Origin of the sequence: Kribbibacterium absianum, from assembly GCF_030067705.1 — a bacterium.
GTDB classification, from domain to species: Bacteria; Actinomycetota; Coriobacteriia; order Coriobacteriales; family Atopobiaceae; genus Kribbibacterium; species Kribbibacterium absianum.
The window spans coordinates 516767-603501 of sequence record NZ_JASJEX010000002.1 but is presented as its reverse complement, the minus strand read 5'-3'; the positions used below and the strand labels follow the sequence as shown (position 1 = coordinate 603501).

At 66.3% G+C, this 86735-nt stretch carries 86 protein-coding genes and 1 pseudogene (1 of these 87 cut by a window edge); 29 read left to right on the top strand and 58 right to left on the bottom strand.

The window, feature by feature from the left end; all coding sequences use genetic code 11:
- The first annotated feature begins 549 nt into the window (after window positions 1–549).
- The 4 genes from QJ043_RS05655 to dcm all read left to right on the top strand — a co-directional run bounded on the left by QJ043_RS05655 (window position 550) and on the right by dcm (window position 5240).
- Window positions 550–1755, top strand: coding sequence for an alpha/beta hydrolase (locus QJ043_RS05655; protein ID WP_283714020.1), 1206 nt, complete (start codon window positions 550–552; stop codon window positions 1753–1755).
- Window positions 1728–3038: a hypothetical protein gene (locus QJ043_RS05650; RefSeq protein WP_283714021.1), complete on the top strand. Its 1311-nt coding sequence runs from the start codon at window positions 1728–1730 to the stop codon at window positions 3036–3038. Before QJ043_RS05655 ends, QJ043_RS05650 begins: the two co-directional genes overlap by 28 nt.
- Window positions 3035–3691, top strand: a complete 657-nt coding sequence (locus tag QJ043_RS05645) for a DUF6320 domain-containing protein (RefSeq protein WP_283714022.1) — start codon at window positions 3035–3037, stop codon at window positions 3689–3691. The genes QJ043_RS05650 and QJ043_RS05645 overlap by 4 nt, the downstream gene beginning before the upstream one ends.
- 313 nt (window positions 3692–4004) lie before the next feature.
- Window positions 4005–5240 carry a DNA (cytosine-5-)-methyltransferase gene (gene dcm / locus QJ043_RS05640; protein ID WP_283714023.1) on the top strand — a complete coding sequence of 412 codons (1236 nt, stop codon included), beginning with the start codon at window positions 4005–4007 and terminating at the stop codon, window positions 5238–5240.
- Between the two features lie 220 nt (window positions 5241–5460).
- Here the strand turns inward: dcm and QJ043_RS05635 are convergent, their stop codons facing one another.
- From QJ043_RS05635 to QJ043_RS05615, 5 genes are all read right to left on the bottom strand, one after another.
- Window positions 5461–6438 (bottom strand): hypothetical protein, encoded by a 978-nt coding sequence (locus tag QJ043_RS05635; protein WP_283722763.1) that lies wholly within the window; start codon window positions 6436–6438, stop codon window positions 5461–5463.
- A gap of 698 nt (window positions 6439–7136) precedes the next feature.
- On the bottom strand, window positions 7137–8774 hold the full coding sequence (gene groL, locus QJ043_RS05630) for a chaperonin GroEL (RefSeq protein WP_283714025.1): 1638 nt from the start codon (window positions 8772–8774) through the stop codon (window positions 7137–7139).
- 75 nt (window positions 8775–8849) lie between these two features.
- Complete coding sequence (gene groES / locus QJ043_RS05625; RefSeq protein ID WP_283714026.1) at window positions 8850–9140, bottom strand: co-chaperone GroES; 291 nt, start codon at window positions 9138–9140, stop codon at window positions 8850–8852.
- Window positions 9141–9492: 352 nt separating this feature from the next.
- On the bottom strand, window positions 9493–11478 hold the full coding sequence (locus tag QJ043_RS05620; RefSeq protein WP_283714027.1) for an NAD(+) synthase: 1986 nt from the start codon (window positions 11476–11478) through the stop codon (window positions 9493–9495).
- Between the two features lie 25 nt (window positions 11479–11503).
- Window positions 11504–13129, bottom strand: a complete 1626-nt coding sequence (locus QJ043_RS05615) for an amidohydrolase (RefSeq protein ID WP_283714028.1) — start codon at window positions 13127–13129, stop codon at window positions 11504–11506.
- Between the two features lie 186 nt (window positions 13130–13315).
- Between QJ043_RS05615 and guaA the strand changes: the two genes are divergently transcribed.
- A complete protein-coding gene (gene guaA, locus QJ043_RS05610; RefSeq protein WP_283714029.1) occupies window positions 13316–14905 on the top strand; it encodes a glutamine-hydrolyzing GMP synthase in 1590 nt (529 codons plus the stop codon).
- 194 nt (window positions 14906–15099) lie between these two features.
- A complete protein-coding gene (locus QJ043_RS05605; protein WP_283713658.1) occupies window positions 15100–15411 on the top strand; it encodes a hypothetical protein in 312 nt (103 codons plus the stop codon).
- Window positions 15412–15472: 61 nt separating this feature from the next.
- On the opposite strand, the gene QJ043_RS05600 is transcribed toward QJ043_RS05605, so the two are convergent.
- The 4 genes from QJ043_RS05600 to QJ043_RS05585 are packed head-to-tail and all read right to left on the bottom strand — an operon-like array spanning window position 15473 to window position 17705.
- Window positions 15473–15619: a hypothetical protein gene (locus tag QJ043_RS05600; protein ID WP_283713659.1), complete on the bottom strand. Its 147-nt coding sequence runs from the start codon at window positions 15617–15619 to the stop codon at window positions 15473–15475.
- Complete coding sequence (locus tag QJ043_RS05595; protein ID WP_283713660.1) at window positions 15616–17253, bottom strand: GH25 family lysozyme; 1638 nt, start codon at window positions 17251–17253, stop codon at window positions 15616–15618. The genes QJ043_RS05600 and QJ043_RS05595 overlap by 4 nt, the downstream gene beginning before the upstream one ends.
- The gene (locus QJ043_RS05590; RefSeq protein WP_283713661.1) at window positions 17243–17485 is read right to left on the bottom strand and encodes a hypothetical protein; all 243 of its coding nucleotides are present in this window, start codon (window positions 17483–17485) and stop codon (window positions 17243–17245) included. The genes QJ043_RS05595 and QJ043_RS05590 overlap by 11 nt, the downstream gene beginning before the upstream one ends.
- 1 nt (window position 17486) lies before the next feature.
- Window positions 17487–17705 carry a hypothetical protein gene (locus QJ043_RS05585; protein WP_283722761.1) on the bottom strand — a complete coding sequence of 73 codons (219 nt, stop codon included), beginning with the start codon at window positions 17703–17705 and terminating at the stop codon, window positions 17487–17489.
- Window positions 17706–17922: 217 nt separating this feature from the next.
- Between QJ043_RS05585 and QJ043_RS05580 the strand changes: the two genes are divergently transcribed.
- Window positions 17923–18465 carry a hypothetical protein gene (locus QJ043_RS05580; protein WP_283713663.1) on the top strand — a complete coding sequence of 181 codons (543 nt, stop codon included), beginning with the start codon at window positions 17923–17925 and terminating at the stop codon, window positions 18463–18465.
- 32 nt (window positions 18466–18497) lie between these two features.
- On the opposite strand, the gene QJ043_RS05575 is transcribed toward QJ043_RS05580, so the two are convergent.
- From QJ043_RS05575 to QJ043_RS05515, 13 genes are all read right to left on the bottom strand, one after another.
- A complete protein-coding gene (locus tag QJ043_RS05575) occupies window positions 18498–19889 on the bottom strand; it encodes a leucine-rich repeat protein (protein ID WP_283713664.1) in 1392 nt (463 codons plus the stop codon).
- A gap of 3 nt (window positions 19890–19892) precedes the next feature.
- The gene (locus QJ043_RS05570) at window positions 19893–21467 is read right to left on the bottom strand and encodes a collagen-like domain-containing protein (RefSeq protein ID WP_283713665.1); all 1575 of its coding nucleotides are present in this window, start codon (window positions 21465–21467) and stop codon (window positions 19893–19895) included.
- Between the two features lie 223 nt (window positions 21468–21690).
- Complete coding sequence (locus QJ043_RS05565) at window positions 21691–22911, bottom strand: phage tail spike protein (protein WP_283713666.1); 1221 nt, start codon at window positions 22909–22911, stop codon at window positions 21691–21693.
- Window positions 22911–23630, bottom strand: coding sequence for a phage distal tail protein (locus QJ043_RS05560; RefSeq protein WP_283713667.1), 720 nt, complete (start codon window positions 23628–23630; stop codon window positions 22911–22913). Before QJ043_RS05560 ends, QJ043_RS05565 begins: the two co-directional genes overlap by 1 nt.
- On the bottom strand, window positions 23627–23776 hold the full coding sequence (locus QJ043_RS05555; protein WP_283713668.1) for a hypothetical protein: 150 nt from the start codon (window positions 23774–23776) through the stop codon (window positions 23627–23629). The genes QJ043_RS05560 and QJ043_RS05555 overlap by 4 nt, the downstream gene beginning before the upstream one ends.
- Window positions 23773–24159, bottom strand: a complete 387-nt coding sequence (locus QJ043_RS05550; protein WP_283713669.1) for a phage tail terminator protein — start codon at window positions 24157–24159, stop codon at window positions 23773–23775. Before QJ043_RS05550 ends, QJ043_RS05555 begins: the two co-directional genes overlap by 4 nt.
- A gap of 6 nt (window positions 24160–24165) precedes the next feature.
- Window positions 24166–24459, bottom strand: coding sequence for a putative minor capsid protein (locus QJ043_RS05545; RefSeq protein WP_283722760.1), 294 nt, complete (start codon window positions 24457–24459; stop codon window positions 24166–24168).
- A gap of 32 nt (window positions 24460–24491) precedes the next feature.
- Window positions 24492–24830, bottom strand: a complete 339-nt coding sequence (locus tag QJ043_RS05540; RefSeq protein ID WP_066661412.1) for a hypothetical protein — start codon at window positions 24828–24830, stop codon at window positions 24492–24494.
- Between the two features lie 2 nt (window positions 24831–24832).
- Window positions 24833–25873, bottom strand: a complete 1041-nt coding sequence (locus QJ043_RS05535) for a hypothetical protein (RefSeq protein WP_283713671.1) — start codon at window positions 25871–25873, stop codon at window positions 24833–24835.
- 3 nt (window positions 25874–25876) lie between these two features.
- Window positions 25877–26419: a hypothetical protein gene (locus QJ043_RS05530; RefSeq protein WP_283713672.1), complete on the bottom strand. Its 543-nt coding sequence runs from the start codon at window positions 26417–26419 to the stop codon at window positions 25877–25879.
- A gap of 103 nt (window positions 26420–26522) precedes the next feature.
- Complete coding sequence (locus QJ043_RS05525; protein WP_283713673.1) at window positions 26523–26993, bottom strand: DUF6998 domain-containing protein; 471 nt, start codon at window positions 26991–26993, stop codon at window positions 26523–26525.
- 4 nt (window positions 26994–26997) lie between these two features.
- A complete protein-coding gene (locus QJ043_RS05520) occupies window positions 26998–28311 on the bottom strand; it encodes an McrC family protein (RefSeq protein WP_283713674.1) in 1314 nt (437 codons plus the stop codon).
- Window positions 28312–28314: 3 nt separating this feature from the next.
- The gene (locus QJ043_RS05515) at window positions 28315–31671 is read right to left on the bottom strand and encodes an AAA family ATPase (RefSeq protein ID WP_283713675.1); all 3357 of its coding nucleotides are present in this window, start codon (window positions 31669–31671) and stop codon (window positions 28315–28317) included.
- A gap of 327 nt (window positions 31672–31998) precedes the next feature.
- Between QJ043_RS05515 and QJ043_RS05510 the strand changes: the two genes are divergently transcribed.
- The 5 genes from QJ043_RS05510 (at window position 31999) to fic (ending at window position 36008) form a co-directional block, all read left to right on the top strand.
- A complete protein-coding gene (locus QJ043_RS05510) occupies window positions 31999–32367 on the top strand; it encodes a helix-turn-helix domain-containing protein (protein ID WP_283713676.1) in 369 nt (122 codons plus the stop codon).
- Window positions 32368–32372: 5 nt separating this feature from the next.
- A complete protein-coding gene (locus QJ043_RS05505; protein WP_283713677.1) occupies window positions 32373–33563 on the top strand; it encodes a tyrosine-type recombinase/integrase in 1191 nt (396 codons plus the stop codon).
- Window positions 33564–34002: 439 nt separating this feature from the next.
- Window positions 34003–34659, top strand: a complete 657-nt coding sequence (locus tag QJ043_RS05500) for a cupin domain-containing protein (protein ID WP_283713678.1) — start codon at window positions 34003–34005, stop codon at window positions 34657–34659.
- 48 nt (window positions 34660–34707) lie between these two features.
- Entirely contained in the window at window positions 34708–35127 is a 420-nt protein-coding gene (locus QJ043_RS05495) for a DUF488 domain-containing protein (protein ID WP_283713679.1), read from the top strand.
- A 263-nt stretch (window positions 35128–35390) separates the two neighbouring features.
- Window positions 35391–36008 carry a protein adenylyltransferase Fic gene (fic, locus tag QJ043_RS05490; protein ID WP_283713680.1) on the top strand — a complete coding sequence of 206 codons (618 nt, stop codon included), beginning with the start codon at window positions 35391–35393 and terminating at the stop codon, window positions 36006–36008.
- Between the two features lie 169 nt (window positions 36009–36177).
- Here the strand turns inward: fic and QJ043_RS05485 are convergent, their stop codons facing one another.
- On the bottom strand, window positions 36178–36357 hold the full coding sequence (locus tag QJ043_RS05485; RefSeq protein ID WP_283713681.1) for a hypothetical protein: 180 nt from the start codon (window positions 36355–36357) through the stop codon (window positions 36178–36180).
- Window positions 36358–36874: 517 nt separating this feature from the next.
- Here QJ043_RS05485 and QJ043_RS05480 point away from each other — a divergent pair.
- On the top strand, window positions 36875–37147 hold the full coding sequence (locus QJ043_RS05480; RefSeq protein ID WP_283713682.1) for a type II toxin-antitoxin system RelB/DinJ family antitoxin: 273 nt from the start codon (window positions 36875–36877) through the stop codon (window positions 37145–37147).
- 88 nt (window positions 37148–37235) lie between these two features.
- A complete protein-coding gene (locus QJ043_RS05475) occupies window positions 37236–37688 on the top strand; it encodes a zinc ribbon domain-containing protein (RefSeq protein WP_283713683.1) in 453 nt (150 codons plus the stop codon).
- A 358-nt stretch (window positions 37689–38046) separates the two neighbouring features.
- On the opposite strand, the gene QJ043_RS05470 is transcribed toward QJ043_RS05475, so the two are convergent.
- The gene (locus QJ043_RS05470; protein ID WP_283722759.1) at window positions 38047–38676 is read right to left on the bottom strand and encodes an alpha/beta hydrolase; all 630 of its coding nucleotides are present in this window, start codon (window positions 38674–38676) and stop codon (window positions 38047–38049) included.
- A gap of 23 nt (window positions 38677–38699) precedes the next feature.
- On the opposite strand from QJ043_RS05470, the pseudogene QJ043_RS09805 reads away from it, so the two are divergent.
- Both QJ043_RS09805 and QJ043_RS05465 read left to right on the top strand, forming a co-directional pair.
- Window positions 38700–39158, top strand: a pseudogene (locus QJ043_RS09805) (LysR family transcriptional regulator substrate-binding protein); the annotation flags it as partial.
- Between the two features lie 127 nt (window positions 39159–39285).
- A complete protein-coding gene (locus QJ043_RS05465) occupies window positions 39286–40413 on the top strand; it encodes an SHOCT domain-containing protein (protein WP_283713685.1) in 1128 nt (375 codons plus the stop codon).
- A 75-nt stretch (window positions 40414–40488) separates the two neighbouring features.
- On the opposite strand, the gene QJ043_RS05460 is transcribed toward QJ043_RS05465, so the two are convergent.
- A complete protein-coding gene (locus QJ043_RS05460) occupies window positions 40489–42279 on the bottom strand; it encodes an ABC transporter ATP-binding protein (protein ID WP_283722758.1) in 1791 nt (596 codons plus the stop codon).
- 159 nt (window positions 42280–42438) lie between these two features.
- Between QJ043_RS05460 and QJ043_RS05455 the strand changes: the two genes are divergently transcribed.
- Window positions 42439–42744 (top strand): hypothetical protein, encoded by a 306-nt coding sequence (locus tag QJ043_RS05455; RefSeq protein WP_283713687.1) that lies wholly within the window; start codon window positions 42439–42441, stop codon window positions 42742–42744.
- A gap of 46 nt (window positions 42745–42790) precedes the next feature.
- On the opposite strand, the gene QJ043_RS05450 is transcribed toward QJ043_RS05455, so the two are convergent.
- A complete protein-coding gene (locus QJ043_RS05450; RefSeq protein WP_283713688.1) occupies window positions 42791–43162 on the bottom strand; it encodes a hypothetical protein in 372 nt (123 codons plus the stop codon).
- A gap of 192 nt (window positions 43163–43354) precedes the next feature.
- On the opposite strand from QJ043_RS05450, the gene QJ043_RS05445 reads away from it, so the two are divergent.
- Window positions 43355–43648, top strand: coding sequence for a hypothetical protein (locus QJ043_RS05445; RefSeq protein WP_283713689.1), 294 nt, complete (start codon window positions 43355–43357; stop codon window positions 43646–43648).
- A 196-nt stretch (window positions 43649–43844) separates the two neighbouring features.
- Complete coding sequence (locus tag QJ043_RS05440; protein ID WP_283722757.1) at window positions 43845–44915, top strand: DUF2804 domain-containing protein; 1071 nt, start codon at window positions 43845–43847, stop codon at window positions 44913–44915.
- Between the two features lie 26 nt (window positions 44916–44941).
- Here the strand turns inward: QJ043_RS05440 and QJ043_RS05435 are convergent, their stop codons facing one another.
- Both QJ043_RS05435 and murI read right to left on the bottom strand, forming a co-directional pair.
- A complete protein-coding gene (locus QJ043_RS05435; RefSeq protein ID WP_283713691.1) occupies window positions 44942–45193 on the bottom strand; it encodes a hypothetical protein in 252 nt (83 codons plus the stop codon).
- A gap of 505 nt (window positions 45194–45698) precedes the next feature.
- A complete protein-coding gene (gene murI, locus QJ043_RS05430) occupies window positions 45699–46577 on the bottom strand; it encodes a glutamate racemase (RefSeq protein ID WP_283713692.1) in 879 nt (292 codons plus the stop codon).
- A gap of 227 nt (window positions 46578–46804) precedes the next feature.
- On the opposite strand from murI, the gene QJ043_RS05425 reads away from it, so the two are divergent.
- A complete protein-coding gene (locus QJ043_RS05425; RefSeq protein ID WP_283722755.1) occupies window positions 46805–47410 on the top strand; it encodes a hypothetical protein in 606 nt (201 codons plus the stop codon).
- Window positions 47411–47429: 19 nt separating this feature from the next.
- Window positions 47430–47987, top strand: a complete 558-nt coding sequence (locus tag QJ043_RS05420) for a DUF7507 domain-containing protein (RefSeq protein WP_283713694.1) — start codon at window positions 47430–47432, stop codon at window positions 47985–47987.
- A 195-nt stretch (window positions 47988–48182) separates the two neighbouring features.
- Here QJ043_RS05420 and QJ043_RS05415 read toward each other — a convergent pair whose 3' ends face one another.
- The 9 genes from QJ043_RS05415 to QJ043_RS05375 all read right to left on the bottom strand — a co-directional run bounded on the left by QJ043_RS05415 (window position 48183) and on the right by QJ043_RS05375 (window position 55465).
- Window positions 48183–48554 (bottom strand): hypothetical protein, encoded by a 372-nt coding sequence (locus QJ043_RS05415; RefSeq protein ID WP_283713695.1) that lies wholly within the window; start codon window positions 48552–48554, stop codon window positions 48183–48185.
- Between the two features lie 139 nt (window positions 48555–48693).
- The gene (locus QJ043_RS05410; RefSeq protein ID WP_283722754.1) at window positions 48694–49458 is read right to left on the bottom strand and encodes a sulfite exporter TauE/SafE family protein; all 765 of its coding nucleotides are present in this window, start codon (window positions 49456–49458) and stop codon (window positions 48694–48696) included.
- Window positions 49459–49481: 23 nt separating this feature from the next.
- Window positions 49482–50090 (bottom strand): hypothetical protein, encoded by a 609-nt coding sequence (locus QJ043_RS05405; protein ID WP_283713697.1) that lies wholly within the window; start codon window positions 50088–50090, stop codon window positions 49482–49484.
- Window positions 50081–51160, bottom strand: a complete 1080-nt coding sequence (locus tag QJ043_RS05400; protein ID WP_283713698.1) for a radical SAM/SPASM domain-containing protein — start codon at window positions 51158–51160, stop codon at window positions 50081–50083. The genes QJ043_RS05405 and QJ043_RS05400 overlap by 10 nt, the downstream gene beginning before the upstream one ends.
- Window positions 51157–52689, bottom strand: coding sequence for a sulfatase (locus tag QJ043_RS05395; RefSeq protein WP_283713699.1), 1533 nt, complete (start codon window positions 52687–52689; stop codon window positions 51157–51159). Before QJ043_RS05395 ends, QJ043_RS05400 begins: the two co-directional genes overlap by 4 nt.
- Before the next feature lie 97 nt (window positions 52690–52786).
- Window positions 52787–53617 carry a PTS system mannose/fructose/sorbose family transporter subunit IID gene (locus QJ043_RS05390; RefSeq protein WP_283713700.1) on the bottom strand — a complete coding sequence of 277 codons (831 nt, stop codon included), beginning with the start codon at window positions 53615–53617 and terminating at the stop codon, window positions 52787–52789.
- Window positions 53617–54429, bottom strand: a complete 813-nt coding sequence (locus QJ043_RS05385; RefSeq protein ID WP_283713701.1) for a PTS mannose/fructose/sorbose/N-acetylgalactosamine transporter subunit IIC — start codon at window positions 54427–54429, stop codon at window positions 53617–53619. The genes QJ043_RS05390 and QJ043_RS05385 overlap by 1 nt, the downstream gene beginning before the upstream one ends.
- Before the next feature lie 37 nt (window positions 54430–54466).
- On the bottom strand, window positions 54467–54949 hold the full coding sequence (locus tag QJ043_RS05380; protein WP_283713702.1) for a PTS sugar transporter subunit IIB: 483 nt from the start codon (window positions 54947–54949) through the stop codon (window positions 54467–54469).
- Between the two features lie 84 nt (window positions 54950–55033).
- Complete coding sequence (locus QJ043_RS05375; protein WP_283713703.1) at window positions 55034–55465, bottom strand: PTS sugar transporter subunit IIA; 432 nt, start codon at window positions 55463–55465, stop codon at window positions 55034–55036.
- Window positions 55466–55796: 331 nt separating this feature from the next.
- Between QJ043_RS05375 and QJ043_RS05370 the strand changes: the two genes are divergently transcribed.
- From QJ043_RS05370 to QJ043_RS05355, 4 genes are all read left to right on the top strand, one after another.
- Window positions 55797–56561 (top strand): DeoR/GlpR family DNA-binding transcription regulator, encoded by a 765-nt coding sequence (locus tag QJ043_RS05370; RefSeq protein ID WP_283713704.1) that lies wholly within the window; start codon window positions 55797–55799, stop codon window positions 56559–56561.
- A 286-nt stretch (window positions 56562–56847) separates the two neighbouring features.
- Window positions 56848–57450: a hypothetical protein gene (locus QJ043_RS05365; protein WP_283713705.1), complete on the top strand. Its 603-nt coding sequence runs from the start codon at window positions 56848–56850 to the stop codon at window positions 57448–57450.
- Between the two features lie 130 nt (window positions 57451–57580).
- The gene (locus QJ043_RS05360) at window positions 57581–57847 is read left to right on the top strand and encodes a type II toxin-antitoxin system Phd/YefM family antitoxin (protein ID WP_283713706.1); all 267 of its coding nucleotides are present in this window, start codon (window positions 57581–57583) and stop codon (window positions 57845–57847) included.
- The gene (locus QJ043_RS05355) at window positions 57840–58148 is read left to right on the top strand and encodes a type II toxin-antitoxin system RelE/ParE family toxin (protein WP_283713707.1); all 309 of its coding nucleotides are present in this window, start codon (window positions 57840–57842) and stop codon (window positions 58146–58148) included. The genes QJ043_RS05360 and QJ043_RS05355 overlap by 8 nt, the downstream gene beginning before the upstream one ends.
- A 128-nt stretch (window positions 58149–58276) precedes the next feature.
- Here QJ043_RS05355 and lacB read toward each other — a convergent pair whose 3' ends face one another.
- The 8 genes from lacB to QJ043_RS05315 all read right to left on the bottom strand — a co-directional run bounded on the left by lacB (window position 58277) and on the right by QJ043_RS05315 (window position 66096).
- Entirely contained in the window at window positions 58277–58795 is a 519-nt protein-coding gene (gene lacB / locus QJ043_RS05350; RefSeq protein WP_283713708.1) for a galactose-6-phosphate isomerase subunit LacB, read from the bottom strand.
- A gap of 85 nt (window positions 58796–58880) precedes the next feature.
- Complete coding sequence (gene lacA / locus QJ043_RS05345; RefSeq protein WP_283713709.1) at window positions 58881–59309, bottom strand: galactose-6-phosphate isomerase subunit LacA; 429 nt, start codon at window positions 59307–59309, stop codon at window positions 58881–58883.
- 137 nt (window positions 59310–59446) lie between these two features.
- Window positions 59447–60211: a DeoR/GlpR family DNA-binding transcription regulator gene (locus QJ043_RS05340; protein ID WP_283713710.1), complete on the bottom strand. Its 765-nt coding sequence runs from the start codon at window positions 60209–60211 to the stop codon at window positions 59447–59449.
- A 167-nt stretch (window positions 60212–60378) separates the two neighbouring features.
- Window positions 60379–62451: a BglG family transcription antiterminator gene (locus QJ043_RS05335; protein ID WP_283713711.1), complete on the bottom strand. Its 2073-nt coding sequence runs from the start codon at window positions 62449–62451 to the stop codon at window positions 60379–60381.
- A 173-nt stretch (window positions 62452–62624) separates the two neighbouring features.
- Window positions 62625–63674: a galactitol-1-phosphate 5-dehydrogenase gene (locus QJ043_RS05330; RefSeq protein WP_283713712.1), complete on the bottom strand. Its 1050-nt coding sequence runs from the start codon at window positions 63672–63674 to the stop codon at window positions 62625–62627.
- 157 nt (window positions 63675–63831) lie between these two features.
- Window positions 63832–65187 carry a PTS galactitol transporter subunit IIC gene (locus QJ043_RS05325; RefSeq protein WP_283722753.1) on the bottom strand — a complete coding sequence of 452 codons (1356 nt, stop codon included), beginning with the start codon at window positions 65185–65187 and terminating at the stop codon, window positions 63832–63834.
- A gap of 160 nt (window positions 65188–65347) precedes the next feature.
- The gene (gene gatB, locus QJ043_RS05320) at window positions 65348–65632 is read right to left on the bottom strand and encodes a PTS galactitol transporter subunit IIB (RefSeq protein ID WP_283713714.1); all 285 of its coding nucleotides are present in this window, start codon (window positions 65630–65632) and stop codon (window positions 65348–65350) included.
- Window positions 65629–66096: a PTS sugar transporter subunit IIA gene (locus QJ043_RS05315; RefSeq protein ID WP_283713715.1), complete on the bottom strand. Its 468-nt coding sequence runs from the start codon at window positions 66094–66096 to the stop codon at window positions 65629–65631. Before QJ043_RS05315 ends, gatB begins: the two co-directional genes overlap by 4 nt.
- 373 nt (window positions 66097–66469) lie before the next feature.
- Between QJ043_RS05315 and QJ043_RS05310 the strand changes: the two genes are divergently transcribed.
- Together QJ043_RS05310 and QJ043_RS05305 are read left to right on the top strand one after the other, a co-directional pair.
- Entirely contained in the window at window positions 66470–67402 is a 933-nt protein-coding gene (locus tag QJ043_RS05310; protein ID WP_283713716.1) for a 1-phosphofructokinase family hexose kinase, read from the top strand.
- Window positions 67403–67742: 340 nt separating this feature from the next.
- Window positions 67743–68717 (top strand): hypothetical protein, encoded by a 975-nt coding sequence (locus QJ043_RS05305; RefSeq protein WP_283713717.1) that lies wholly within the window; start codon window positions 67743–67745, stop codon window positions 68715–68717.
- A 193-nt stretch (window positions 68718–68910) separates the two neighbouring features.
- On the opposite strand, the gene QJ043_RS09800 is transcribed toward QJ043_RS05305, so the two are convergent.
- From QJ043_RS09800 to QJ043_RS05270, 8 genes are all read right to left on the bottom strand, one after another.
- Complete coding sequence (locus QJ043_RS09800) at window positions 68911–69228, bottom strand: HepT-like ribonuclease domain-containing protein (RefSeq protein WP_430538558.1); 318 nt, start codon at window positions 69226–69228, stop codon at window positions 68911–68913.
- Between the two features lie 58 nt (window positions 69229–69286).
- Window positions 69287–69556, bottom strand: coding sequence for a nucleotidyltransferase family protein (locus QJ043_RS05300; RefSeq protein ID WP_283713783.1), 270 nt, complete (start codon window positions 69554–69556; stop codon window positions 69287–69289).
- A 284-nt stretch (window positions 69557–69840) separates the two neighbouring features.
- Window positions 69841–70971 carry an MFS transporter gene (locus QJ043_RS05295; RefSeq protein ID WP_283722752.1) on the bottom strand — a complete coding sequence of 377 codons (1131 nt, stop codon included), beginning with the start codon at window positions 70969–70971 and terminating at the stop codon, window positions 69841–69843.
- 198 nt (window positions 70972–71169) lie between these two features.
- A complete protein-coding gene (locus QJ043_RS05290) occupies window positions 71170–71766 on the bottom strand; it encodes a GNAT family N-acetyltransferase (protein ID WP_283713719.1) in 597 nt (198 codons plus the stop codon).
- A 34-nt stretch (window positions 71767–71800) separates the two neighbouring features.
- Complete coding sequence (locus tag QJ043_RS05285) at window positions 71801–72568, bottom strand: MerR family transcriptional regulator (protein WP_283713720.1); 768 nt, start codon at window positions 72566–72568, stop codon at window positions 71801–71803.
- A gap of 193 nt (window positions 72569–72761) precedes the next feature.
- Entirely contained in the window at window positions 72762–73253 is a 492-nt protein-coding gene (locus QJ043_RS05280) for a GNAT family N-acetyltransferase family protein (RefSeq protein WP_283713721.1), read from the bottom strand.
- A gap of 124 nt (window positions 73254–73377) precedes the next feature.
- On the bottom strand, window positions 73378–74184 hold the full coding sequence (locus tag QJ043_RS05275; RefSeq protein WP_283713722.1) for an HAD family hydrolase: 807 nt from the start codon (window positions 74182–74184) through the stop codon (window positions 73378–73380).
- Window positions 74181–74963 carry a DeoR/GlpR family DNA-binding transcription regulator gene (locus QJ043_RS05270; protein WP_283713723.1) on the bottom strand — a complete coding sequence of 261 codons (783 nt, stop codon included), beginning with the start codon at window positions 74961–74963 and terminating at the stop codon, window positions 74181–74183. The genes QJ043_RS05275 and QJ043_RS05270 overlap by 4 nt, the downstream gene beginning before the upstream one ends.
- A gap of 270 nt (window positions 74964–75233) precedes the next feature.
- Between QJ043_RS05270 and QJ043_RS05265 the strand changes: the two genes are divergently transcribed.
- Together QJ043_RS05265 and QJ043_RS05260 are read left to right on the top strand one after the other, a co-directional pair.
- A complete protein-coding gene (locus QJ043_RS05265; RefSeq protein WP_283713724.1) occupies window positions 75234–76085 on the top strand; it encodes a class II fructose-bisphosphate aldolase in 852 nt (283 codons plus the stop codon).
- A 149-nt stretch (window positions 76086–76234) separates the two neighbouring features.
- Window positions 76235–77914 (top strand): chloride channel protein, encoded by a 1680-nt coding sequence (locus QJ043_RS05260; RefSeq protein WP_283713725.1) that lies wholly within the window; start codon window positions 76235–76237, stop codon window positions 77912–77914.
- Between the two features lie 178 nt (window positions 77915–78092).
- Here QJ043_RS05260 and QJ043_RS05255 read toward each other — a convergent pair whose 3' ends face one another.
- The 5 genes from QJ043_RS05255 to QJ043_RS05235 all read right to left on the bottom strand — a co-directional run.
- Window positions 78093–78365 (bottom strand): hypothetical protein, encoded by a 273-nt coding sequence (locus QJ043_RS05255; protein WP_283713726.1) that lies wholly within the window; start codon window positions 78363–78365, stop codon window positions 78093–78095.
- 221 nt (window positions 78366–78586) lie between these two features.
- Window positions 78587–79108 carry a phosphodiesterase gene (yfcE, locus tag QJ043_RS05250; RefSeq protein WP_283713727.1) on the bottom strand — a complete coding sequence of 174 codons (522 nt, stop codon included), beginning with the start codon at window positions 79106–79108 and terminating at the stop codon, window positions 78587–78589.
- A gap of 105 nt (window positions 79109–79213) precedes the next feature.
- Entirely contained in the window at window positions 79214–80425 is a 1212-nt protein-coding gene (locus QJ043_RS05245) for an iron-containing alcohol dehydrogenase (RefSeq protein ID WP_283713728.1), read from the bottom strand.
- 214 nt (window positions 80426–80639) lie between these two features.
- Window positions 80640–84098, bottom strand: a complete 3459-nt coding sequence (locus QJ043_RS05240; protein ID WP_283713729.1) for a UvrD-helicase domain-containing protein — start codon at window positions 84096–84098, stop codon at window positions 80640–80642.
- Window positions 84098–86735: the 3' portion of a PD-(D/E)XK nuclease family protein gene (locus QJ043_RS05235; protein WP_283713730.1), read on the bottom strand. It continues 338 nt past the right edge of the window; the window shows 2638 of its 2976 coding nt (coding positions 339–2976); the start codon falls outside the window, past its right edge; its stop codon occupies window positions 84098–84100. The genes QJ043_RS05240 and QJ043_RS05235 overlap by 1 nt, the downstream gene beginning before the upstream one ends.

Here is an 86735-nt window from a genome sequence, read left to right as displayed (position 1 = left end):
TCCACGCATCCTACAACAGGGGGGACGCGCCCGCCGCGCCCTCACGGGCGCGGCCGGCGCGTCCATCTGGCTGCGGGAACCCGGCCAGCGCCTCAAATGTTCAGATGGCTCTGCAAATCAACCGCGGAGTCGCCAGGAAATGAGGCGCGAGGTCACGTGGCCAACCCCCAACCCCAGTGCGGCTGGTCAGTTTTGAGCCCTAGAACGAGGGTTGGGGGTCGGAAGCCGCGGGCATAGTCCCCCAACCCCGCACTGAATCCTTTCAAAAGCGAGCCTCACCAAGGGTTTGGGTGGAAGTGTCCGAGCCCTCCAACCCCCAACTCGTGCCCCGACCCCCGTTGCTGCCCGTCCCGGTGACGGGTTGGGTGGTGGCAAGCCCCGCTTTACACCCCGGCGAGCCCTGCTGCGACCAGTCCATCCCGCGGTTTGCCGGTGGCCGCCTGCGGAACGCCACCGCCCGTTGCCGCCTTGATGCAACCGACCCCACGCCGTCGCAGCAAGAGCCGCAACAGGGTATCGTCCGGGTGCAGCCAACCGTCAGGAGTCCCCATGCCGCAGCCCACGCACCCGTCGCACCCCGTCGTCCAAGGCGCGAGCGCGCTCCAGCGCGCCGCCCAAGCGGCGCTCGGCGTGCTCCACGACGCCCGGACGGGCGACGACGAGACCCGCACCGCCTTCATGCTCGGCCGCACCGGCCTCGCCAGCGACGGGGCCCAGATCGAGGCCACGGGCATCAGCCCCGCGCGCCTCGCCGCCGTCAAGGCCTACACCAACCACAAGCCCGACGTCGTCTCCCTCTACAAGACCACGCGCGCCCTCGAGGACGGCGTCGGCCTCATCGAGACCCCGCGCGCCGACGTCAAACAGGACCGCTACCAGGTCCCGACCCCCGACGGCGCCCTCATCCCCGTGCGCGTCTTCACGCCGCAGCAGGTGGACATCTCGCTCGCCCACGGCATCCAGCGCACCGACGACTGCATGGGCACGATCCTCTTCATTCATGGCGGCGGCTGGGTCACCGGGTCGCTCGGCCTCTACGCCGACGCCTGCCGCGACCTCGCCCTCGCACTCGGGCGCCGGGTGGTCTCCGTTGGGTACCGCCGCGCGCCCGAGAACCGCTTCCCGGGCCCCCTTGAGGACTGCTACGCCGTGGCGAAGGCCCTCTATGCCGGGGAGATCCTCCCGGACGTGCGTCCCGAGAGCATCGTGCTCTGCGGCGACTCGGCCGGCGGCAACCTCACCGCGTGCCTCAGCCTGCTGGCCCGCGAGCGCGGCGACTTCGAGGTCCGCCGCCAGATGCTGCTCTACCCGGTGGTCCAGTCCAACTATTGGGACTCCACCCCCTACCGCTCGGTCATCGAGAACGGCCAGGACTACATGCTCACGCAGCAGGACATGCAGGAGTACCTGCTGCTCTACATCAACGGCCCGGAGGACCTCAGCAACCCGCACCTGGCACCGCTGCTCGCCAGCGACCAGTCCGGGCTCCCCCGGACCCTCCTGATCAGCTGCGAGCTCTGCCCCCTCCGCGACGAGGACGAGGCCTACGCCGCGGCCCTTGCCAGCGCCGGCACCGAGTCCTTCTGTTACCGCATGCTCCACGCGATGCACGGGTACCTGATCGACCCCGCCTCCGCGCCCACCATCGAGGACACGCACACCCTGATGCGCGCCTTCCTCGACGGCATCCCCTCCCCCGACGAGCTTGCCCAAGGTGAGGGGGTGGCATGGCGCGCGATACGTGGTATCGGCTAGACAACATCGGCAAGTTCTACGCCGCGCAGGCCGGCCAGCAATCGCAGACCGTGTTCCGTTACGCCGCGCGCATGGACGCGCCGGTGGACCCTGCGGCGCTACAGCAGGCGCTCGACGAGGCCATCGCCGCCTTCCCGGGCTTCAATGTGCACCTGCGCACCGGTTTCTTCTGGCACTACCTCGAGCAAGCTGCGGAGCAGCCCCAGGCCGAGCCCGAGCAGCTCCCCATCTGCGCGCCCTTGCACGCGGGCCGCCAGTCCGTGCTGTTCCGCGTCACGTACTTTCGCGACCGCATCAGCTTCGAGGTGTCCCACATCGTGTCCGACGGCCGCGGCGCGCTGGCCTTTTTCACCGAGCTGCTCTGCGCCTACGCGCGCATCGCGCACGGCGAGCCCGAGAAGGACACGACGAGCGGCAACGCCAGCTCCCTCGGCGAGCGCAGCGAGGACTCCTTCACCAAGCACTACGAGAAGGACGCCGCCCGGTCCGTCCGCACGCCCAAGGCCTTCCGCCTGCACGGTGTGCGCGACAAGGACGAGCCCGTCTACCTCGTCTACCACCTGCCGCTGCAGCCCGTGCTCGCCAAAGCCAAAGAGCTTGGCTGCGGGTTCACGGCCCTCGTCATCGCCGTGGTCATGCACGCCTGCGCCCAGGACCTGCGCGCCAGCGAGCGGGGCCAGGTCATCCGCATCGGGGTGCCGGTGGACCTGCGTCAGGCCTTCGGCAGCTCCACCGCGCGCAACTTCTTCGGGCTGGCCTATGTGGAGTGGAAGGCCGACGACCCCTCCGAGCCCATCGAGAGGATCGCCGCATCGGTGGCCCGGCAGCTCAAGGACATCACGCGCCCCGAGGCGCTCAAGCAGCGAATGAACCAGATGATTAAGCTCGAGAAGTCCTACGGGCTCAAGTTCTTCCCCGTGGGGGTCAAGGACGTCGCCCTTGGCGTGGCCGAGCGCGCCGCCGACCGCGAGGTCACCACCACCGTGAGCAACGTCGGCCGCATCGAGCTGCCGCCCGGCGCCGCGCGCCACGTGCGCGAGATGGACATCCTCACGAGCACCACCGGGCTCAACTTCCTGGTCTGCTCGTTCAAGGACGTGTTGTCGATCGGCATCAGCAGCGTGATCCCGTCGAGCGACGTGCCGATGGACTTCGTGCGCACGTTCTCGAACTGGGGCATCCGCGGTCGCGTGGACTCAAGCAACGCTTTGGACCCTGATGTGTATTTGGGGACAGTCCCCAAATGCACATCAAATGTTGCAGAGGAGGGCAACGAGCGATGAAGCACTGCGACCGCTGCGGCGTCGACCTCTCCGGAGACCTCGACCGCTGCCCTCTCTGCCACGGCACCCTCACCGGCCATGCGAGCCCGGCCGCCTTCCCCCACGAGCGGCTCATGCGCCCGCGCCGCGTCGCCGCCACCGTCGCGGCGCTCCTTTCCTGGCTCGCGGTGCTCGCGATGGTGGTGCTGTCGCTGGCCGACGTCGTGCCGTGGAACATCACCGTGCTCGTCGCGGTGCTCGTGCTCGTGAACTGGCTCTTCGTGCGCAACGTGCTCGACCGCGAGCCCGGAGCCGTCCGCGCCATCGCCCGCTACCTGCTCATCATGGAGGGGTGCTTCCTCGTGTGGTGGCTCCTCACCGGCTGGGACGTGACCATCAACATCCTCGTGCCGGCCACGGCGCTGGGGGCCATGGGCTTCGACGCGGTGGCGCTCATCGTGGGCAAGTCGCAGTTCGTGCGCGACTACGGCAAGTACCTGCTGTTCGACGTCGTGTGCTGCGTGGTGCCCTGGGTCACGAAGCTCTTGGGCTGGACCACCTGGAACACGCTCGTGTGGATCGCCCTCTACGCCGGGGCCGCGTACCTGCTGGTGCTGGTGCTCTTCTTCGGCAACACGCTCCGCGACGAGGCACGCCGCTTGTTCTCTACCTGAGAGGTGCGGCGTTGGCGCGGGGGCGCCTTCTCGTCGCGGCCTGGGAGCGGCCGAGGCGTCACTTCAGCGCCACCTCAACAGCTGTGTGGGCGCGAACCCCAGGTCGCGCGCCAAGAGGCACGGCCAGGTGTCAGCGCAGCGTCACCTTGACCCCATCATGGACGCGAGACCCCAGATAGCGCCCAGGAGCAGCCGACTGGGGTGTCACTCGAGCGCCACCCTGATGTACCGCGCGAGCGCAATCGGATCTTGACCGGCCCAGACCGATCTGGGATCATGGGGGGCGCCGTGCCCTGCCCTCGAGAGGAAGCCCATGCCCATCATCCGCGTCGCCGAGCTGTTCGCCGGGGTCGGAGGCTTCCGGCTCGGGCTTGAGGGGTGCGCGGAATGGCAGGAAGAACCGTCCGGGCCCTACCGGACCGTCTGGGCCAACCAATGGGAGCCCCCCGGGACGCCCGCCAAACAGTTCGCGTGGCGCTGTTACGAGGAACGCTTCGGCGCCGGCAGCTGCGTGAACGAGAACATCAGCGTGGTGATGGACGAGGCCCTCGCCGGCGAGCGTGAGGTCCCGGACTTCGACCTGCTCGTCGGCGGCTTCCCCTGCCAGGACTACTCGGTGGCACGGCCGCTGCGGCAATCAGGAGGCATCGAGGGCAAGAAGGGCGTGCTCTGGTGGGACATCGAGCGGATGCTCGAGCTCAAACGGCCGCGATGGGCGCTCTTCGAGAACGTCGACCGGCTGCTCAAGAGCCCCGGCTCCCAGCGCGGCCGCGACTTCGCAATCATCCTCTCGTGCCTGGCGCGCCTGGGCTACTCGGTGGAGTGGCGCGTGGTCAACGCCGCCGACTACGGCATGCCGCAGCGGCGCCGGCGCGTCTTCATCTGGTGCGAGCGCGACACGAGACCGTGGGACCTCCGCGAGCGGCTGACCGGCGGCCTGATGGCCGACGCCTTCCCTGCGGAGTGCTCCGACGTCACGGCCTGCTCCGTGCCACTCGACCCCTACGAGACCAGCGAGACCTTTGGCCTGGGGCTCAGGACGTCACCGTTCTTGTCGGCCGGAGCCATGCAGGGCGGCCGCGTGCTCAGCGCGCGGCCCGCCCCGACGTACGACGGTCCCCGCACGGTGCTGGGCGACGTTCTGGTGGACGACACCGAGGTGCCAGCATCCTTCTTCATCGCGGCCGAGAAGCTGCCGGCCTGGGAGGCCGCGCGGGCCGCCAAGCACATCCCGCGCGTGTCTCGGGCAGGCGTGCCATACGTGTACTCCGAGGGTGCCATGGCGTGGCCGGACCCCCGGGACCGGCCGAGCCGCACCATCCTCACCAGCGAGGGCGGCGCCGCGGCCAGCCGCACAAAGCACGCCGTGCGCGGGAGCTCGGGGCGCATCCGGCGCCTGGTTCCCGACGAGCTGGACCGGCTGCAGATGTTCCCGCGCGGCTGGACGGACGCGGGCATGACGGACCAGCAGCGCGCCTTCTGCATGGGCAACGCGCTCGTGGTGGGATGCGTGCGGCGTATCGGCGAGGCGTTGGCGAAGCGAGCCTGAGGGAGGCAGCGCCGAGTGGCGCCTGGTCGGGACGTTCGGGTGTCGCCCGAGTGACACCCTGACAGCCCCAACCGCGCAAGCGCCGGAATAGCGCGGCCGGATCGGCGCGGAGTGTCACCTGGGTGACACCTCCATGGGCGCAAGCGCGCAAAACCCGGGATGTCGCGATGGTGCCCAGCCAAAGGTGTCAGACCAACGCCACCATGACCCGCTGGCGCCCTCAGATCACGCAGCGGTACCCCACCAGCCGGCGCCGCAGGGGCTCCAGCCAGCCCGCGACGGGCGCCCAGTTCGGCCTGACCCCTAAGTCGCGAGCAAGCCGTTTCATGAGCCGCTCCACGGCTGCGACGTCCCGCAGGTCGTCGGCGAAGATCGCCTCCACGGTGAATCCGTCCTCCTCGAGCGCGCGCCGGCGGTTCTCGTCGCGCTTGCGCTTTTGAAGAGCCCGCGGGTCATCCCCGCCGCCATGGTCCAGGTCGCTCTCGTACTCCGCGCACACCATCGTGCCCGGCCAGCGCTCGTCGGGCGTCGCCTCCGGCCAACGCGCGTACGCCTGCGCCGCCCTGGAAAGCTCGACCCTCTCGTTCAGCACCGGACGCGGCAGCCCGAAGCCCGCGTCACCGTCGCGGTACGTCTGCAACAACGCGAGGCCGCTCTCGCGGGGCGACGCAGACCCGTCGAACCCCAGGTCAACGGCCTGGCGCAACCTCGCAACGCCACGCACGCCACGCGGCACCCTGTCGAGGTACTCCAGGATCCGCGCGCGGCTCGTCATCGGCTGCGGCCGCTTCACGAGCCCACGCCTCAGGTCCGGCCGCGTCCAGTACGTGCCGCAGTACTCGCACACGAGAAGCGCGAGGTCCAGCGCGTCCAGCTCGCTCGCGCGGAGCAGCAGGTGCAGCTCCGGCGACGGCAGCAGGACCTGACCGTGGGAGCGATCGCACACGCGGAAGCTGCCTTCCGGCACGTCCCGCAGAAGTCGCCGCTCGATCACGCCCGCCGCCCGGCATCGAACCCGCTTGCTCGGGGCGAGGAAGTGAACCGGGAGGTCAGCGCCCCGCAAAAGCGCCGGGAGCAGCAGACCGGGGTCGCTTGTTGCGAGCGGGTTAACGAGCGCCCGAAGGCTCAGGTTTCCAGCGACGGCGAGAAGCGGCCGCATGTCCCGATAGCAGCGCCAGACGCGCACCTGATTGCGCAACGGCGCGGAGACCTCGCAGGCAGCAAAGGCCGCGCGCTCCTCGTCAACGGTGGCATAGCGCAGAAGCGCGACGCCCGAGGCATAGACGGCGTGGGCGGTATGGTCGCAAAGGCACAGTATGAAGGCTCCCTGAAAGCGATGGAAGCTTCAGTATCACATGCCTTTCGACCGATATGAAGATGGCCGCGAAGACTCTTACGGCAGGTCAGAAGATTCATCATGGCGCAACATGCTGGCACACAGGTGTCACTTCGGTGACACCCCAATGGGCGCTTCCGCGCGGAACCCCCGATGGCATGGGCGATGAGCTGACCCGGGTGTCATTACAGTGCCACCGCGTCGGGCGGACGACTCGCGCTCATGCGGGTCAATGAGTCAAATCCCGACGGGCGTGGACGCTTCGGTCAAAGCCGTTTGTCCACGCCTGGACGCTTGGGAGAGAGCCGTTCGTCCACGCTGTCGGCGGGTGGAGCGTGGACAAATCGCTCTTTCCGAAGCGTCCACAAGTGCTTCGAGCTGCAAAAATGCTCCGTCCCCTTTTGCAGGAGACGGAGCATGCCGAGTCAAACGCTCTTCCGTGCCAACGGCCCTTAGTACATGCCGCCCTGGCCGCCCTGCGCGGCGGCCTCTGGGGAACGCCGGCAAAAGGCGCCGGCGTTCCGGCCGCCGTCATCGCACAAGCGGCCCCTCAGCGGCCCTTAGTACATGCCGCCCTGGCCGCCCTGCGCGGCGGCCTGAGCGATGGCCTCCTCGATCGTGGTGTCCTTGGGCTCGTCGGTCACCGTGGCCTCGGTGATGAGAATCAGGCCGGCGACGGAGCTGGCGTTCTGCAGCGTCACACGGGCGACCTTGACCGGGTCGAGCACGCCCATGGCAATCATGTCGCCGTACTGGCCGGTCGCGGAGTCGAGGCCCTGGCCGTTCTCCATGCCGCGGATCTTCTCGACCACGACGGCGCCCTCGTAGCCGGCGTTGTCGGCGATGGTCTTCACCGGCGCGGCAAGGGCCTTGGCCACGATATCGACGCCGATCTTCTCGTCCACGTCGGCCGTGACCACCTTGTCGAGGCACTCGGAGGCATCGAGGAACGCGACGCCGCCGCCGGCGACGATGCCCTCCTCAACGGCCGCGCGGGTGGCCTGCAGGGCGTCCTCGATGCGGTGCTTGATCTCCTTGAGCTCCACCTCGGTCGCGGCGCCCACCTTGATGACGGCCACGCCGCCGGACAGCTTGGCCAGGCGCTCCTGCAGCTTCTCGCGGTCGAAGTCGCTGTCGGTGTGCTCGATCTCGCTGCGGATCTGAGCCACGCGGTCCTCGATGGCCTGCTTGGAGCCCTCGCCGCCGACGATGGTGGTGTTGTCCTTGGTCACCTGGACGCTCTTGGCGCGGCCGAGCATGTCGGCGGTGACGTCGGCGAGCTTGATGCCCAGCTCGTCCATGGCCACCTGGCCGCCGGTGAGGACGGCGATGTCCTCGAGCATGCGCTTGCGACGGTCGCCGTAGCCCGGGGCCTTGACGGCGCACACGTTGAGCGTGCCGCGGAGCTTGTTGAGGATGAGGGTGGCGAGGGCCTCGCCGTCGACGTCCTCGGCGATGATCAGGAGCGCGGCGCCCTGCTTCTGCACGGCCTCGAGGATCGGCAGGATGTCCTGGATGTTCGTGACCTTCTGGTCGGTCATCAGGATGTAGGGGTCCTTCATCTCGCACGCCATCGTGTCGTTGTTGGTGGCGAAGTACGGGGAGATGTAGCCCTTGTCGAACTGCATGCCCTCGACGGTCTCGATCTCGATGCCGAAGGTCGGGGACTCCTCGACGGTGATGACGCCGTCCTTGCCCACGACCTCCATGGCGTCGGCGATCTTGGCGCCGATCTGGGGGTCGGCGGCGGAGATGGTGCCCACGGACGCGATCTGGGCCTTGGTGTCCACGTCGTGCGCGGAGGCCTTGAGCTGCTCGACCACGGCGTCCACGGCCTTGTCGATGCCGCGGCGAATGGCCAGCGGGTTGGCGCCGGCGGCCACGTTGCGAAGGCCCTCGTTGACGATGACCTGGGCGAGCAGGGTCGCGGTGGTGGTGCCGTCACCCACGGTGTCGTTGGTCTTGGTGGCGACCTCCTTCACCAGCTGGGCGCCCATGTTCTCGACGGGGTCCTTGAGCTCGATCTCCTTGGCGACGGAGACGCCGTCGTTGGTGATGGTCGGCGCGCCGTACGGGCGCTGGAGGGCGACGTAACGGCCCTTGGGGCCCATGGTGGTGGTGACGGCCTCGGCGAGCGTGTTGACGCCGGCGGCGAGCTTGGAGCGGGCGTCCGCGCCGAACTTGATGTTCTTGGCCATGAAATGACCTCCTGGAATTGCGGCCGGCGGTGTGCCGGCGGGGTTATCGGATAAGCGGTGGTGCCGAGCTAGGGGCTAGTCCTCGATGATGGCGTAGATGTCGTCGCCGCGGAGGAGCAGGAAGTCCTCGCCGTCGACCTTGATCTCGTTGCCGCCGAACTTGCCGTAGAAGACGTTGTCGCCCACCTTGACGTCCATCGGGATGCGGTTGCCGGCCTCGTCGCGTCGACCCTCGCCGACGGCCACGACCTCACCCTTCTGCGGCTTCTCCTGGGCGCCCGAGGAGATGTACAGGCCGGACGCGGTCTTCTCCTCCTTGGGGGCGGGCTTGACGAGCACGCGATCTCCCAGCGGCTTGAGGTTCATGCCATTCCTCCTTACTGTTCGCGCCCACGGATGGGCGCGCGACCGACCAGCGCATGGCAGGGCGGCCGCTCGGGTTCCATTGCCAGCTATGCTACCCATCGCCGATGGCTCTCACAAGTGCCGGTGAGAAAATCTCCATGCACCGCACTTAGATTTTCTAGCAGAAGCAATGTAGAGACAGGGCGTCGCAGGGTTCTGTTGGGCGTGTACCCGAGGAGAATCAAGGGCGTCTGGCCTGCACAAAGGCTCCGCGAGGCGCCGTGCGCCCGACAGCCGTGACCGGCGCCGACGAGAGCGCCGCCGCAGGCTCAGCCGACACGTTCGGGGACGGGTGGGTCGTCGCCCTCGGTCGTCACGGCCGCAACGCTTCGGCCTGGGCGAGCCAGAGACGGGCCGAGGCGTCGCTCGGCATGCGGAGGTCGCCGCGCGGGCTCACGGCCACGGAGCCCACCTTGGGCCCGTCGGGAAGGCAGCTGCGCTTGAACTGCTGGGCGAAGAACCGCCGGTAGAAGGTCTGGAGCCAGTGGAGCACCACGACCGGGTCGTAAGCGGCCTGCTCGCCCGCCTCCGCCGGCTGCTCCACGAACGCCCGCAGGGCGAGGCGGTAGACCTTGCGCGGCTCGAACCCGCAGCGGAGCACCTGGTACAGGAAGAAGTCGTGCAGCTCGTAGGGGCCCACGAGGTCCTCGGTGCGCTGGGCGATCGTACCGTCCTCCTCGGCGGGGAGGAGCTCCGGCGAGACGGGCGTGTCGAGCACGTCGAGCAGGACGTCGGCCAGCGCGGCGTCACCGGACGCGCGGCTCTCGTCGGCCACATGGCGCACGAGGTGCCGCACGAGCGTCTTGGGCACGCCGGAGTTCACGGCGTACATCGACATGTGGTCGCCGTTGTACGTGGCCCACCCGAGCGCGAGCTCCGACAGGTCGCCGGTGCCGATCACGAGGCCGCCGGCCTGGTTGGCGAGGTCCATGAGGACCTGGGTGCGCTCGCGGGCCTGGCTGTTCTCATAGGTGACGTCGTGGACGGCCTCGTCGTGGCCGATGTCGGCGAAGTGCTGGCGGACGGCCGCGCCGATGGGCACCTCTCGGAGCCGGCACCCGAGGGCCCGCGACATGGCCGTCGCGTTGCCGTGCGTGCGGTCCGTGGTGCCGAACCCGGGCATCGTGACGGCGAGGATGCCCTCGCGCGCAAGGCCCACGAGGTCGAAGGCCCGCGCCGTGACGAGCAGCGCGAGCGTGGAGTCGAGGCCGCCCGAGACGCCCACGACGGCCGTGCGGGAGCCCGTGTGCTGCAGGCGCTTGGCAAGGCCCCAGGCCTGGATCGTGAGGATGTCCTCGCAGCGCTCGGCCCTGGTGAGCGGGTCACTCGGCACGAACGGCCGCGGGTCCACCTGGCGCGTGAGCCGCGACTCGCGAATCGGCAGGGAGAACGGGACCATCTGGTAGCCGGCGGCCTCCGGCGAGGGCGCGGTCACGTACGTGGACATGCGGCGGCGCTCCTCGTCGATAAAGGCGAGGTCCACCTCGGCCATCGCGCCGGCGTTGCGGTCGGGGCCTCCCGAGAAGGGGGCGGCCTCCGCGAGGATGCGGCCGTCCTCGCAGACGAAGTCGTTGCCGGAGAAGACGACGTCCTGGGTGGACTCGCCCCAGCCGCTGCTCGCGTAGGCGTATGCGCAGACGAGACGCGCGGACTGGCCGTTCACGAGCTGGCGGCGGTAGCTGGCCTTGCCGACGAGCGCGTTGCTCGCGCTGAGGTTGCAGACGACCGTGGCCCCGGCCTGAGCGAGGCCGATGGACGGCGGCTCAGGAACCCAGAGGTCCTCACAGACCTCGACGCCGATGCGCAGGGACGGCTCGTCCTCGTCGCAGAACACGAGGCCCATGCCAAATGGCACGTCGCTCTGGCCGGCGACGCCGATGCGCACGGGGGCGAGCCTTCCGGGCTCGAAGTAGCGGCCCTCGTAGAACTCGTTGTAGGTGGGGATGTGGCGCTTGGGCACGACGCCCAGCACGCGGCCGCCGCAGGTCACGGCGCCCACGTTGTAAAGGTTGCCGTTCACGGCGAGCGGCAGCCCCACGACCGCGATCACCGGAAGCTCCGCCGTGCGAGCGACGAAATCGGAGAGGCCCTGCTCGGCGGCCTCGACGAGCGCCGTCTGGAAGAAGAGGTCGTTGCAGGTGTAGGCCGTGACACAGCACTCCGGGAGCACGACCACCTGGGCGCCCTGCTCGGCGGCGTCGGCCGTCACGGCGACGCAGGAGTCCACGTTGAAGGCGACGTCGGCCACGCGCAGGCGCGGGGTGAGGGCGGCAACGGAGACAAAACCGTCGTTGGTCATGGAAGGCTCCCTTCTTCGCCTGTCGCTAGGCGTCGAAAACGTGCCGTGCGCCAACGTAGCAGGCCAGCACGCGGCAGTCGTGGAGGGACTCGGGGCAGATGGCGAGCGGGTTGCGGTCCACCACGATCACGTCGGCCAGCCGGCCGGGCTGCAGCGTGCCCAGTTCTTGCTCGCGGCCCTCCGCCTGCGCCGAGCCGAACGTGAGCGCGCGAATGGCCTGGGCCATGGACACGCGCTGCTCGGGAAGCCAGCCCCCGGCCGGGTCGCCGGCGGCGGTCTGGCGCGTCACGGCGTCGTGCAGAATCGCGGCCGGGTCCATCGGCACGCAGGGGGCATCGGTGCCGAAGGCCATCTTCGTGCCCTGGGCCAGGTAGTCGTGGAACGGCCACATGTAGCTGGCACGGAGGTCGCCCAGGTCGCGCGCCGGCTGCTCGATGTCGATCACGATGTGCTGCGGCTGCACGGACGCGACGATGCCGGCCCTCGCCATGCGCGCGACGTCGCTGCGCCCGAGGTTCTCGAGATGCTCCAAGCAGAAGCGGCCCTGGCGCGGCTGGCCGAAGCGGCGGACGGCCTCCTCCATGATGTCGACGCCCGCGTGGACCGCCGCGTCGCCGATCGTGTGGATGCGCACCGCAACGCCCTCCGCCGCGGCGGCGAGCACGAGGTTGCGCATCTCCTCGGGCGGCATCGCGGGATGGCCGCAGTCGCCGGGGAACGCGGGGTTCGCATAGGGCTCGAGCAGCCACGCGGTGTGCTGGCTCGAGACGCCGTCGAAGAACTGCTTCACGCCGGGCGCGCGGAGCATGGGACCTGCGAGCCGCGCCTGCAGGTCCTTGATGCGCGTGAGGTCCCCGTCCAGAGGCAGCGTCGGAAACAGGTGGCCGCGCACCGTGAGCCGCCCCTGTGCGAGGAGCGACTCCCAGACGTCGTCGAGCACCATGTCGCAGCCGGGAATGGCGGAGAGGCCCATGTCGCTCACGGAGGTCACGCCGCGGCGGTTGAGCTCGCGCATCCACGCGGCCATGACCTCTTCCTTTTGCTGGCGGGTGAGGGTCTCGAGCACCTTGGCCATGTAATACATGCCGGCGCCCTCGCGCACGACGCCCGTCAGGCGCCCGTTCTCGTCACGGTCGAAGGAGCCCCCGGCGGGCGGCACCGTGTCGTCCGTGATCCCGAGCGCCTTGAGGCCGGCCGTGTTGAGCCAGATGGTGTGCGAGTCGCCGGAATAGAACACCGCAGGTCGCGCCGGGAACACCGCGTCCAGCGACAGCCGCGTGGGCGCGATGGGCGACTTCCACAGCGCGTCGCGCCACCCGTGGCCGATGGCCCAGGACCCGTACGGCTGGTTCTCGGCGAACTCGTAGAGGCGCCACGCGCAGTCGATCTCGCCGGTGCCGCAGTACTCGATGGCCAGGTCCGACGGGAAAAGCGCAGCGTGGAACACGTGCTGGTGCGCGTCGTTGAGGCCGGCGCAGATGAAGTGGTCGCCCCAGTCCTCGATGGTGGCGCCCGGCCGCACGAGCTCGCGGACCTGGTCGCGCGGAATGACGGCCTCGATGCGGTCGTCCTCGCACACGAGCGCCAACGGCCGCGTGCGCGGCGAGAGGCCGGTGAACACGTGGCTGGAAGTGATGACCCGCTGCGTCACGGCGCTCCCCTCTTGATAGGACGACAGTCAAAGAGTCTAGCCGTTTGGGCGCGTGACCCAAAAATGGGCGGCATCGCTGGCGACGGATGCGGGGCCTGGCCGAACCCCTTCATCGCCCGCGCGCCCCAGCGCTATCATCGAGAAACCGTGCCGGCACCGGCGCCGGCCTTGAGACCGGGAGGATCCATGGCAGACACGCCACGTCAGTTTGTCGCTGTTCTCGACTTTGGCGCCCAGTACGGGCAGCTCATCGCCCGCCGCGTCCGTGACCTCGGGGTCTACAGCGAGATCGTGCCCTGCGACATCACCGCCGAGGAGCTGGCGGCGATGGGTCCTGCGGCCATCATCCTTTCCGGCGGGCCCGCCTCCGTGTACGCCGAGGACGCCCCGGACATGGACGCCGGCATTCTGGACCTCGACATCCCGGTGCTGGGCTTTTGCTACGGCGAGCAGATCATGGCCCAAAAGCTGGGCGGCGAGGTGGCCCACGCGGAGACCGGCGAGTACGGCCCCGCGCAGCTCATGCGCCTCGGGTCCTCTCCCCTGCTCGACGGCACGCCCAACGAGGTGCAGACCGTCTGGATGAGCCACCGCGACTACGTGTCCGAGGCCCCCGAGGGCTTCATGGTGACCGCGAGGACCGAGAGCTGCCCCGTCGCCGTCATGGAGAACCCGCGCCGGCGCCTCTATGCCACGCAGTTCCACCCGGAGGTGCGCCACACGGAGCACGGCGAGCGCATCCTGCGCAACTTCCTCTTCGACATCGCGCGCCTCACGCCGGACTGGGCCATGGACAACTTCATCGACGAGAAGGTGGCCCAGATCCGCGAGCAGGTGGGCGACAACAAGGTGATCCTGGCCCTCTCGGGCGGCGTGGACTCCGCCGTGGCGGCCGCGCTCGTGCACAAGGCCGTCGGCGACCAGCTGACCTGCGTGTTCGTGGACCACGGACTGTTGCGCAAGGGCGAGCCCGAGACCGTCGACGCCGTGTTCCGCGACACTTTTGGCATCCCGCTCGTGCACGTGAACGCCCAGGAGCGCTACGCGGAGCTGCTCGCCGGCGTGGACGACCCCGAGCAGAAGCGCCGGATCATCGGCACCGAGTTCTGGAAGGTCTTCTTCGAGGAGGCCCAGAAGCTCGACGGCGTCACGTACCTCGCGCAAGGCACGATCTACCCGGACATCATCGAGAGCGGCGCGCGCAAGACCGGCGGCAAGGCCTCGACCATCAAGAGCCACCACAACCTGATCCCGTTCCCGGAGGGCGTGCACTTCGACCTGATCGAGCCGCTCGACCACCTGTTCAAGGACGAGGTGCGCGAGCTGGGCTGCGAGCTGGGCCTGCCGGACGAGGTCGTGTTCCGCCAGCCGTTCCCGGGCCCGGGGCTCGCGATCCGCATCATCGGCGACGTGACGCCGGAGAAGCTCGAGATCCTGAAGAACGCGGACGCCGTGGTGCGCGAGGAGCTGGACGCGTACAACGCGCGGCTCTTTGAGGAGACGGGCGAGCGCAACAGCGCCCACAGCTGCTGGCAGTACTTCTGCGTGCTGCCGGACATCAAGAGCGTGGGAGTGATGGGCGACGAGCGCACCTACGAGCGGCCGGTCATCGTACGCGCGGTGGAGAGCCAGGACGCGATGACGGCGGACTGGGCGAAGCTGCCCTACGAGGTGCTCGGCAACATCAGCCGGCGCATCGTGGACGAGGTGGACGGCGTGAACCGCGTGGCCTACGACATCACGCCGAAGCCGCCCGCGACCATCGAGTGGGAATAAAATTTCGCACAAAGCACTATTCCACACTCCAACCCGAAACATAACGAAACCGCAGGTCAGAAGTGGTGTGTTCGAGAAATCGGCACACCACTTCGCTCTGAAAGAAAGCACTCCTTTCGGGATTATTCGTACCGGAATTCGTACCACCCCAGCGCCACCATTCACGACGCGGGCACTGAGAGGAGATTAGAAAGATGATTAACGAAGAGAAGATGACCGTACTCACCCAGGCCGAGGACATGGCGTACTTCCGAGCAGACCTCTGTTGCTACTCGCCCGAGAGCTACACGCTCGAGGAAAAGAAGGAGATCTGCAATGACATGATGAGCACGAGCAAGGCAGTGCTCGACGCCATGCGCGAGGACTTCGAGCAGCTGCCCCCGGATGCGAGGGCCAAGCTTCTGGACATGCTCTGCGCATCCGGAGTCGAGTCGCCCCAGTGGTGGTGGGACGTGTTGGTTGGTGAGGGCGACCCGCTCTACCGCGAGCTCGAGCCCCTGAGCTAGTTCAGGTCCACATAGGTACACGGAGAGCCGCTCGTCACTGCGACGGGCGGCTCTCCGCTTCTCATTCGTCCTCATGGCGGTCGCGGATGCCCTCGAACATCTTGAACACGGGGACCAGCGGCAGGAACAGGATCAGCAGCAGGAAGCACGCGACATCCCCCAGGAGCCAGCCCACCTGGTCCGCGATGAAGGCGAGCCTGCGCCTCATGACAGCATCTCGTTCACGCGCGCCTGCACGATCGAGTAGTAGGAGCCGAGACGACGCCTGCGCTCGTCGCCGTTGCCGTAGTCGCCGCGGATCACGGCCCGAGCCATCGCGTCGACGTCCATGGAGGTCGAGCTCGAGCCCGAGCCGAGAAGAATCTCGTTCACGCGCCGTTGCACCGCGTCGTAGTTGGAGCCCAGGCGCCGCTTGCGTTCGTCGCCGTTGCCGAACTCGCCGGCGATCACGCGCCTGGCCATGGCGTCGACATCGATGCCAGAGCCGCCGCCAAGCAGGATTCGGTTCACCTCCGCCTGGACTTCGTCGTAGCGGTCACCCAACGCCGCGCGCCTTGCATCGCCATTGCCGAACTCGCCGGCGATGACCCTCTCCGCAAGCTCTGACACGTCGCCGGAGGGCGCACCAGAGCCGGAACCACCCGGCGCGCCGCCCTTGTCAGCCTTGCCGTTGTAGTGGAGCACGCCGTCCCAACTGCCGGAGTAGTAGTCGTGGACCCAGCTCTCGCGCCCGGTCTGGTCGCCGGCCTCGCCATCGATGCCGCCGGTCTCAGAGATGCTGAACTCTCCCAAGAGGTCGGCCGCGCCGTCGTTGCGGATGCACATGGCCGTGTGGTTCTCCTCGTCGAGGTAGATGTCGCCGCGAGACGCGTTGAACGACATCGGCTCCCATGAGAAGAGCCCCGAGCCCACGAACATCTCGCGCATGCCGCCGGTCCAGTTGTAGCGCGTGATCAACCCGTCGTAGGGAGAGCCCGCAAGCGCCAGCTCCCATGCCTCGCACACAGCGGACGAGCAGTCGCGGTCACCCTTGGTCACCTTGATGGTGCCGGCGTCGGTATTCACGCTGCAGTGTCCGGAGGTGCCGTGACGCCCAGGTTGTGAGTATCCGTGCTCAGGGCAGGAGCAGAGGTGCTCCATGATTTGTGCCGCCACGTTCGCTCTTGAGATCGTCACGGTATCCGCCTCCTTCGTGCCAGCGAAGGCGCCGGCCACCGCGCAGAGCCTCCGCCAGTCGTCGTGCGTGCCGTAGAAGAGGTCGAGGTCCAGGTGCCCGCCGTAACCGGGGATCCGCCCGGTTCCCGTGTACTGGAAGATGAGCGGCGAGTCCCAGGCGCCGAAGTCCCAGCCGTCGGTCCAGGGCTCGCTTACGAAGCCCGTGTCCTCGTAGTTGGGGTACTGCGCCACCCAAAGCGGGTACGCCTTGGCCACGCCGGACCAGTCGAACGAGAAGAGCACGCTCTTGCTCGTGTAAATGCCAGGCGTGACGCCGGTCTTGGCCTTCACGCGGTCAAGCCACCTCTTTGCCCAGGACGGCCCCAGGTCAATCGCGTCGGCCTCCCAGTCCAGGAACGGAATCGCCTTGCCGATGTAGGGCCTGAACGCGTCGATGAAGTGGTCTGCCTCCGCCTCGGCAGATCCCTCGTAGCCCCGGTCACGCGCGTAGTGGTAGCAGCCGAGCAGCTTGCCGGCCGCCAGCGTCTCGTCGGCGTGCCGGCGGAAGCACTCGTTGGAGTAGCCCGCGCCGCCGGTCGCCTTCACGATGACGAAGTCGCAGGTGCCCATGTTGGAGACGACAAGGTCGTCCTGCCAGGATGAGATGTCGATGCCGTTAAGCCCCACGGTTGGCACCGCCCTTCGGGATGACGATGTCCTCGTCGCCCCCGCCGAGAGCGGCCATGATCGGCGAGAGGACCGCCATCACGAGCGCCACCACCAGGCCCCTCACGCTCGGGTCCAGAACGCACCAGCCCATGATCAGGTCGATGTTGGCGATGACCACGCCCAAGACTCCCTGCACGATCGTGCGCGCCAGGCGCCAGTACCACTCGTTGCTTGCCAGAAACTCGTTCATGTCAGCCCACCTTTCCCTTCAAGGACTCGATGTCGTGCTTCGCGACAGCCATCTCCTGTTCGAGCACGTAGGTGCGCTCCAGGACCTGGTTGTGCTTCTCGACCTTCTCCGTGAGGGCGTCGAGCTTGACCTCCATGACGGCTCTGCTCTTAGAGTTGGAAAGGATCACCCCAATCAGCGTCACGACACCGGTAATGCACGCCACGATGATTGACTCCATAAAAGAACTGCCTCCCGAGATCGACTTTTCGTCCTCGGGAGGCAGTGTCTAATGACGTCACAAGGTCAATTTGTTTACGCTTGGCAAGGTTATTGATTGCTGTTTCTTGATACCACTGGTTCGGAATGCAATAGTTAAAAGAACCGATCCTAAATAATCACCGAATAATTGAACCTTTCATTGTCTGTTACCGTCCCTTTGCGGAAGGAGATTCGTTATGAAAAGCAAAGTGGCTGCTAGGGTTCATTTGTTTTCCGCCGTGCTTACGCTAGCAATACTAGTGGGATTGGCTGGGTGCTCAGGAACAACGGGAAGTTATTCAAACGGTGGCATGGATACTCCTACCGCAACAACAAAATACGGAAAACTATATGGGGAGTTCGGGCTTAATACAGACTTCACTCCCGATACTCCCAACTTTAAGGATGTAACCTATAAGATCACTTCCATCGAAAGGTCGAGGAATCTTCTTAGTGTTACTGTTCAGTGGACATCTCTGAAGGACGGCGCTACTCCCGCATTGGCCCAAAACATGACTGTTTATGACGATGCCGGACATGAGTGTAAGCTTTCTTCTGGATTAGAAACCGGATCTGAAAAACTAAAGAAGGGCGCGAGCGATAGCTATGTGGTGCTCTACGAGTATCGGAGCAACGTATCGAAATACGAGCTATCTCTATCTGACGAATTCAACGAGCCCATGTCTTCATTTGGCATAAGCGTGGACGAGGAAACGGGTAAAGCTGCTCAGGAGAAGTAGGTTATTTGCTGGAACAACCGTAAGCACGGTTATTAGGCTGCGGTGATATACCCTGGCGTGCTCGCCGTGTCGATGCGGAAGTACGTGTATCCCGTTTTGTTGCTTGCCCATACAGTGCCGTTTCCGCCCACGAGCGACGTGGAGCACGAGTAGAAGCACTGCGAGCCCGAGATCCCGCTCGAAGGCAGCGCCCACGTCGAGTCCGCGTAGATGGTCGTGAGGTGCGAGCACCCCGAGAACGTGTAGAACAGGTCCGTCAGGTGCGATGGATCGAAGCCACGGAAGTCGATCGTCGTGAACGCGCACGAGCTGAACGTGTAGCGCATCGACCGCACGCCGCGCAGGTTTCCCAGGCCCGAAACGCTCGCGAGGTTCGTGCAGGTGTAGAACAGGTAGATCAGGTTCAGGTACGAGAACGTGGCCATGTCGGCCGCGAACGTCACGCTCGTCAGGTGCTGACGGTGGGTCGGGCCCGTCGTGCCCGTCCAGGGAGTGAAGCCGAGGCCCACGTACTTGCCGATCGCGCAGATGCGTCCGGAGGCACGGAGCGTGCGCGTCGGATCCGGAGACGAGCTCGCAGTCAGCACCGCCTCGCCGTCGTCGTAGAAGTGCGCCCAGAACCACGTGCGCGCATCGGCGTTCGGGTCGGTGAGCACGCCGCCGGTCCCGATCTTGCACACGCTCGCTCCGCTCGTGCTGGAGGGCACGAAGCCGTCCGCGCCTCCCACGAGCTTGTAGCACCCGTTGAACATGAGCGAGCCAGAGAGCCCCGTGTTGCTGAACGAGGTCGCGTAGATCGTCTCGAGCGAGGAGCAGCTGCTGAACATCTGCGCCGCGCTCGTGATGCCGCTCATGTTTTCGAATCCGGAGACCTCGGTCATGCTCTGGAAAGCGTTGAACAGGTAGTCCGCCTTCCTCATGCCGACCTGAGGCCAGGAGGTATGGATCACGACCTTCTTCACCTGCAGCTTGATCGAGTCATAAGGCCTGGCCGCTGCCGACGAGTATCCAGCTGGGTCGATCTCCCAGGCGTTGACGGGAACGCCGCCGGAGTAGCAGTGTCGCCCGTCCACGTAGTTGAACTCCAGGGTGCCGAGCGAGGTGAGAACGGCACGCGGCTTCAAGCCCACGTCCCATTCGAGCGCTAAGATGGCAGCAGCCATGTCTCCCGGCTGATACCGAGTTGAGAGCCCGTTCTGCCCGCGAATGGCGGCAGCGATGTCCGAGAACACCGACTCGGGCAGCACGCCGGACTCTAGCGCCATGTAAGGCTGCTCCTGGTAGTCGCCGGCGTCGGTGCCGTCGAGCGCCGACACTGCGGCGGCCATCTCGCGCGGCTTGTACAGCGTGGCCACGCCGGCCTTGTAGCGGATCGCGTTGGCTATGTCTGTGAGAATGGATGTCGATACGGTTCCAACTGCCATGGCCTAAAACTCCTCTTCCTCGAGGTTCGCCAGCGCCGCGATAGCATCGTCCACGTACTGCTTGGTTGCGTAGCTCGTCAGGTCGATCGAGAGCGTTCCTCCCGAGTACGAGAGCGGGCTCTGCGCGTTGATGGTGGGCGTCGTTCCCGCCGGCCCCTGCGGACCCTGCGGTCCCGTGGCCCCCGTCTCGCCCTTGAGGTTGTGGAAGGCGAATGCGAACGTCCTGGCAGATGCCGTGCCGCCGAGCGTGACGTTCACGGAGGGTGTGCCGGTAGAAGAGTCGACGGTGGCCGAGGCGCCGGTAATGGTCGCGTCAGCGCCCTCGTCGCCCGTCTCGCCCTTGGGTCCCTGCGGTCCCGTTGCACCGGTCGCGCCGGCCTCGCCCTGCGGTCCCGTCTCGCCCTGGGGACCGGTCTCGCCCTGGATCCCCTGGATGCCCTGCGGCCCGCGAAGATCGGCCGAGCTCGTGCCCGACGCGCTCGTCACGGTCAGCACCGAGCCGTTCCACGAGTGCGTGCAGGGGGTGCCGTCGGCGCCGGCAGGCCCCGTCGCACCCTGCGGTCCCGTGTTGCCGGTGTCTCCCTTCGGTCCCTGCGGGCCAGTGTCGCCGGTGTCGCCCTTCTCACCCTGGGGACCCTGCGGTCCGGTCGCGCCGGTCGCGCCGGTGTCGCCAGTGTCACCCTTCGGCCCTTGCGGTCCCGTGGCGCCAGTCAAGCCCTGGATTCCCTGCGGCCCCTGCTCTCCAGTGTCGCCCTTGGGCCCCTGCGGTCCAGTCGCACCTGTGTCTCCCGTGTCGCCCTTGTCGCCTTTCGGCCCGGTGAGGCCCTGGATGCCCCGTGGCCCCTGCTCGCCCGTGTCGCCCTTCGGTCCCTGGGGAACGGTCTCTCCGGTGTCACCCTTGTCGCCCTTCACGCCCTTGGCCACGTCTGCCGTGGTGGTGCCGTTCTTGTCGGTGATCGTGATGGTGCAGCCGCCCTCGGTCTGCGTGACGGTGGCCGTCGGGCTGAAACCGTCCGAGCCGTCGTAGTCGCCACGCTGCGCCGCCTCCTGGATGGCGGCCGCAACAGCGCTCGCGCTATCAGCTGCATCCTCGGCGGCCTCGGCCGCCTCGTTGGCAGCGTCGGCCGCCTCGGTGGTGATCTCGATCGCGCCCTCGTAGCGCTTGATGGTCTCCACGAACAGGGTGAAGCCGTCCTCGCTCTCGGTGCCGCCGATGATGACGGGCTCAACACGGATCGTGAACGCCCTAGTGGAGATCGACTTGTCGTCCCAGCTCACCATGCACTGAGCGTCGACCGCGCCCTCGGTCTCCTGCATTGCGGCCGGGTAGTAGACGACGTACTGGCCCAGGGACTCGTCGATTTCCTCCATGGGCTCGCATCCGCGCCTGCCGGTCGCCTTGTGGCGCCACAGGAAGTAGACCTCCGCGCCGGTCAGGTCGGCTGCCGCGCCTCCCTGGCGCACGTGGAGCTCGAGCCCGCGTCCCGTCGCATCGGCGGGAGACGCCACCAGGAAGTCGCCCAGGCGCTCGTCCGCCGAGTCCCATATCAACGTGTGAAGTCCGTATCCCTCGAGCATGGCGCCTCCAATTTCATAATCCAACTGGGGAAATCATCAGCTCTTGTCACAACCCGTCCGAGCGTTGCGCGGCAGCTCCCACGTGCCGGCATGCCAATGCCGCGCAACGTCCGGCCTCGTCCGCGGTGCGCTTCGCGCTCACGTGCCTGCAGGCTCGCAGGGCAGGTTGGCTCCAGCGCACCGCGGCCGGGGCCGCTCAATCAGTAATGCAGGGCATAAGGTATTAGAAGTCCAGGTCCGCGAGCTCGTCCAGGTCGTCGATCGCCTCGGTGACGGTCTCGGTCACGCGCTCGGTTGAAGCCGCGCTCGTCAGGTTGCCGTCGATGCCGACAACGTCGTTCTGCAGCGTGGCCACGTCGGCCGCCAATGCGCTCACCTGCTCGTAGTCGGCCTTCTGGACGGTGCCCACGGTCACGCGGGCAACCACCGTCTCGCCGAACGTGCGCACGCGCCGCACGATCCGTGCCGTCAGACGCCATTCTGGGTCACGCGACGTGTCGATCACGGCCACGGTGTCTCCTAGCTCGGCGTCGTCGCCGTCGAGCGCCGCCACGTCGATCTCGTAGCTCACCTTGGGCTGCGTCGCCTCCGCGAGGGCCCGCCGCGTCAGCACGATCAGCCGCTCGGGCTCGGTCACGTCGGAGAAGGTCACCTGCCCAAAGGAATGCACCCTGGCGGTGCGGTCGGCGTTCCAGCGGCCCCAGACCAGCTTGGCGTTCTCGTCGGCCACGTAGTTCAGCCCGCCGTTGATGTCCCCGAAGGTAAGCTTGCGCCGGTAGCCGGCCTTGTAGTTGCCGTCCTCGTCGGTGAAGGGCAGGCCCGCCCCGAAGCCGTAGAGCGCCGTGTACACGTCCTGCTCGAGAACCGTGCGCGTGCACCCGGCCATGTTCTTGCCGTAGGTGAATCGAAGGCCACGCCATTCGCCGCGCTCCTCGTCCAGGCGGATTGAGCGCGCGGCCACGCGACCGTTCGCAACTGTGATGACCGGTGTCACCTCGCCGCCCCAAACCTCGGCGACGCGCCGGAGCGCCCAGAGTGCGTTCTGGTGGTAGATGAGCGCCCCGGCGGTGCCGAGGGATGCGCAGTACGCGATCGACCATCTCGTCGGTGCGAGCACAGCCGTCAGCGCCTGCCGCGCCGTGCGGGAAACCAGCTGGGCCTCCTCGATGAAGTCGTCGAGCATCTCGCAGAGGGATGACTCGGCGTAGACGGAACAGAGCCCCTCCAGAGGCTCCTCGGTCCTCACGACCACGTGCTCGCGCCAGGTCTCGCCGTCGAGCCACAGAAGCCGGTCGCCCTTGGCAGGCACCTCGTAGCTGCAGAACTCGAGCGTGTCCTCGCCGTTGAGCTCCTCGGTGTGCACGAGCTCGCCGACAACGCGAAGAAGCCCGATGCGCTCGTCCCAGCGGTCGAACCAGTAGAGCGTCGGCACCATGCTCGCCATCACGCCCACCTCTCGGAGAAGCGCGTCTCCACATAGGTGCAGTTGGACGTCGATAGGATCGCCTCGCCAGGCTCCAGCGCGAAGAAGTCGCTCGCAAGCGCTACACAGTCACGAGCGTCGGTGTCGTTGATGCGCACCGTCTCGCCCTGGCAGTCGACGACGACGGCCTCGCCGCCTGAGAACCCGTAGTCCACGCGGATGCCGCGCCTGACTGCAGGCACCGACACCTGCAGGTAGGAGCCGGCAGCCGCAACGAGCCGGATCTCGGGCAGCGTCGGCCAGTTGCCGCCAACGTCGAAGCGGGCCGTGCGCTCCACGCGCTCGGCGCCCCATCCGATGGGGTCGAACAGGGTGAACGTCAGCTGGCACTCGCCGTCCTCGAAGAGGTTCGACCAGTCGGCCGCGCCGACGAGGATCACGTCGCGGTACTCGATCTCCGGGTCGTCGGGAAGAATCAGGTTGCCTCCGCCGGGCCATGACAGCCAGCGGCGCACCTTGGCCCGCATCTGCGCCATGCCGGTGAAGCCTGGGTTGTAGCCCATGTCCATGAAGAGTCGCACGGTCACGTCGACCGGCGGGATGTAGCCCGTGACGAGCAGCGCCCCGGCACGGCCGGGGACGCGCATGTACTCGGCGATGATGGGGTTCGCGGACCTCGCGACCACCTCCGCGCTGCAGACGTCGGAGAAGTCGTTGCCGGCGTAGACGATCGACCTCATGCGTTGCCCCTCGCTCTCCCGTAGGAGGACGCCCGACGCTGCGACTCGCGTGCCGCGCGGTCGTCCTTGCCGAAGGGCTTGGCCCGCTTCACGACGGGCTCGGGCGTGCGCCCAGCGCTGTTGACGCGCCTGGTCTTGTCGCTCATAGGCTCCTCACCACCGTAAGCCTCACGTCGAACTCGTACACGAAGCGGCCGGACCCGTCGCGCTCCTTGAAGGCAGGCGCCGTCGTGTCCAGGCCGCAGATGCGCCAGCTGCCGTTCTCGGCGACTGGCTCCCAGCCGTAGGTGCGGATCCAGCGCTCGCAGGCCTGGGCGTCCGCCTCGGCCTGGGCCTCGACCTCGCGCACGACGAGCACGGCGACAGTTACTGTCCCGCGCTCTTCGTCCTCCATCCGCGCCTCGCGCTCGAACCTGCCCTCGCGCACGACGATGGGCTCGGGGTCGTCGGCCGCCGACGGAACACTTGCGAAGTAGCTTGCGAAGTCGCCCTCTAGCAGGGCCTTCACGATAAGAAACGAAAGCTGCAAGGAGAATCACCTCACCTTGAGTTCCCAGTGGTGCACGCGCCCGAACAGGTCGCAGCAGGCGTGCGATTCGGTCACGTACATCGAGCGGCCGCCAACGGCCACCCTCGATCCCGCCACGACCTCGAACGCTCCGATGGAGTTGACCGCATCGACGAAGACGGTCCCGCCGCCAGCGTCCGCGCTCCTGTGGTCGTCGTCCGAGACCCTCTGCGTCCGCTCGAAGCGCACGTTGCAGATCAGCTCAGGCTCGTCGTAGGTGCCGTCGGGAAGCGGCGCCCGCACGGTCATCGTGTCGGGCAAGGCCGAGCGCGGTATCGGGCGGATCGACCTCATCAGCAGACCCCCGTGAAGGCCATGCCGGAGAGCCCCAGCTCGCGCAGCGCCGCGGCCGTCGCCAGCTCCTCGCCGGTCGTCTGCTGCGATGCGTAGTTCTTCACGCTGAACTCGCCGATTTGGAAGCCCCCGACCTCGCCCGCGCCGTACTCGGCGAAGGCGTCGACGGCCGCGCACACGGCGCGCTTGAACACGTTGCAGGTGGTCGTCGCGCCCTTCGCGGCGCAGAGCCACTTCACGTGGCTGTCCGCGATGGGAAGAGATGCCGCGAAGGCGGCCTCAGAGAGACCGCCCCCGTAGGTCTGCGAGTAGAACTCGTATGTCACGGTGGACGCCACGGCTACTCCGTGGAGGCCGAGACGTACACGCCGTCGAGCTTGTTGTCGAAGAGCTCCACGATGCCGTACTTGCGATACTTCATCATGTAGCTGTCCAGCGCCTCGAGCTCGTCCGGGGAGAACACGCGGCTCGCCACGTGCTTGTCGAACTTGATGACCGCGCTGCGCTCCACGACCATGAAGTTGATGTCCAGACCGGGCGTGGTGGTCATCTCGTAGTAGGTGCCCAGGTTGGCCTTCACGGGGCTCGCGACCTCGGTGTACACGTAGGGGCTCGCCGAAGTGCCGGACCCCGAGCGGGTGTAGTACGTCTTGCCGGAGTCGACCTCGGTGTCCGTGGTCAGCTCGTAGGTCGCTACGCGCTTCTGGTAGCCGAACTGGTCGTCGTCGCCGGAGAGCAGGTCGATGGCCGTGTAGAAGCGCACCTGCGGCACCTCCACGATGCGCGAGAAGCGCTCGAGCACGCGGTTGGAGCGGTTCGGGTTCGCGTAGGAGAAGTCGTCCAGGACGCCCTTGAGCGTGGGCGTGATGAACAGGATGCGGCTGCCCAGAGTCACCTGGTTCTCGTCCATGGCGGAGGTCACGGTGCGCAGGTCCTCCAGGATGTCCTCGGCGTCCGCGCTCGCGTAGCTCTCGGACTCGACGGTGACGCCCGTGTGGCCCGCGATCTGCGCGAAGGTGAAGGCGTCGGCCTCGGGTGCCACCTGCGTGCGCTGGAGCTCGGCGCCTGCTTCCACGAAGCAGTCGTTCACGCCCGCCTCCTCGACGTCCATGACGTCTGCGAAAAGGCGGATGCCGCGGTCGTAGTTGAAGGTCTTGGTCTCGAACTCGTAGGTGATGGCGCCGGTCTTGTAGCCCACGTTTCGGGTGTAGTTGCCGAGACCGGTGACGGAGATCTTCGGGATGAGGATCTCCTTCGCGTTGTGCCCGGCGCGGACCATGCGGCGGCCGGAGTTGAGAACGCCCGAGACGGACGCCCTCTGGTACACCTCGTCGATGACCGAGGTGTAGTTGCGTGCGAATGCGATGTTGTTGCTAGGCATTGCTTAGCCCTCCTTCTTGGTGTCGTCATCGTCGGTGAGTCCCGCGATCTCGCGCCAGTGCTTGAGCGTCTTGCCCTCGTCACTGGCCGCGCCCGCGTTCGGCAGGCCGGTCGTGCCGGAGCCGCCGGCGTTGCCACCCTTGGCGTGCTTGCCGCCGGCCTCGAAGAGCCAGGGCTCGGCTTCCTTGAGCTTGTCCACGTCGTTGTCGTGGTCGGAGAGGAGCGCACGCGCCGCCTTCACGTTGCGCACGCCCGCGAGCTGCAGCTTGAAATCGATGCGGTCGGACTCTCCCTGGGCCTTGAGCTCGGCAATCTCGCCGCGCAGCTGCTCTGCCGTCTCGGCGTTCTTTGCCGCCTCGGCAACCTGGGCCTCAAGCGAGGCAATCTTCTCGTCGCGCTCGGCGATCTGCTTCTCGTAGTCGGTAGCGTCGCCGCCTACCTGCGACTGGCCCTGTTGCTGCGTTTCCTGCTGCTCTTGGCCCTGCTGCTGCGACGCGTCCTGCGCACCCTGCGTGGCTTCCTGGCTGCCATTGGTCTCACCGTCCATGTTTCCTGCCTGCCTTTCGTCTCGTAAGGCGGGCAGAGACGAACAATGCCCGCACCTTTACCGGTACGGGCATCGTCGCAGCGTGTCACAAGTTGGGGCGCATTTACGCCAGCGTAGGCACCCTGTCCTTTTCATCAACCTCTTCGTTCAGGGCCTTTAGCTTTGTGATCGAAACTTGGTACTGGCCGTTCTTCGGCCTAGCACGGCCCTCGAACAGACTCCAGACTGGCTGGCCAGGTCCGTTGTACACTTCGTTTATCTCACCGTCGCCATCGATCTTGAGGACAATCAGGTAGTCAGGATTCTCGTTCAAGGCGACGCTGCTGCGCTGTGTGGCCTTGACTTGCACGAGTCGGCCATCAGGAGCCGTTCCGTCGTGTCTAGGAGTTGACGATATGAAGAGGTCGATGCCATATCTTTCGGCTGCGTATACCTCGCCGATGCTTCCTATCAGGTGCCCGTCAAGCGTGAAGTGGCGGTGCTGGTCACGATAATCCCGTTCAAGCTCACCGACGATGCCGTAAAGGCGTCGGATGGTTTCGGCCAGCTTCTTGCTTCTTGCAGTTTCTTCCATGGGCCTACCCCTCGCATCCCGCGAGCGCTTCGATCGTCTCGAGGAGTGACGAGACGCTAGTAGCGGCGTTGGACAGGTCGAAGAAGAACATGTCAACCTGCACGCCATCGCTACTCACATGTCTACCCTCAGGCATCATTCCCAGTTGAGCGCCCTCGTGCCATGGGTAGAGTAGGACGACGTGCTGCATCTCCTCACCATCGGCGCGGTATCGCTGCCCGTAAGCGTACATCTGGTGCATGTCTGCTACCGAGAGGTCTTTGGGACCGTAGACGCGCTTCCACTTAGTGTCGAGCACGACGCGGCGACCGTTGGCGCATTCGCAAAGGATGTCAGGACGCAGGGACACGCGTCTGCCTTCGAAGAGCCACTGCCCGGTAGCCTGTAGCTCGATGCGCTCGACGAGCGAATCGTGCAGGGCTTTGCGCTTGAGCAACCGACCGACGTAGTCCTCGAAGACCCTCTCCATGGGAAACAGCAGAGCGGTCGCCACGTTCTCGCCCTTGAACATCGTGAAGCTCTCGCCGCGCAGGAACACCCGGCACCAGGCGATCAGCGTGCCGTACGATCTAGTCGAACGGTCGTCAACGCACCGGGCGAGGTCGGCGTCGATGTTCGCGCATCGTCCGACCCCCTCGAAGGCGGGAAGGAGCTGGATGACCCGTCTCACGTTGCCGTTGTCGCGCGAGCTACGGCGCAGGCAGAGCAGCGTCGCCTTCACGAGCCTGTTCTCGGGCCGGTCGGGGAGGAGCTCGTCGTGCATGAGGTTTGTTATGTGCGCACGCGCCGCGCCCTTCCTGGATTCGCGGGAGAAGTCGATCTTGCCGCGAACGTACTTTTCCTCGGATTCCACTGCCACGTACGCAGAGCGGATGCCTCGCCTCACGAGGTCGGCAGCCTCGTCGAGGAACATGGAGATGAAGACCTCGAACAGCGGGGCCTTGCCGGTGGTGAGCCCGGTGCGGTCGAACGAGCGGAACGATACGTCGGTCCCCAGCTCTTCGAGCATTTGCGCGAACACCTCGCGGTCGTCGGCTCCAGACCCGGGGGCGATGTCAATCTTTGGCAGGACCTCGACCTGTAGACCGTCGCGGAGCTCCACCACGCCCACGTAGTTCTGCAGTTGTATGGCCTCGCCGATGCCCCTCGGTGAGCACAGTCGCATGAGTTCCAGCGGGCTGTCGCCCTCGCGGTTGGCGAGCGCGAACTCACGCAGCGCGGCGAAGCTGTTTGCACCGACGTCGTGGCAGTTGGGCCTACCCTTGTCGGCGGGGACGAGGAACTCGTACTCCCGGGCGACCACGTGCCTCCCGGCCATGGCCTAGTCCTCCCGCCCCGTCTTGTAGATGAGGGCGTACGCGTCGGCCTCGCGCGGCGCACGCCTCACGCGCCAAGACCGTAGGCGGTCGTACTCGTCGGCATCCTCTCCCCAGAAAACGCTCGCGTCGTGGCTCCGCTCGATGAAGCGGTCGGCTGCCGCACCGAGCACCGAACGGATCTTGGCGTAGTCGTCGAAGAAGTATTCCTGCAGGAGCGGTATCAGCCTGGTCTCGAAGGTCCTCGCCAACCGCTCGACCGAGGGTTCTACGGCGAGATCCATGAGGTAGGCGTGTCCCAGTGTGTGCTCACGGTCGTAGAGCAGCTCGATCCGCGCGTTCATCACTGCGAGCATGCGTGCCACGTCCACGCCCTCGACCTCGATGCCCGCGAGCAGCTCGGGCTCAGGCATGACCTCCACGAACTCGAAGCGGCGGCGAAGCGCGGTGTCCATGAGCGCGATGGAGCGGTCGGCCGTGTTCATGGTGCCCAGGACGTGAACGTTGCCCGGCACGCCGAACATCTCTCCGGAGTATGGCAGTCTTGCCAGGGTTTCCTCGGCGGCGCCTTTGCGCTTACTCGGCTCGAGAAGCGTTATGAGTTCGCCGAACACCTTGGACACGTTGCCTCGGTTGATCTCATCGATGACAAAAACGTAGGGCTTGCTGGCTTGCGGTGACGCCTTCGATTCGTCGCTCATGCCCATCGCCTCGAGCAGCTTCGACGGGCTCACGCGCGTGAGCTCGTAGACCGTCTGCAGCGTAAGCGCCTTGCCACCGTTGAGCGGCAGGAAGTCGTTCTTCGCCACGCCGTCGAGCCACTGCGCGTCCCGCTTGCGCCTGGCTCCCGGCATACTCTCATCCCATTCGAAGTCTCCCGTCACGACGGCGACGTCGTAGCGGCTGCTCACGGCTCCTGGTATCACAACGAAGTCGCCTGGCTGCATCTCCTCCTGGAAGGCGTTGATGGCCCGCCTGTTCTGGTCGGAGAGGTCCTTCGAGTCGTCGACCTCGTCGGGGCTCACGTCATCCCAGCCCATGCGCAGGCTTCCCTCGGCGCGGCACCTTTCCAACAGATCGGCTACGCCGCCGGTTTTGAGGCCCATCTTCCACACGCGTGGGCGCGGGTTGCCGGGGAACCTTGGTACGCCGTCCTCAGCGGAGGCAACGGCGACCACGTCCTCCGCCGCCTCGCAGAAGTCGCGGAAGACCCCCTTGCGCAGCGGGTAGGTCACAACGCCCTTGTCCTCGTCGTACTCGGGGCGTAGACCCTCAATGAACTCCTCGTAGCCATATGACTGGTGGAAGGTGGTGAATCCGATGCGCCCCTCGGCGACCAGCCTGTCGTAGCGTTCGGCCACCTCCGCGAAGCCGTCGGGGTCGGACATCGCTTCAAGCACATCCTCAACGCGGCGCCCGTCGCAGATCGCCACGGCGTAGGCACGGGTCCGGTAGGTCTTGCCAGTGCCCGGAGGTCCGTACAAGATCATGTTCTTCGGGTACGTGACCCCTTCGAACGCTACCTCGTCGTCATCGTCCGTCGTCGCCTCGCCTTCGAGGAGCTCGGCCCAGTCGGTGTGCCACGTCTTCATGTAGCGCGACGCGTAGTATGCGATGTCCTGCAGCATGAGGTGGTGCGCCGGGTCGGCGGCGCGTTCCTCCTCCGTGAGCGCGCTGTCGCTGAGCGCCACGAGCTCGGCGTCCTTCATTAGCTCGGGCAGGACCGCGTCGGCCAGGCTCTCGTAGGTGAGGAACTTGGCGACCGGGTTCCCGGGCAGCTTCGCCCCGACGCACTCGGCGAAGTCGCTTCCCACGGTGGGCTTGAAGAAGTGGTACCTGTCGGGCATCTCGAAGGCGAGGTACAGGCTCACGGCAGAGGGAGTCTGGTGGCTTCCCTCAAGCGGCTTGTCGGCCGTCTCGTTGTACTCCTGTAGCACCGCCTCGACAGCGTCCACGAAGCCGGTGTACGCGTCGCGAAGCGGGCGCTCCGGGCTGAAGAGTACCTTGAAGGCGTCCCGTATTCCGTCCGCGTCGAAGTCGACGAGCTTGGAGAGGCGCCCAAATGGGTAGGAGAATCCGTTGCCCAAGAGTGCGCCCTGGCCTGTCGACGAGGGCTTGAGCGCCGCGCGCAGGTGCTCGGCGAAGTCTGTGCCTTCGGCCTCTATGCTCCAGTTGTCCTGGTAGGCCCGCGCGTCACGCCATTTGTAGGCCTCGTGGTCACCCTCCTCGTCGCCGGGCACCCGGAAGCGCGGAAAGTCCTGCTTGTACAGGTCAACGAGCCTAGCAAGCCTTTCGCTGCTAAATGTCGCGCGTTCTCTCACCTCGGCCTCGATAAGAGGCGCGTCGCCCTCGCCGATCCTGTTGATGGCTTCCGCCAGTTCAGGACGCAGCCGCCATTCGAACGAACCATGGCGAGATTTCCCTACGTAGCTTCCTACGCAGGTGACGGGCCAATACTTCCCAGCGCCCTCAATGTCGCGCGGGCTTATTCCGAGTTTTTTGCAGACGTTCTCGCCGAAGGTTGAAACGTTGTTGCTGTAGAAATTTGATCCGCGCCCGTAGTCGTCGTCGAGCTCGGCGCACGTCACTCCCTTGGGGTGCTTGGCGAGGCAACGCAGTGCCGTGAGAGTGTTGGCGGATGTGAAGCTCGCATCACGCAGCAGTTCCTCCCACTTGTCAGCAGAGATTCCCGGGTCGTACTCACTTGGCGCCGGGACCCATCCGCCAAGTTCCCACGCCTCATGAGATACGATGGTGAAGTCGGCCTTTGCCTTCTCTCGCACTTCATCGAGGAGCGCTAGGTACCCGTCGCCCTTGAGTGGAGTTGGGACGGAAACGTCGTAGCGGTTCCAGAGATAAGTACGCGTGTTGTTGTCGATGGGTAGGAAGGTTCTCGGCCTTGCCCAGAACAGGGCCATGGTCAGGTTCGCGTCGCCAATGTTGCCCTGTGCATGCACGACGTCGAAAAGCCGCATGAGCTCTGGCCGTTCGTCCCTATTGCCGTCGGCGTAGGCCAAGGCGCTGCGGAAGAGCTGCCAGTTGTGCCGGACTGTGTCGGGTTTGCCGTCCCAGTAGCGCCAACGCTGCGGGTTCGTGACGGGCAGGCCGTCAAAGTCGGTAGGCTCAGGCGCTTTCAGCCCAAATCTCTCGATAATCGTCTTCACGGCCTCTATGCGCTTGTCGAAGTTCTTCCTCTTCCCGTTGAACATGGAGAAGAACGTGAGCGGGTCCATCTGTTCGTAGTGCTCCCCGAGGATCTCTTCGACGACCTTGCAGAGTGCGTCCTGTCGCTCCTCGTATTCGAGCAGCATGGACGCGATCTCCTCGTAGACTGGTATCCAGCTAAACTTCGCCTCGCTCATTGGTGCTATCACTCCTTGTGCGTCGGTGCCGGTGGCTTACGCCGCCCTGGCTCGAAGTACTCGTATATCTTGTTCCAGCAAGCTGCTATCGACTCGTCCGGGTGGCTCGCGGGTAGGAGGCCGTAGAACTCGTTGAGATTGATGGCGTCATTCTTGGTCCTGCCTCGGATTCCTTCGGACAAATTCGATTTCCGCACTGGCCAATGCTGCATTTAGTTCTGCACCTTAAGCGCAACATCCTCACGGATCGCGCCGATAATACCTATCACTTTATCAAGTGCTTTTACGATTGCCTCACGTTCGTCCATAGGAGGTTCAACTAACCGCATGAACAGCACCCAGGCGCCTGTTCCACCCAAAACATCCTTGGCGGACCTCCGCAAGGCGGCAGGATACCGCAGCAGCAAGGAATTCGCAGCCGTTCTCGGCATCCCCGCGACAACCTATTCGCGCTATGAGCGCACCCTGGCAGACCCCGACAGCGGCATCCCGCTGCGCGCTGCGTGGGCCATTGCAGACAAGCTCCACTGCTCCATCGATGCGGTCGTTGGCCGCGACGGCGCCGACGACACGCAGGGCCGCGACCTCAATGCCGCGTACCGCACGCTCAGCGAAGGCGGCAAGGAGCGCTTCGACGAGTACCTGCAGTTTCTGGCCTTCCGCGACCAGCTCATCGCTACCCAGCAGGGCAGGTGATCGGTATGGCGGAGGTATCCGGCAACGGCACCATCTTCCAGATGGAAAAGGACAAGCCCAAGAACAAGTGCCGCAAGTGGCAGCTGCGCGTGTCTACGGGCCTCGATCCGAGAACCGGCAAATACAAGAAGAAGACCAGGGTCTTCAACGGCACATACACACAGGCGAAGGCCGCACTGCGCGACTTCATCGATGAGGTCGAGGGCGACCGGGTCCAAGGCAGAACGACCTACACCTTCGAGGAGTACGCCGAGCGGTTTCTGCAACGCCGCGAGCTCAACAAGGAGATCGCGCCGACCACGCTCGACCGCCAGCGCCAGCATTTCAAGGCGGCCAGCCGCCACATCGGCAAGGCCAACCTCGCCGCCATCACGCCCACCATGCTCGACGACATGTACATCGCCATGCTGGGAGGCGACACGCTCTCCGGCAAGCCGTCGGGCGGCTCCTACGTCAACGGCATCCATGACAACATCTCGCTGGTATTCGACCAGGCGATAAAGGAGGGGATTCTCGTGTTCAACCCGTGCCACAAAGCAAACCCGCCCAAGATGGACACCAAGGCCAAGCGGGCGCTCAGCCCGGCCCAGGCGCACAAGTTCATCGATTCGCTCGACCCGGAGCCCGACCGCGAGTGCGCGTACCTGCTCGCCATCACCATGGGTCTGCGCCGCGGCGAGATCTGCGGGCTGTCCTGGGGCGACATCGACTTCGACCGCAAGGTCGCCGACATCAAGCACTCCTACGACTATAAGGGCAACCTCAAGGCAACCAAGACCAAGGCTGGCACCCGCGTGCTGCCCCTCTCGGACAAGACGATGCAGATCCTCAGGGCGCACAAGGAGGCACAGTTCAAGCGCTACGCCCGCACCAACCAGTGGCGCAAGCCAGAGGAGGGCTACATCGAGCAGACCGAAGACAGTCCCGTCATTTCCGACAATTGCGGCACCCGCGTCCTGCCAACTAGCCTCAGCCGCTGGTGGACCGAGGACCACGCCAAGTACGGGCTCGACGGATGGTGCCTCCACGAGTTTCGACACACCTACCTCACCTTGCTCGCCATCCAAGGCGTGCATCCCAAGGTGATGCAGGAGCTCGCCGGCCACTACAGCTCCCAGATCTCCATGGATATCTACACCCATGTTAATATGGACTCCAAGCGCGAGGCCGTCGCTGCCGTCTCCGAGGTGTTCTGAGATGAAGGTTAAGAGCGACGCATGCAGCGTATTTTCCCTCTCCATAGTCCACGCCTGCAAACGCGGAGCACGATTTGTCCAAGATTTGTCCATGGACAAGCCCCGCCGCGTCGCTCACAAGAATTTTGAGTCATCTACCTGCGGCTTTGTGAATGGCAAAATGAATACCAGCTCAAAGATTCAGTTGAGTGGGAGTGATTCTCCAACCACATCACTTCGCGACAGTGCGCCCCACAAGGGCGCACTTCTCCTGGCGTTGCTGGCGTTATTCGTTCATTCCATTCAATATCCACGCCGCTCAGGGCGCGCCCCCGGGCGGCGTTTCTCTGGGGGCGCAAGCGCCCTGCGCGCGATTCCGGGTACAGGCTGAACGACCATGCACCGCGCGCCGAGCCACACGTCAACGGACCGGAGCGCCTGTCCCGTAAGGGAGCACGTTATGAGTCTTCAAACTGGCGAGGTGGTCGACCTCCACAAGGGGCACGCGCCCGTGGCCGGCTGCACCGTTTCCAGCGAGCTTATCGCGGGTGACCAGGTGAGCCTCACCTGCTTCTCGCTGGCGGAGCACACAGACATCAGTGCAGAGAGTTATCCCACCGATGCCTTGTACCTGGGGCTTTCTGGCGAGGTGCAGGTGACTCTGCCCGACGGCGCCAAGCCCCGCCTGCGGGAGGGCAGCGTTCTTGCCGTGCCCGCAAACCAAGCGACCGGCTTTGAGGCCTTGCAAGACGCCGTGTACCTGGAGGTGCGGAGCGCCGCCCCGCTGGCCCTGGGCCCCGAGCTGGAGGCTGGCCAGGCCTACGAGCTGCCTGACCTTGCCCCCTACGGCAGCGGGCAAATCGTGAACCGCGACATCGCCAAGAGCGACCACCTCAAGCTCATGGTCATGGCCTTTGACCAGGGCACGGGCCTCTCGCCGCACCGCGCGCCCGGCCAGGCCGTGGTGTTTGCGCTGGACGGCGAGGCCATTATCGGCTACGAGGGCGAGGAGCACCGCCTGCATGCAGGCGAGCAGTTCTCGTTTGCCAAGGGCGCCCTCCACAGCGTGACTGCGGTGACGCCCTTTAGGATGGCGCTGCTTTTGGCGCTGCAATAGACCAAGAGCCTGGGGCGGCAGTCCTCACCAGAGAGGAGAGTACGCACTATGCAACTGCGCGTGACAAGCCCGTATCAGACCACGGCCGAGAAGTTCTTTGGCCAGCTCAAGGCATGGCAGGTGGACGAGGTGGTGGACATCCGGCTGCACAACACCACGCAGCTGGACGGTTTTTCCAAATACCCGGATATCGCGTACTTTTGCGAGACCATCTGCCACGCGGGGTACGCGCACGACACGGACTTCTCTCCGGCGCCCGAGCCCATGAAGGAGTACGTGCATGGCGAGATAAGCTGGGAGGAGTTCTCGAGCGATTACCGACGGGCCATGGAGGCCAAGCACGCGGCCAAGCTCTTTTTGGAGCGCTACGGCCGTTTTGCCAGCGTGGCTGTGATAGGGGCCGCGACCAAGCAACGCCGCAGCCACTCGGAAGTGTTGGCAGAGCTGGTGGAGGCCGCGCAGCAGTAGCAGGGCGACAGCGTGACGGCAAGGCGCGACGGTCTACGCGCCCTCCCCTGTCAAGCGCTCAAACGCCACGGTCTGCTGCTTCATAGAGATTTCCATGCTCTAGCTGCGATGTGCTGCATCTGCCGTGTCGTATGGCCACCTTGGAGATGTGCACCTCCTTGGCGTTCTGTCCCTTTCTCGGGGTCGTCTAGGATGTGCTTGTTCTTGCTGACACGTGGCAGCCTGAAGGGGCGCCGGACGCTCGTCCCACCCACGGAGGACCCATGGCGCTGGACAACAAGCTTGGAATCGAAACCGACGTCGAACTCGCCCGCGAGGAGGAGCGCCTCACCAAGGCGCGCGCCCTTGAGCTGTTCGAGGGCGGCCTGCTCGATTCCTGCGAGGCGGGCACCTTCGCCGGCCTTGCAAAGATTCACGGGTACCTATTCCAGGACGTCTACGAGTTCGCAGGCAAGCGGCGCACCGTCAACATCGCGAAAGGCAGCTTCCGCTTCGTGCCCTGCCTCTACCTCGAAGGGGCTCTCACGGCCATCGACAAGATGCCACAGTCCACGTATGACGAGATCATCGAAAAGTACGTGGAAATGAATGTCGCCCACCCCTTCCGCGAAGGTAACGGGCGCAGCATGCGCATCTGGCTCGACTGCATCTTGAAAAGCGAGCTGGGGCAGGTCGTGGACTGGAGCCTCGTGAACAAGGAGGACTACCTGTTTGCGATGGAGCGCAGCCCAGTGCGCGACACCGAGATAAAAGCCCTCCTTGCTTCCGCACTCACCGGCGCCGTGGACGACCGGCAGGTGTATATGAAGGGTATCGACGCGAGTTACCGCTACGAGGGGTACTCCGCGTACAGGACGGAAGAATTCCACGGGCAAACGTAGGTTTGCGAACCGCGAACGGAACACTCCGGACGCCTCGCCCTGTGTGCCGAGACTCGGTCACGCTGCGTTGCGGCGTTGGCGCCCTCGTCGTGCCGGGCGCCGATCGTGAGCAACCTGCCCCTGGTTCTTCCTTCTCCGCGTGGCTTTCTGCACGGCTTCCGACCCGCGCCTACGACCGACCGTCGCGACCTCTCCGGACGCGCACGAAGAGCGCCATCGCCAGCGCGGCCACGCACCAGGCCACGACCACCGCGCACCAGACCTTGAACCATACGTCGGTCTCGGCGCAGGTGAGCAGGCACGCCACCAGAATCAGCACGCATGCCGCAATCACAACGACCTGGGCCATCCTATAGCGCCTATGGGCGGCCTCGCCTGGGGCAAACGGGTTGGACCTGTCGAGGAACCCCCGCGCTGCATCACGCCACGATTCGTAGGGCATGTCTTTCTTCTTTCATTCCGGGACGGCCGGCACAGAAGGCCTCGAGACCCGTCCTCACTTGGAGCTCGTCGTAGGCGAAACACGCAAGAGCCACGGCGACCTCGGAGAACGCGACCAGACGACACCTCTCGGCATCGGTCAGATTCGTGAAACTATTCTAAACCGCGTTTGACGCGCCGGCCCTGCCGTGCTCCGGCAGCGGTAGTTGGCGTTCCCCAAGAATCCGACCCGAATGAGGAAGCGTGACCGCGAATGAGGCAGAACAGGACCAGGGCAACGTCCCTCGTCCATCGCCTTGATACGACAAAAGCGCCGGCGCCAGGCCAACGCGGGCCGCGTCGGCGCTTGAGCATCTAGAGGGTAGCATGCCGCACATTCCCTATACTGAGTAATGTCTTACATCGTCGCTACAGGAGGTGACCCCATGGCATGTATGTCATCCGTTACTGTGCGGGTTGAGCCCGAGGACAAGCGTCAGGTCTCAGAAATCGTCGAGTACTACGGGTTCGACCTCTCCTCTGTGACCCGCGCCTTCTACAAGCAGATCATCAGGGAGCACCGCATTCCCCTCGACCTCGGGAGCCCGCAGCCAAACACCGACTCGGTCGAGTCGATCCGGGAGGCGGAGCGCGTCATCGCAGACCGCTCCGCGCGCTTCTCGAACGCCGACGACATGCTCACGGCTCTGAAGGCGTGACGCGCTCGCGCAATTGACGATTGCTTGAATCGGCCGCGCCCCCATGGTCTCTTGTTCTTGACGGCAGAAGGCGAGGAAAGGAGACGCCGTGGCAGTGCAGCAGGTGATCGCGGGCATCCGCCAGGAGAAGGGCCTCACGCAGCAGCAGATGGCGGAGAGCCTCTACGTCACGAGACAGGCGGTCAGCCGCTGGGAGACCGGGGAGTCCAAGCCGACGGTGGACATGTGCAAGCTCATCGCGGCCACCTACGGCGTGCCGGTGGCCGAGCTTCTGGAGATGCCCGAGGAGCTGGGCTGGTGCCAAAGCTGCGGGATGCCCTTCTTCAAAGACGAAGACCACGGCACCGAGGCGGACGGATCGCCCTCCGAGGACTACTGCTCCTGGTGCTACAAGGACGGCCACTGGATCGGCTGCCCCACTCAGGACGAGATGATCGAGCGCAGCGCGCCCTACATGGCAGAGGGCACCGAGATGAGCACCGAGGAGGCGGTGTCGTTCCTGGGCGCGCTGTACCCCACGCTCAAGCGGTGGCAGGCCTGAGCCGCAGCGGTGTCGCCCGAGCCAGACGACCCCTACGAGGCCGTCGCAGCAGACCGTTGCGGCGGCCTTCTCGTCGCTCCGGCCGCCGTCCCTCAAGCGGTGAACGCGGCGACTCGGCACACGGGAGCCATGGTCCGTTCGTATTCCAATTACTACGTTTGAACGTAGTTTCTTGGTGCTACTGCTCCCCCAGCTACGGTCATGCGTATGTTTTGGAACCCGCCACCCCGTCCCGCCCATGAGGACGAGCTTCTCAAACGTCTTCCCCTACGAGAGGCGACGCAGGGGGGTGCGCGTGGGCCGCGGTCCTCGCGTGCGTTCGATCGCGCATGCGAGGACCGCGGCAGTCGCCGCCCCGCTACAGGCTCTCGTCAAAGAACGAGGCAATCCTCTCGAACGGGATGAACTGGAAGTTGTCGTACAGGTCCGTGTGGGTGGCGCCCGGAATCACCGGCAGCTCCTTGTTGTCGCCCGTCAGCTTCTTGTAGGCGTCTTGCGAGAAGTACAGCGAGTGGGCACGCGAGCCGTGGATCATCAGCACCGGGTTCGCGATCTCCGAGGCCCAGGCCAGGATCGGCTGATTGAGCAGCTCTTGGAAGGAGACCGCCATCCAACCGTCCGTGGAGTTGAGCGAGCGGGGATGATAGCCGCGCTTGGTCTTGTAGTAGGAGTAGTAGCCCTTCACAAAGTCGGGCGCGTCATCGGGCACCGGATCCACCACGCCGCCGATGCGCTCCGCGTCCACGTCCTCGCGGTTGGACAGGTAGTCCACGGCCGCCATGAAATCCTCGGAGTTCATGGAAGGCGAGGTCATATAGCGCGGGGACCCGCCGGACTCGCCCGTGGTGGACGGGTCGAAGGCGATGGCCAAGAACCCACGCTCGGCCATCTCTTGCGCGTAGAGGCCGCTGGACTGCTCTTTCACCGCCCCGTAGGGGCCGCACACGGCAATGGCCGGGAGCCGGGTCTCCGGGGCGACGCGCTGCACTGCGGTAACGGAGAGAACGTGGCGTGGCGCCTGGACCGGGGGGGGCAGACTTCGGCGTGTTCATGTCCCAGCCGGGAGTCGAGGAGTACGACCGTCTGCGCCTGACGCCCACTGACGCCTTTGGCTTGCTCATGCCCGAAGGCCATCCGCTGGCCCAGCGCGAGACCGTGGCTCCCGAGGACCTTCTCAACGTCCCGCTCATTGTGTCGGAGGGGACACCGGACTCCGGCCCCTTGGCCGCATGGTGCGGGCCGACGCTTCCCCGGTTGAAGGTGGCGGGCACCTACTCGTTGGCCTTCAACGCTTCTGTGCTGGTAAGAGAGGGGCTGGGCTGTGCGATCGTGTTCGACCGGCTCGTGGCCGCAGGCCCAGGCACGGGGTTGGAGTTTCGGCCGCTGTACCCGCCAGCGGTGTGCACCATCGAGCTGACCTGGAGGCGCGACCAACCGATGACGCCGGCGGCACGGGCGATGCTGGAGTACTTGGGAAAGAAGATGCCCCGTGGGTTTTCCGATGGTTTCACAAATCGACACGGAAAACCACAATGGCCATTGACAATAGCTAGCATTCAGGACGATCATCCACCGACCGCCAGCAAGGGAGCAGTACATGGACGAGTACGTCTACGAAGACGAGCCCACTCTGGACGAAGAGTACTGTTATGCACAGGAGAGCGGCCCGACAACCGAGGCTCAAGCAAACGCGAAAGCCGAGCAAGCGGGCTATCAGCTAATGAAAGCGGCTGCAGCACTCCCCATCGTGCGCATAGACCGCGAATCATTCCTGCGCTCCGAGCTAGCAAAGCGTTGTCCCGACGTGGATATCGACCTAGCTGTGGCCACCACGCCGTTGCAAGCTGGCGTCTCGCCCGACGACATCGACCTCATGGCGACTGACGCCATCAACGTCGAGACCAATCGCTGTGCAGGAGTCTCGTTTTTGGCAGGGATCCCGGGAGGTCTCGGGATGCTCGCCACAGTGCCGGCCGACCTGACACAGTACCTGGGTCATGCCATGCGCGTAGAGCAAAAGCTGGCGTACCTGTACGGTTGGCAGTCCTTCATGGACGACAACGACCAGGTGGACGACCGCACCATCATGGAATTCACGCTGCTTCTTGGCGTGATGATGGGTGTGGGCAGCGCCGCCACCGCCCTTAACGCATTTGCCGCCAAAGTCGCCCAGCAAGGAGTGGCCAAAGCCATTGAACGCCAGGCGCTCACCAAGACCGTGTTCTATCCCGCGCTCAAAAAGGTTCTCCGGGTTGTCGGCGTCAACATGACCAAGAAGACCTTTGCTAACGCGGCGGGGAAAATGGTCCCCGTCGTTGGTGGGGCCATATCCGGAGGCATGACCTATGCGGCGTTTAAGCCATCGGCCATCAAGCTCCGTGAATACTTGCGAGGCCTCCCCATTTCGGGATTCGATCCGAACACCCCCATTTACCGCGAAGGGCCGACCATCGCCGAACAGGTGGGAACTGCCGCGCAAGGAGCCGCCAAAGCAGCTGCGCCCGTGGTTGGAGCAGCGGGCGCAGCGATGGCCGACGGCGCCAAAGCTGCGGGCAAGTTCGTAGGGTCTCTCTTCAAAGGGCCACGCGTTGACACCAAGCCAACTGCGGATCAACCGCAGGAGGATCCCGTCGAGACGCTCAAAAAGATGAAAGAGCTGCTGGACCTGGGGATCCTCACCCAAGAGGAATTCGACACCAAGAAGCGGCAACTGCTAGGGATTTAACCCGTCGCAAGCCTTGGCTCCCAACCCTCCTGGATGGCGAACGGGGCGCGAAAGGCGATTCCTAATTCCTGTGGCTCAGCCTTCCAGGAAGGCCCCCGTCTGGCGGTCCCACAGCTGCTCGTAGGGGCCGCCTGCCGCGACCAGCTCGGCATGGGGGCCGTCCTCCACGATCCGGCCGTCCTGGAGGACCACGATGCGGTCCAGGCTCGCCACCGTGGAGAGCCGGTGCGCCACAACGATGGAGGTGCGCCCGGTCATGAGGGTGGCGAGCGCCTCTTGGATCAGCCGCTCGCTCTCGGAGTCCAGCGCGCTCGTCGCCTCGTCCAGCACCAGGATCGGCGCGTCCATCAGAATCGCGCGGGCAATGGCGATGCGCTGGCGCTGCCCGCCCGAGAGCTTGACGCCGCGCTCCCCCACCATGGTGTCGAAGCCCTCGGGGAGCTTCTCGATGAACTCGAGCGCGTTGGCCTTCTCGGCGGCCCGGAGGACCTCCTCGGGCGCTGCCTCGGGCCGGCCGTAGGCAATGTTGTCGTAGATGGACCGGTGGAACAGCAGCGGCTCCTGAGGCACGTAGGCGATCTGCCGCCGCACCGAGGCCTGGCGCACGCCCCGCACGTCCTGGCCGTCAATGGCGATGGTGCCCTCCTGCAGGTCCGCCAGCCGCAACAGCAGCGTGGTGAGGGTGGTCTTGCCAGAGCCGGAGCGGCCGACGAGACCAACGCGCTGGCCCGCGGGGATGCTCAGGTCAAAGCCGTCGAAGACCTTGTCGTCGTCCGGCGCGTCCGGGTAGTGGAAGCCCACTCCCGCAAAGTCGATGGCACCGCGGGTCACCGTGAGGCCCTTCGCGTCGGGCTCATCGGCCACCAGCAGGGGCTCGCCCAAGGCCTGCGTCATGTCGTAGGCGTCGCCCAGCGCGCGGTTGAGCGTCTGGAACATGGAGCTCAGGCGGTTGAACTGCATGGTGAGGCTGTTGGTGTAGGTGAACATCATCACGAGCGTGCCGGGCGCCACGCCGAACCACGTGTTGCCGCCGGCGAGGAACACCGTGCAGCAGGCCATGATCACCACGATGATGGAGCTCGTGGCCGCCCCGCAGCGGATGTTGGCGCGCATGCGCCGGCCGTCGGCGTCGGCCACCTCCTGGCTCGCCTGGGTGAAGCGGCCGCGCTCGTAGTCCTCGCGGCCGCTGGTCTTGACGGCCAGGATGTTGGTGATCGAGTCGGACAGCTGGCCGGAGAGGCGGTTGTTGGCCGCTGCGGCCACAGCATTGGCGGGCAGGATCCGGCTGTAGAGCCGATACACCACCAGCACGTACACGGCCATGAGCACGAGCAGGACGCACACATAGACCGGCACCAAGCCGGCCAGCATCACGATGGTGAAGCAGGCCGAGCTGGCGATCGCGATCACCGAGTACGTGACGCAGTCGCAGAGCGTGGAGTAGCCGCCCACGAAGCGCTGGACCTGGCTCACCAACGAGCCGCCGAAGCGGTTGTTGTAGAAGGTCATGGACTGGTTGGACAGTGTGTCGAAGGCCAGGTTGGTGAGGTCGTAGCTCGCGCGTATCTCCAGCTTGGCGCAGAAGTAGTCCTGCAGCTTCGAGCCCACCTGGCCGAGGACGTTGGAGAGGACGAGCGCGGCGACGACAGGACCGAAGGCCGTCCACAGCTGGTCGGGCTGCGTTGGGCCCTCGCTCACGCGGTCCACGATGAGGCCGATGAGATAGGGGTTGAGGTAGCTCAGGAAGAACGTGAACGCCAACGAGCTGATGAGGTCGCCGAGGGCCCAGGGCCAGTGTTTGCGCGTGACGGACCAGTAGTAGCGCAGTGTCTGGCGCGTGACGGCGCCAGAGCCTTTTTGGTTCATGGGCACGGCTCGCATGGCGACCTCCCGGATTGAGGAGACAGACACATGCAATGATACTGGGTGGAAGCCGGACGGACGCTCTTCTGTGCGCACTCACGGTGCCCCCTGTCCGTGGGTAGATAGCCCGAGGCACGACATCACCAAGAGAAGGAGCCCGACATGGCAGACGTGGACGTCAACGGCATCTGGAAGACCGAGGTGGACACCCCGATGGGCCACCACACCGTCGAGGTGGAGCTGCACGACAACGGCGGCGACCTCACCGGCGACGTCAAGGTGGGCTCGCACAGGTTCCCGGTGGAGAACGGCACGGTGCGCGGCGAGCACGTGCACTTCGAGGTCACCGTGAAGCGCGGCATCATCAAGGCCACCGGCAAGATTGAGGCCACGATGAATGGCGAGGCTCTGGAGGGCACCGCGAGCGCGATGGGTCAGAAGGTCAAGTTCGTGGCGCGCCGGTCCTAGGATCCGCGGCGCAGGCGCGGGCATCCGGCGCGCATCGGGCGCGGGACTACTCCGCGTCCGGTTGCCCCTCCAGACGCGGCGCGCGCTCGCGACGCGGGAACATCACGGCGCGATAGCTCCAGAGGTGAGCGCCAGTGCCGACGAGCAACGCCAGGGCTGCCAGCTTGTGGGCTGCCGTGCCGACGCCGCCGGCCATCGCGCTCCACAGACCGGTGCCGAGCGCCGCCGCCACGATGCCGAGCAGCGCCCACGAGCCGACGTGGTGGCGCTCGTGATGGCAGGCGAAGTGAACGGCCGCCAGCACGCAGAAGACGGCGCCCGCGTGAGCGTGGAGAACGGGGCCGGTGACGGGCTCGGCGACGGTCAGCGCGAACGCGACGAGCAGGAGCAGGTGAAGGGCTCGCTGGAACAGGGACATGGCTCGGGTCCTCTCGGAACGGCAGGAAGAACGGCCGGGAGAGGATAGCATAAGTTTCCTTAGGTTAACTAACGGCTGCCGGACGAAACGGCCGTGGACTATGCCACAGTGAGGCACAAGCTCGCGAGACGGCATGAAAAACGATTGATGTGCAAACAGGGACAGTCCCCTTTTGCACACGAGGGAGCGCCTGTGGAATCCATCACCAATGTGGTCAACATCCAGCAGTCGGCGATGCCGCTGGTGGCCATCGCCGCAGCCATCATCCTGTGCGTCTGGGTAATCGCCCGCGCGGCCAAGCTCTGGAAGGACGCCGAACGTCGCAAGAAGTGCGCCTGGGCGCTCGCGTGCGTGGCGGCGAGCATCGTGTGCGCGGCGTTTGTGTTCGCGTCCCCGGCCGCCGAGATCTGGTGGGCCCTCGCGTCCTGCGTCCTGGCGTTTGTGGGGTCGGTGCTCACGAACGAGGTACCGGAGGACGTGGAGTAGCGTCCCCGCGCCCGCGCCGTTCTTCCTGCTATTGCGAGAACCGGCCTCCTACCTGCGGTTTCTTGGGATGTGCGGAACAGCAGGAAGAACGGAGGGCGACGGGACAAGAGTGCCGGACACCCGTGTCCCGCCGTAATATCAACGTCGCAATGGGCGCGTTTGCGTCGGTTCTTCATGCTAATATTCAGGAGAATCGATGCCAGCGGAAAGGCGCGCCATGCAGCACGAGGTCGTCTCGCCCCAGCCCCTGTTGGACGTTCACGGCAACATCCGCGAGCCCGGCTACGCCACGTCGCTCGTATGGGAGTACGACCGCGCGCTGATCCAGGCGCCGCGCTGGCGCATCAAAGAATGGGACTATTACTACGTCGGCGACCAGGCCCACGGTTTCGCGGTGACGCTGTCGGACGCGGGCTTCGTGAGCAGCCTGTCGGCATCCGTGCTCGGCTTCGGCGTGGAGGAGCCGGAGCCGTTCCAGCTGAACGGCGGGGCGCTGGGGCTGTTTCCGCTCGGCAAACTGGGGCTGCCGAGCACGAGCGTGCGCGGCGACGTAGCGGCGCGGGTGGGCGCGGCGGACTTCTCGTTCGCGAACGACGGGAACGCGCGTCATCTGGCCGGCACGATCAAGAACTACGCCCGCACCGAATCCGAGTTGGCATTCGACCTGCTGTTGCGAGACGTGCCGCGCGACACGATGGCCATCGCGACCCCCTTTGAGAAGGAGCGGCACTTCTACTACAACCAAAAGATCAACTGCCTCACCGCCTCTGGCTGGGTGAGCTGGGGCGACGGCCGTATCGAGTTCTCACCAGAGTCCGCACTGGCGGTGCTGGACTGGGGCCGCGGGGTTTGGACCTACAACAACACGTGGTACTGGGGCAGCGGCTCAATGCGGCTGGCCAGCGGCGACACGTTCGGGTTCAACCTGGGCTACGGCTTTGGCGACACGAGCGCCGCGAGCGAGAACATGCTGTTCCTGAACGGCCATGCGTCCAAGCTGGGCGACGTGAGGTTCGACATCCCACAGCGCGAGGACGGCACCTACGACTACCTGGGAATTTGGCGCTTCACCGACGAGGACGGCCGGCTCGACCTACGCATGGAGCCCGTGCTGGACCGCGAGGACCCGGTGAACCTCGGGGTGGTGTGCATGATTCCGCACCAGGTGTTCGGCCGATGGTACGGGACGGCGACGCTGGACGGTGGGCGGGTGGTGACGCTCGACGGTCAGATGGCCTTCGCCGAGCATGTCCACAACAAGTGGTGAGTGAGGTGGCCGCCGGTTTTCTCGTGCTAGAGAACCGCCAGGGTCCCGAGACCCACGAGCGCCGTACAGCCCGCCATCATGAGCGCGAGCAGCACGAGACCGAGGAACTCGAACACGAGACCTGCGACCGCGAGCCCGTGGTGCCGGCTGCTCTTGAGGCCGAGGATGCAGAAGACAAGGGCGGCGATCCACACGACCGTGCCCACCCAGCCGCCCACAAAGAGACCCACGATGCTGAGCACAAAACCGGCGATGGCGAAGTTGTCGTTGTTGCTCATGGAGACCCTCTCGTGACGACGAACGGCAGTGACATCAGGACAGCAATCTAAGGGTTTATAATCCCACAGGATTGACACCCCGAACCTTACGTTTCTGTGCGTCGCGAGCCAGGTCCCTGGACGCTTGAGAGAGAGCCATTTGTCCACGCCTGGACGCTTCGGAGAGAGCCATCTGTCCACGGTTGGACGCTTGGGAGAGAGCCGTCTGTCCACGCTCCTCGCGCGGCCGCTTGCGGGGAAACGGTTCCGCACAAGACAAGGGCGCCCGTTGCGGGGAAACGGCGGCCTCATGCCGCCCGTGCGCGCATAGCCCGGGAAGGCGCCCTTGCGGGGAAGCGGTTCCCCGCAAAAGAGGGGCGCCCGTTGCGGGGAATCGCTGGACGCTTGGGAGAGAGCCGTTCGTCCACGCTGTCGCGGGCTGGAGCGTGGACATTTTGCTTTGACCGGAGCGTCCAGGCCCGGACAGACGGCTTTGACCGGAGTGTCCGCGGAGGCGGCCCGGCAGCTACGCGAGACCCTCGAGCGTCGAGACGTCCACATGCGCGACCGAGGCCAGCTGGCGCCCGAAGATGTACTCCCCCGCCACGGCGAACGCCGCCAGCTCGTCCCCAGTGGTCGCAAAGCGGTACCGGGCCTCGTGGCCGGCCGGCGCGAGGGTGCCACCCCGCTCGAGGTAGCGGCGCGCCTCGCGGGCGGTCTCCTCGGCGGAGCTCACGATGGTGACGCCGGGGCCCATCACGGCCTGGTACACGGGCTTCAGCAGCGGGAAGTGCGTGCAGCCGAGGATGAGCGCGTCGATGCCGCGGCCCATGAGGGGCGCGAGGTCCTCCTCGGCCACGGCGCGCGCGGCCTCGGTGTCGAGAAAGGCGCGGTCCTCCATCCAATCGCGGCCGAAGGCGTGCGGGCTCGCGACGGCCTCCTCGACGATGCGCACGGACCTGGGGCTCGGCGCCTGCCAGACCTGCACCCCGGCATCGAGGGCGTGGATGGCGCGCGGGTACTGGCCGGACTCGACGGTGCCCTCGGTGGCAAGGACGCCGACGCGACGGGTGTGCGTGGCCTGGACGACCGCCCGGGCGCCGGGGGCGATCACGCCGAGCACCGGGATCGGCAGCATGCGCTGCATGAGCGGGACGCCGGCCGCCGTGGCCGTGTTGCATGCCACGACGAGCAGCTTGACGTCGTGCTCGGGTTGCGAGAACCAGCGGGCGATCTGGGCGCAAAAGTCACGGACCTCTTCCTGAGGCCGCTCGCCGTAGGGGCAGCGGGCGGTGTCGCCAAGGTAGGTGATGGACTCCTGCGGAAGCTCGGCGGCGATCGCGCGGGTGACGGTGAGGCCGCCGAGGCCGGAGTCGAAGACGCCAATGGAACGGTCGCTGGGCATGGGGGCTCCCAAGGAAGAACGGAAGCGGTCAGGTGCACGTCCAGTATGGCCGGTGCGTTTGGAGCGAACGTGGGGCGCAAGGCCTGTCGGGGGCTACCCGTTCTTCCTGCTGTTGCGACGCGCCGCTCGCGTTGCCACAAGCCCCGGCATTCAGCCTGCGGGCAACAGTGCCAAGGTCCTGTGCGGGGGCGGGCGGGCGGCCGGCAAGACGAGGGAACAGACCAAGCATGTTTACCCCACATGAGAGGATGCCGATGAACGACTTCCGGTCCACCCGGTTCTTTGCCCTGATTGCTCTGTCGCTGGCCCTGGTGGCCGCGCTCTTCTCGCCCACGCCGGCCTTGGCCGAGGGCGACGGCGCGACCGGTGACGTCGCCGCCCCGAGAACCGACGCATCGATCTTGGACCTCGACGCACAAGCGAACCCAGCGTCCGTGTCCCTGGCCAAAGCCGTGCCCGGCACGAACGTGCTCCTCTACCTGTCGATCTCCAACGACGCGACCGCGGCTGGCCAGACCATCCGCAACATCACGATCACCAACAACCTGGGCGTGGAGCTCGACGACGGCACGTGGCACACCCATCTTGAACCTCGACAGGAAGCTCTGACCTTCGGTCGCTACGAACTGACGCAGGCCGATATCGACCGCGGGCGCGTGGACGCGACGTTCGACGCGCAGGGCACACTCGGCTCGACCACGGTGACGGGGTCGACGAGCTTGCATGTGCCCATCGCCCAGAACCCGCAGGTGAGCCTCACGATTGACGCGCCGGCGGAGGTCACGATTTGCCCCCCTAAGTTCTGGCCACTTGATGGTGAGCCTCACGATTGACGCGCCGGCGGAGGTCACCGTGGACGGGACACACGCCACGCCCGACGTCCCGACCACCGTCACGGCGACCAACACGGGCAATGTAACGCTCACGAACCTGCAGCTCACGAGCCATGACGGCAACGCGCTGGTCTGGGACGGCAACGGTACGGCGCTCGCCCCAGGCGAGACGGTCACGGGGACCGCCGTGATCCCGGCAAGCGGGCTGACGTCGAGCGATGACAAGGACGCCGATGTGGTGGCCACGGTCCGAGGACAGCGCAACGAGCTAACGGCGGAGGACTCGGACGCGGACACCGTGACGATCGTGCGGGCTCCGAGCAAGCCGGCGACCGACGAGCCCGGGAGCGACACGGGCGCCGGGGGTTCGGGGACGACCGGGGACGACCGGGGGCGACTCGGGCGAGCACGGCACGACGGGCGACGCGCACGACAAGACCGACCCTGCGGGCACGGTGAGCACGGGCGTCGAGCAATCAGTCGCCGGCAGCGCGAAGTCGCCGACGGCCACGGGCACAAAACGGGGCGCGTCGACAAGCGCGACGCGATTCAAGAGCCGCTCGAGCAAGATGCCTGAAACCGGCGACCCGGTAGTGGATGCGGGTGCGGTTGCCTGCGTGGCCGGCGGTATTGCGCTGGGCGGCTGGGCGCTACGACGTCGGGAGGCGTGACGGCGGACACAGCCCCCGAGCTGCGGAAACGTTCTTCCTGCCAGTGTGACGCCTCAGGTCAGAGGCCCGGTGCTCGGAACAGCAGGTAGAACGGGGCGCCCTCAGCGCTCCTCGGCCGGAGTGGCGCCATAGGCCCGCTGCATCTCATCCACTAGCTGCTGCACCGCTTCTCGGGAGGTGCCCGGCAGCGCCAGGTCCTTCTCGGCCTTGCCCGCCGAGAAGTGCACCACCGCACGGTGCCCGCCGCCCGTGATGCTCACATCGGCCACGCGTCCCCAGGGGTACCGGACGCCGTCAACATACAGCCCACCGCGCCCGACCCCGTTGCGCTGCACCGCCCAGAACAGCCCGAACGCCGCCAGCACGGCCGCCACTGCAAGGCCGCTCCACGTGTGGTCGTGCCACCAGAAGTTGGCTGCCCCAGCGAGCACCAGCAGCGCGGCCACCACCCACGTGCCACGCCGCCGGGGCACCCCTCGGGAAATCCCGCTGCGCTGGCTCACACCCAGCCATCCCGCGTACCCGGCGACCCCAACGGCCAGCAGCCACACCGCGGGGAGAAACGAGCCCAACGTCCCAGCGTCCACAACGATCCTTTCTCGAGGGCCCGCCTCACAGCCAGGCGAACTTCGCCAGATTGCCTAGGCAGATGGCGATGATCACCGCCATGAGCCCGATGAACAGCTTGTCGACCGTGGCTCCACCGAGACCCCGGTTGACGCGGCGCCCCACCATGCCGCCGATGACGCCGCCCGCCACCATGAGCACAAGAACCAGCGCCGGCACGTCGGGCGCGCCGCTTGCCAGCGTGCACAGCGTGGCCGCAGATTGCGACAGGAGGATGATGAACAGCGAGCTGGTCGCGGCCGGCTTGGTGTCGAGGGAGAAGAAGAAGTAGAGCGCCACCAGGTTGATCGGGCCGCCGCCGATGCCGAGGAACGAGGAACACACCCCAAGGCCGAGCCCAATCAGCGCGCACGGCACCGTCCCTTGCACGCAATAGCCGGTAATGCGGTTTTTGAACACGGTATAAAGCAGCGTCCCGAGCGTGACCACCGCGAGCACGGCCGCCTGCACTGCGCCTACCAGCTCTGGTCGACCCACGGCCGTCGCCAGCGCCCCGAGCAGCGCTTTCCCCGCCATTCCCCCAATGGTCGCTCCCACGCCGAGCGGAACGTCTCGGCCCAGGTCGCCCTCCATTGTTTTTTCTGCCAAAGCGCGCACCACCGAGTACGCCGTCATCGCAAGCACCGTGCAACCGGCCAGGAAGTTCACCTGCGCGACGCTCAGCGCGCCGAGTGCGTCCATCACCGGCTTGATCACGATGCCGCCGCCGACGCCGCAGATGGCGCCGATGGTCGACGCGCCAAAGCTCACAAGGAAGGCAACCCACTCCACAACTAGCCTTCCACCGGCGCGTCGAAGCAGGAACCGGCGCGATCCAGGTACTGCTCGGCCGCGGTGTCATCCCCGCGATTGGCGTACTGCACGGACAGCAGGTAGCACAGGCGCGCGGCGGTGCCCTGGTCGGCGTTACGGAGCCGCCGCTTCATGGACTCCACGTAGGCCGACGAGCCATTGAGCAGCACGTCGAACGTCTCGCGGGATTCCTGGGCCAGAGCCCCGTCATCCAGCTCCTCAATCTGGGCCAGCCGCCGAGCCGCCGTCTCTCGGTCCTCCCGCTCTACTGCAACATTGAAGGCCTTGGCCAGCGTGACCGTGCGCTGCTCGGGCGTGAGGCGCATGGCGAGCATCTCGCTGCAGAGGCGCTCGGCCTCGGCCAGGTTGTCGAGCCCCAGATGGCAGGAAAGCTCGAGGAACCGCCGGTTGTAGCGCGGAAAGACCGTACGGGTGACCGGCTCAGCCAGCAACGCGAGGCAGCCGCGGAAGTCCTGGGCCTCCATAAGGCGCTCGAGCCGCCGGGTGAGCGAGCGCTTCTCGTACTCGAAGAACAGGAACCCGAGCACCGCCAGGACCACGAGCGTGGCGCCGACCATCTTCACATCCATGCGGGGGCTCCTTTCCGGAGAGTGGCCAGGCGCGGCCACGCCTGTTCCAAGAACCGACGATAACCGCAGGCCCGCTCGTCAAAATACGCCGAGGCCATGCGCGGGCAGTTGCCGTGGCAGAGGCTCTCGAAACGACAGGAGGAACACTCGGCGCACCGGGAACGCGGGCGCATCAGAAACTCTCGGAGCACCGGCGACACTGCCAGCTCCTCAAGTGATCGCTCCGTCACGTTCCCGAGCCGCCACGGCTCGCGCGCATAGAAGTCGCACGGGTACACCGAGCCGTCCCCCTCCACGACAAACTGCGGCGCGCACCGACCGAGCAGCCCGCAGGTCTGCGGGTGTCGGCCGGACGTCAGCGCGAGCAGATCGTCAAAGAGGCCCACGTGGACCGTGCGGCCGCCGCGCTCCCAGAGGCCCAGCAGTGTGAGGTAGAAGCGCGCGAACGCATCGGGCGTGAGCGCGTGGCGACCGGCCGCCCCGTCCAGCGGCCCCAGGCACGGGATGAACTGGACATAGCGCAGGTCGAGGCGCTCGATGGTGCGCCACACCTTTTGCGGGTGCGCAGCCAACGGCTGCGAAAGGACCATGAGGACGCTTGGTTCTAGACCGTAGGTGCGCAGGCGCGCGATGGCGGCCGCGACGCAATCGAAGGTGCCGGCGCCGTGCAGGTCCGGCCGCAGCCTGTCGTGGAGCTCGCGGTACCCGTCGAGCGAGACGCCCACCAGGAAGCGGTGCTCGGCCAGAAACGCGCACCAGGCGTCGTCGAGGGCGAGGCCGTTGGTCTGGATCGCGAACGAGACATGCTGCCGGTCGCGCTGCGCGGCCACGCGGGCGACGAAGCGCTCAAAGAAGGGCAACCCGGCCAGCGTGGGCTCGCCGCCCTGGAAGTCGAAGGCGATGGAGGCGTCCGGGGCCAGGGCAAGGGCGCGGTCGATGAGGGCGTCCGCCACGGCGTCGCTCATGACCTGGGGCGCGCGGCCCTGGGCCACGTCGCGGTAGAAGCAGTAGGCGCAGGCCATCGAGCAGGCCGACGAGGCAGGCTTGACCAGGAAGCTGACGCGCCTCATGGCCGGGCGTCGCTTTGGCAGGCAGAACGGGCGGCGGCGAGGCCGAGGCGCTCGTATTGCTCGGGCGGCGCGTCGTTCTCGTCCAGGGCGCGAAGCAGCAGGCCCACCATACGGTCCTCGGCCGGGTCGTTGCCTCCGGCTAGGTCGTCCAGCTCTCCATAGTCCACGGCCAGGTCGAAGAGCCGCGTCTTCGAGACCTCCCGCAGCGGATCGTCGCTCTGGTCGATAATCCCGGGCTTCGTCACCGGGACCTTGAACACCGGGTAGTCCGTGCGCGGCAGGAACCGCCCGCACTCGATGGCGCCCGGATTGTCGGTGCCCAGCACGCGCCGGATCGTCGTCGGCATCGCCGCGTACTCAAAGCACGGCTGGTTGCCCGGCACCGGCGCGCGGAAGTACACGTAGCGACCGTCGGTGATGTTCACGTCCATCGCGTGGTAGCCAAAGAGCGCGTAGTCCTTGGTGGGCGCGTCCGCGTCCGTCGCCAGCGGCTTCAGCGAGACGCCCGCCACATCGTCCGGAATCTCAATGCCCGCAAAGTCCAACACCGTCGGCATCAGGTCGATGTTCTGCGTGAGCTGCTGGGCATGCCGTCCGGCTCGCGCGCCGCCCGGGAAGCGAACCAACAGCGGCAGGTGCGCCAGCTCGTTGTAGAGCGGCATGAAGTTCTTGCCGAGGAAGTCGCGCTCGCCCAGGAAGTAGCCGTGGTCCGTCGTGGCCACGAGCAGCACGTCGTCCCAAATGCCCAGTTCGCGCACCTTGTCCATCAGACGCCCGAACCACCGGTCCGTCATGGTGACCAGCGCGTGGTAGCGACGCCTGAGGTAGGCCACCGCGTCGTCGGTCACGTCGCTCTCGCTCTGGCGGGCGTAGCAGGGGATCTCGTAGTAGTCACGGTCGAGCTCGGGCCCGTCGTAGAGGCTCAGGTACTCGTCGGGCACGTCGAAGGGCTCGTGCGGGTCGAAGGCCTCCACCATCAGGAAGTAGTCCTCGGCCTGACCGTTGCGGTCGAGCCAGTCGCAGGCGCTCTGGAACGTGAGCGGCGACGGCATCTGCGCTTCTTCTGGCCATTGCGTGCGGTTGAGCTGGTACTGCCGGCGCACGCGGCCGTAGTAATCGCGCGGCATGTTCGAGGGGTCGTCGATGGCGCTCACCCAGGGGTCGCCCTCCTGGCCGCGGTGGTAGTCCCAGGTGTTGAACTGCTGCAGGTAGCCCTCGCCGCCAGTACGCAGGTAGTGGCAGTGGTCAGTGGTGATGTGGCAGAAGTAGCCGTGCTCACGGAGCACCTGCGGCAATGTGACGTCGAAGGGCTCGATGGGGCCCCAACCGCGCTCGAGGAAGTTCAGCCGACCGGTGAGGATGTCCCGGCGAGCGGGCATGCAGGGAGCGCTACCCACCCAGTGCTCGTCGAACACGCATGACTCGCGCGCGAAGGCGTCGAGGTTCGGCGTGACGACGGGCGACTGGAGGTTGTAGCAGGAGAGCACGTCGCGGCGCAGGGTGTCCATGAGAACGAGGATGGTGCGCATAAGGGATCCTTGTCGGAATAGCAGGAAGAACGAACTCTGATGCCATCGGGCGTCATGGCCGGGGCTCCGCGAACGCGAGCGCCCCGGCCACGAGAGCCTAGGCGAAGATCTTGAGGCCCGGGAAGTAATAGCCCAGGCAGGCGAAGACCAGCGCGAACACGATCAAGCCGACGATCAGCTGCGCGGAGTTCTTGCCCTGGCCCTTCTTGAGCAGGCGGTAGCAGATGAACGTCAGCAGCACGGGCAGCGCATAGGGCAACACCTTGTCCAGCTGGTCCTGGATCACGAGCGGGTCGCCCTCCCCCAGCGGAATCTCGATGGCGCAGGCGAGCTTGACGGTCGTGGGGATCAGGCCGCCCACCACCATCACACCGAGCACATTAGCAAGGGAGCTGAGGCGGTCGAAGACCTGCACGCCGAACTTCTCGATGACCTCCATGCCCTTGGAGTAGCCGCCGTAGAGGCCGTAGATCTTGATGGGCCAGTAGAGGGCGTTGATCATGATGAGCATCACGAGGGGGCCGATGAGGCTGCCGTTGTTGATGCACATCGACGCGCCGATGGACCCGCAGATGGGCGTCCAGGTGAGGTTGAGGAGCGAGTCGCCAAGGCCGGCGAAGGGGCCCATCAGCGAGGTCTTGACGGCGACGACGGTCTCTTTCTGGTCCTCGTCGGTGGTCTCCTCGAGCGCCGCGGCGATGCCGAGGATGAAAGGGATCGCGAGCGGGTGCGTGTTGAAGTACTCCAGGTGGCGCTGCATGGCGCGGACGCGGTCCTCTTTGGGGGCGTCGCCGTACAACTCTTTCAGCACCGGCGCGAAGCAGTAGGTGAGCGAGAGGCTCTGCATGCGCTCGTAGTTGTGAGCGAACTGGCATCCCTGGGTGCGGAGCAGCACCTTGTTGAGGGCGTGCTTGGAAACCTTGGCCATCAGAGATCGTACTCCTCGTCATCGTCTGCGGATGGAGATGCCTCCAGGGCCGGCTGCGCGGCGGCCTTCTTCTGGCTCTCGGAGACGTAGTCGTAGAAACCGGCCACCGCGACGGCCACAAGCGCGATGCCCATGGTCGGAACGCCGAGGTAGGCGCTCATCACAAAGCCGGCGATGAGGAAGATCCACATGTTGCCCTTGAGCATCATCGTGAGGAGCATCGCGAGGCCGACAGCGGGCATCATGCCGCCCGCAGTGGAGAAGCCAGAGAGAACCCAGGGCACCGAGTTCTCGAGGAAGTTCATGATGTCCTCGATCACAAAGGAGCCGATGCCGCAGGCGATGAACGTGGGGATGGCGCGCGTGGCGAAGAAGGACCAGGCGCCGCACCAGAACCACGGGTTCACGGCATCGAAGTCGCCGGTCAGGGCCACTTTGTCCGCCTTGTGCAGCCAGGTGATGTTGGTGGTCATCACGAGGATGTTGAGCTGCTGGACGAGCGTGGCCGTGGGGATGCCGATGGCAACAGCGAGGGCGGTGTCACTCGCGACGTCGCCGCCGCTCATGATGCCGAGCGCGGCGCCCACGATGGTTCCGGAGATGACGTCGGGCGGGACATAGGCGCCGATGTTGTTGACGCCGAGCCACATGAGCTCCATCGTCGCGCCGATGATGATCGCGGTGGTCATGTCGCCCATGATCACGCCGACGCCGACGGACGCGAGCAACGGTTTACGAAAGCCCAGGTGGGGACCGTACTGGTCCCAGGTGCAGAGGCCCGCCCAGATGGCGAGCAAGAGCGCTTGCAGCATGGATGCTCCTCACAGGTGGGGCGCGGCGCCCCGGGGGTTATGCCTCGTAGTTCTCGAGCAGCTCGGAGACGCGGACCTTGGGGTCGCGGGTCGTGGGCTGCATCCAGCACTCCACGCCCATCTCGATGAGCTGCTCCAACGCCTCCTTCTCGTCCTCGGTGACCGACATGTTCTTGTGCAGGCGGCGGCGCTGGTCGTTGAAGCGCATGCCGCTGACGTTGAGGTAGTTGAAAGGGAGGCCGTTCTCGTGGAGCCTGAGGGCGTCCACCGGGTTGGTGAAAAGGACCATGGTCACTTTCTTGATGGTGGTCTTGGTGAGGACGTCAATGAACTTGTCGACGCCAAAGACGTTGACCTTGACCTTGGGCACCGCGAGGCCGGCGACGGACTTTTGGATCGGGTCGTTGGCGACTTTGTCGTCGACGATGATCACGGACTCGATGCGGTAGTCCGGGATCCAGGTGGTGGCGAGCTGGCCGTGGATGAGGCGGTCGTCGATGTCCACGAGCTTGACCGACATGGTGGTTCCTTTCTGCTAACGCTACCTGCGGTTTCGTTCTTCCTGCGACGCAACTCGTCCTTTAGGGCTGATGTGAGGGGAGGCTCAGAGGTCCTCGCCGTCTTCCGTGGGCACCGGTGCCATGTCGATGCGCTGGAGCGCGGACGCGCCCGCCGCCTCGATGACGTTGGCCAGCTCCCACTCCGTGCTGTACTGGCCGCGCGTGATGAGCAGTTCCAGCAGCACCGGCATCGAGAGGCCGGTGTAGGCGAGCAGCTCGAGGCCGGCCGCCTTGACGCGGGCGACGACGTTGAACGGCGTACCGCCGAGGATGTCGCAGAGGCAGACGACCAGGTCGCACTGGCTGGACAGCTGGTCATAGGCGTCGCGGAACGCCGCTTCGAAGTCCTCGAGCGAAGTGTCCGCCTGCAGCGCGAGCGCGCAGATGTCCGGTTGGGGACCGGCCACCATCTCCGCGCTGCCGAGCGCCGCGCGCGCGAACTCCCCGTGGCTCGCAAGGATGACTCCGGTTCGCATGGCCGACTCCCTTCATTGCGACTCTTTGTCACGTCTTGTTACTTTCTGTGAGAAGTGTACCAACAACTTCTTTCAATTAGGCGAGAGGAGAAAAAGGAGGCCACGTCGGCGGACCGGGCTCGGCGAACGGTCGATACAGGGAGCCTAACGGCACCATGATCCGGAGTTATTCCCTTGGCGGAAGCCGACCGGCCGGCCTCGGGTCCGCCGTTGCCCTCTTGTCCCTTCATTGTGAGATTTTGCGAGAAGCTCCCAGAGCATGCTCGCTAATCTTGGAATGTTTTGGGAATGTTTGTTAGGGTGAAGTCACATCCACCGTCAAGGAGGCCCCATGCTAAAGGCAGAGCGACAGGACGCGATGGTCGAACTCACCGACGAGCTGCAGAACCTCTCCATTAAAGAGGCGGCGGAGCGGTTGGGCGTCTCGGAGATGACCGCACGGCGTGACCTGGACGACCTGGCAGAGGAAGGGCGCGTGGCCCGCGTGCGCGGCGGCGCTCAATCGTTGAAGCCGCGGCAGAGCCCGGTGCTGCAGCGTGAGCGCAGCCAGCGAGAGAAGAGCGTCCTGCATGTAGCAGAGAAGCAGGCCATCGGGGCGCTGGCGGCGACGCTGGTCGAGGCGAACGACACGCTGTTTCTCGGCACGGGAACCACCGTCGAGGCCATGGCCGCGCAGCTGCCGCCCGTGCACCTACGCGTGATCACGAACAGCCTGCCGGTGCTGAGTCTCCTGGAGCAGCGCGAGGACGTGGACCTCTACCTGCTGGGCGGGTTCTTCCGGCGGCGCATGGGCGCCGTGGTGGGTTCGGTAGCCGAGGCGACAATGGAGCGGTTCGGCGTGAGCAAGGCATTCATCGGGGTGAACGGGATTGCTGGCGGCCATGCGTACACGTCGACGACCGAGGCGGGCGACGTGCAACGAATTGCGCTGGACCAGGCGAGCCAGCGGTACCTGCTGGCGGACCCGAGCAAGTTCGACCGCCGGGACTTCTACAGCTTCTACGACCTGGCGGACGTGGACGCGGTGGTGGCGGGGTCGGGGTTCTCGGCGGAGGCGAAGGCGGCCGTGGAGCAGTACGCGCCGGTGATTGAGTAGCAGGTCGTTTTTCCTGCCGCTGCGAGAGGGAACGGTTCTACATGCCATTGCGAGAGGAGGCCCGTTCTTCCTGCTGTTGCGAGAGGCGGGCCGTTCTCCCTGCTGTTGCGAGAGGCGCCGTTCTTCCTGCTGCTGCGAGACCCCAGGCCAACGCGCCTGTGCTCGAAACAGCATGCAGAACGGAAGGATCCGGGTCGAAATTATCGGACGGTTTCAGGCCTCTCGCATTAGCATGAAAAAGGGACTGCCGGGAATTCTCCGGAGAGACGTGCTCGAAAGGACGCCCATGGTCGCACCGTCTTCTCGTCACCGTTGGTGCCTGCTCGCGCTGCTCGTGGCAGTGGTCGCCGCGCTCGCCATTGCGCCGGTTCCGGCGTGGGCGAACGAGGCCACGGACGACACGCCCGCCGAGGAGGTCCCCGGCGACGACACGCAAGGCTCCGACACGGAGACCGACGAGCCGGCCGACGACGAGACCGGCGGCGACACCACGGACACCGAGAAGCCCGCAACGGCCGATATCACCTGTGAAATCATCGAGACCGGCATCCTCAAGACCCTCGACAACCTGCTCGGCAGCGCGCTCAGCTTCGGCAGCAGCGCGTTCATCGAGGCGTTCCAGGCCATGCTCAAGAGCCTGTTCTCGGGCGACGTCTCGGGCCTGTTCTCGTCGCTGCTGATGAGCTCGGCGCTGGCAGCGGACACGAGCACGACCGGCACGAGCGCGCTGTCACTCAGCTCGCTGCTCGCGTCCACATCGAGCAGCGCGACAACGACGTCCTCGACCACGCCCGACACGAGCGACCCCACTGTCAGCGTTGCCCCGCTGGTTCTGGCGGGCGCCGCAGCGGGCATGGGCGGTCTGGCGCTGCGCCGACGCACCGAGTGACCGCTCCCGTTTTTCATGCCAAAACGAGCAAAGCCCCTTCTGGCAGGTGCTTTGCTCGTTGTGCTCGTTTTGGCCGGCAGAACGAGCAGCCCAACGGGGTACAATGGGGCCACACCCAAAGGAGGCCCCCATGCCCACCATGGCACCCGTGCGCGAGATGAAAGACACCGCAAAGTTCCAGGAACTGGTTGAGCACAGCGACGGGCCCGTGTTCGTCACGAACAACGGGCGTGAGGCCATGGTCACCATGCGACCCGAGGACTACGATGCGCTGCTGCAGGAGGCGGCCAAGGCGCGGCTCCTCTCTCGCGTGTTGCTCGCCGAGGACGAGTACGAGCGCGGAGCGACGGTCAACGGCAAGGCGCTCCTGGCGCGCCTGAAGAACCGTCATGGCTAAGCCGTGGGTTCTGGCCGACAGCGCGGCGCTCGAACTGGAGCAGATTCAAAGCTACCTCGATGAGCGGACGGGCGGCCCCTCTGTGTTCGACGACCTTGCCGATGGCATTGACGAGACGATGGAGCAGGTCTGCGCGTTCCCCGAACTCTTTGATGTGAGCATCCTGCCGGAGTTGGCGGCCCTCGGTTACCGCGCGTTCACGGTGGGCCGCTACGTAGTGCTGTACACGATCAAACCGGACTGCATCTTTGTCGCGCACGTGTTCCACGGATCCCAGGATTACGCGAAGCTCGTGTTGTAAGGTTCCCGTTCTTCATGCCAAAACGAGCAAAGCCCCCTTCCGGCAGGGGCTTGCTCGTTGTGCTCGTTTTGGCCGGCAGAACGGGTGCGTCCAACCGTGGACAACTGGCTTTGACCCAAGCGTCCGGGCTAGTCGTGGTAGTAGCCCTCGTCCCATTTGACGAGGAACTCGTCGAAGAAGTCCGGGCTCGCCTGCGCCTCGGCGTCCCCCTGCCACACGGCGTCGATCTTCGCGACCATCGCGTCGTTCTCGGGCGTGGACTGATACTCGGCGTTAAGGAACGCGTCCACGATGTCGTGCAGCAAGAACTCGCCGCAGATCTTGCCGCCAAAGCCGCAGACGTTCGCGGCCAGGTTCTCGCGGGCGTAGACGGCCGTCGCCATATCGCGCACCAGGCAGCAGCGGGCGCCCGGCACCTTGTTGACGGAGTTCGTGATACCCACGCCGGTGCCGCACATCACAACGCCGGCATCGGCCTCGCCGGAGGTCACGGCCTCGGCCACGCGCTTGCCATAAATTGGGTAATGGGTGCGTGCGTGATCGTACGTGCCACAGTCGATGACCTCGTAGCCTTGCGCCTTGAGGTGGTCTGCCAGTTTCATCTTTTCGTCGGTGACGATGTGGTCGCAGCCAATGGCGATCTTCATAGAGTGTGCTCCTTATATCAGGACTCGTTCTTCCTGCCAAGGCGACAGGAAGGGCCTCGAAATAGCAGGAAAAATGAAAGCGCAGCTAGGCCATCTTGTTGAGCATGTCCACACGAACCTGGTGGCGGCCACCGGCGTAGGCCTCCTGCAGGAACTGGTCGCAGATGCCCTTCGCGATGACAGGGCCGGTCACGCCCGCGCCCATCGTGATGAGGCGCGCGTTGTTGTGCTGGCGCGTCATGAAGGCGCTCCGCTCGTCGGAGCACTCGCACGCCACGATGCCCTTCACCTTGCAGGCGGCCATGTAGCTGCCGGCGCCGTACTCGTCGAACGCGAAGCCGAGGGCGTCCGGGTCGGCGAGCAGCTCCTGGGCCACCGCGACGGCGGAGTCCACAAAGTCCGCAGCCGGCTCGACGGAGAGGTCGACGACGTTGTGGCCGGACTCGACGAGGTGGGCCTTCACGACCTCCTTGAGCGACATGCCGCCCGCGTCCGAGCCGATGATGATGCGCATGGATGCTCCCTTTCCCGGGGCCCCGACTGGCTCCCGTTTTTCATGCTGTTCCGTACTTTTGGCCATCTACCTGCGGCGGCGCTTTGGCAGGAAAAACGAGAAGGGTCTCTCGCATGAGCAGGTAGAACGGTTTTTGATCAGGTGAGGACCCGGGTCGAGACGGACAGCTCCTCCCGTTGCTCCTCGGTGATGCTCGGATCCGTCACCAGGCCGTCGAACGACCCCAGCTCGTAGAACGTGAAGAAGTCCCGGCGCCCCAGCTTGCTCGCGTCCGTCACGAGGTACCGCTCGGCGCTCGAGTCCAGCACCAGCGCCTGGAACCGGCCCTCCTCGGGGTTGGACGTGCTCACGCCCTCGGCCAACACGCCGTTCGCCCCGATGAACGCCTTGTCCACGCCGAGCGTGGCGACAGACTGCTCGGCAATGGAGCCCACGAACGCGTCTGTCGACGGCCGATAGGTGCCCCCGATCAGGCACACGTCGATGTTTGGCCGTTGGCGCACAATATCGAACACCGACAGGCTGTTGGTGACCACGCGCAATGGGACGTCGAGCAGCGACAACGCCACCTGCTCCGTGGTGGTGCCGGCGCCGAGGAACACGGTGTCCCCGGCCGCGACGAGCTCCGCAGCGCGCGCGCCCACCTGCGCCTTTGCCGCTTCGTGCAGCAGGTGCTTCTCGGAGTGCGTGAACTCCCGCGGCACCAGATGGTCACGCTCGCCCGCCACGCTGCGGGCCCCGCCGTGCACGCGCAGCACGCGGCCCTGCGTGGCCAGCTCCTCCAGGTCGCGACGAATGGTCATCTCGGAGACCCCGAGCGTCTGCGCCACGTCCTTAACGGTGACGGCGCCCTGGTCGTCCACCAGCGTGACGATTGCGTCCTGGCGCTCATTCTTGAGCATCGCGCCTCCTCGTTCTTGACTATTCGCACAGTAACGCACATCTTCGAACAATGCAAGGAGGGGCAGAGCGTCACAGAGCCGTCACGAAACAGCAGGAAGAACGGACCGCGCTCATTTTGGCAGGAAGAACGGGGACGTGCGAAACGACAGGAAGAACGGTCGCGACCTCACGCGCCGCCAGGCTCCCGAGCCTCCCAGTCCTTCAGCACGGCCACTACGTCCTCGGGCTTCTCGGCCGCGTCCAGCGCCGCCCGGGCACGCTCGTCCTTCATGAGGTTCACGAGCGAGAACAGCGCCTTGAGGTGCGTCGAGTGATCCACGGCCGAGAGGCAGCACACATAGCGCACCGGATCCAGCTCGTCGGCGCCGAACTCAACCGGTGCAGACAGCCGCACCAGCGTGAGACCGGCCTCCACGGTGCCCTGGTCGAGTCCCTCATGCGGCAGCGCGAACCCCGGCGACAGCACGATGTAGGGGCCGTTCTCGTCCACGTTCTTGAGGATTGCGTCCACGTAGCGGCCCTCGATGAGGCCCTCCTCCAAGAGCGGCACCGCCGCCGTGCGCACGGCCGCACGCCAGTCGCGGGCGGCCACGTCGAGCCGAATCCGAGAGGCTGGCAGCAGCTGGCGCAGCGACGGCGACAGCGCACCGAAGTCACCGCGCGGGCCCGTGCCCCGCTCGGCGTCGCGGAAGTAACCCCGGAGCTCGCGGAGCAGCTCGTCCAAGAGCTCGTCCGGCGCCTCCACGTGCCTCCTCACCACCGGCTCCAACCGCCGCCACAGCCGCTGGGCGGTCTCGTCTCCGGGAACGCTCGACGGCTCCAGGCGGTCGATGGCCGCGCCGATGCGCACGAAGTCCTCGTCCGTCAGAAGCGGCGTCACGACAACGCTCGGCACCGGGCAGCCCTCGAGGGGCACCGTCGAAATGACGAGCGAGACCTCGCTCGGATCCAAGAGGCGCACCTCATGGGCTCCCAGCTCGTCGACGATGGAGAAGTTGAAGTGGCGGCGCAACTTGGCCGCCAGGAGCTGCGACGTCCCGACCCCGGCGTTGCAGGCGAGCGCCACGCGCATGGTGCCCGAGCGCAGGCGGCGCCGCTCGAGCGCGGCGCAGAGGTGCAGAGCGATGTAGCCCTCCTCCAGCTCGTCCAGAGGGCGCCCCACGTAGGCCCGCACGATGGCGTCGCGCTTACGGACGGCGGCCACGACCTCGTCGTTCTCTGCCAGCACCTCGCGGATCAGATCCGTGTCCGGGTAGGTCACCGGCTCGGGGCGCAGCACGGCCTCCAAGTGGTTCGAGAGGTTCTGGAACAGCTCGTAGTCGTCGTTGAGATCGACGCCCAGCTCCTCGCTCACGCGCTCCACCAGCTTGCGGGTGACGAGCTGGATCTGTGGCACGTCGGTGCGCCGCTCGTCGCCGGAGAGCCGACGGGCGCCGGCCAGCAGCCACGCCAGGAAGCGCACCTCGCTCTCGGGGCAGGGCACGTGGCAGCTCTGGGCCACGTAGCGGAGCACGTCCTGCGCCATCGCAAAGGGGGCGCCGTCCACCGGAGGCTGCTCCTCGATGAAGGCGGCGCGCTCCAAGCGCCCGACGAGGACCCGCAGGTAGGTGAGCACCTCGTCAAAAGAAATGTCCGTCAGGCGGATGCCGTGCGGGCCCTCCTGCTCGGTAACGATGGTGGCGAGCATGCGCGGGTCCCCGCCCAAGGGCAGCAACGAGACGAGCGGCGGCGCGCCCTGCTGCAGCGCCCCGAGCGCGATGTCGAGCAGGAGCGTGCGGCGCAGCGACTCGAGCCCGACGACGAGCAGCCCCTTGCCGGGGAGCGAATCCACAGCAAGCCCGACTGCGGCGATGGAGGCCTTGATGGCGTCGAGGTCGTTGATCACGGTGTTGCGACTGACGGCGAGACGGTCGGCGAGCTCGGCCAGCGTGACCGGCGACGTTGCGGAGACGAGCAGCGCGGCCGCGGCGGCGACGCGCTCCTCCGGTGCCAATTGGTAGCTCTGTGCGTCCATCCCATCGAGCGTCGGGAGCAGGGCCACAATGCCCGGGGGCGCGACCAGGCGCCCGTGGTCGAAGGAGACGGGAGCAAGACCGAGACGGCCGAGCTCCCGATCCACCTCCTTGAGGTCGTTGCGGATGGTGCGCTCGCTGACGCCGTTCTCGCGAGCGAGCTGAGCCAGGGTGAGGGGCGTGCCCGCAGCGAGCCGACGTGCGATGTCCCAGCTGCGACGCTTCATGGCGGCCTCGTCTCTCCGAGCGGCGGGGCCCCGTTCTTCCTGCTGGTGCGACCCACCGGGCGCAGGCGAGGGCGCGGAACAACAGGAAGAACGGGACGGGGGTTCCTAGCTTAGCCCGGGATCGCGGCGCGACCCGTCAGGCCGTGAGACCCCGGCACGAATGCCAGGGGGGCTCAGCGCTCGCTGTCCAGGAGCACTTTGCCCTTGACCTTGCCCGGCGTCGCGAAGTCCTCGAACGCGTCGCTTGCCTCGGAGAGCCCCCTCACCGACCAGATCAGGTCATCGTCAAAGGACAGCGCGCCCGTGCGAAACGCCTCCGCCTTCGCCGGCCACTCGTGACCCGGGAACGGTGCCGAGTAGCTCATCCAGGAGCCAGTCATCGTGAACTCGCGGCGGTTCATGCGCTCCCACTCGTCCACCGAGAAGGTCAGCTCGCGTTTGGGCGTGCCGATGAAGCAGATCTCACCACCGTTGGCAGCAAGAGCGGAGGCCATCTTCATCGTGGGACCCGCTCCGGCCGTCTCGAACACGTAGTCATAGCCGCGGCCACCGGTGAGCGCCATGGCCCGCTCCAGGTAGTCCTCGTCGCTGGTGTTCACGACGTGCGTGGCGCCCAGGCGGAGAGCCAGATCCAAGCGCTCCGGCACGATGTCGAACACGACCACCGCAGATGCGCCGAAGGCCTTCGCCCACTGCGCCGTGAAGAGGCCGATGGTCCCACCGCCGAGGATCGCGACCGGGTGCCCACCGCGGAAGTTCGTGCGCTCGATACCGTGAAGGGCCACGGTCGCCGGCTCGAAGAACGCGGCCTTCTCGAAGGAGACCGAGTCGTCCACACGGACCACGTTGCGCTCAGGAACCACCACGTACTCAGCGAAGCTGCCATTCTGGCGCGAGCCAATGAAGCTGTAGTGCTTGCAGAGAGCGTAGTCGCCACGGAGGCAGTCATCGCACTCCATGCAGGGGACCAGCGGCACGCCGGCAACGCGGTCGCCGGGCTGAACGTTCGTGACGCCCGGGCCCGTCTCGGCGACCGTTCCCGAGAACTCGTGACCAAGGGTGATCGGGAAGCTGTGGCAGGCGCCGTCGAGCACGCGGGGGACGTCGGAGCCGCAGATGCCGGTGTACTTGACCTTGACGAGCACCTCGTGCGCGCTGGGGACGGGCCTCTCGACGTCTTCGTAGCGGATGTCGTTAGCGGCATGGACTTGAGCGGCCTTCATGGCAATGACCTCCTCGGGGGCCTGACGTGGAATCAGGTCCTTATGGTTTCACTGTTTTTCTCTCATGGGTTGCGTCGCTTTAGCAGGAAGAACGGGAGCGGAGCGTCTTGAAGGGCGGCCGCCCTTGACGGGGCGCCCTCACGACAGGAGCCAGGAATCAGCCGAGCTCCAGGTCCGGGCCACCGGTCATTCCCTCTTCCTCCGTGCCCGTCAGCGCCTTGGCGCGCGTGCGGCTGTGCCGCACGGCGAAGAGCAGGCACACCGCGTAGATGGCGCCAATCACGAGGAGGCCGGCCACGTTCTCAAAGGTACAGAGCTGCACGAAGAGGTACGTGAGCGGGCTGCCGCCTTGGTCGAGGGCCGCGATTGTGGAGCCGGCGGCAATGGAGCCGGTCTGGACGCCGAGGGCCGTGAGCCACGGGATCGTCTCGTTCGCGATCCAGATGGTCATGGCCATGATGGCCGTGCCGGAGAAGAGCGTGCGGAACAAGTTGCCGTTGTGGACGCCCACGGCGATGGCGACGAAGAAGCCAATGGTGGCGAGGTCGGCGAACGGGAGCACCTGGTTGCCCGGGATCAGCACGGCAATCAGCAGCGACGGCGGGATGAAGAGCAGGCCGGCGGTGACGACCTGGGAGTCGCCAAGGAGGATCGCCGGGTCGAGGCCGATGTGGAACTCCTCTCCCCCGAACTTCTCGTTCATGATCGTCTTGGCGCGCTCGGTAAGGGGAAGCAGGCCGTCCATGATGCACTTGACCACCTTGGGCATGAGGATCATCACGGCGGACATCGTGATGCCGAGGGGCAGCGCCTCTTTGACCTCGTAGCCGGCCAGGAAGCCGATACCGGCGCCGAGGATAAAGCCGATGGTGACCGGCTCGCCGAGAACGCCCACCTTCTCCTGCAGGGTGTCAGCGGAGAAGTCAATCTTGTTGATGACGGGGATTCGGTCGATGACCCAGTCGATGGCGCAGGCGATCGGGGCCATGTACGCGGAGGTGCCGTGCGGGACGGTGATGCCGTCCAGCTCGAAGTAGTCGTTCATGACGGGCGCCCAGAGGTCGCCGAGCTTGTAGGAGACGGCCGCGTGCACCGCGACGCCAAGGATGCCGATCAGGTAGTTGCCGGTGACCGCGTAGGCGATGGCGCCCGTGAAGGTCATGTGCCAGATGTTCCAGATGTCGATGTTGACGGTCCGGGTGAGCTTGAGGACGAGCATCACGACGTTGAGGGCCACGGCCACGAGGATAGCGACGAGGGCGATCTCGGAGGACCAGGTGATCGGCGAGGCGCCCGGCCATCCGATGTCAACGACGGACAGGGTGAGGCCGAAGCGCTCGGACATAGCGGCAGCGGCCGGGCCCAGCTCGTCGTTCATCAGGTTGACGATAAGGGAGAGGCCCACGAAACCGACGCCGATCATGAGTGCCGCGCGAAGGGCCTTGTCGGGCTTGACGCCCATGATCATTGAGACGATTGCGATGACGATGGGCAGCATGACGGACGCGCCCATGTCGATGATGTATTGAAGTACTCCGGATACTGCTTCCCACATAGGAGTGCCTTTCTCGGCGCGACTGACTGCCTGGGGAGGGCTTCCGTTCTTCCTGCTAAAGCGACGATTGGGGTATCTACCTGGAGCGTCGCATTAGCAGGAAGAACGGGTGGCGGACTTACGAGGCGTTGAGGACATCAAGGATTGCCCTTTCCGTCTTCTCGACCCCCACGCCGGAGATGAAGGGCATCCCGGTGACCAGGGGGACGCCGAAGTCCCGCTTGCACTTGCCCGTGGTGACGATAAGGACGGCCTCGTCCAGGTTGGACGGAATCTCGGAGATGCGACACTGGCAGATCTCGATGGGGATGCCGTTGGCCTTGCCCAGCTCCTGGACCTTGTTGGCGGCGATGGTGGACGTGGCGACGGCGCCACCGCAGGCGACGATGACCTTCTTGCTCATAGGGACTGCTCCTTCTCTTTGATGACGTCGATGATGGCTGCCGCGTTATCGCAGCTCATGAGGCGCTTGAGCACCTCGTTGTCTTGGATGATCTCGAGGATGCGCTGGAGTTGCACCAGGTGGCCCTGGGGGTCCTTGACGCTCAGCATGAAGACGAGGGAAACGTCCGTGGTCTCGTCGTCGGTGCCCATGAGGGTGAACCGCACCGGCTTGTTGAGCTTGCCGATGGCCATCCCCTCTTTGATGACATGGCTCACGTCGGTGTGGGGGATCGCGACGCCCACGCCGTTGATGTCGAGGCCGGTGGGGAAGGCGCGCTCGCGCTCCACGAGGGCGTCGACGTAGGTGTCCTTGGCGTACCCGCGGTCGATCATCACGGTGCCGAGACCCTCCATGACCTCCTCCATCGTGGAGGCTTCGAGCGACGGAACGACACGGGCCGCTGAGAGCTCCTCCCAGACCATGGTGTCCTCCTTTGTTGCTTGGCTAACGAGTGAGGTGGGCGCCGGCTGCCCCTCTTGCTGGCTCAAAGGTTACGTGCTTCAGGGGTGCCTCAGGAAGTCCAAAGGGGTTCGCAGCGGCATGAAGCTCTTTGGACTGGCCTTCTGAGCTGCGGTTTCGTTCTTCCTGCTAAAGCGCGCATGGGCTCCGTCGTTCTTCCTGTCGTTGCGAGAGGCCGCTGGCGGTCGGTTCGAGACCGCTCGCGCAACATCAGGAAGAACGGCTCAGGGTGCGCCCAAGACGTTGCACGGGCTGTGCACAATTGTGTGCTTGACAATCATTCGCACACTTACGAACATTTCCGATAGGCTCACAGTCCCCTATCGGGAGGCACCCATGATCGTCACCGTCACGCTCAACGCGTCCATCGACAAGGCCTACCAACTCACACGCCCGCTGGAGGTGCACGAGGTCCAGCGCGTCGCGACCGTGATCGACCGTGCCGGCGGCAAGGGGCTCAACTGCGCCCGCGCGGTGAAGACCTGCGGCGAGGACGTGGTGGCGACGGGGTTCGTGGGCGGTCATAACGGCGAGCTGCTCTGCGACCTGCTGCAAGCGGACGGGGTTGAGCAGGACTTCTGCGTGGTGGAGGCCGAGACCCGCTGCTGCATCAATGCGCTCGACCCGGACGGTGCGTCGACAGAGTTCCTAGAGCCGGGGCGCCCGGTAGGCGACAGAGCGCTTGAGGCGATTCTCGACAAGGTGGAGGCCCTAGCGAAGAGGGCGGACGGCGTCACGCTCAACGGATCCGCTCCGGCAGGACTGCCCAAGGACGTGTACGCGCTGCTGATCGAGCGTGTGAAGAAGGCGGGCGCGAAAGTGCTGCTCGACACCTCCGGTGAGCTGTTGCTGGAGGGCGTGAGAGCGTGCCCGACGATGGTGAAGCCCAACACCGACGAGATCGCCGCGGTGCTGGGGCACGCCGTGACCGGCGAAGAGGAAGTGGTCGCAGCGGCGAAGGAGCTGCACGAGCAGGGCGTGCCCCTCGTGGTGGTGTCGCTGGGCGGTGCCGGCGCGGTCATGGCTTGCGACGAGGGCGTGTACCGTGGGCGGTCGCCGAGGATCGAGGTCGTGAACCCGGTGGGGTCGGGCGACACGCTGGTGGGCGCGTTCGGCGTTGCGCTGGCGCGGGGGGCTTCCGCGCCCGAGGCACTGCGGTACGGCATGGCGTGCGCGACCGCGAACTGCCTCTCCCCCGAGACGGGCGCGTTCGACCTGACGGTGGCCGAGGAGCTGCAGGCGCAGACGGCGGTGGAGAGGATCGGCTAGCGCGGACGCTTCGGAGAGAGCCATTTGTCCACGTCTGGACGCTTGGGAGAGAGCCGTTTGTCCACGCTGCGCCCGGCTGGAGCGTGGACAAACGGCTTTGACCGAAGCGTCCACGGCGTTCTTCCTGCCGTTGCGACGCCGCAGGTAGACGCGGGTGTCGTCGCAATGGCAGGAAGAACGCCAGCAAGCTTCACACAAAACGGACGGCTGAGAAGAACCTGTGAAGGGCCTGGGCTTCTCGGCGCTTCCGGCCTAAGGTACCCAGCTTGTACCGCGTCCGGCCTTTCTTCGCCCGCCTTAGGCATGCCCGCCGGACGTCCGCCCCGGCATTGGAGGCTGTTTGTTAGGCCGACTTCCCATCTCCGCGCGGCTCGCCGCCGTTGCCGTCGTCGCCGCGCTCTTCGCGCCGACGCCCGCGCTGGCCGGCACCGCGACCCAGCGGCTCGCGTCCGCTCAAGCCACGCTCAACGCCCGCACGCTGGACGTGCAGAAGGCCCAGACGATGGCCGGCCGGGCACAGGACGCGCTGGCCACGAGCCAGGCCGCCCGAGCCGCCGCCGAGGAGCTGGACAAGTGGTCCCAACAGTTCTCGCAGGCGCGCGCATCACAGGCCGCCGCTGCGATTCGCTCTGGACAGAACCCCGAGGCTGCGAAGCTGGCCGAGAGCGACGCCGCCCTCCCCTCGGGCCTTGACGCCGTGAACGCCAAGCCCGACGAGTCGGCCGCCGATACCGTTGAACAGGCCAAGTCCGCCGAGCAGGACGCCGCCCAGGCCCTTGAGGACGCACAAGCGCAGTTGTCCCAGGCTGAGGCTGCCGAGAAGGCCGCGACCGAGGAGCGCGACGCCGCCCAGGCCGACGCGCAAGCCGAACGGGACGCCCAGATGCAGGCCAACATGGCCCGCGCCGCGTCCGAGGGCAACCCTGAGCTCTCCGCCGTGGACTGGTCCTGTGGCCACGACGCCTTTGTGGACGAGTGGGGGACTCGAATTGACGGCTATCTGGCCGGGTCTCCCCTTGCGGGTCGCGGACGCACCTTTGCGGAGGCCGCCTGGGAGAACGGGGTGGACCCACGCTGGTCTCCGGCCATCTCCAACACCGAGAGCTCCAAGGGCGCCTGCTGCTTCCGCCCCTGCAACGCGTGGGGCTGGGGCGGCTCCGGCTGGTCCGATTGGGACACCGCGATCAACGCGCACGTGGCCGGCCTGTCGAGCGGTTACGGCTACACGATCTCCATGACGGCCGCGAACAAGTACTGCCCGCCGACGGCGAGTCACTGGTACTCGACGACGCTGGCGCAGATGCAGCTGATCTAGCCGGTCCGTTCTTCCTGCTATTGCGATGCGCGACTGCCCCTCGTGGCGACGCCGCAGGCCAGGGGGGGCGTGGACGCTTCGGTCAAAGCGAATTGTCCACGGTTGGACGCTTCGGTCAAAGCCAAATGTCCACGCTCCAGCCGATCGGAGCGTGGACAAACGGCTCTCTCCGAAGCGTCCAGGCGTCGCAACGTCATGTCCCCAAGAGCGGCCCGCCAGCTATGTGTTTGCGACAAGCCCCCTCAAGCGCAGCAGCCAGCGCCGGAGCGCTGTCCGTCGCAACTTCCCACACCACGCGAGGGTCCAGCTCCCAGTAACCGTGAGCCACAAAGTTGCGGAATCCGCGAATCTCTCGCCACGGAACGCCGTCGAGAGCGTTTTGAACGCTCTCGGACAAATGACAGGCGTCCTCCGCGAGTACGAACAGCGGCATCAGGGCGCTATCGCAGCGAGCAATAATTTCCGCATCACTGCTCGCAAAGGAATCCTCCGTGAGCCCGTATCGGTTGATACGGCTTTGAATTCGACGGTTCGAACGGAGAATGGCCTCGATCAGCGCGGCATCACGCTCATTGAGTTACACAAATCAACCTCTCATCGCGGTCGAGCGCGGCCCGGAACTCAGGCGCCATGAGACGCTTTGGCTTTGACAGCACATCCACGGATAGCCCCAACTCGCGCTCGAGAGCCTCCTGAATATCCAGCACATCGCTGAAGCGGTAGCAACCAGTGCACTCGATGCGCAGGTCCACGTCGCTCTCGGCCGTCGCTTCCCCGCGAGCGTAGGACCCAAAGAGAAAGGCAGCGGAGACGGGGCGCCCGCGACAGGCGCTGTGCACGGCCTGCGTTATACGGTCAATCGTCAGCACCACGAGCCTCCGATTTCACCCAGTGCCGTTCTACGGACTAGCATACCCGGGTGCACAGCTGCATCCGACCGGGCGCCCTCCCGTTCTTCCTGCTATTGCGACGCGCGACTGCCCTTTGTGGCGACGCCGCAGGCCAGGGGGCGTGGACGCTTCGGTCAAAGCGATTTGTCCACGCTCCAGCCGGGCGCAGCGTGGACAAACGGCTCTCTCCCAAGCGTCCAACCATGGACAGACGGCTCTCTCCCAAGCGTCCGCTAGCGCGGCGTGGCGTCGGCGCGATGCAACGCCACGGCCGTCAGCGCCGCGAACGCCCCCAGGAACCACGGCATGACCCAGAAGCCCACCGTCTGACCGAGCAGCCCGAACAGCGGCGGCACAAACGTGGTGCCCACATAGCCCAGCGCCATCATCAGGCCGATCACCGAGGCAGAGTTCCGCGCGCCAAACGCCTCGGGCGTGTGGTGCATGATGCTCGGGTACACGGGCGCGCAGCCCAGGCCCACGATCACAAAAGCAACCGCCGCCAACCCCGTGAGAACGCTCGACACAGCCAAGAGGACGAGCCCCACCCCCACGACCGTGAGCCCGATGCGGATCATCTTGCGGTCCCCCTGACCGGTCGCCACAATGCCCGCCAGGAACCGCCCCGCCGTGATGCCGATGTAGAACAGCGACGCAAAGTCAGCCGCCTGGGACTCCGCAATGCCGGCCACCGTGACGAAGTACGTGCTCGCCCAGCTGGCCGCCGTCACCTCAAGGGCGCAGTAGCCGAGAAACCCCAGGATGGCCGCAGGAACGCCGGGCACGCGGGCGGCGCTCATGAGGCCGGCGGTGTTCTTCTCGTCCTCCGTTCTTCCTGCTGTTTCGCTCTTCCAGACGTGCCGCGTGAGCACGAGGAACACGCCGATAGCCAGCTGCAGCGCCGCAACAATCCGGTAGCCCAGGTGCCAGCCGCCGTGTGTGAGCGCCCAGCCCATCGCGAACGGCCCGACGATGGTGCCGACGCCCCAGAAGCAATGCAGCCAGCTCATGTGCCGCGCAGACAGATGGATGGCCGCGTAGTTGTTGAGGGCGGCATCGATGCACCCGGCACCGAGCCCGTACGGAACAGCCAGAAGAACGAGCAGCCAGAACGTGTCGGCCAGCGAGAAGCCGAGCAGCGCCACGGCCGTGAGGAACACGCTGCCGATCACGACCCCGCGGGTGCCGAACGCGCGGATCAGCCGGTTCGACAACAGGCTGGAGACCACAGTGCAACCGGAGATGACCATCGTGATGACGCCCATGGCGCCGACGGGCACGCCGAGCTGCGGGTACATCGAGGGCCACGCCGCGCCAAGCAGCGAGTCCGGCAGCCCGAGGCTGACAAACGCCAGGTAGATCACGGCAAGCAACAGGGCGTACAACGGTTCCTCCGGGTTCAGGAATGTGACAACGTTTGCAGATGCTAGCACCGGAGAGAACGACAGAGCCGGCCAACTTTGCCCGTTTTTCGTCACCGCAGGTCACGGAGGCGTGGACGCTTCGGAGAGAGCCAACTGTCCAACCGTGGACAAACGGCTCTCTCCGAAGCGTCCACGGGGTTAGACCTCCGCGCCCGCCACTTCGCGCACCAGGCGGCGCGCCTCGGCCCAGTCCGCTGCGGACTGCTCGGCCGTGCGATCAGACCACGCGCCCTCATACGGCGCGAACCCCATGCTCTCGTATAGCCGAATCGCGGGCCACGACTGCGCCTGCGTCGAGAGGTACAGCGGCTCGCCGGGCTTGTCGGCGGCAAAGCGACGGCAGCACTCGGCCACGGCCACCCGAGCCAGGCCCTTCCGCTGGTGGGACGGGCTCGTCATCACCCAATGAATGCGCAGGCGCTCGGGCGAGAAGTGTCGACCCGGCCACAGGCTGCACGTGGCGGCCAGATCGCCCTGCTCATCGACAACGAACGCGCTGTAGCGCGAGAACAGCTCGGGATCGGTCTCGGTCATGGCCGCCCAGTGGGCGCGGTGCTCGTCGAGGTCGCCCGGAAACCGAAGCTCACCCATCAGCGCAACCCACGCGTCGCGATACGCCAGCGGGTCGGAGGCGACAGCGTAGCCCTCGGGCAGTGACGGAGCGGGCACCTGCGCCGGGTTATCGTGCTGAAGCAGCAGCTCGCAGTAGTCGAAACGCGGGTCGATCGTCGTCATCAGACCTCCCTAGAATCGCGAACCATCCGACGCGCTACCCCTCCCACGCGTCGAGCGCGTCACGGAGAAACGCCGCGGCGCCAGCCCCACACGGCCCGTCGTAGTAGCGCTGGAACCGCTCGTCGACCACGTACAGCTGCCCGAGCCCGCGATGGGCCTCGAGGCTATAGGCGTCGGCCGGCCAGGTCATGCACAGCCAGTCGCGATGCGCCTCGCAGAGCCGCGCGGCCTCTGAACCCGCCGGGTCTCCGGTCGCCATCGCTGCTCGCAGACGCTCGAACACCTCGTCGCTTAGGGCGCGGAACCGCGCCTGGTCCTCCGCGCTCATGGACAGCACCATCCCGTTGCTCGCATCCACCGCCTCGTCGCCGTAGCGCTCGCGGGCCTCCGCCCCGTAGCGCTCCTCGTTCTGCGCCACCCACTGCGCCGGCAACCCCTCGAACCGTTCCTTGTCCGTCATGTCCCGCCTTCCTTCCAGATGGTCGATGGTCTTTCGGACGGTGCCGATGAGGCGCGCCAAATCCCGTTGGCGCTGCTCCAGCGCGGCCACATGCTTGCGAAGGACGGCCGCCTCGTCATGGGCCGGGTCGTCCAGCAGGGCGCGGATGGTCTCGAGCGAGAGCCCGCAAGCCCGGTAGAGCAGCACCTGCTGCAGGCGCTCCACGTCCTTCGAGCCGTACACGCGATAGCCGTTGGCCTGGCGGCGCGGCGCCAGCAGCCCCTTTGCCTCGTAATGGCGCAGGGTGCGCTGGCTCACGCCGGACAGGGCAGCCAGCTCGCCGATGGTGTAGTCCGTCTTCATGGGCGCTCCTCGTCACCGTCGTCCCGAGGCTAAGGCCTGACGCGACGTCAACGTCAAGGGGGCGGCGCGGCCGTTCTTCCTGCTGTTGCGAGCCCCCGTTCTTCCTGCTGTTGCGAGCCTCCCGTTCTTCCTGCCGTTGCGAGACAGCAGGCCAGAAGAGCCGTGCGCGAAACAGCATGAAGAACGGGAGGGCTCAGCCGAGAAGCTCGTAGGCAATGCGCGGGCTGCCGTCTTCCACCCAGATGGTGCCGCAGCGTTGGAACCCGAGCACCTCGGCGGCGCGTTGCATGGGGACGTTGTCCGCGTGGGTGTCGAGACGGACGGCGGCCGCCAAGGAGCGCGCCTGCCCGAGCGCCATCGCCAATGCCCCATGGAAACTACCGTCCGTTGCAATGCGATGGATGGTCGCATAAGGGCCGCCCTGCAGCCACGCGCCGTCGATCGTGCCGTAGGTGGGGTCCGGGGCGGCCTCGATCGAAACGTAACCATGCACGCGGCCGCCTTTGTCCACGAAGACATGGGCGCGGCCGGCCGCCACGTCGCTCTCGAGCAGTCCTGCGGGCGGATACGACGCTCCCCATTGCGTTGGGTTGCCATGATCGGCCATGAACCGCCGAGCCGCCGAGAAGACCGTCGAAACGGCAGGAAGATCGTCGACCGTGGCCGGCCGAAGGGTGTGGGACATGGGACTCCTTGTCACGCGTCGCTTTGGCAGGAAGAACGGACGCTGATGGCTCCGCTTTAGCAGGTAGAACGAAACCTGATGCTGTCGCTTTAGCAGGAAGAACGAAAACCGCAGCTCGAGACCGTCATTCCGAGAACGGCCATGCCCCCTCCGCCAGTGCTTCGATCGCATCGGCCACAGCGCCCGTCTCCACCGACCCGATGTGCCACTTCGCCGCTGCGGCCGCTTCCGGCAGCGCGTTCGCCACGGCTACCGAGTTCTCGACCACTTCCAGCATCGGCAGGTCGTTGCCGGCGTCCCCAAAGACGAACACGTCCTCCGGCGCCACGCCCAACCGGTCGCGCAGCCACACAAGCGCTTGGCCCTTGTTCCAGCCGGCCGGCATGACGTTCGAGAACCCCGGCTGCGCCACGTCGAAATCCAGGCCGTCCACCGCGTCGTTGAGCAGCGCGACCACCCGGCGCGTCTCGTCCAGGTCGCCGTTCACGAACACGTTCGCCTTCTCCACAGGGGCGTCGGGCACCGACCCGGGCGTGCAGATGTCGGCGTAGCGCGGGAAAGCGACGGCCAGGTCGTCGCGCGAGCCACAAACCAGCACCGGATGGCCGCCCTCAAAGCACAGGAGCCCCGTGCCCGGCACGTCCTCCAGCAAATCGACCGCCATGCGGACGGCCGCAGGGTCCATCGTCTTCTTGAGCACCCGTTCGCCCTGCAACCACACCTCGAGGCCGTTCACCGCGATGCAGGTGGCGTAGCAGTCCTCCTCGCCCGCGAAGAAGGGCGCGATCCACTCCCGCGCGCGACCGGACGCCGGCCCCACCACATGGCCCGCCGCCTGTGCGTCGCGAATCACCTGGCGCGTGCGCTCTGGGACCACGTGGTCGCCCCAGGGAAGAATGGTCCCGTCGATGTCGGACATGATGAGTTTCACGCTGCAACCACCTTGAGCTCGCTGTTCTTCTCGGACAGGTACCCACGCAGGTCGGCGCCGGGATCCGCGTCGCACAGGAGCAGGTCCACGTCCTCCGCCCCGGCAAAGCGCACGAGGCCGGACGCGCCCACCTTGGTGACGTCGGCCAGCGCCGCACGGCGGGTGGCCGAATCCAGCATCGCGCTTTTGACCTCGGCCATCGGCGCAAAGTTGGTCATGAACCCACGCCCGGGCACCATGGCCGTGGGGCAGATGAACGCCCAGTCCGCGTGCAGCATGCCGAGGGCGGCCAGCGTCACCGGCCCGGTCACGTACCGATGCCCCTTGCGAACAACGCCGCCGAGCAGCACCGCCTCGACGCCCGGAAGCGCCTTGTCGATAAGGTCGGCAACCGTAAGGTCCGCCGTCACCACCGTGATGCCCTCGCGGTCCACCAGCGCCCGCGCCACCTCGAGCGCCGTGGTCCCGGAGTCCAGCAGGATCGACTGGCCGTCCTTGACCCACGACGCCGCCTCGCGCGCGATGGCCCGTTTGGCCTCCGCGTTCACGTTGACCCGGCGGTCCTGCACGGACACCGTGACCGACCGTCCCAGCGCCACCGCGCCCCCGTGGGTGCGCCGCAGCTTCCCCGCTCGCTCGAGCACGTCCAGGTCCGAGCGGATGGTCACGGTCGAAACATCAAGCTCGCGCGCCAGGTCGGCCACCCGGACGCTCGTGTCGCGGTCAAGGAGCGCGAGGATCGCCGAGCGGCGTTGGTCCGCGAAGGCGTGATCGGACATGGAGCCCCTCTCTCGACGTGAGGACGATTGTGAAGATACCGTAACTCAGACCGAAGCATTATCGGAACTCAACGACAGCTCTCGAAAGCACTTCTCTTGTGGCGCTCGGAACGGCAGGAAGAACGGGGAGGGAATGGCGACAGCGTGCGGCAAAACGCAAGCAACCGCGCCCCGTTTTTCCTGCCATTGCGCGAATGCTGCCCTGAACAGGCATTTCTGTCCGTGTTAGGGTCTTGGCAACGGTTAAGGTCAGCAGCAAAGGAGCCCACCATGCTCGTCACCACCACAGACATGCTGAAGAGCGCCCAGACGAACCACTATGCGGTGGGTGCTTTCAATGTCGAAAATCTTGAGTTCGTCATGGCGGTGGTCAAGGCCGCCGAGGAGAAGCGCGCGCCCGTGATTATGCAGACCACGCCGGGCACGCTCAAGTATGCGTCGATGGAGTACTTCTACGGCATGGTGCGCGCTGCCGCCGAGAATGCCAGCGTGCCCGTCGCGCTGCATCTGGACCACGGCAGCTCCTTCGACCTTTGCATGCAGGCCATGCACGCCGGTTATACCTCGGTGATGATCGACGGATCCCACGACCCCTTCGAGGAGAACATCGCCAAGACCGAGGCCGTCGCGCGCGTCGGCGCCGCGATGGGAATCCCCGTGGAGGCAGAGCTAGGGAAAGTCGGAGGCAAGGAGGACGACGGCCCGGACAGCGGCCAGGGCAACCCCTTCACCGACCCCGATGAGGCCGAGGAGTTCGTCTGGCGCACCGGCTGCACGAGCCTCGCCATCGGCGTTGGCACCGCGCACGGCGTGTACCACGGCACGCCGCACATCGAGCAGGACATCGTGAAGGCCATCGCCGCACGGGTGGACGTGCCGCTGGTGCTGCATGGAACGAGCGGCGTGCCCGACGAGCAGGTGCGCGAGGCCATCGCGAACGGCATCTGCAAGGTGAACTACGCGACCGAGCTGCGGCAGGTCTACACCCGGGGCTTTATGGGCTACATGGCCGAGAACCCCGAGTGCTTTGACCCGAAAAAACCTGCCACGGCGGGCATGGCTCAGATCACGAAGCTCGTGGGCGACCACATGGAGAACCTGGGCTGCGCGGGCCGCGCCTAACCGCCAGGCCCGCTCGTTCTTCCTGCCGTTTCGACCGGCTCGTTCTTCCTGCTGTTTCGATCGTGCCCGTTCTTCCTGCTATTCCGTGCATCCCGCCCCGCCGGTTCTCGAAACAGCAGGAAGAACGCCGGCGCGGGTACAGACCCGCCATGAATGCTTCCGCAGTTATCGCGTACCTCCGCGGCCAGCACCCGTGGCGGCGCGTGTGGTTCTCGTTGGCCATGGGCATCATCGGCGCCGCAGCGTCGGTGGTGCTCGTTTTGGCATGCAATTGGGCGAACGGGCTGTGGCAAGGACAGCCGCTCTGGCTCTTCGCGCTGCCGGCGCTCGGTGCAGCGTCGGTCTGGCTCTTCCAAAGGCTCGGCCTCAAGGCCCACGTGACGCCCGGCGACGTGATCCGCGACATCCGCGACGACCAGCGCGTGGATCCGCACCTCGCACCGGCGGCGTTGCTCGGCACGTGCGCGAGCCTCGCCGGCGGCGCGTCCGTGGGCAAGACGGCCACCGCCATGGAGGTCGGCGCCGCGCTCGGCAGCGGGCTCGTCGGAAGGTTTCGCGTCACGGAGCCCGCACCCGGCTCGAACGAGGAGCGCCCCTGCTACGGCTACGGCGCGGCCGTCGGACTCACGGCGCTCGTCGCCGCCCTGTTCACAGCGCCGCTCGCCGCCGTCGCGTTTGTGCTCGAGCTGCTGCGGCTCAACTCCACGCGGCCCCAACACGTGCCGACGCTTCTGCTCACCGCGTTCGTGGCCGCCGGCCTGGCGCGCGTGGCGGGCGTCTCCATCGTGGTCCCGATGACACCGATCCTCACCTTGACCTGGGAAACGGCCGCGCACGCCGCGCTCATCGGCGCTGCCTGCGCGATCGGCGGCGCGCTGTACAGCTGGGCGGTCTCGAGCGCCCGCTCGCTCGTGCGGACCAAGCTCCATCGACCGTACCTGGGCGTTTGTGTCGGCGGCATACTCGTGTGCGCCGCAGTGCTCGGGCTGGACTGGACGCTGTACGCCGGCACCGGCGAGGAGCTGCTGAGCAGCGCGTTCGCCGGCACGGCGCCCGCCGAGGCCTGGGTCTTCAAAGGGGTGCTCACGGTGGTGTCGCTCGGTTTCGGCCTCGTGGGCGGCGAGATCACGCCCCTCCTGATCGTCGGAGCGCTGCTCGGCAGCTCGCTGGCGACACTCACGAACGCGTACGTGCCGCTCATGGCAGGCCTCGGCATGCTCGCGTTCCTCGCCGCAGGGGCACGGTGCCCGTGGTCCGCCATCTTCCTGGGCTGCGAGCTTTTTGGATGGGACGGTTTCTGGTTCTATGACATTGCCGTGGTCATCGCATTCGCGGGCAGCCGCGACGTCGGCCTATACGGCCAGAACGTGGCGGGGCATACCAGACTGCTGCGGGAACGCGTGTACACCATGCTGTACCGGGCGGGGCTCGGACGGCCGATCACCCTGCTCTGTCAGCTGCTGGGGCGCCCTGCGCCAGCAGTGTTCAAGACGCTGGGCACCGGGCGCGGGCAGAGCCCGCTGATCAGGGGGTCTGGGGCGCTCGCAGAGGTGGTGCCGGCGGAGCGCATTGGACAGGCCCTGGAACAGAACCCGAAGTTGGCCCAGTCGCTGTCGCAAGCCATCGAAAAGAACCCGCAGGCACAGGCCGACTTTGCGACCCTGGTGAAGGAAGACCCGGCGCTGCGCGGAGCGCTCGAAAAGAGCCTCGACCTGCATCCGGACATCGCGGCGCACCTGTACGCAACGCTTGGCGAGAATCCCGAGCTTAAGGGCTTGGCCGAGAAGACCGAGGCGGCGTCGCTGCGCGATCACGTACGGCCGGAGTGACACGCCTGTGCCGTTCTTCCTGTCGTTGCGAGACCTGGCCTCATCGTTCTTCCTGCTGTTGCGAGACCCTGTTTTTCCTGCCGTTGCGCGCAGGCGCCTCGACCAAAGGACGTCCGGATCAGCATGAAAAAGGGCCCGCCGAAGCGAGCCCCCGTGCGACTGGCGCCAGCCGTTCGCCCTATTGCAGCTTCTCTGCCACCTGGTCCTTGAGCTGGGAGGCCTTGTCAGCGATGGACTGCCCCGCAGCCTTCGCCTGCTCGCCCAGTTGCTGGGCGGCCTCTGCGGCCTGACCGCGAAGCTTGTCGGCGTCGAGCTTGAGCTCCGCCTCGTCGGCCTTCTTGCGCGCCTCGTCCGCCACATGTTGCGCGGCGCCGCTGATTCCGTCCTTTGCGCCCTTCAGCGCGTCCTTGGCACTCTCCTCCAGACTGTCCTTCAAGTCCTCGAAGCCCATAGCGGCTCCTTCCGTTCGGTGGTTGGGGACATCCCTTAGGTACCCCCACCGAGAGAATCGTCGCATTGGCAGGAAGAACGGACGCGCCTCGACAAGATGAACGCGAGAGGCGCCTGGCACGAAGGACACGCCCGTCGGAACAGCAGGAAGAACGGACGACCACACCATATACGGGAGTCAACGATTCATGAAGGCCCGCACACACGGCCGCAAGCCGCTCCTCACCGCGTGTCGAGCACGCGCGCCTCGAGCTTGCCATCCTCGTACACGGCGTAACTGTGCGACCCGTCCTTGGGAATCGAGACGCTGCCCGGGTTGAACACGCGCACGCCGTTCTCGTCGTGGTCGTCCTTGACGTGCGTGTGGCCGTACAGGAACAGCGTGCCCGCAGGCAGCGGCGGCAGCTTGCCCGGACCCCAGAGGTGGCCGTGGGTCAAGTACAGGCCGTTGCCTTGGTCATCGAAGACCTGCGCGAAGTCTGCCAGGCATGGGAACGGCAGCACCATCTGGTCCACCTCGGCCTCGCAGTTGCCGCGAACGCAGACGATCCGGTCGGCCCACGGGCTGAGCAACTCGATGACCTTTTTGGGCGCATAGTCGCGCGGCAGGTCGTTGCGCGGGCCGTGATACAGAATGTCGCCGAGAAGGAGCAGGCGATCCGGCTGTTCGCGATCCACCTCTTCCATGAGGCGCTCGCACCAGTAAGCGGACCCGTGAATGTCGGACGCTATGACGAACTTCATGACCGCCCCCTTCAAGGGCTCGAACGAGCAGGAAGGACGACACGGAGCGCAAGGCGCCGAGGCCAACGCCCCGGCGCCCGGAACTCTCCTACGATTGGTTCGCGCTTAGAAGTCCACATCCGTGTCGTAGTACACGGCCTTCAGCAGCCCCTCCATCTCCTCCTGCGTCGGAATGCGCGGGTTGGAGCCGGTGCAGGCGTCGCCGATGGCGTTGGCCGCGACGGTCGGGAGCTTCTCGAGGAACTCCTGCTCGTCGATGATGGAGACGTCGGCCTTGACGCCGCCCTCGCCGTAGTTCTTGATGCCCTGCGGGATGTCCAGCTCGTCGTTCATGTGGCGCAGCTCGGCGATGAGGGACTTCACCAGCTCGTCGGTGGTGTCGCCCGACAGGTGCAGGCGGCGCGCGATGTCCGCGTAGCGCTCAGCGGCGCGCGGGTCGCGGGCGTTGTACTGGATGACCTTGGGCAGGTACATGGCGTTGGCGCAGCCATGGATGATGTGACCACCGGAGTATGCGGCGCCCGTCTTGTGAGCCATGGAGTGCACGATGCCGAGCAGCGCGTTCGAGAACGCCATGCCCGCGAGGCACTGCGCGTCGTGCATCTGTCGGCGGGCCTCTTCGTCGCCGTTGTAGGACTTGATGAGCCACTCATGGATGAGCTCGATGGCCCAGATGGCGTCGGCGTCCGAGAAATTGCAGGCCACGGTGGAGACATAGGCCTCAATGGCATGGGTCATCGCGTCCATGCCAGTGTGGGCCACGAGCTTCTTCGGCATCGTGTAAGTGAGCGCCGGGTCCACAACGGCAACGTCCGGCGTGATGTTGAAGTCCGCCAGCGGGTACTTGATGCCCTTGGCGTAGTCGGTGATCACCGAGAAGGCCGTGACCTCGGTGGCCGTGCCGCTCGTGGACGGGATGGCGCAGAACTGGGCCTTGGTGCGAAGCGTCGGGAAGCTGAACGGCGTGATGAGGTCCTCGAAGGAAGTGTCCGGGTACTCGTAGAAGACCCACATGGCCTTCGCGGCGTCGATGGGCGAGCCGCCGCCGATGGCGACGATCCAGTCCGGCTGGAATTCCTGCATCGCCGCGGCGCCCTTCATGACGGTCTCGACGGAGGGGTCGGCCTCGACGCCCTCATAGAGGAAGGTCTCCATGCCGGCCGCCTGAAGGTTCTCCTCCACGGTCTGCAGGAAGCCGCCGCGGCGCATAGAGCCGCCGCCGGTGACGATGAACGCCCGCGTGCCCTTGAGGTTCTTGAGCTCCTCAAGCGCGTCCGGGCCGTGGTAAATGTCGCGGGGAAGGGTGAAACGAGCCATGGTGGTTCTCCTTTGCTCTGGGTCCCAGCGGTGGGGCCAACGACAATCGCCACGTCGCTCTCCCGGCGTGGCCGTTCATCAGCTTACCAACAACGATCGACGCCTCTGACAGCGTCCTTTGAACTCCGCTACGGTGCCGTCAATCCGGTTTGTCAGCAGCGTCAGCCGTCAAAAGGACTATAGTTTCTTATTCACCGTCCTACCATTGTTTGTCTCATTCGTTCGGCACGACGACGTCGTGCGGCAGCTCTCCCAACGGTGGTGGTTCGGGGCCCTCGAACTCGAAGTCCACGGTCAGCGGGCGCCCGTCCACAAGGTTCTCCACCAGGACGAACGCGCACCGCACTGTGGCGAACCCCTGCGCGATGAGAACGTGCGCGTAGTAGCGCGCCTGCATCTCGTGCTCCGCTCGTGCCCCCGCCGCGTCGAGGCCGCGCTCGCCGGTCTTGTAGTCCACAACGAACGCTCGGTCTCCGTCAGTGGCGAGCAGATCGATTGACCCGGTGAGATATCCCCCCTCGGCCTCCAGGCGTTGAAAGAACGGCGCCTCGCCCACCAGCTGTGGGTAGGTCCAGGCCTCGATGCGGGCGTCGCTCCCCCACCACGCGTCGAGGGCCCGGCGCAGCCGCTGCTCAGCCCGGGCGTCCAGGCTGCGGAATCGCGCCGCAGCGGCCACTCGCCCATCGGTCACCGGGGAGCGAGACTCCGCGACCTCGCGTGCCAGCTCGTGGAACGCATCGCCGAAGCTCGTCGCCGGGCTCCCTTGGGTCTCCTCCACCGTGAGTGCCCAGGAAGCCGGGTCGTCGTCTTGGTGCTCATGGCCGTCCGCAGCGAGCGCGGCCTCTGTCTCGGCCTGATGCCGGTCCGCACTGTAGCTGCGCACGTCCCAGGCGACCCGCCACGGCCGCACAGGTGGCGCCACGCGCGGCTCCTCATAGAGCGCAAAGATACGCCGCGGCTCATCGAGCGCCGGGGCCTCTGTGTCCGGCTCCTCCGCGCCCCCATCGGACTTTGCCACCCACGTGGTGCGCACCTCCCCTGGGAACTCGCCGCCGTACTCGAACTCCTCGGTGGCCTCCTCGACAGGCACGGCGCCTACGGCCGCATCGAGGAACCGAGCGGCCAGCGCGGGGCTCGGGCCGTCCTTGGCCTCCTTCGTGACAATGCCGAGCACCAGCGCGTCCTCGGCGCGGGTCAGCGCCACGTACAGCAGGCGCGCCGCCTCTCGGGTCTCGGCATCGCGCTCGCGGTCCTCGAGGGCCAGCCTCCAGTCGAGGCCGGTCACCGGACGAGCCGGGCGCGGGGTCTCGCGTGCGGTCTTTCGGAGCGCCGAGAAGGCGCGCCGCTCCTTGTCGTCGCGAGAGAAGGACTCGGGCATGAGTGCAAGGTCGCGGCCGGACTCGGAAGGCGACACGATGAGCCGGTCGTTCACCGCCTTGGCCGCGTCGTCAAAGCAGCCGGCCACGGCCACCACGGGGAACTCGAGACCCTTCGCGCCATGAATGGTCATGACGCTCACGGCCGTGGACTTCTCGGCGTTGACGGCCGCCGGCGGCTCTTTGGCGCTCGTCAACCAGTCCCCGAACACCTTGGGCGCGTGGCTGAAGCCGAGTCCCTCGTCGTCGACGATCTCGCGGACGCGCCGGACGCAGGCGAGCACGTTCGCGGCCCGAGAGCGGCCGGCCGGCCCCTCCTGTTCCAGCCGGGCGATCCAGCCGGACTCGGCGCACACCGAGAGCAGCGTGTCGGCGACCGACTGGGTGGCCATACGGGCACGGGCACGGTCGAGCACCTCCATGGCGGCCTTGAGCCGCTGGCTGGGCTCCTCTCCGGTGAACTCGCACAGCCGGTCCGGGCCCGCCAGCAGCACCTCGGCCATGTCCCCGCCACCGCCGTGGGCGAGAGAGGCCAAGTCGTCGTCGCTGAGACCGAAGACCGGGCTCTGCAACACGGGAATCAGGCCGTCTCGTGTGTCGTGAGGGTTCGCCAGCGCGACCAAGATGCTGCGCACGAGCCGCACCTCCGATGCCTGCGCGAAGCTCGACCCCTTGGTCATCACGGCGTCCAGCTTGTGGGCACGGAGTTCCTGAATGTAGAGGTCCGCATCCGCCATCGAACGCAGCAACAGGGCCATGTCCCCCGCAGGGACGCCCTGTCGGTTGAGTTCCTGGAGCCGCTCTGCCACTTGCTCCGCGTTCCGTCGCTTAAGGGCATCGAGCGGCGCCCCGTCGGAAGCCGTGTGCTCGATCATCACACGGTGGGCTACACCCGCGGGAAAAGCGTCCCGACGGTCGGGGTCGGCAGTGAGGTCCATGAAGCCCGGCAGAATGCCCGACACCCCGAGCGAGTGGCTCACGAACCTAAGGATGTCGTCGTGGCTCCGGTAGTTGCGGTCCAGGTGCCGCACGTTGGGCGCGGCATCCTTGGCGCGCTCGTACTGGGTGACGTCGGCCCCGCGGAAGCGGTAGATGGACTGCTGGCCGTCACCGACGAAGCAAAGGGCATCCGGAGAGGCGGCGAGCAGGCGCACGATCTCCAGCTGCTGTGGATCGGTGTCCTGGAACTCGTCCACCATGACCAGCTTGAAGCGGCCCCTGAAGCGCCGCGCCACGCCCTCGTCGTGCCGCAGGGCGTCGAAGGTGAGCCGTAGCAGGTCATCCGTGTCGAGCGCGCCCGACTCCCGCTTGAGCGCGTCGTACCGGCGCCCGATGGCCCGTGCCAGGTCGAGCAGCGGCTTCTCCAGCGGCCGGGTCTCCAGCTCGTACGCCACCTGCAGCCGAGCATTCCCGACCGTGACCTTGAGGCGCTCGATGGCGTCGGCCACCTCGCCTTTCGCCCCGCGCTTATCTGGTACGTACAGCGCCGTCAACAAAGACGACGCCTCCTGCGCCCCGAGCTCATCGCCGTCGAGGGCGCGTCTCAGCGTACCCAGTGCCTCATCGACTTTCTGATGCTTGCTCGTTGCCGCCGGCGTGGTTGGGGACCAGATGGCGAGCAGATCCTCGTAGGCCTCCCCGACGCGAGCCAAAAGCTCCCTGGCGTCGAGCGGCGTCCCCGGGAACCGCAGACCGTCGAAGCCGCTCAGAGAGGTGGTCGCGAGTGAGAAGAGGCGCTCGGCCATCTCGGGAGCCGTGGCGGCATGACGCCCCGGTCTGCCCGCCATGCGCCCGTTCACGCCCTGAAGGGACACGGCATCCAGCGACGCGCCGTAGCGCTCGAACAACAGCCGGTACCGCTCGTCGACACGCGCCGCCGTGAGCACCTCGTCGATGGCCTGGGACTGCAGATACGAGGCCCGGTGACCCGTCACCACGGAGAACGCCGGGTCGATGCCCAGCTCGAGGGCGCAGGACCGGAGAATGCGCTCGCACATGCCGTGAATGGTGGACACCCACGCGGTGTCCAACAGCAGCGCCTCCTCGTGACGCCCACGGGCCACAAGCTCCGACCGCACGCGACCCTTGATCTCCTCGGCCGCCCTTCTGGTGAACGTGATCACAAGCGCATCGCCCAGTGACTCCAAGCGGGGCTCACCGGTCCCGTCCGGCTCGAGCGCTTCCACCAGCTTGCGGACGAGGGTGAACGTCTTCCCCGAGCCTGCCCCTGCAGCCACGAACAGCGGCTCGCCGAACGTACCGACAATCTCCTGTTGGGCGCGCGAGAGCTCCGCCATCAGCGCCTCCTTTCACAGCCGACCACAGGACAACCGTCACAGAGCCTCGGGTCGCAGGGACGCGGAGCCACGTCCCCGGACTCCATCGCGCGCACGGCCTGCGCGACGACCTCCTCAGCCCGGTCCAGCACCTCCGAGAAGGGGGCGCCGCCAAGGTTCTCCGTCGTGAGGAGCCCCTCCCTGCGGCTCGTCAGCGAGGGGCCATAGACCCTCGGCGCCACGGTCGGGCTCACGATGCCCCACAAACCTCGGTGCGCCCCCGTCATCAGGTACACGGCGCCCGACGGCTCGAGATCAGGCCACAGCTGCGGGAGCACCTTGGCGTACAACAGCGCCTGAATGTGGCGCGGCACCCACTCCTCGAGCGGCACGGGCTTCGAGGGGCCACCGTACTCTCGGAACACCGATTGGTCCTGCTTGTTCTTGTAGTCGACAACGATGGCTCGGCCGTCCGCGTCCGCGTCCACGCGGTCGATGAACCCTACCACGTGGGCACCTCCACACGTGACCGGCGGGCCCTCAAAACCGAACCCGGCCTCGAAGTGGCGCGGCACGAACCCCCGGAACCGCTCGGACTCGAAGGCGGCAACGTCCTGCAGGTTCTGGCGCAGCTCAGCGAGACCACGCTCCTCTGCCAGGGAGTGCGGAACGGCGCCGGCGCCCTCCTCCGCCCCTGCCATGCCCTCGAGGACCAGCCGGTCGAAGCACTCGCCCACGTAGGCGCCCGCATCGCCGCCCTCCTGACGGGCACGACGGTGTGAGAGCTCGAGGGCCCGATGGACGAGGTTGCCTTTCGCAAGCGGGGTGACCGCAGCGTCGAGCTCGCGCGGCCGGAGGGCCTTCTCGAAGAACCATCGCCGCGGACACTCAAGGTAGCGCTCCACGGCGGTGGCCGAGACAACGGGCAGCGAACTCGCGTCCAGCGTATCGGAGGCCAGGTCCTCGCGAGCCACGAGAACGCGCGCATGACCCGGCGATAGCTGCCCCGGTCGCGAGTCTTCCTCTGTCACGACCGGTTCCGGGCGCATGCCTTTTGCGGAAAGGTTCTCCGAGATCCGCTCCTCCCCCAAGACCTCGTGGGGCGAGCCCTCCGCCACCGCGCTCAGAAGTTCGGCGGCCATGGGCGAGAGCTGCGTCTCGTTGGCCTTCTCGTCGTGCAGAGAGCGTTCGAGCACGAGACGGCCAGTCGGCACGGCCCACGCGCCCCACGCGGTCGCCCGGGCTGTGGCTTCTGCAGGAATGGGCGAACTGAGCCCGATGGCCTCCATGAGCTGGCCGAAAGTGCCCTCACGGAACCGCGCGCCCGGGACCGGGGCCTCCTCGGCCGTCTCCCCGACCATAAGGAGCGCATCGGCAGAGCCCTGGCGCAGCATCGCCGCATCGGATGGCGAGACGAGTTCCACGGTGCAGCGCGGTTCCTCGTCGAAGCGCCCGCGCTCGACCGAGCGCGTCACCGAGCGCCCCTCGAGGGCGCGCCCGAGCAGGTCAAGACGCTCAACGGGAGCCAACGCCGCTGAGTCCACCAACGCCTCGGCTTCGCGAGCCGTCGTCGCCACCGCAAGAAGGGCTCGGTGCTGGTCACGATTACGGGCAGCTGCGGCAAGAGGGAGGAGGGCCTCTGCGGCCGCACCGAAGTCTGCAGCCCGGATCCTCTCAAGACAGCGAGAGAACGGCTCAGACCCCTGCCCAAGCGTCGCAAGCTCCGCAATCACGTCGCCAGGGGCGAGCGAACGGTCGGAGCGCCATTGCTCGTCCAGTCGAAACACGCGCGCCGCCGGCACGAGCGCTGGGAGGGTCATGAGGAAGTCAACGATGGCACGGGGCGGCCACCACGAGCGGTCCGCCTCCACCGATGCGGACAAGGCCTCCTGGAGCTGACCCTCGAGTTCAGCAGAATCGTCAGACCCATCCACCAGCTGACGGAGCGTCTCGAGCGGGCCCCAGGACTCCTCGACCGCCATGAGGTCCGAAACCTGTCGAGCGAACGCGAGGAACTGGCGAACGGGCCGCAGCGAGGACGCCGGCTGCGACCACGAGCCGCACACGGCCATGCCGCGAGAAGAGAGCTTGGGAGACAGCTCGCGCCAGGATCGCTCTGGATCCCGCGTCACGAGCGCCACGCGCTCCGCGCCCTCGTCTGCGAGCTGCACCAAGGCGCGAGCAATGAGTTCTCCCTCTGCTTCGGGTCCCCCAGCCTCGAGCAACACGAGGCTTCCGTCCGGGTTGAGGGCCGGGGCATCCGTAAAGACCGTGTCGAGCAGCGTCTGCAGCCAGGGGTTTCGCATGATGGGACGCGAGCCGCAGGGGGCGTCGGCCACGCACCCGCCAAGCTCTTGGACAACCAGCCGGGCCGCCTCGCCGGCCGCGCCCGGAGGCGCAGCGCACACCAGAGTGAGCCCGGTCTCCGGCAGCGCACGGAACAGCGCCTCGGTCAGCGGATCGAGCGAGGTGAAGCCCACCGCCACCATGCGCCGCGCCTCCGAGACCAGACTGGGATCCGCAGCCAGGAGACGCCCAGGCACCGCAAGGCCATGCCGAGCCGCACGCTGACAGACCTTCGATGCCAGCCGGAGCACCTCGCGCTGCACAGCGGACAGGCCAGGCGCCTCCTCCGCACCCTCGGGGACTGGCTGCTCC

Coding starts and splice junctions, on each gene's coding strand:
- QJ043_RS05655 (WP_283714020.1), top strand. CDS start 550: ATGCCGCAGCCCACGCACCCGTCGCACCCCGTCGTCCAAGGCGCGAGC.
- QJ043_RS05650 (WP_283714021.1), top strand. CDS start 1,728: ATGGCGCGCGATACGTGGTATCGGCTAGACAACATCGGCAAGTTCTAC.
- QJ043_RS05645 (WP_283714022.1), top strand. CDS start 3,035: ATGAAGCACTGCGACCGCTGCGGCGTCGACCTCTCCGGAGACCTCGAC.
- dcm (WP_283714023.1), top strand. CDS start 4,005: ATGCCCATCATCCGCGTCGCCGAGCTGTTCGCCGGGGTCGGAGGCTTC.
- groL (WP_283714025.1), bottom strand. CDS start 8,774: ATGGCCAAGAACATCAAGTTCGGCGCGGACGCCCGCTCCAAGCTCGCC.
- groES (WP_283714026.1), bottom strand. CDS start 9,140: ATGAACCTCAAGCCGCTGGGAGATCGCGTGCTCGTCAAGCCCGCCCCC.
- QJ043_RS05620 (WP_283714027.1), bottom strand. CDS start 11,478: ATGACCAACGACGGTTTTGTCTCCGTTGCCGCCCTCACCCCGCGCCTG.
- guaA (WP_283714029.1), top strand. CDS start 13,316: ATGGCAGACACGCCACGTCAGTTTGTCGCTGTTCTCGACTTTGGCGCC.
- QJ043_RS05605 (WP_283713658.1), top strand. CDS start 15,100: ATGATTAACGAAGAGAAGATGACCGTACTCACCCAGGCCGAGGACATG.
- QJ043_RS05600 (WP_283713659.1), bottom strand. CDS start 15,619: ATGAGGCGCAGGCTCGCCTTCATCGCGGACCAGGTGGGCTGGCTCCTG.
- QJ043_RS05590 (WP_283713661.1), bottom strand. CDS start 17,485: ATGAACGAGTTTCTGGCAAGCAACGAGTGGTACTGGCGCCTGGCGCGC.
- QJ043_RS05585 (WP_283722761.1), bottom strand. CDS start 17,705: ATGGAGTCAATCATCGTGGCGTGCATTACCGGTGTCGTGACGCTGATT.
- QJ043_RS05580 (WP_283713663.1), top strand. CDS start 17,923: ATGAAAAGCAAAGTGGCTGCTAGGGTTCATTTGTTTTCCGCCGTGCTT.
- QJ043_RS05575 (WP_283713664.1), bottom strand. CDS start 19,889: ATGGCAGTTGGAACCGTATCGACATCCATTCTCACAGACATAGCCAAC.
- QJ043_RS05570 (WP_283713665.1), bottom strand. CDS start 21,467: ATGCTCGAGGGATACGGACTTCACACGTTGATATGGGACTCGGCGGAC.
- QJ043_RS05565 (WP_283713666.1), bottom strand. CDS start 22,911: ATGGCGAGCATGGTGCCGACGCTCTACTGGTTCGACCGCTGGGACGAG.
- QJ043_RS05560 (WP_283713667.1), bottom strand. CDS start 23,630: ATGAGGTCGATCGTCTACGCCGGCAACGACTTCTCCGACGTCTGCAGC.
- QJ043_RS05555 (WP_283713668.1), bottom strand. CDS start 23,776: ATGAGCGACAAGACCAGGCGCGTCAACAGCGCTGGGCGCACGCCCGAG.
- QJ043_RS05535 (WP_283713671.1), bottom strand. CDS start 25,873: ATGCCTAGCAACAACATCGCATTCGCACGCAACTACACCTCGGTCATC.
- QJ043_RS05530 (WP_283713672.1), bottom strand. CDS start 26,419: ATGGACGGTGAGACCAATGGCAGCCAGGAAGCCACGCAGGGTGCGCAG.
- QJ043_RS05525 (WP_283713673.1), bottom strand. CDS start 26,993: ATGGAAGAAACTGCAAGAAGCAAGAAGCTGGCCGAAACCATCCGACGC.
- QJ043_RS05520 (WP_283713674.1), bottom strand. CDS start 28,311: ATGGCCGGGAGGCACGTGGTCGCCCGGGAGTACGAGTTCCTCGTCCCC.
- QJ043_RS05515 (WP_283713675.1), bottom strand. CDS start 31,671: ATGAGCGAGGCGAAGTTTAGCTGGATACCAGTCTACGAGGAGATCGCG.
- QJ043_RS05510 (WP_283713676.1), top strand. CDS start 31,999: ATGAACAGCACCCAGGCGCCTGTTCCACCCAAAACATCCTTGGCGGAC.
- QJ043_RS05505 (WP_283713677.1), top strand. CDS start 32,373: ATGGCGGAGGTATCCGGCAACGGCACCATCTTCCAGATGGAAAAGGAC.
- QJ043_RS05500 (WP_283713678.1), top strand. CDS start 34,003: ATGAGTCTTCAAACTGGCGAGGTGGTCGACCTCCACAAGGGGCACGCG.
- QJ043_RS05495 (WP_283713679.1), top strand. CDS start 34,708: ATGCAACTGCGCGTGACAAGCCCGTATCAGACCACGGCCGAGAAGTTC.
- fic (WP_283713680.1), top strand. CDS start 35,391: ATGGCGCTGGACAACAAGCTTGGAATCGAAACCGACGTCGAACTCGCC.
- QJ043_RS05485 (WP_283713681.1), bottom strand. CDS start 36,357: ATGGCCCAGGTCGTTGTGATTGCGGCATGCGTGCTGATTCTGGTGGCG.
- QJ043_RS05480 (WP_283713682.1), top strand. CDS start 36,875: ATGGCATGTATGTCATCCGTTACTGTGCGGGTTGAGCCCGAGGACAAG.
- QJ043_RS05465 (WP_283713685.1), top strand. CDS start 39,286: ATGGACGAGTACGTCTACGAAGACGAGCCCACTCTGGACGAAGAGTAC.
- QJ043_RS05460 (WP_283722758.1), bottom strand. CDS start 42,279: ATGAACCAAAAAGGCTCTGGCGCCGTCACGCGCCAGACACTGCGCTAC.
- QJ043_RS05455 (WP_283713687.1), top strand. CDS start 42,439: ATGGCAGACGTGGACGTCAACGGCATCTGGAAGACCGAGGTGGACACC.
- QJ043_RS05450 (WP_283713688.1), bottom strand. CDS start 43,162: ATGTCCCTGTTCCAGCGAGCCCTTCACCTGCTCCTGCTCGTCGCGTTC.
- QJ043_RS05440 (WP_283722757.1), top strand. CDS start 43,845: ATGCCAGCGGAAAGGCGCGCCATGCAGCACGAGGTCGTCTCGCCCCAG.
- QJ043_RS05435 (WP_283713691.1), bottom strand. CDS start 45,193: ATGAGCAACAACGACAACTTCGCCATCGCCGGTTTTGTGCTCAGCATC.
- murI (WP_283713692.1), bottom strand. CDS start 46,577: ATGCCCAGCGACCGTTCCATTGGCGTCTTCGACTCCGGCCTCGGCGGC.
- QJ043_RS05425 (WP_283722755.1), top strand. CDS start 46,805: ATGTTTACCCCACATGAGAGGATGCCGATGAACGACTTCCGGTCCACC.
- QJ043_RS05405 (WP_283713697.1), bottom strand. CDS start 50,090: ATGGATGTGAAGATGGTCGGCGCCACGCTCGTGGTCCTGGCGGTGCTC.
- QJ043_RS05400 (WP_283713698.1), bottom strand. CDS start 51,160: ATGAGGCGCGTCAGCTTCCTGGTCAAGCCTGCCTCGTCGGCCTGCTCG.
- QJ043_RS05395 (WP_283713699.1), bottom strand. CDS start 52,689: ATGCGCACCATCCTCGTTCTCATGGACACCCTGCGCCGCGACGTGCTC.
- QJ043_RS05390 (WP_283713700.1), bottom strand. CDS start 53,617: ATGGCCAAGGTTTCCAAGCACGCCCTCAACAAGGTGCTGCTCCGCACC.
- QJ043_RS05385 (WP_283713701.1), bottom strand. CDS start 54,429: ATGCTGCAAGCGCTCTTGCTCGCCATCTGGGCGGGCCTCTGCACCTGG.
- QJ043_RS05380 (WP_283713702.1), bottom strand. CDS start 54,949: ATGTCGGTCAAGCTCGTGGACATCGACGACCGCCTCATCCACGGCCAG.
- QJ043_RS05375 (WP_283713703.1), bottom strand. CDS start 55,465: ATGCGAACCGGAGTCATCCTTGCGAGCCACGGGGAGTTCGCGCGCGCG.
- QJ043_RS05370 (WP_283713704.1), top strand. CDS start 55,797: ATGCTAAAGGCAGAGCGACAGGACGCGATGGTCGAACTCACCGACGAG.
- QJ043_RS05365 (WP_283713705.1), top strand. CDS start 56,848: ATGGTCGCACCGTCTTCTCGTCACCGTTGGTGCCTGCTCGCGCTGCTC.
- QJ043_RS05360 (WP_283713706.1), top strand. CDS start 57,581: ATGCCCACCATGGCACCCGTGCGCGAGATGAAAGACACCGCAAAGTTC.
- QJ043_RS05355 (WP_283713707.1), top strand. CDS start 57,840: ATGGCTAAGCCGTGGGTTCTGGCCGACAGCGCGGCGCTCGAACTGGAG.
- lacB (WP_283713708.1), bottom strand. CDS start 58,795: ATGAAGATCGCCATTGGCTGCGACCACATCGTCACCGACGAAAAGATG.
- lacA (WP_283713709.1), bottom strand. CDS start 59,309: ATGCGCATCATCATCGGCTCGGACGCGGGCGGCATGTCGCTCAAGGAG.
- QJ043_RS05340 (WP_283713710.1), bottom strand. CDS start 60,211: ATGCTCAAGAATGAGCGCCAGGACGCAATCGTCACGCTGGTGGACGAC.
- QJ043_RS05335 (WP_283713711.1), bottom strand. CDS start 62,451: ATGAAGCGTCGCAGCTGGGACATCGCACGTCGGCTCGCTGCGGGCACG.
- QJ043_RS05330 (WP_283713712.1), bottom strand. CDS start 63,674: ATGAAGGCCGCTCAAGTCCATGCCGCTAACGACATCCGCTACGAAGAC.
- QJ043_RS05325 (WP_283722753.1), bottom strand. CDS start 65,187: ATGGGCGCGTCCGTCATGCTGCCCATCGTCATCGCAATCGTCTCAATG.
- gatB (WP_283713714.1), bottom strand. CDS start 65,632: ATGAGCAAGAAGGTCATCGTCGCCTGCGGTGGCGCCGTCGCCACGTCC.
- QJ043_RS05315 (WP_283713715.1), bottom strand. CDS start 66,096: ATGGTCTGGGAGGAGCTCTCAGCGGCCCGTGTCGTTCCGTCGCTCGAA.
- QJ043_RS05310 (WP_283713716.1), top strand. CDS start 66,470: ATGATCGTCACCGTCACGCTCAACGCGTCCATCGACAAGGCCTACCAA.
- QJ043_RS05290 (WP_283713719.1), bottom strand. CDS start 71,766: ATGACGACGATCGACCCGCGTTTCGACTACTGCGAGCTGCTGCTTCAG.
- QJ043_RS05285 (WP_283713720.1), bottom strand. CDS start 72,568: ATGAAGACGGACTACACCATCGGCGAGCTGGCTGCCCTGTCCGGCGTG.
- QJ043_RS05280 (WP_283713721.1), bottom strand. CDS start 73,253: ATGTCCCACACCCTTCGGCCGGCCACGGTCGACGATCTTCCTGCCGTT.
- QJ043_RS05270 (WP_283713723.1), bottom strand. CDS start 74,963: ATGTCCGATCACGCCTTCGCGGACCAACGCCGCTCGGCGATCCTCGCG.
- QJ043_RS05265 (WP_283713724.1), top strand. CDS start 75,234: ATGCTCGTCACCACCACAGACATGCTGAAGAGCGCCCAGACGAACCAC.
- QJ043_RS05260 (WP_283713725.1), top strand. CDS start 76,235: ATGAATGCTTCCGCAGTTATCGCGTACCTCCGCGGCCAGCACCCGTGG.
- QJ043_RS05255 (WP_283713726.1), bottom strand. CDS start 78,365: ATGGGCTTCGAGGACTTGAAGGACAGTCTGGAGGAGAGTGCCAAGGAC.
- yfcE (WP_283713727.1), bottom strand. CDS start 79,108: ATGAAGTTCGTCATAGCGTCCGACATTCACGGGTCCGCTTACTGGTGC.
- QJ043_RS05245 (WP_283713728.1), bottom strand. CDS start 80,425: ATGGCTCGTTTCACCCTTCCCCGCGACATTTACCACGGCCCGGACGCG.
- QJ043_RS05240 (WP_283713729.1), bottom strand. CDS start 84,098: ATGGCGGAGCTCTCGCGCGCCCAACAGGAGATTGTCGGTACGTTCGGC.